The sequence below is a fragment of the Calidifontibacter indicus genome (assembly GCF_003386865.1).
In the GTDB taxonomy this organism is placed as follows: domain Bacteria; phylum Actinomycetota; class Actinomycetes; order Actinomycetales; family Dermatophilaceae; genus Yimella; species Yimella indica.
This window is the reverse complement of record NZ_QTUA01000001.1, coordinates 3297197-3412539: the sequence shown is the minus strand read 5'-3', so window position 1 is coordinate 3412539 and position 115343 is coordinate 3297197. Positions and strand designations below refer to the sequence as shown.

The following is a 115343-nucleotide window of genomic DNA, read 5'->3' as shown; positions in this document are numbered from 1 at the left end:
TCGGCACCGGGCTGTTCCTGGCGTCCGGCGGCACGATCTCGCAGGCGGGCCCGGGCGGTGCGCTGCTGGCGTACAGCCTCATCGGGTTGATGGTCTTCATGCTCATGCAGAGCCTCGGTGAGATGTCGACCTATCTGCCGCTGGCCGACTCCTTCCAGGCCTACGGCACCCGGTTCGTGTCGCCGTCCTTCGGCTTCGCCCAGGGGTGGAACTACTGGTTCAACTGGGCGATCACCGTCGCCGCCGAACTCGTCGCCGCGGCACTGGTCATGAAGTATTGGTTCCCCGACACACCGTCGTGGATCTGGTCGGCGCTGTTCTTGGCGATCCTCTTCGCGCTCAACGCTTTCCACGTGAAGGCGTTCGGTGAGAGCGAGTTCATCTTCGCCGCGGTGAAGGTCATCGCCGTGATCGTGTTCCTGGTCGTCGGTGTGCTGATGATCTTCGGGGTGATGGGCGACGGCGGGTCGCCCGGCTTCAGCAACTGGACGGTGGGTGAAGCCCCCTTCGTCGGCGGCATCGGGGGAGTGCTCGCGATCTTCATGATCGCCGGGTTCTCCTTCCAAGGCACTGAGATGGTCGCGGTCGCCTCCGGTGAGGCCGAGAACCCCGAGAAGACGATCCCGAAGGCGATCCGCGCGGTGTTCTGGCGCATCCTGCTCTTCTACATCGGCGCGATCGCGGTGATCGGCTTCCTGCTGCCCTACACCGACAAGCGCCTGCTGTCGGCGTCCGAGAGCGAGGACATCACGATCGCTCCGTTCACCCTGGTCTTCGACCGCGCCGGCATCGCGTTCGCCGCGGCGGTGATGAACGCGGTCATCCTCACCGCGATCCTGTCGGCGGGTAACTCGGGCCTCTACGTGTCGAGCCGGATGCTGCACAGCCTCGCCCGCGACGGCAAGGCCCCGGCGTTCTTCGCCAAACTCACCCGCCGCGGCATCCCGATGCCTGCGCTGTTGGCCACGACCGTGCTTGGCGCGCTCTGCTTCATCACCAGTCGGTTCGGCGACGGCACCGCGTACACCTGGCTGGTGAACGCGTCCGGCCTGGCCGGTTTCATCACCTGGTGCGGCATCGCGTGGAGCCACTACAAGTTCCGCCGGGCGTACGTGGCCCAGGGCAACGACGTCGCCGACCTGCCGTTCAAGGCGCTGTGGTTCCCGCTCGGCCCGATCGTGGCGCTCGCGATGTGCATGGTGGTGATCGTCGGCCAGAACTACGAGGCATGGCTGACCTCCACTCCGGACATCAAGGGCCTGCTCACCGCTTACATCGGCCTGCCGGTGTTCCTCGCGCTCTGGTGGGGGCACAAGCTGATCACGAAGGCGCCGAAGGTCGACCCGATGGAGGCCGATCTGCGGCGGCACTGAGCGCGGCGCCCCGCCGATTGGCCCCGATCCGCACTCGTTGTTATCCTTGCGGACGCACCACGCCAGGTTGCCCGAGCGGCCAATGGGAGCGGACTGTAAATCCGTCGCGAAAGCTACGAAGGTTCGAATCCTTCACCTGGCACCAGGTCGCAGGACCAGTGCACCGAACGCCCCGGCAGTCGCCGGGGCGTTCGTCGTCGGTGGGCCCGGATACGGTGGCTGCGGGGTGCATCGCGGTCCGATGAAAACTCCGAGCTGAGAACTTCCAGACGAGCACACCCAGACGAGAACTTCCGAACAGAACGAGGTCGACAGGTGGACGAGGTGGACGCGTCCGGGAAGCGGCCGTTGTGGGTGCTGCTGGTGACCCTCGCCTCGCTCACCATGCTCGGGCCGTTCACCATCGACACCGCGTTCCCGGCGTTCGGGCGGATGGGCACCGAGTTCCACGCCGACACCGCCGAGATGCAACTCGTGGTGACGGCCTACATGCTCGCGTTCGCGGCGATGAGCCCGTTCCACGGCCCGATCTCGGACGCCGTCGGACGCCGTCCGGTGATGATCGCCGGGTTGTCGGTCTACCTGCTCGCGTCGATCGGGTGCGCGCTCGCGCCCAACCTGACGGTGTTGCTCGCGTTCCGGGTGTTGCAGGGGTTGTCGGCCGGCGGTGGTGTGATCGTGTCGCGGGCGGTGGTGCGGGACATGTTCGAAGGGCCGCAGGCTCAGAAGCTGATGAGCCGGGTCACGATGATCTTCGGCATCGCGCCGGCGGTCGCCCCGATCATCGGTGGCCTGCTGCTGCGCACCGGCTCGTGGCGGTCGATCTTCTGGTTCCTCGTCGTGGTCGCCGCGCTGATGATCGCGCTCGTGGTGTTCGTGCTGCCCGAGTCGCACCCGACGCACCGGCGCACCGCGTTCGTGCCGAAGGTGCTGGTGGCCGGGCTCGTGCGTGCCGGTCGTTCGGCCGCCTTCCACCGACTGTCGTGGGCGGCGTCGCTGTCGTTCGCGGGCTACTTCGTCTACGTCGGCGCCGCGCCGATCTTCGTCGTCGACCTCATGCACAAGGGCGAGGACGACTTCTGGATGCTCTTCGTGCCGTTGATCGGCGGCATGATCATCGGCTCGGCGATCTGCTCCTGGAGCAGCGGCCGCATGTCGGCCAACCGGCTCGTTACCGGCGGGATGCTGTTCGGACTATTCGGCGCACTCGTCAACGTCGTGCTCGCGGCTGTGACCGCGACCCAGGACCTGCCGTGGGCGGTGGTCGGTCCGGCGCTGCTCGGTGTGGGCAGCGGCGTCTGTTATCCGGCGCTGCAGTTGATGCTGCTCGACATGTTCCCCGCCTCGCGCGGCGCCACCGTGTCGCTGTTCACCTTCTTCACGCTCGTGCTCAACGGGCTCACGGCCGGGTTCGTCACGCCGCACACCTCGGGCAGCACCCTCGCGCTCGCGCTGACCTCGCTCACCGGCCTCGTGCTCGGCTTCGTCTTCTGGACCTTCCACCTGCGCCACCGTCCGGGAGCCGGCGGACGGCTGCGCGCAGCGGCCGTGCCCGCCGCCGACCCAACGTGAGCAGCTATCTCACCCTCGCCTCCCGCCACGACCTCACTGCCGAGATCGAGGTGAAACGGTCACGCTTCCTCGCGGTGGTGCGCCGGGTCGACGACGAAGACGCCGCCCGCGCGCTCGTCGCCGAACTACGCAAGCAGCACCACGACGCCCGCCACCACTGCAGCTCGCGCACCGTCGCCCCCGGCGTGGTCTCGTACAAGTCGACGGCCTGACGACGGACGCGTTCGTGCTCGGGCCCTCCCCGTCGATCGAACGCTCGAACGACGACGGCGAGCCCGCCGGCACGGCCGGTTCGCCGATGCTCGACGTGCTGCGCGGCCGCGAACTCAGTGATGTCGTCGCGGTCGTGGTGCGCTGGTTCGGCGGCACCCTGCTCGGGGCCGGTGGCCTGGTGCGGGCGTACGGCGACGCGGTGGCGGCCGCGGTCGACGGTGCCCGGTTGGTGCGTCGCACCGAGTTGTCGCTGTTCGATCTCGCGGTGTCGCACGCCGACGCGGGCCGGGTCAAGGCCGGCCTGCGCGCCCACGGGGTGTCCGTGCGCGGCGTCGACTACCTCGACCGCGCGGTGATCCACCTCGCCGGCTCGCTCGCCGACCTCGACCCGCAGGTCGCCGAAATCACCTCTGGCGCAGGCCGACTCGTGCCGGCCGGCACCACCTGGGTCGATCTCGCCGCGTCCGCCGGCTGAAGGGCGCGGGATCAGCCCGCGTCGGTGGTGCCCTCGTAGAGGCCGACCACGTTGCCGTCCGGGTCGCGGAAGGTCGCCCACCAACTCGTCTCGGAGATCGGCGACTTCTCCATGACGGTCTCGCCGCCCGACGCGTTCACCTTCGCGAGGGTGTCGTCGATCGAGTCGACCTCGACGTACGAGCGCGGCTGGGTGAACTCGCCGTCGCGCGGTGCGAGTCCGCCGCCGCTGATCTTGTTGGGGGCCTGCCACATCGGGTAGCCCTCGTAGCCGGGGATCTCCGCGATCTGCCAGCCGAACAGGTTGCCGTAGAACTCCGCGCCCTTGGTGAGGTCGGAGACCGGGATGTCGATGTGCGTGATGTCGCCGTGTGCCATGTCCTCGCACCTTCGTCGCTTTCGGCGTCGGCGGTTCCGGCGCCGTCTTCCCAGCCTTGCGGTTTGCCGGCCGACGCACAAGGAAGCGGCCCGCCCGATCGTCGGGACTACCGTTCACCCGTGGAGCCACAACTGCTTCGGCTGTCCGACCCCGCCGGACGGCGCCTGCTCGCGACCGCGGCCACCGGCTCCGGCCTGGTGTTCCTCGACGGCACCGTCGCCAATGTGGCCCTGCCCCGCATCGGCCGCGAACTACGGGCCGACGTCGCGGGCCTGCAATGGGTGGTCAACGGCTACACGCTCGCGCTCGCTGCGCTCATCCTCGTCGGCGGATCGCTCGGCGACCGGCTCGGGCGTAAACGCATGTTCGCCTGGGGCACAGCAGGATTCGCCGCCGCATCGGTGCTCGTCGCGTTGGCTCCGTCGATCGAACTGCTGGTCGCCGCGCGCATCCTGCAGGGTGTGGCCGCCGCGCTGCTCACCCCGGGCAGCCTCGCGCTGCTGCAAGCTAGTTTCCACCCCGACGACCGGATGAAGGCGATCGGTGCGTGGACCGGCATGCTCGGCATCGCCACCGCGAGCGGCCCGGTGCTCGGCGGCTGGCTGGTGGGCATCGACTGGCGCATCGCGTTCTGGATCAACGTGCCGGTGGCGGCGATCGTGTTGTGGCTGGCGCGCACCGCGCCGGAGTCACGCGACGCCGAGGCCGGCGGACGCATCGACCTCGCGGGGGCGATCGTCGCGCCGATCGCGCTGGGCGGCATCACCTTGGCGCTCACCGACTGGCCGAGCCGCACCGCCACGGCGGCAGCGGTCGTCGGCATGGTTGCCGCCGGCGCGTTCGTGATGGTGGAGCGGCGGGTCGAGCATCCGATGACACCGCCGACGCTGTTCACCAACCGGGAGTTCACGGTGATCAACCTCGTCACCCTGTTCGTCTACGCCGCGCTCGCCGGCAGCATGTTCTTCCTCGCGGTGTTCCTGCAGATCTCGGCGGGCTGGAGTCCGCTGGAGGCCGGGGCGGCGACCGTGCCGGTGTCGGTGCTGATGCTGTTCCTGGCGTCGTGGTTCGGCGGCTACGCCACCCGCAACGGCGCACGCCCGCCGATGGTCGCCGGCTGCCTGGTGCTCGCCGCCGGACTGGTGCTCCTCGCGCTGGCTCCCGATCGTCCGAACTACCTGCTGCACATCCTGCCGGGGGTGTTGCTGCAGGGTCTTGGCCTCTCGATGCTGGTCGCCCCGCTCACCGGCACGGTGCTGGCAGCCGCGCCGGCGAGCCGGTCGGGGGTGGCGTCGGGCATCAACAACGCCGTCTCGCGCACCGCGGGTCTGCTCGCGATCGCGGCGCTGCCGCTGATGGTCGGCCTCACCGGCGAGCAGTACCGCGTGCCCCACCTCGTGGCGGACGCCTACCGCGCGGCCACCTGGTGGTGTGCCGGATGGGTGCTGGTCGGCGCCGTGCTCACCGTCGTCGGCCTGCGCCGTCCGCGTCCGCGCCGTTAAGCAAGCCAACTCGCGGCTGCCGACACCAAGTCGCGTCAGACGCGACTTACTCGCCGGTTCGAGCGAATACGGCTGAGTAAGTCGCGTCTGACGCGAGTTGAGGTTCGGGCCCGCTCCCGGCGAGACCCGAGGCTCAGGCGAAGGTGGTGCTCGGCGTGCCGGTGGCGATCGGCGCGGTGATCAGCGACTCGGGGATGCCGAGGCCGTCGACCAGCGAGTGCACATACGGACGCAGTTCCTGGCACAACTGGTTGACGGTGGCCGTCACCTGACGCGAGCGGCTGGTGTTGAGCCGTCCGTGTTCGAGGAACCACGCCTTGTCCTGCTCGATCGACGACAGCGCGTAGAGCGACAGCACCTTGCCCATGAGCGTCTTGGCGTCGCCGTCGGGCATCTGCTCCAGCGCCTCGAGCGAGTCCTCGAGCACGCAGCGGTCGACGTGGGTGCGCGCCGCGAAGAGCACGTGGTCCTGAGCGTCGTTGAACAGCTCGAACCCGTTGTCCTTGGTGGCCTTGCGCAGCCGCTTGCCGACGGTCTCCAGTGCGTGGTCGGCGCGCTGCTCGAACATCGACAGCTGCCAGCCGTGGTCGTCCATCGCCGACTCGTGGTCGCGGCCGCGGGCGATGTCGCGCAGACGCTGCAGCCCGGCACGGCCGGCGGTGCGCTCGACCAGACCCTCGGCGACCTGCTTGGTGACGAGTCCGGCGAGGTCGGCCATCGCGAGGTCGCCGAACATCTCCTTGTACTCGGTGAGCAGACCCTTGGCGACCAGCTGCAGCAGCACCGTGTTGTCGCCCTCGAAGGTGGCGAACACATCGACGTCGGCACGGGCCTGGGTGAGCTGATTCTCGGCGATGAAGCCGGCGCCGCCGCAGGCCTCGCGCGCGGTCTGCAGTGCCTCGATGGCGTGCCAGGTGCTGACCGCCTTGAGCCCGGCCACCCGGGTCTCGAGCTCGCGGATCGCTTCCTTCGGGTGCTCCTGACCGTCGGGCAGCGGGGTGCCGTGGAGCTCCTGCAGCGTCTCGGTGACGGAGTTCTGGGCGAAGGTCAGCGCGTACGACTTCGCCAGCAGCGGGAACAGCTTGCGCTGGTGGGCCAGGTAGTCGAGCACGACGATCTCCTGCTCGGCGCCGGGCGCCTCGAACTGCCGGCGCCGCGCCCCGTAGCGCAGCGCGATGGCCAGCCCCTTCTTGCCGGCGCTCGCCGCGCCGCCGCCCACACACACACGTCCGCGGACGAGGGTGCCGAGCATGGTGAAGAAGCGTGCGTTCTCGTTGGCGATGTCGGAGTGGTAGGTGCCGTCGGAGTCGAGGTCGGCGAACTTGTTGAGCAGCGCCTCGCGCGGGATGCGCACCTGATCGAAGCTGAAGGTGCCGTTGTCGACGCCGGGCAGGCCGCCCTTGACGCCGTTGTCGCCGATGGTGACGCCCTTGATCGGGTTGCCCTCGCCGTCGCGCACATCCATCAGGACGGCGTGCACGCCGTACTCGGCGAACGAGTCGCCGGCCGGGGTGCGCAGTTGACCGAAGACGACGGCCATCCGCGCGTCCTTGGCGGCGTTGCCGATGTAGGTCTTCGCGGCGCTCGGGGTGGGGGAGTCGACGACGAGTTCGTCGGTGGCCGGGTCGAAGGTGATCGTGGTCTCCAGGCGCTGCACGTTGGAGCCGTGGCCGATCTCGGTCATCGCGAACGACCCGAGGATCTCGGCGTTCATGATGCCGCTGAGCACCTTGTCGTGGTGGCGGGCCGAGCCGAGCCGGGCCACGGCGCCGCCGAAGAGCCCGAACTGCACGCCGCCCTTGACCAGCAGCGACAGGTCGCCGTAGCCCTGCATCTCGAACAGTGCGCACGACGCGCCGTAGTCGTGGGTGCCGCCGTAGGCCGCCGGGAAGCCGACGCGTCCGTGGCCGAGCGCCGCGATCTTGCCGAGTTGGTCGGTGACGCGCTCGCGCTGCTCCTGGGTGGAGGCGCCCGGGTCGCCCAGCAGCAGGGCCGGGTCGGCCTGGCCGCGGAACTCCTCGCGGATCTCGCGGTAGTGGCCGTCAAGGGCGTCGCGCAGGCCGGTGGCGATGGGGTCATTCATCGGTGGGACTCCGTTCGTCGAGTGACTCGAGGTCATCGGTTTCGAGGGGAGAGGTCGGAAGTAGTGGCGGCTTCGGCTCCGTCGACCGGACGCAGCACGCCGGTGAGCCCGACGGACGCGAACTCGGCGAGGTGTTGCACGACCTGCGCACGGGGCGGACGGTCGGGGTCGGCGAGCCAGCGGTCGGCGGCCTCGCGCACGTATCCGACGAGCGCGTGCCCCCACGTGCGTGCGGGGGAGGTGTCGCGGCCGGCCGCCGTGAGCGCCGCGGTGAACAGTTCGGACAGCCGTCCGGCGATCGCGTCGGTCAGCCCGGCGACCGGGTCGGCCTCGGCGGGCAGGTCGACCAGCGGACGGCGGACGACGAACCGGTAGACCTCGGGGTCGTTCTCGACCAGTCGCAGGTAGCTGTCGATCACCGCGACCAGCACCGCGTGCGGGTCGGCGTCACGCAGCGAGGCGGGGTCGTCGGGGTCGATGCCGGAGGAGATCGCCTTGTCGAAGTCGCTGAGGATCAGTGAGTCGACCGCCTCGACGACCGCGAGATAGAGCCCGAGCCGGTCGCCGAGGTGGCGGTAGATCACGGTCTTGGAGGTGCCCGCGGTGGCCGCGATGTCGTCCATGCCGACGGTCGCGCCGTGTTTGCGGATGGCCTTGATCGCGGCTTCGACGAGTTGTCGGCGCCGCTGCACCCGGTGGGTCGTCCAACGGGTGTCGCGGCCGTCGAGGCGGTTGGTCTCCGAAGTCATGATCTGCCAAGAGTATCTGAAACTCTGCGTACCTGCTACTCTGGGTATCGGTAAATTTCGACGGCGCAGACGCCGTCCGATCATCGAACCACGGGAGTGACCCACATGAGTTCCAGCGCGCGTGACGTCTACGTCATCGGCGGAAACCGCATTCCGTTCGCCCGCTCGGGCGGCAAGTACCTGAAGGCGTCCAACCAGGACATGCTCACCGCCGTGATCGACGGTCTGGTGGCCCGCTTCAGCCTCAATGGCGAGCGACTCGGCGAGGTCGCCGCGGGTGCCGTCATCAAGCACGCCCGCGACTTCAACCTGACTCGCGAGTGCGTGCTCGGCTCGCACCTCGACCCGACCACCCCCGCGTACGACGTGCAGCAGGCGTGCGGCACCGGCCTGCAGGCCGTGGTGCAGGTGGCCAACAAGATCGCGCTCGGTCAGATCGACTCCGGCATCGCCGGTGGCACCGACACGACGTCCGACGCCCCGCTGGCCGTCAACGACGACCTGCGCAAGACGCTGCTCAAGGCCAACTACGCCAAGAGCCCCGCGCAGCGCGTGCAGGCCCTGCTGAAGGTGCGCCCCAACCAGCTCGCGCCCGAGCAGCCCAAGAACTCCGAGCCGCGCACCGGCCTGTCGATGGGCGAGCACATGGCGATCACCGCCAAGGAGTGGGGCATCACCCGCGAGGCTCAGGACGAGCTCGCGGTCGCCTCGCACCACAACCTCGCCGCCGCCTACGACCGCGGCTTCTTCGACGACCTCGTCACCCCCTATCTCGGTCTCACCAAGGACCAGAACCTGCGCCCCGACTCCTCGGTCGAGAAGCTCGCCACCCTCAAGCCGGTCTTCGGCAAGGGCGAGGGAGCCACGATGACGGCGGGCAACTCGACCCCGCTCACCGACGGCGCCTCCGCGGTGCTGCTCGGCTCGCAGGAGTGGGCGCACGACCACGGTCTCGCACCGCTGGCCCGTTTCGTCGACGCCGAGACCGCGGCTGTGGACTACGTGCACGGCAACGAGGGGCTGTTGATGGCCCCGCCGTACGCCATCGCCCGACTGCTCGAGCGCAACAACCTCACGCTGCAGGACTTCGACTACTACGAGATCCACGAGGCGTTCGCGTCGACCGTGCTGTGCCACCTGGCCGCGATGGAAGACGCGGAGTTCTGCAAGACCAAGCTCGGCCTCGACACCCCGCTCGGGTCGATCGACCGCGCCAAGCTCAACGTCAACGGCTCCTCGCTGGCCGCCGGACACCCGTTCGCGGCCACCGGCGGCCGCATCGTCGCCTTGCTGGCGAAGATGCTCCACGAAAAGGGCGAAGGCAGCCGCGGCCTCATCTCTATCTGTGCAGCCGGCGGCCAGGGCGTCGTCGCAATTCTGGAGGGATCCAAGTGACTGACGGATACACCAAGTTCGTGAACGGCGGCTTCGGCAAGAAGATCGCCGGCACCGTCGGCCTGCCGCAGCCGACGGTCCTGCGCCGCTACAAGGTCGGCCAAGACCTCCTCGAAGGTCCGGCCGCCATCGCCGGCGTCGGCGAGGCCCCGGCGCTCGAGGTCGTGCGCAAGGTGCTCGCCGACTCGGGTGTGAGCGTCGTTGAGGCACAGGCCGATTCGACCTACGACAGCAAGCTGTCGGCGATCGTCTTCGACGCCACCGCGGCTCGCACCATCGACGAACTGCAGCAGCTGCGCGCCACCGTCGGCCCCGCGATGAAGTCGCTCGGCAAGAACGGCCGCATCATCGTGCTCAGCGCCGTGCCGGCCCAGGAGACCGACGTCGAGGCCGCCGCCACCCAGCAGGCGCTCGAGGGCATCACCCGCAGCCTCGGCAAGGAGATGCGCGCCGGTGGCACCGCCAACCTGCTGCGCATCGGTGAGCAGGCATCGGACGACGCGCTCGCCGGCCCGCTGCGCTTCTTCCTGTCGGCGCGCTCGGCCTACGTGTCGGGTCAGCCGGTGACGATCGACGCCGGCGACGTGCCGACCGTCGAGGACGTGCACGTGCCGCTCGCCGGCGAGGTCGCCGTCATCACCGGCGCCGCCCGCGGCATCGGTGCCGAGATCGCGAAGGTCTTCGCCCGCGCCGGCGCGAAGGTCATCGCCGTCGACATCCCGGCCGCCGGCGATTCCCTCGCCAAGGTCGCCAACTCCATCGGCGCGACCGCCCTGCAGCTCGACATCACCTCGCCCGACGCGGGCGAACGCATCGCCAAGGCCGTCGCCCAGCACGCCGACAAGCTCGACATCATCGTGCACAACGCCGGCATCACCCGCGACAAGCTGTTCGTCAACACCGACGAGGCCCGCTGGGGTTCGGTGCTCGACGTCAACCTGCAGTCGCAGTTCCGGATGAACAAGGTGCTGCTCGACCCGTCCGTCAAGGGTGGCCTGAAGGACGGCGGCCGGATCGTGTCCGTCGCCTCCATCAGCGGCATCGGTGGCAACCGCGGCCAGTCCAACTACGCCGCGTCCAAGGCCGGCGTCATCGGCATGGTGCGCCAGCTGTCGCAGGAGCTCGCCGACCGCAAGATCACCGTCAACGCCGTCGCGCCGGGCTTCATCGAGACCGAGATGACCGCGAAGATCCCGATGGGCACCCGCGAGGTCGGACGGCGCCTCAACTCGCTGCTGCAGGGCGGCCAGCCGGTCGACGTGGGCGAGGCCATCGCCTTCTTCGCCGAGCCGAGCTCGGCCGCGGTCACCGGCCAGGTGCTGCGCGTCTGCGGCCAGTCGCAGCTCGGCGCCTGAGCGACCCGTCCGAACAGATCGGTCTCACAGATACCGTCACTCCTGACCGTCCCGTCGCCGGCCCACCGCCGGCGACGGGACGCACGGGCAAGACGCAGGAACAGGAAGCAACGATGACCAGAACCATCGAACTGAAGGCGACGCCCACGCTGGGTCCGATCCTGGCCAAGGCCGCCGCCACCGGCTTCGTCCGCAAAGGCCGCACGCTGCCCGACGTCCGCGTCGTCCAGCACGGCGTACGCATCGACCAGGGCGCGCTCGCCGCCTACGACCAGGTGTGCGGGTTCCCGGTGACCCACCTCGTGCCGTCCACCTACCTGCACGTGCTGGTGTTCCCGCTCCAGGTCAGCCTGATGGCCGACAAGGAGTTCCCGTACCCGCTGATGGGCAGCGTGCACCTGTCCAACACGATCACCCAGCACCGCCGCGTCGACGCCCTCGAGGTGCTCGACATCGAGGTGCGGGTCGACAACCTGCGCCCGCACTTCCGCGGCGCGCAGGCCGACTTCATCGCCACCGTCAAGGTCGGTGACGAGGTCGTCATGGACGAGGTGTCCACCTACCTGTTCCGCGGCCAGAAAGTGCCCGGCGAGGTGCCGCTCAAGGCCGACGAACCCGAGCCGGCCGACGGCCCCGGCGTCACCTGGGCGCTCACCGCCGACCTCGGACGCCGGTACGCTGCCGTCTCCGGCGACGTCAACCCGATCCACATGCACCCGCTCACCGCGAAGGCGCTCGGCTTCCCGACCACCATCGTCCACGGCATGTGGAGCAAGTCGAAGATGCTCGCCGCCGTCGAGAACCGCCTGCCCGAGCGCTACACCCTCTCCGTCGAGTTCAAGAAGCCGGTGCTCATCCCGGGCAAGGTCAAGTTCGTCGCCGGAGAGACCGCCACCGGCTGGAACCTCGTGCTCCGGTCGGCCCGCGAGGGCACCGTCCACGCCGTCGGAACCGTCGTCAGCGCGGGCGCCGACGGCTCGATTTCGTGAATCGAGCAGACGTCCGGTAATCTCTTCGCTGCGCTACCGAGCGGTTCGGGAACACCCCGGACGTCGGTGGAGGCAGGCCCCTATAGCTCAGTCGGCAGAGCGTCTCCATGGTAAGGAGAAGGTCAACGGTTCGATTCCGTTTGGGGGCTCTGGTCCACGTCAGGGCCTTGGAATGAACTCCGAGGCAGATGTGTTCCCCCTGGCGGGGTAGCTCAGCTGGTTAGAGCGCACGACTCATAATCGTGAGGTCGCGGGATCGAGCCCCGCTCCCGCTACCAAATCCCAAGCAGTACCCATATTCATTCGTTTTCGAGAGCAGGTTGCCCCGTGGCTAGCAAGAGCGCAGACATCCGTCCCAAGATCACCTTGGCGTGCGTGGACTGCAAGGAGCGCAACTACATCACCAAGAAGAACCGCCGCAACAACCCCGACCGGTTGGAGATGGCCAAGTTCTGCCCGCGTTGCGGCAAGCACACCGCGCACCGCGAGACCCGATAAGTCTCTTCGCGGCTCCTTCGCAGTCGAAACCCCCGGCGCTCGCGCCGGGGGTTTCGTGCGTCCCGCCGCGGTGAGCCTGGCGCTGTGGTCTGGTGGGTGCCACCTCCGGCAGTGCGGGTGCTCGACCTGCTTCGTGCCGGTGGGGAGTGAGCGCCGGGGGTTTCGTGCGTCCCGCCGCGGTGAGCCTGGCGCTGTGGTCCGGTGGGTGCCACTCCGGCAGTGCGGGTGCTCGACCTGCTTCGTTTCGACGGGTGCATCAACAACCCGCTGGTCGAGTAGGTGCGAGCCCGCTAGGGCGAGCGCCGCGATCGAGACCTCCCAGGGTGTTCGAGGCCGCTGGCGGGAGACCACACGGGGGTAGCGGGACCTCATTTGGATACCTGTAGTATCGGCGCGGGGATGTGACTTTGTGCAAACCCTTGTGCTAGAGGGCCCACTCGGGGCTACGCTGGCACTGCTCGGCGATGGTGACCCTCGGCTTCGGCCGGTGAACCTGACCCACAGCGCGGACACTTCGGGAAATTTTCAGGGGATAACAACATGGCTGACACTCGTACACCGGATCGCTCGATCTCACGACGCACGCTCGCCAAGGGCGCCGCGTGGAGCGTCCCGACCGTTGCCCTCGCGTCCGCTGCGCCGGCGCTGGCCAGCTCGATCCAGGTACCTCCGACGTTCACCTACAAGAGCGCGAACAAGATCCCGGGCAACAGCTGCAAGCCCGTCTGGTTCAAGGGTTACGTCTTCAACTTCACGGTGTGCAACCCGTCGCCGGTCGACATCTGGATCCACACCGTTTCCTACGTGCTATCGGGCACCAACGTTGCATACGCCCCGAACCCAAACCAGTTCCCGATGCTCATCCCGGCGAACCAATGCCGCGACGTGGGCTTCAACGCCACGAACAACGGCAACAGTGCCAACGACGTGTTCACGGCAACGCTCACCGTGGTCTGGGACCACACGCAGGACGGCAGCGACAGCACCGATCACAACCCTGTGGTTGTGCCCATCAGTGTGACTTCGACGCCGCCGATTCCCGAATGCGAAGACGCGAAGAAGACGGCTGCTGCGGCGTCCGAAGGCACGTCTTCCACGAGCTCGTCTGCCGCGAAGTCGTCGGCTCCGGCCTCGTCCAGCTCGGCTCCGGCGTCCTCGTCCGCACCGGCCTCCACGAGCGCACCTGCATCGACGAGCGCTCCGGCAGCCCCGGCCTCGCAGGCACCGACGAGCACCGCCGCGCCGTCCGGCTCCTGATCAGCTCCGCACGCGAAGGGCACCGGCCACGGCCGGTGCCCTTCGGCGTCCCCGGGCATTCACGGCGATTGTCGTGACCGGGGGATAGGGTCGGCTCCATGCCGGTCAACCCCGAAGTCGAAGGCCGCACCTACCCGGCCATCCCGACCTATTCCGTGTCCCGCACGAAGATCGCCGAGTTCGCCGCAGCCGTCGGCGCGAATGATCCCGTGCACACCGACGTCGACCACGCGCGGTCGCTCGGTTACGCCGACGTCGTGGCGCCGCCAACCTTCGCCGTGATCATCGCCCAGCAGGCCGAAGGCGCCGCGATCATCGACCCCGAGGCCGGCATCGACTTCAGCCGGTTGGTGCACGGCGAGGAGAGCTTCACCCACCACCGTCCGCTGGTCGCGGGCGACGAGGTCAACGCGGCCACGACCGTCGACCGGGTGCGATCGGCCGGCGGCCACTCGATGGTCACCCTGAAGACCGCCATCACCACCGTCGACGGTGCGGCCGTGTGCGACGTCAACTGTGTCGTGGTCATTCGAGGAGGAGACGACGCATGAGCCCCAAGGCTTCCGAACTCGAGGTCGGTCAGGAGATCGGCCGCACCCAGATCAAGGTCGACCGCGCCACCTTCGTGCGCTACGCCGGTGCCTCCGGCGACTTCAACCCGATCCACTGGGACGAGAGGTTCGCGACGTCCGTCGGCCTGCCGAGCGTGATCGGCCACGGCATGTGGACGATGGGCGCCGCGGTCTCACTGGTGTCCGAATGGGCCGGTGACGCCGGCCGGGTCGCCGAGTACGGCGTGCGCTTCAGCGCCCCGGTCGTGGTGGAGTACGAGGGCGCCACCCCGCTCGACGTCACCGGCGTCATCAAGAAGATCGACGGCGACCGCGTCACCGTCGAACTCGCCGCCACCCAGGGCGAGTCGAAGGTGCTCAGCCGCGCGCTGGCCGTCGTCGACCTCGGCGAGCGAGCAGGCACGAACTGATGCAGGAAGCCCACGACGTCGCGCTCGCGACGATCACCACCATGCACGTCGGCGGTCCGGCCCGCCGGTTGGTCACCGCCGAATCGACCGACGACATCGTCGACGCCGTGCGCGAAGTAGACGACGCCGACGAACCGCTGCTGGTCGTCTCCGGCGGCTCCAACCTGGTGATCAGCGACGCCGGGTTCGCCGGCACGGTCGTCCGCATCGCCAGCCAGGGCATCACGCTGGAGTCGGGCGACAACTGCGGCGGCGCAATGGTGCGCGTCGCCGCAGGCGAGAACTGGGACGACTTCGTCGCGCGCGCGTGCAGCGAAGGATGGTCGGGCATCGAGGCGCTGTCGGGCATCCCGGGCCTCGCCGGCGCGACGCCGGTGCAGAACGTCGGCGCCTACGGGCAGGAGGTCGCCCAGACCATCGCCGAGGTGCGCACCTACGACCGGCACACCCAGCAGATCCGCACCTTCGCCAACGCCGCCTGCAACTTCACCTACCGGCACTCGGTGTTCAAGGCGACCGACCGGTTCGTGGTGCTCGACGTGCTGTTCCAGCTCAAGATCGCCGACCTGTCCGCGCCGGTCGCCTACGCCGACCTCGCCACCGGGCTCGGCGTCGAGCAGGGGCAGCGGGTGCCGCTCGGCGACGCGCGCGAGGCGGTGCTCGCCCAGCGCCGCAAGCGCGGCATGGTGCTCGACCCGGCCGACCACGACACCTGGTCGTGCGGGTCGTTCTTCACCAACCCGATCCTCACCGCGGCCCGCTTCGCCGAGCTCGAGAAGCGCGCTGCCGAGCGCCTCGGTCCCGACGGGCCGACGCCGCCGCGCTTCGACGCCGCCGACGGCATGGTCAAGACCAGTGCCGCGTGGCTCATCGACAAGGGCGGCTTCGGCAAGGGTTACGGCATGCCGGGCCCGGCAGCCCTGTCGACCAAGCACACGCTCGCGGTCACCAACCGGGGCGACGCGACGGCGTCCGACATCGCTGACCTGGCGCGCACCGTCCGCGACGGCGTGCGCGACGCGTTCGGGGTGGAACTGGTCAACGAGCCGGTGTTCGTCGGCCACGAACTCTGACGGCCGGCGTCAGCCGGCGGAGCGGACGGGGGTGTCGAGCCAGGCGTCGATGTCGGCGAACAGACCCCGCTTCACGTCGTCCGGAGCCAGGGACGCCCGCACCGACCGGCGCGCGAGTTCGGCGAGCTCGACGTCGGTGAAACCGTGCGCCGTGCGCGCGGTGTCGTACTGCGCCGCGAGCCGACTGTCGAACAGCAACGGGTCGTCGGCGCCGAGCGCGATCGTCGCGCCCGCCTCGAACAACTGCCGCAACGGCACGTCCTCCGCGCGCGGGTAGACCCCGAGCGCGACGTTCGAACCGGGGCAGATCTCCAACGCGATGTCGTTCTCGATCACCCGCTCCAACACCGGCACCGACTCCGCCGACCGCACGCCGTGCCCGAGGCGCTGCGGGCCGAGTGCGTCGATCGTCTCGCTGACCGCCTGCGCGCCGAGCAGCTCGCCCGCGTGCGGCACCGACGCAAGACCGCCGGCGTGCGCGATGCGGAAGGCCGGCGCGAAGTCGGCGGTGAGTCCGCGGCGCTCGTCGTTGGAGAGACCGAACGCGAGCACGTCGCCGGTGTGCTTCACCGCGAGGCGGGCCAGGGTGCGGGCGTCGTACGGGTGCTTGATCCGCGACGCGGCGACGAGCACACCCACGCCGATGCCGAGGTCGCGGCCGGCCGACTTCGCCTCGTCGATCACGATCTCCAACATCGGGGTGATGCCGCCCACGAACCCGGCGTACGACGTCGGGTCGACCTGGATCTCCAACCAGCGCGAGCCCTCGGCGGCGTCGTCCTCGGCGGCCTCGCGCACCACCCGGCGCATGTCCTGCTCGTCGCGCACGCAGGCGCGGGCCGCGTCGTACAGCCGCTGGAACCGGAACCAGCCGCGCTCGTCGACACCCGACAGTTGCGGCGGATAATCGTGGGTCAGGGCGTTCGGCAGGCGCATCCCGTGCTTGTCGGCGAGGTCGCGCACGGTGTCGATGCGCATCGAGCCGGTGAAGTGCAGGTGCAGGTGCGCCTTCGGCAGGGCCTGGATGTCGCGCCGACCTGCGGTGTCTGTCATGGCCGAACGCTAGTGGCCGGGGCGAGTTGGCTTCGTCGGCGGGGTCTGTCGTAGACTCGTCCTTCGGTTGGCTGTCAGCCACGCTCCGGCGTGTCCGCGGTCAGTCACCCGGTCGGGGAAATCCAACACCCCCGACCACAGGGCACTAGCTCAATTGGTAGAGCACCGGTCTCCAAAACCGGGGGTTGGGGGTTCGAGTCCCTCGTGCCCTGCGCATACGTGATCGATCTTCAGAGAGGCAACACCGTGGCCGACACGAGCACCGCGAGCGCTCGCGACACGGAGCAGTCCTCGAAGGGTTTCTTCGGGCGGATCCTGCTGTTCTTCAAGCAGGTCATCTCCGAGATCCGCAAGGTCGTCCGCCCCACCCGTGACGAACTCACCCAGTACACCGCTGTGGTGCTGATCTTCATCGTGTTCATCATGTTGTTCGTCGTCGGTTTGGACTGGGTGTTCAACCACGTGATCAACTTCGTCTTCGGCACCAACTGAGCTCGCGCGAGCTAGCCGACGACAGCCGACGACAGCAACGAATCCAAGGAAGCAGGTCCATGACTGAGCAGCACAGCACCGACTTCGACGCCCAGGCGGACGAGTCCGCCCTGCCGTCCGAGGCTGCCCAGGACGTGGCCGAAGCGACCGAGGTGCCGGGTGCCGCCGCCGACGACCAGACGCGTGTCGCCGACGCGGAGGAGGAGGGCATGCCCGCCTTCGCCGACGACGTCGACGGCGAGGGTCGCGACAAGGAGTCGGCCGACGCTTCCGAGGCGCCGGACGAGGTTGCCGGCGACTCCGCTGACGCCGCCGACGCTGGCTCCGATGAGGCGGACGCCGACGCCGCGGGCGACGCTCCCGCCGCACCTGCCGCCGACCCGCGCGAGGAGTTCATGCGCGAGCTGCGCTCGCAGTTCGGTGACTGGTACGTCATCCACTCGTACGCCGGGTATGAGAAGAAGGTCAAGGCCAACCTGGAGAACCGCATCCAGAACCTCTCGATGGAAGACTTCATCTTCCAGATCGAGGTTCCGATGGAGGACTTCACCGAGATCAAGAACGGCCAGAAGAAGGTCGGCACCCGCGTTCGGATGCCCGGATACGTGCTGGTGCGCATGGACCTCACCGACGAGAGCTGGGGCGCCGTCCGGCACACCCCGGGTGTCACCGGCTTCGTCGGCAACGCCCACTCGCCGTCGCCGCTGACGATCGACGAGGTCGTCACCATGCTCAACCCGGTCTTCGACGAGCCGGAGGCTGCCACCGAGCCGGGCCAGAAGGCCACCGGCGGCGCCACCAAGAAGGCCGCCCCCGCAGACGTCGACTTCACCGTCGGAGAGTCGGTCACCGTCATGGAGGGTCCGTTCGAGACGCTCCCGGCGACCATCTCCGAAATCAACACCGACACCCAGAAGCTCAAGGTGTTGGTCTCCATCTTCGGCCGCGAAACGCCGGTCGAGCTGGGCTTCAACCAGGTCGCCAAGATCTGATTGCGGTCCGTCTCCTCACCCGGTCCCGGGTGAGGACTGCAACCGGGTCATCGCCCACGGCGTAGGCCCATCACCACAGAAAGAGGAAGCACTATGCCTCCCAAGAAGAAGGTCTCCGGCTTCATCAAGCTGCAGATCCAGGCCGGCGCCGCGACTCCGGCTCCGCCCGTCGGTCCGGCCCTGGGTCAGCACGGCGTCAACATCATGGAGTTCGTCAAGGCGTACAACGCCGCGACGGAGAACCAGCGTGGCAACGTCATCCCGGTCGAGATCACGGTCTACGAAGACCGCTCGTTCACCTTCATCACCAAGACCCCGCCGGCCGCCGAGCTGATCAAGAAGGCCGCCGGTGTCGCCAAGGGTTCGGGTGAGCCGCACAAGACCAAGGTCGCCAAGCTGACCAAGGACCAGGTGCGCGCCATCGCCGAGCAGAAGATGCCCGACCTGAACGCGACCGACATCGACATGGCGTCGCGCATCATCGCCGGCACCGCCCGCTCGATGGGCATCGACGTCGAGAACTGACGGCTTCGCCGTTCGGGGGTCGTCACCCATGTGACACCACCGGCAGAAGCGTTGTAGGTCAGCGGGGTTCGGGCGATTCGCCTGAACCCCGCTGATTTGCGATAATGGACAGGTTGCCTCGACGGCAACACGTGGATGGGGCAGCGCTGCCCCGCACAACCACAACTCCCACTCACAACCTGAGGAGCACGCAATGGCGCGCAGCAAGAACTACCGCAAGGCCGCCGAGAAGATCGGCGAGGGCAAGGTCTACGCCCCGATCCAGGCCGTCCGCCTGGCGAAAGACTCGGCGACCACCAAGTACGACTCGACCGTCGAGGTCGCGTTCCGTCTCGGTGTCGACCCGCGCAAGGCCGACCAGATGGTGCGTGGCACCGTCAACCTGCCGCACGGCACCGGTAAGACCGCCCGTGTGCTCGTCTTCGCCAACGGCGACAAGGCCGCCGCGGCCGAGGCTGCCGGCGCCGACTTCGTCGGTTCCGACGACCTGATCGAGAAGGTCGCCGGCGGTTGGACCGACTTCGACGCCGTGGTCGCCACCCCCGACCTCATGGGCAAGGTCGGTCGCCTCGGTAAGGTGCTCGGCCCGCGTGGTCTGATGCCGAACCCGAAGACCGGCACCGTCACCATGGACACCGCGAAGGCCGTCAGCGACATCAAGGGCGGAAAGATCGAGTTCCGCGTCGACAAGCACAGCAACCTTCACTTCATCATCGGCAAGGCGTCCTTCGACGAGAAGGCTCTCGTCGAGAACTACGCCGCTGCGCTCGAGGAGATCCTGCGTCTGAAGCCGGCGTCGTCGAAGGGCCGCTACATCACCAAGGCGACCATGTCGACCACGATGGGCCCGGGCATCCCGCTCGACTCCACCGTGACCCGCAACCTCACCTCCGAGGACGCGGTTTCCGAAGAGGCCTGAGCCGAAACGCTCTCACCGAAGGGCCGTCACTGCTTCGCGCAGTGACGGCCCTTCGCCATGTCAGGGGCGGCCGATCACTGTTGGATCACGGCTTCGGGCCAATGCGCGGACGGCGGTCAAAGCCGAGAAGACGTACACGATGACAATGGTCGGCCGGCCGGGGTGATGTTGGATTCGGAAGGTCCGACGGCCACGCCCGGCGCGACGGAGACCATGACCGCGAAGGTCGATCAGTCGTCCGGCCTCAAGATGCAGATGTCCATCGGCGACGACCAGATCGTGCTCATCGACGGTTCGATGTACCTCAAAGCGAACCCGATTCCGTGCTCACCGGCATGGTCGCGACCCTCGCGCCGACGATCCGCTACTCCGCCTGGGGTGCGCGGTTCACGGTCACCAAGCCGCCGGCCGCCGACGTCATGTCGTTCGACGAGGCGATGAAGTCGATGACGTCCGATATGCCGACCGATGGGCCATCCGCCACGACGACGTACGGCTCGCTCGCGCCCACGCAGTAGCCGGGCGGCACGCGCTCGCGTCAAGACCGCGTCAAGACCCGTCAAGGCGGCCGGAAGCACCCCGGCCCGAGCGCCCGTCGGGCCTTGACTGGCAGGTATGGAAAATCTCGTCGCGGGCGTCATCGCGCTCGCCCTGATCGGCTACCTGCTGTACGCGCTGATCCACCCGGATCGGTTCTGAGCGATGAACGTGGGCTTGCAGACCGCGCTTTATCTGGCGACGGTGGCAGCGATCCTCGCGGTCGTGCACGTGCCGCTCGGCAACTGGATCCATCGGGCGCTCACCGACCCCCGGGACTGGCGCGGCGAACGGTGGATCTACCGGCTGGTGGGGGTCGACCCGCGCGTCGAACAGAGCTGGCGCTCCTACGCCGTAGCGGTCGTGGCGTTCGCAGCTGCTTCGATCGGGCTGCTGTTCGCGCTGATCATGGCGCAGGAGCTGCTGCCGGCGTCGTTCGGTCGCAGCCAGCACTGGCACACCGCCCTCAACACCGCGGTCTCCTTCACCACCAACACCAACTGGCAGTCGTACGCCGGTGAGCTGGGGGCCGGCTATCCGGTCGCCATGGCAGGCCTCACCGTGCAGAACTTCGTTTCCGCCGCCACCGGCCTTGCAGTGGCCGCCGCGCTGTGCCGCGGCATCGCCCGCAGTCGCGGCGCGACTATCGGCAACTTCTGGGTCGACCTCGTCCGCGGGTCGGTGCGGGTGCTGCTGCCGCTGGCCGCAGTGGCCGCGCTGGTGCTCGTGGCGGGCGGCGTGATCCAGAACCTCGCCGGCCCGCACACCATCGGCACGCTCGCGGGCGGCCACCAGGTGATCCAGGGCGGGCCGGTGGCCTCGCAGGAGGCGATCAAGGAGCTCGGCACCAACGGCGGCGGCATCTTCAACGCCAACTCGGCGCACCCGTTCGAGAACCCGAACCCGTTCACCAACCTGTTCGAGATCGTGCTCATGCTCGCGATCCCGTTCTCGATGCCGCGGGTCTACGGCCTGATGGTCGGCGACCGGCGGCAGGGCGCCGTACTGGTGTCGGTCATGGGCGTGCTGCTCGCCATCAGCGCTGCGCTCGGCACCTGGGCGGAGCACGCGACGTCGCTCACCGGAGCCGGCGCGATGGAGGGCAAGGAGCAGCGCTTCGGGCTCGTCGCCTCGATGATCTTCGGGGCGTCGACCACCGGCACGTCGACCGGGGCGGTCAACTCGATGCACGACTCGATGAGTCCGCTCGGCGGTGGCGTGCTGATGGTCAACATGATGCTCGGCGAGGTGTCGCCGGGCGGAGTCGGCACCGGCCTCTACGGCCTGCTGGTCTTCGTGTTGCTCACCGTCTTCATCGCGGGCTTGATGGTCGGCCGCACCCCCGAACTGCTCGGCAAGTCGATCGGTCGCCGCGAGATCACGTACGCCGCATTGGCCACCATCACGACGCCGATGCTGGTGCTGCTGGCCACCGGCTCCGCGGTGGTGACACCGACCGCCGTGTCGGCGCTCACCAACTCCGGCCCGCACGGCCTGTCGGAACTGCTGTACGCCTACACGTCCGCGTCGAACAACAACGGCTCGGCGTTCGCCGGCCTCAGCAGCGACCAGCCCTTCCTCAACCTCACCCTCGCGGTCAGCATGCTGCTCGGACGGTTCGTGCCGATCGTGCTCGTGCTGGCGCTCGCCGGGGCGTTGGTGCGTCAGCCGCGCCGCGCCGCCACCGCCGGCACCATGCCCACGCACGGCGGCGTGTTCGCCGCGCTGCTGGTCGGCATCGTGCTCGTCGTCGCCGGCCTCACCTTCCTGCCCGCTCTTTCGCTCGGCCCGATCGCGGAGGCCCTCTCATGAACGCCGATCCCCGACTCCTGCACACCGCCCACGAGGCGCTGCCGCAGGCATTGTCCAAACTCGACCCGCGTCACCTCGTGCGCACCCCGGTGATCTTCGTGGTGTGGATCGGATCGGTGCTCACCACCGTCCTGTCGGTGCTGCACCCGTCCGTCTTCTCGATCGCGGTGGCCGCCTGGCTGTGGCTCACGATCGTGTTCGCCAACCTGGCCGAGGCGGTGGCCGAGGGCCGCGGCAAGGCGCAGGCCGAGAGCCTGCGCCGCACCCGCACCGAGTCGGTGGCCCACCGGCTCGTCTCCGGCTCGGCCGACGGCGCGATCGAACAGGTGCCCGGCACCACCCTGCGGGTCGGCGACCGGGTCGTGGTCGAGGCCGGTCAGGTGATCCCGGGCGACGGCGACGTCGTCGAGGGCGTCGCCAGCGTCGACGAATCGGCGATCACCGGCGAATCTGCGCCGGTCATCAGGGAATCCGGCGGCGACCGATGCGCCGTCACCGGCGGCACGACCGTGCTGTCCGACCGCATCGTCGTGCAGATCACCAGCAAGCCGGGGGAGACCTTCGTCGACCGGATGATCGCGTTGGTCGAGGGCGCGCAGCGGCAGAAGACCCCGAACGAGATCGCCCTCGGCATCCTGCTGACCGCGCTCACGCTCATCTTCGTGCTGGCGGTGTCGATGATCCAGCCCATGGCCTCCTACTCCGGCCACGACGTGTCGGTGGTCGTGCTGGTGGCCCTCTTGGTCTGCCTCATCCCCACCACGATCGGAGCGCTGCTGTCGGCGATCGGCATCGCCGGCATGGACCGCCTCGTGCAGCACAACGTGCTCGCGATGTCGGGCCGCGCGGTAGAGGCCGCCGGCGACGTGTCGACGCTGCTGCTCGACAAGACGGGCACGATCACCTACGGCAACCGGCGGGCCTGCGAGTTCGTGCCGGTGACCGGTGCCGAGCAGGCCGAGCTGGTGCAGGCCGCCTACCTGTCGTCGCTGGCCGACGAGACACCCGAGGGCCGCTCGATCGTCGAGTTGGCGCTCGCGCAGGGCGCCTCGGCGCAGACCGTCGAGCGCGGGATCACGGTGCCGTTCACCGCGCAGACCCGGATGTCGGGTGTCGACCTGCCGGACGGCGCCGCCGTGCGCAAGGGTGCGGGCACGGCCGTCGGTGGCTGGCTGGCCGAGCACGGAGCACGGCTCGACGATGACACGCAGGCCACGATCGACCGCATTGCCGGCGACGGCGGCACCCCGCTGGTGGTCGGCTGCAGCGGCGCCCACGGCGCAGCCCGCGCCCTCGGCGTGGTGCACCTGAAGGACGTCGTGAAGCCGGGCATGCGTGAGCGGTTCGACGAGCTGCGCCACATGGGCATCCGCACTGTCATGATCACCGGCGACAACCCGCTCACCGCGGCCTCGATCGCTGCCGAGGCGGGGGTTGACGACTTCCTCGCCGAGGCCACTCCCGAAGACAAGATGCGGTTGATCAAGGCCGAGCAGGAGGGCGGACGGCTGGTGGCGATGACCGGCGACGGCACCAACGACGCACCGGCCCTCGCGCAGGCCGACGTGGGCGTCGCGATGAACACCGGCACCTCCGCCGCGAAGGAGGCCGGCAACATGGTCGACCTCGACTCCGACCCCACCAAGCTCATCGACATCGTCGGCATCGGCAAACAACTGCTGATCACCCGCGGCGCGTTGACCACCTTCTCGATCGCGAACGACATCGCGAAGTACTTCGCGATCATCCCGGCGATGTTCGTGCCGATCTTCCCCGGGCTGGCCCGGCTCGACGTGATGCGGTTGCACAGCCCCGAGTCGGCGATGCTGTCGGCCGTCATCTTCAATGCACTCATCATCGTGGCGTTGATTCCGTTGTCGCTCAGGGGAGTTCGCTACAGGGCGCTCAACGCGACCGCACTGTTGCGGCGCAACCTGCTGATCTACGGACTCGGCGGCGTCGTCGCGCCGTTCGTCGGTATCAAACTCATCGACCTGCTCGTGGGGCTGCTGCCCGGATTGAAGTGATCACCATGACCGTCACCCGCCAGGCGCTCGCCGCCGTCCGCGCCCTGTTGGTGCTCACGCTGCTGCTCGGCCTCGCCTACCCGCTCGCCGTCACCGCCGCCGCACGGGCGCTGCCGGGGCGCGCCGACGGCTCGCTCGTCACCTCCCAGGGGCGGGTGGTCGGGTCGAGCCTGATCGGCCAGCAGTTCACCGGGGCGCAGTGGTTCCAGCCGCGTCCGTCGGCGTTCGACTACGCCGGCGGCACCAGCGGCGGCACCAACTACGCCCAGGCGAATCCCGACCAGCGGGCGCTGGTGGCCAAGCGGGCCGCCACCCTGCGCGCACAGAACCCGGACGCGAAGGGGCCGGTGCCCGCCGACGCACTCACCGCGTCGGCCAGCGGACTCGACCCTGACATCTCGCCGTCGTACGCGTCGTGGCAGGTGCCGCGGGTGGCCGCCGCCCGGGCCTTGCCGCGCGCCACCGTCGAGGCACTGGTGCGGGCGAATACCAGCTCAGCCGGCTATCTCGGACAGCCGAGGGTGAACGTGCTCGAACTCAACCTCGCCCTGCAGCGCGCCGTCGCACAGCGATGAGCCGCACGAGCCGGAGGCAGGAGACAATGTGACGGTGACACGGGGCGTTCTGCGGATCTACCTGGGTGCCGCCCCGGGCGTCGGCAAGACGGTCGCGATGCTCGGCGAAGGCCGCCGGCGGCTCGACCGCGGCACCGACGTCGTCGTCGGCTACGTCGACACCCACGGCCGTCCGCACACCGCCGCCGCCCTCGACGGGTTGGAGGTGGTGCCGTGTCGCAGCATCGAACACCGGGGCACCGCCTTCGAGGAGATGGACACGGCGGCGATCATCGCCCGGCGTCCGCAGGTGGCGCTGGTCGACGAACTCGCGCACACGAACGTGCCCGGCAGCACCCACGACAAACGCTGGCAGGACGTGCACGACCTGCTCGCTGCCGGCATCGACGTGATCTCGACGGTGAACATCCAGCACCTCGAGTCGCTCAACGACGCCACCTTGAGCATCACCGGCGTGGTGCAACGCGAGACGGTGCCCGACGCAGTGGTGCGCGCCGCCGACCAGATCGAACTGGTCGACATGTCGCCGGAGGCGCTGCGCCGGCGGATGGCGCACGGCAACGTCTACGCGGCGCAGAAGGTCGACGCGGCGTTGGCCAACTACTTCCGGCTGGGCAACCTCAGCGCGCTGCGCGAACTGGCGCTGCTGTGGCTGGCCGACCGGGTGGAGGAGAACCTCGACCGCTACCGCAGCGACCACTCGATCACCGGCACCTGGCCCACACGCACCCGCGTGGTCGTGGCGTTGTCGGGCGGCCCGGAAGGGGCGACGCTGCTGCGCCGGGCGGCGCGGTTGGCGCTCGCGGGCAACGCCGGCGAGTTGCACGCGGTCTACGTCGCGCGGGCCGACGGCCTCACCGACTCCTCCGGTGCCCAGATCGACCGGTTGCGTCGCCTCACCGCAGACCTCGGCGGCACCTTCCACACCGTCGGCGGTAACGACGCCGCGGCCGCCGTGCTCGACTACGCCCGCGCCGTCAATGCCCAGCACGTCATCATCGGCCTCGGCCGCTCGCCGCGCTGGCGCAGCATGCTGCGACCGAGCACCGGCGAGCGGATCATCGCGGGCTCGGGCGAGGACATCGACGTGCACGTCGTCACCCACGAGCTGGCCCGCAGCACGCCACCGCCGCGGCCGGGGGCGGCACTGCCCGGACGCCGGGTGGCCCAGGGCGCGGTGCTGGCGGTCGTCATGCCCTGCCTGCTCACCCTCGGGTTGCAGCAGCTGGGTCGGCCGAGCCTGCCGGTGATCGTGCAGCTCTACCTGCTGGTGACGGTGCTCATCGCGCTGGTCGGTGGCCTCTGGCCGGCCATCGCGGCGGGGGTGATCTCGTCGCTGCTGATCAACTGGTACTTCACGTCGCCACTCGGCACGCTGACCATCGCCGACGGCGAGAACGCGTTCGCTCTGCTGTTGTTCGTGGCGGTCGGCGCGGTGGTGTCCGCGGTGGTGCACCGCAGCGCCCGGCGCGCCGCAGCTGTCACCGCGTCGGCGCACGAGGTGCGCGCTCTGGCCGAGCTCAGCCACAGCATGTTGAGCTCGACCGACCAGCTCGCGCTGCTGGTCGACCGGGCCGCGGAGATGTTCGGTCAGACCTCGGTCGCGGTCGTGTGCCGTGTCGGCGACGAGCACGAATTAGTCGCTGCGACAGGAGAATTCCCGGCCGACCCGGTCGCCGGCGCATCCCGCACGATCGAGCGGGTCGACGACGACCACCACCTGGTGCTGGTCGGCCCACCGGTGCCGGCCGACCGGCAACGGCTGCTCAGTGCCTACGCCGCACATGCCGCGGCCGTGCTCAATCGGCGCCGGCTGCAGCGCCTTGCGGAGTCGGCCGAGGGACTCGAACGCGACAATCGGGCCCGCACCGCCTTGTTGTCGGCGGTGTCGCACGACCTGCGCACCCCGCTGGCCGGTATCAAGGCCGCCGTCGGCAGTCTGCGCAGCACCGAGGTGACCTTCGACCCGTCCGACGAAGCCGAGCTGCTCGAAGCCATCGAGCAGTCGGCTGACCGGCTCGACGCACTCATCGACAATCTGCTCGCGATGTCGCGGCTGCAGGTCGGCGGGCTGGTCGCCGACCCGCGTCCGGTCGACCTCGCCGAGGTGATCGAATCGGAAGTGCGCGCCCTGCCCGAACCCTCGCGCGTCGAGTGGACGCTCGGACCCGACGCCCGTCGGGTCGTGGCCGACCCGGGGCTGCTCGACCGGGTGCTGGGCAATGTGCTGGAGAACGCCCTGCGTTTCCAGCCGGCAGCAGGACCGGTGCGCGTGTCTACAGGACGCATCGGCGATCGGGTGCTGCTGCGCGTCGTCGACCAGGGGCCAGGTGTGCCGGCTGCCGCGATGGAGACGATCTTCCGGCCGTTTCAGCGCTACGGCGATACGCCGTCCGGCGACGGGGTGGGGCTCGGGCTGGCGGTCGCCCGCGGCTTCGCCGAGGCGATGGGCGCCACCCTGGCGGCCGAGGACACTCCGGGCGGCGGCGTCACCATGGTGGTGAGCCTGCAGGCCCACGACGGAAGGCCCACCTATGAATGACCGGCTGCTGGTCGTCGACGACGACCCCACGATCCTGCGCACCCTGCGAATCAACCTCAAGGCGCGCGGCATGGACGTCGAGACGGTCACCAACGGGGCCGACGCGTTGTCCGCGATCGACGAGCAGCCGCCCGACCTCGTCGTGCTCGACCTCGGCCTGCCCGACCTCGACGGGGTGGAGGTGCTGCGCCGCATCCGCCGCGTCTCGGTCGTGCCGGTGGTGGTGCTGTCGGCCCGGCACGAGTCGGACGACAAGGTGGAGGCCCTCGACGAGGGTGCCGACGACTACGTCACCAAACCGTTCGGCATCGACGAGCTGATGGCGCGCATCCGGGCGGCGCTGCGCCGGGTGGGCACCGCCCTCGACAACGCGCCGGACGTCGTGACCGACGACTTCCGACTCGACTTCGCCACCTGCACCGCCAGCACCGACGGTGGGCCGGTGCACCTCACCCCGACCGAGTGGCGACTGCTCGCGACGCTGGCCCGGCACCGCGGCCAGGTGGTGCCCCACGAGATGCTGCTGCGATCGGTGTGGGGCCCGCAGTACGGGCGGGAGTCGAACTACCTGCGGGTCTACATGGGGCAGCTGCGGCGCAAGCTCGAGCGGGAGCCGGCCGCCCCGCGCTGGCTGATCACCACCCCCGGCATCGGCTACCAGTTGCGCGCCCACTGAGCGTCTGCGCAATCCCGAGGGAACCGCAGCGCACTCGCCCACGTCGCAGCACCGGCGCAGCCGGCCCCTCTGGCCGGCTCGCCTCGATCGTCTGCTGATTCCGGGAGGGACTCATGAAGATCCTGCTGCGCACCACCGTCACGTTCGCGGCGGTGGGCCTGTTAGCCGCCTGTAACAACACGACGGTCACGCAGAACACCTCGACCGCGACCAGCAGTTCGTCGTCGTCCAGCGCTTCGTCGGGCTCGTCCTCGTCCGGTGGTTCGACGTCGTCGAGCACGTCGAGCGCCCCGAGTTCGACGAGCACTTCGGCGCCGTCCGCCGGCTCGAAGGTGTCGGGCGACACGATCGCCGGGCAGATCCGCACCGGCATCCAAGGGCAGGCCGGCGTGAAGTTCAAGGAAGGCCGCCGCGACGCGAGCGGCAACCTGCGCACCTCGACCACCGGCACCGCCAACGGCGAGTTCGCGATCAAGGACCCGCTGACCGGCAAGTACAACGACACGTCCTCGCGGATGGAGAACACCGTCGTGATCGACGGCGTCGCGTACGGCTACTACCGCAACGCCAAGATGTGGGTGAAGGCCGGCGACAACCCGTCAGCGCTCGAACTCAGCTTCAAAACGGCCTACACCGCGCAGCTGTGCAAGCTCGACCCGCGAGTCGTCGCCGAGATGGTCGCCGGCGGCCAGGGCGAGTCGAAGGGCGAGGCCGACGTCGACGGGGTGAAGGCCACGCATTACGCCGTGACCAACACCGTCGCGCAGCTGATGCAGAAGCAGGTCAACGGCATGAAGCAGCACGGCTGCGACGTGCTCGCCGTGCCGTCGAACCAGACCAGCTACGACTCGACGATCAAGCGCGACGGCACGAAGAGCTACACGCTCGACGTCTACCTCGACCCGCACGGCAAGCTGGTGCGCTACGACGAACCCACCGGCGGCACCAGCACCAGCCGCACCTCGATCACCTACACCGACTGGGGCGCCACCGTGAACCCGACCGCGCCGGCCGACGCGAAGACCTTCGACGAAGCGCGCAGCAAGGCGACGGGCTCGGGTTCGGCGTCACCGACGTCCGGCTCCTCGGCCGCCTGATTCCTTCCCGACACCCTGTGGCCGGCCCACCCCCTGACAGCCCGCTCACAGGGTGTCGGTGCGTGTGGCTACGATTGCGCGATCGGTCGACGGTGTGTGCGACCACAGGGATACAGGGGAAACAGATGGTGCAACTCGTCAGGCCGTTGCTTGCCGGCTCACTCGTGCTCGCGCTCGCGGGCTGCGGCGGGGGAGCGACCACGTCGGCCGGCTCCACCTCGACCACCACCTCGACCCCCGCATCTGCCGGTGGTTCGACGACCAGCTCAGCCCCATCGACCACCACCTCGACGAGCTCCACCACGTCGAGCACCTCCACCGCACCGGCGCCCACCGCGGGTCAGCAGATCACCGGCACCGACTTCGCGGCACCGATCCGCACCGCCGTCAACGCGGTGAAGTCCTACTCGATCGAGGAACGTCGCTCGACTGACCCCGCACCCAGCACCGGCAGCGTCTCAGCCTTCGGCACCGACGCGATGGTGTTCCAGATGGAGATGCCCGGCGTCATGTCGATGCGCTACCTCGACGGCAACGCCTACATGCGGTCGCCCGACCTCGGCCCCAAGTGGGTGAAGTTCCGCAAGGACAGCACTCAGCCCGAGGTGCAGCAGATGCTCGCCTCGGTGACCAGTGACATCGGCGAGAACCGCGACCTCGAGGTCTGGGAGAACAGCAAGGTCACCTTCGTCGGCGCCGAGCCCGTGGGCGCCCACTACAAGGTGGTCGCGCCGGCCGACCGGTTCTACGACTCGGTGGTCGACGAGGAGTCGACAACCGAGAACGGCGAGGAGGTCAACACCTCGGCCGACAAGGCCAAACTCACCGGCAAGACGGTCACCTACGACGTGTGGCTCGACGGGCAGCAGCGTCCGGCCCGTATCAAGCTCGACTCCACCAGCCTGTCCGGGCTGAAGTTCTCCGCCATGACCGAAGACGTCGTGTTCCGCTCGACGACGACGTTCAGCAAGTGGGGTGAGCCGGTCACCGTGCAGGCGCCGCCGGCCGCCCAGACGACGGACGCCGACGAGCTGGCTGCCGACGGGGCGTTCGGTTCCGCTCCGGGAGCGACCAGCGCGGCCTGATCGGCCGGCGCTGCGGGTGGGGTTGCGCTGTGGGTCGACGGGCCGGCCGATTTGGTCGGAACCGCCGTCCGCCCGTAGCATGGTCACACCAATGACCGCCGGTCGGTGCTTGCTCGCAAGAGTAGCGTCCGAAGGTCCCGCCGAGACGGGCGACCAGCGCAGGTGAGCTTCAAGGAACAACAGATCGTCCGGCGCGTCCGCGCGCCGTCCGAGTTTGTGAGCCCCGAGCGCATCTGCGCCGGGGCTTTTTTCGTCGGGGCGACCGGCAACCACGATCGAAGGAGGTCCGCATGGCGAAGTCCGACAAGAACGCCGCCATTGCCGAGCTCACGGGCAAGTTCCGTGAGTCGGGTGCGGCCGTGCTGACGGAGTACCGCGGTTTGACCGTGGCGCAGCTGACCCAGCTGCGTAATGACCTCCGCGAGCACGCGACCTACGCCGTGGTGAAGAACACGCTCACCGAGCGCGCTGCTGCCGAAGCCGGAGTCACGGCTTTCGACGGTCAGCTCGTCGGCCCCTCCGCGATCGCCTTCGTCACCGGTGACCCGGTCGAGGCGGCCAAGAAGCTGCGTGACTTCGCCAAGGCCAACCCGCTCCTCGTGATCAAGGGCGGCGTGCTTGACGGCAAGCCGCTCTCGGCCGAGGAGATCACCAAGCTCGCGAGCTTGGAGTCCCGCGAGGTGCTGCTCGCCAAGCTGGCCGGCGCGATGAACGCGTCGCTCAGCCAGGCTGTGTACCTCTTTGCTGCCCCGCTGTCGCAGACCGCTCGCGTGGTCGACGCGCTGCGCGCCAAGGTCGAGACCGAGGGCCCCGCGGCTCCGGCCGACGAGGCGCCGGCCGCTGCTGCGGACGAGGCCAGCACCACCGACGTCGCCGAGGGTGGCGACGAGAACTGAGCATCCCGCTCGGTTCAACTTCACAAAACAGCCACTCACGGCACTAACGAAAGGAAGCCATCATGGCGAAGCTCAGCACTGACGAGCTCCTTGAGGCCTTCAAGGAAATGACCCTCATCGAGCTCTCGGAGTTCGTGAAGCAGTTCGAGGACACCTTCAACGTCACCGCTGCGGCCCCGGTCGCGGTTGCTGGCGCCGCCCCGGCAGCAGGCGGCGGCGACGCCGGCGCTGCTGAGGAGCAGTCGGAGTTCGACGTCGTCCTGGTCTCGGCCGGTGACAAGAAGATCGGCGTCATCAAGGAGGTGCGCGCCCTCACCTCCCTCGGCCTGAAGGAGGCCAAGGACCTGGTCGACGGTGCGCCGAAGCCGGTTCTGGAGAAGGTCGACAAGGCTGCGGCCGAGAAGGCCAAGGAGCAGCTCGAGGGCGCCGGCGCGACCGTCGAGCTCAAGTGAGCCTCGCTGCGTAAGCAGCAACTCCTTAGAGCGGGTCGGATCCGAAAGGGTCCGGCCCGCCTTGTTGTGCGCAATCCCCTCGGGGGAGCCTCCGTCGGGGCGTCGCCGGCGGCCGGGGTTGGTTGTGATCGGGGTAGTTGGTGGCGAATCGTGGAGCTCTACCTCCACAAGTCGCATCCAACGACGCGACTCGGATCCAACTCGCCCCGCGCCGTCCACACAGTTCGCCCGCCATACGCCGTCCGCACACCCCCGGACGGCGTCCGCCCGCCTCACCCGCCCGGACGGCGCCCGCCGGGCGGTAATTCGTTCGCGGGCTGTCGATGCCCGGGCCTATTCTGAAATACGCCATGACCACCACCTTGACGCCGACCGCCACCCCTGAGTCGGCCAGCCCCGTCCCGCCTGATTCGCCTGAACGACGGGTCGATTGGCGTCGTGTTCGCCACCCCGTCGCGCTCGTGGCGCTCATCGCGCTCGCCTGCGCCGCGCTCGGCCAGACCTTCGGCACCGTCGTCGCCGGACGGCTCGCCGAGCACGCCACGGTCAATCTCGTCTGGTTGCTCTTCGGCTGCGTCGTCGGCGGCGCCGTGCTCGACTCCGCCGGACGCTTCCTCTGGTCGGGTGTCATCGACCGCGCCGAGGGCACACTGCGCGGAGACCTGCTCGACGCGGCGTTGCACCAGCCGCTGCACGCCCTCACCGAGCAGGCCGTCGGCGAGGTGCTCGACCGCGTCGACGACGACACCCACGAGGTGGGCACCCTCGTGCGCACCCAACTGTGGGGTGTCATGCGCGCGCTGCTCGGCATCGTGCCGATGTGGATCGTGGCCGCGATCACCTGGTGGCCGGCCTGGATCCTCTTCCCGATCGCGTCGGCCGCGACCATGTGGGTGATGCGGCCGTTCATGAAGACGATCGCCGAGCGCAAGGTCATCGAGGAGATGGCCTGGACCGACCACGCCGCCGCCCTTGAGGAGGGCGTCGCCGGTCGTGACGACCTGCGCACCAGCCTCGGCCAGGCTTTCGCGATCCGCCGCCTCGCGGCGCTGTCGGCGAGGGTGCACGACTTGTTCAACCAGGTGCTGCAGCTCGAGCGCAAGATGACCATGCGGGCGGGCCTCATGCTGCACGCGCTGCTGGCCGCCGTGGCGGTCGCGGGGGTGGCGCTGGCGACGTCCGACAAGTTGTCGGTGGCCCAGTTGGTCACGTTGTTCCTGGTCACGAGCGTTTTCGTCGGTCGCATCTACGACGTCGCCCACCAGCTTCCCGAACTGCAGGCCGGGCTCGGCGCCGTCATCCGCCTGCGCCAGATGCTCGCGCTCGCACCCGAGCCGGTCGGTGGCGACGAGTTGCCCGCAGGCGGCCTCGATCTGCGCTTCGACGACCTGAGCTTCTCCTACGAGGAGGGTTCGTTCGCACTGCAGGGCATCGACCTACACGTGCCGGCCGGTCAGACGATCGCGCTGGTCGGACGCACCGGATCGGGCAAGTCGACCCTCGCGTCGCTGGTGTCGCGCGCCGTCGAACCCGAGCGCGGTTCGGTGCTGCTCGGCGGGGCCGACGTGCTGGACCTCGACCTGCACGCGCTGCGCCAGGCCGTCGGCGTGGTCACTCAGCGCACCGAGATCGTTGCCGGCACGCTCGCCGAAAACATCACCCTCTTCGCCGACCAGCCGCGCGACAAGGTGCAGGCCGCCGTCACCGAGCTCGGCCTCGACGACTGGGTGGCCGGTCTGCCCGAGGGACTCGACACCGTGCTCGGCCCCGGCGGCACCATGCTGTCGGCGGGGGAGGAGCAGTTGCTCGCGTTCGCCCGGCTGCTGGTGCGCGACGTCCGGGTGGTGGTGCTCGACGAGGCCACCGCCCGCATGGACCCGCTCACCGAGGCGCGCGTCGTCGCCGCGGCCGAGCGACTGCTGCGCGGGCGCACCGGCATCCTGGTCGCCCACCGGCTCACCACGACCGCGCGGGCCGACCTGGTCGCGGTGCTCGACCACGGACGCGTCGTGCAGTCGGGCAGCCGCGCCCGCCTGGCCGTCGAGCCCGGACCGTTCCGCGACCTGCTGGCCGCCGCGAGCACCGTCACCGACGAGCCCGAGCCCGAGGTCGTCGCCGGAGCCGTCGGTGCGGCCCGCCGCAAGGGCACCCCGCCCGAGCGCCCGCAGGTCGACGACGGTCCGTCGCTGGCGCGCGGCATCTGGCACGTGCTGATGGTGCGGCCGCGATGGGGCCTCACCGCGATCGTGCTCTTCCTCGCCTCGGCGGTGCTCGGCTCGGTGGGTTCGCTCACCGGGTACGTCTGGGGTTCGACCGTCGAGAACCTGCGCGACGGATCCCTCAACAACTGGTGGATGGTCGCGCTCGTCGCGTGCATCCTCGCCGGGCCGATGCTGTTGGCGATCGCGATCGCGCTCTATCCGCGCTGGTGGGTCGAGGTGCTGCTGCGGGTGCGCATGTCGGTGCTGGTCGGTCAGACCGCCCAGCGCCGGCTCGACCCGACACCGCCCGGCGAGGTCGTCGCCCGCGCGATGGACTCCGACCGCTACGCCCGCTACGCCGACCGCTGGGTCGACTTCGTCAACGGGCTCGCGATCGCCGTCATCACCGCGATCGTGGCCGGCACCCCGCTGGCCGGTCTGGTGCTCGGCGTCGTCATGCTCGCCTCGGCGCTCGCATCGGCGATCGGTCGCCCGATCGCCGGTCGTTCGGCCACCAAGGCGTCGGCGCAGCGTGCCCGCTTCGGTCGGGCGCTGGTCTCCAGCCTCGACTCCGCCCGCACGATCAAGCTGGCCGGTCGCACCCCCGAGGTGCACCGCCACCTGCGTGAGGTCGACTCCGGACGCGTCGACGCCGCCGTCCGCGAACACCGGGTGCAGGCCGTGCTCGACGGCGTGCCGACCGTGATGGTGCAGGTCGGCGCGGTCGCCGCCTGGGCCGCACTGCTCTGGGACGTCTGGGGTCTGGCCACGGCGCTGCTGGTGGTCAACGCCGTCAACGGGTTCGACTGGTTCGGGCGCGTCGCAGGCGCGGTCGTCACCGAGGCCCCGGGCACCCGCTCCTGGCAGAAGGCCACGAGCCGCCTCGCCGGGGGAGTCGACCTGATGGACCTCCCCGAGGGTGTCGACCTGCTCACCGGCAAGGCGCCGGCGGTCGAAGAACCGGAGCGAACTGCGTTGCGGTCGTTGGAACTTCGTCACCTGAGCGCGGTGCACGACGACGGCACGGTGGGTGTCGAGGACGTCGACCTGACCGTGCAGCGCGGCGAGCTGGTGCTGCTGCTGGGCCAGGTGGGTTCGGGCAAGTCGAGCCTGCTGCGCTCGCTGGCCGGGCTGCTCGACCACGACGGTTCGGTGCGCTGGAACGGCGAGGAGATCGACGACGCCGAGTTGTTCATGCGGCCCGGTCAGGTCGCGTACGTCGGCCAGGTGCCGCGCGTGCTGTCGGGCACCTTCTCCGACAACGTGCAGCTCGGGTTCGACCGTGACTTCGAGCGCCCCGTGGCCGACGCCCGGCTCACCCCCGACGTCGCATCCGCCGGTGGCGCGCAGGCGCTCGTGGGGCACCGCGGCGTTCGGCTGTCGGGTGGCCAGGTGCAGCGGCTCGCGCTGGCCCGTGCGCTCGCCGCGGACGCCGAACTGCTGCTGGCCGACGACGTGTCGAGCGCGCTCGACGCCACCACCGAGATCGAGCTGTGGCAGGCGCTGCGGGCCCGCTCGGCCACGGTGATCGGCGCCACCTCGAAGCGAGCCGCGCTGGCGCAGGCCGACAACGTGGTGGTGCTGGTCGAGGGACGCGTCGCGGCGACCGGTCCGTGGTCGCAGCTGTCGGCCGACTGGGGCCACCTCGCCGGCTGACCACAACTGGCGATCCAGCTCGCTTCTTGACCTCCAGATCGCAGCTGGTGCCGCCGGCGCTACCAGTTGCGGTCCGGATGGCCAGTCGTCGTCCGGACGCTAGCGCGAACCGACGTACCTCCACGCACGCTTCGCCATGGCGGCACCCGCAGCGGGGGAGGCCTCGAAGCGGCCGGAGATGTCGAACAGCACATGGGCCGCGGCGCCCGACCCGTTGTGGACACCCAGCAGCTTGTTCTGCGCGGTCGTCGGGTCGTACCCGAGGACGACGGCAGCACCGGAGGCACGGTTCTGCCCGGCCATGGTGTTGGTGGTCGAGGCGATCGGCCGTGGAAGCCCCCCGCTCCAGAACAACGAGTACCCCGAGGACGATCCGGCGATCATCGTCGCGTTGCCGACCATCGTCCAGGTGTTCGCGGTGCGCGCGTTCGCCGCTGCCGGCACGGCGATCGAAAGCGTCGACCGTGCCTTCAACGCGCTGGTTCTGCGGGTGTCGAGGAATCGCCACGGCGTGATCGGACGGTAGGTGGCGGCGGTGAATCGTCCCGCGTCCCCGACCGAATCGATGACGATGTGGGTCGGGCCACCGGTGGCACGGACGGTGAACTCGAAGACGCCGGCCGCGACCTTGCGTACCGGCACGGCGACGAACGAGGCGATGTTCTCGCCGCGACGGAAGTTCAGCACGGATGTGGGCGGCGGCGTGGTCGTCCGGCCGTCCCAGGCCTGCAGGTAGCCGTTGCCGGTGGGCGAGGCTGCGGTCATCTGCACGAGGGCGGTGTTGATGTCGGCATCCGAGAACGGCGTCTCGAAGCGAATCGTTCGTGTCCTGTCGCCGCCGAGCGGCCCGTCACCGTTGAAACGGGAGTCGTAGAACCGCGCCGGGTCGGTGATGTCGACCTGGGAGGCGACCACATCGGCCGGCAACGTGGCGCCGCTGGTGAACCAGCCGATGACGTCCAGGATCACGTTGCTCGACCCGGCACCCTCGGTGACGTCGAGCGTTCCGTCGGCTGCAACGGGCACGATCGTCGTGTTCGCCAGTTGGTGGTTGCCGGCGGGGAAGTTCACCGTCGACACGGCAGGAGACCGACCGGTGTTCTTCTGCTGCGTCGTGACGTAACCGGCAGCCGAGGTGTTGGCGACGGTCGTCGTGACCATCACGGCCGACACCTGGTCGGGCGCCACGGTGGCGCCGGACGCGGTTCGAAGGCGGGAGACGACGTCGACGATGCGCGATTCGTCGGGCCGCATCGGTCGCGCCTCACCGGCCGCCAACGACGGGAAACGGGTGTCGAACACACGGGTCGGGGAGGGCAGAGGGACGTACTCACCCGGCGTGGCCGCGGCCCGAGCGGCAGGGGCGGCAACGCCACCCGACAGGGCGAGGGCAGCGGTGCAGGCGACGGCGGAGCAGAACCGAACGGGGCTGAGCTTCATGGCAATCCTGACGTGGTGTCGATCAGTTGATGACGACGCTGTTGCGGTTCGGCGGCTGCAGACGGGGGTGCCCGACCCGGTATCCGGGGTTCGTGGATGCGTACAGCCGAAGACCGGCCTCGGTGATGCGTCGCGCGTAGGCGTTGCTGCCGGACAGGTAGGGGTCGATGACGACGAACTCGCCGTTCGATGCGGTGCCGAGCACAGCGATCCAGTGCGATGCGTCGCCGGAGAAGGTCGTTCTCCACCATGGCAGCTGCCTGATGTTCCCGCCGCATATCGTCGCGCGTCCGGCTCGGCCGAGGGAGATGGTGTCGGCGATCCCGCCTTGGCGCCCGGTGAGGCCGTAGGTGGCGAAGCCTCTGAGCAGTTCCCAGTATTCGGTGCCGATCTTGTTCCGGTCGGTGACCCCGGCCACGGCGTCCAGAGCGCAGGAGCGCCGGAAATCATCGATCGCCGCGCCGGCACCGGCAGTCGTGTAAGCCCACTTGCGCGGAAGTTTCCCACGGGACGCCAGAATCGCGACCGCGCTCGCGGGCCCGCAGTTGGTGCCTTTCACCGACGAGGAAAGTTGACTCACCGGGTAGAGCCCCCCGATTCCCGGGGCGCCGAAGAGTCTGGTCCAGATGACGGCATCAGGGTTGGACTGTGTGTGGCCGTAACCGGCCGAGACGCGGAAGTTGCCGAGATCGAGCATCGTCTGCGCGAACGCGAGCGACGATCCGGTCAGGTAGGGCGTCGCGTCCGCGCCGGTGGAGAAGACGTACCCGTGCTTGTGCAACAGCACCTTGAGGGCGCCGGCGTGCCACGAGGTGGTGTCGGCCGCGACCGAGCGTCGCGATGCGAGGAAACGGATGGTTGCTTCGTCGCCGAGGCCGGTGACAGGCAAGCCGTTTCGCCGCTGGAACGTGCGGACGAAGTCATAGAAGGTGCGTGTGTACGTGGTGTCCACCGCAGTGCGCCAACCCAGCCCGTTCAGCAGCAACTTGAACGCGCGGATGTTCCTGGGATCAGACGTGGATGTGACAGCGGCGAACGTGGCGGCGGACGCAGCCTGCACCGAGGTGCCGAACAGAATGCCGGCGACGGCGGAACCGAGTACGAAGCGACGAGAAACGGTCATGACGATTCCTTGGACGTGACGACCCCTTGGACGTGACGACGCACCTACCGCCTGCGCGGGCCCCGCGGTGCTCCGGCCGACGCCAACGGTAGTCCAAAAGGGTCGATGGTCGAGCCCGTTTCTGACATCGGGATCGGAACTGGTGCCGCCGGCGCTGCCAGTTGCGATCTCGAAGGCAGCCGCGGTCCGCGCACCGCCAGAAGCGACCACCTGCGACACGCGCATCGAAGGCTCTTGACCCCGGCACCCACCCCGGTGCACCCTTTTGACAGTTGATGTCGCCCGGGGTGGGGGGTCTTGTGCCCGCGGCTGGACATTTCCGCATCGCGTGTCTATAGTTGACGTTTGCGCTGCCCTCTTCAGCAACCCATTTTCGATCCGGCGACAACATTCGGCCGATCTCCGCTCCACGGCGGGACGATCTCCGATTTGCGAAGCCGCGGTTGTCCTGCCTCCGGGTGGGTGGGGACGCCGGAGCTGGTGTAGCCGACCAACCGCCCGTACCGGCCTGTGGAAGGACCCTCCTTGGCTGCCTCGCGTACTGCGACCCAATCACTGTCCTCGGCGAAGACGGCTTCGGGCCGTCTTTCTTTCGCGAAGATTCGCGAACCCCTGGAAATGCCCGATCTGCTTGCTCCGCAGACGGAGAGCTTCGACTGGCTGCTCGGCAACGAGCGCTGGCAGGAGCGCGTCGCGGAGGCCAAGGCCGCCGGACGCGACGACCTCAACGAGCGTTCCGGTCTGGAGGAGATCTTCGAGGAGATCTCCCCGATCGAGGACTTCGCCGAGACGATGAGCCTCTCGTTCCGTGACCACCGCTTCGAGGAGGTCAAGTACTCCATCGAGGAGTGCAAGGAGCGGGACATGACCTACTCGGCGCCGCTATTCGTCACGGCCGAGTTCATGAACCACAACACCGGCGAGATCAAGAGCCAGACGGTCTTCATGGGCGACTTCCCGCTCATGACCGACCGCGGCACCTTCATCATCAACGGCACCGAGCGTGTCGTCGTGTCGCAGCTGGTGCGTTCGCCGGGCGTCTACTTCGAGCGCTCGATCGACAAGACGTCCGACAAGGACATCTACACCGCCAAGATCATCCCGAGCCGCGGTGCGTGGCTCGAGTTCGAGATCGACAAGCGCGACATGGTCGGCGTCCGCGTCGACCGCAAGCGCAAGCAGTCGGTGACGGTGCTGCTGAAGGCCCTCGGTCTGTCCGAGGCCGCCATCCTGGAGCAGTTCGGCGAGTACGACTCGATCCGCCAGACCCTGGAGAAGGACAACACCACCACCCAGGACGAAGCGCTGATCGACATCTACCGCAAGCTGCGTCCGGGCGAGCCGCCGACCAAGGAGGCCGCACAGAACCTCCTGAACGGTCTGTACTTCAACGGCAAGCGCTACGACATGGCGAAGGTCGGTCGTTACAAGGTCAACAAGAAGCTGGGCCTCGAGGCTTCGCTGAGCGAGTCGACCCTGTCGGTCGACGACATCGTTGCCACGATCAAGTACATCGTCGCGCTGCACGCCGGTGAGACCACCCTGCCGGGCCGTCGCGACGGCAACGACGTCGACATCCGTGTCGAGGTCGACGACATCGACCACTTCGGCAACCGTCGCCTGCGCAACGTCGGCGAGTTGATCCAGAACCAGGTGCGTACGGGTCTGTCGCGCATGGAGCGTGTCGTGCGTGAGCGCATGACCACGCAGGACGTCGAGGCGATCACGCCGCAGACGCTGATCAACATCCGGCCGGTCGTCGCCTCCATCAAGGAGTTCTTCGGCACCAGCCAGCTGTCGCAGTTCATGGACCAGAACAACCCGCTCGCCGGTCTGACGCACAAGCGTCGTCTGTCGGCGCTCGGCCCGGGTGGTCTGTCCCGTGACCGCGCCGGCATGGAGGTCCGCGACGTCCACCCGAGCCACTACGGCCGTATGTGCCCGATCGAGACGCCGGAAGGCCCGAACATCGGTCTGATCGGTTCGCTCGCGAGCTTCGGTCGCATCAACCCGTTCGGTTTCGTCGAGACCCCGTACCGCAAGGTCGAGAACGGTGTCGTCACCGATGACGTGCACTACCTGTCCGCCGACGAGGAGGACGAGTTCGTTATCGCGCAGGCCAACGCGCCGCTGACGGCCGACAACCACTTCGCCGAAGACCGCGTGCTGGTGCGTGCGAAGGGTGGCGAGGCGACCGACGTCCCGCACGACGAGGTCGACTACATGGACGTCTCGCCGCGCCAGATGGTGTCGGCGTCCACCGCGCTGATCCCGTTCCTTGAGCACGACGACGCGTCCCGCGCCCTCATGGGTGCCGCGATGCAGCGTCAGGCGGTGCCGCTGGTCAAGGCCGAGGCGCCGTTGGTCGGCACCGGCATGGAGTACCGCGCCGCGCTCGACTCCGGTGACGTCGTCCGCGCCGAGAAGGCCGGTGTGATCCAGGAGGTCTCGGCCGACCTGGTGACCGTCGCCAACGACGACGCGACCTACACCACCTACCGCATCGCCAAGTTCGACCGCTCGAACGCCGGCACCTGCTACAACCAGCGGGTCGTCGTCACCGAGGGCGACCGGGTCGAGGTCGGCGGCGTCATCGCCGACGGTCCGTCGACCGACGGCGGTGAGATGGCGCTGGGTAAGAACCTGCTCGTGGCGTTCATGCCCTGGGAGGGTTACAACTTCGAGGACGCCATCATCCTCAGCCAGCGTCTGGTGCAGGACGACGTTCTCTCCTCGATCCACATCGAGGAGCACGAGATCGACGCCCGCGACACCAAGCTGGGTCCGGAGGAGATCACCCGGGACATCCCGAACGTCTCCGAGGAGGTGCTGGCCGACCTCGACGAGCGCGGAATCATCCGCATCGGCGCCGAGGTTCGCGACGGCGACCTGCTCGTCGGCAAGGTGACCCCGAAGGGTGAGACCGAGCTGACCCCGGAGGAGCGCCTGCTGCGCGCCATCTTCGGTGAGAAGGCCCGTGAGGTCCGCGACACCTCGATGAAGGTGCCGCACGGCGAGACCGGCACCGTCATCGGCGTCAAGGTCTTCGACCGCGAAGAGGGCGACGAGTTGCCCCCGGGCGTCAACCAGCTGGTGCGCGTCTACGTGGCCAATAAGCGCAAGATCACCGACGGTGACAAGCTCGCCGGCCGCCACGGCAACAAGGGGGTTATTTCCCGCATCCTGCCGGTGGAGGACATGCCGTTCCTGGAGGACGGCACCCCGGTCGACGTCATCCTCAACCCGCACGGTGTGCCGCGTCGTATGAACCTCGGCCAGATCCTCGAGTTGCACCTCGGCTGGGCTGCCAGCCGCGGTTGGAACATCGAGGGCGAGCCGGAGTGGGCCGCGCAGATCCCGAAGGACGCCTACCAGGCGCCCGCCGGCTCGCGCGTTGCCACCCCGGTGTTCGACGGTGCGTCCGAGGGAGCCATCACCGGTCTGCTGGAGTCGACCAACACGGCCCGCGACGGCCAGCGTCTGGTCGAGACCACCGGTAAGGCGCGACTGTTCGACGGTCGTTCCGGTGAGCCCTTCCCGGAGCCGGTCTCGGTCGGCTACATGTACATCCTCAAGCTGCACCACCTGGTCGACGACAAGATCCACGCGCGTTCGACCGGTCCGTACTCTATGATCACCCAGCAGCCGCTCGGTGGTAAGGCGCAGTTCGGTGGTCAGCGCTTCGGTGAGATGGAGGTGTGGGCCCTGGAGGCGTACGGCGCTGCCTACGCGCTGCAGGAGCTGCTCACCATCAAGTCGGACGACGTGACCGGACGCGTGAAGGTGTACGAGGCGATCGTCAAGGGCGAGAACATCCCGGAGCCGGGTATCCCGGAGTCCTTCAAGGTGCTCATCAAGGAGATGCAGTCGCTCTGCCTGAACGTCGAGGTGCTGTCCAGCGACGGCCAGACCATCGACCTTCGCGACTCCGACCAGGAGGTCTTCCGGGCCGCCGAGGAGTTGGGCATCGACCTGTCCCGTCGCGAGCCGAGCTCGGTCGACGAAGTCTGATCGTGAAGCGGCGTGGGGTGCTGCCACCCGCAGCGCCCCCGCCCTCCCGATCAACCAGAACTTTCTCCCAAGAGACAGAACGAAAGAAGGAAGCACCAAGTGCTTGACGTCAACTTCTTCGACGAGCTTCGCATCGGCCAGGCCACGGCCGAAGACATCCGCCAGTGGAGCCACGGCGAGGTCAAGAAGCCGGAGACCATCAACTACCGCACCCTCAAGCCGGAGAAGGACGGACTCTTCTGCGAGAAGATCTTCGGTCCGACCCGCGACTGGGAGTGCTACTGCGGCAAGTACAAGCGAGTCCGCTTCAAGGGCATCATCTGTGAGCGCTGCGGCGTCGAGGTGACCCGTTCGGCCGTGCGTCGTGAGCGCATGGGCCACATCGAGCTGGCCGCGCCGGTCACCCACATCTGGTACTTCAAGGGTGTTCCGTCGCGTCTGGGCTACCTGCTCGACCTCGCCCCGAAGGACCTCGAGAAGGTCATCTACTTCGCGGCCTACATGATCACCTCCGTCGACACCGACCAGCGCCACAAGGACCTCCCGTCCCTCGAAGCGCAGATCGAGGTCGAGAAGAAGGAGATCGAGAACCGTCGCGACGGCGACATCAACGTGCGCGCCACCAAGCTCGAGGGCGACCTCGCCGAGCTGGAGAAGGAAGGCGCCAAGGCCGACGTGCGTCGCAAGACCCGCGAGTCGGCCGAGCGCGAGATGACGCAGATCCGCAAGCGCGCCGACCAGCAGATCGAGCGCCTCGAGCAGGTCTGGGACCGCTTCAAGAACCTCAAGGTCCAGGACCTCGAGGGCGACGAGGTGCTCTACCGCGAGATGCGTGACCGTTTCGGTCTGTACTTCGAGGGTGGCATGGGCGCGGCTGCGCTGCAGAAGCGCTTGGAGTCGTTCGACCTCGAGGCCGAGGCCGAGTCGCTGCGCGAGACCATCGCCACCGGCAAGGGTCAGCGCAAGACCCGTGCGCTGAAGCGCCTGCGCGTCGTCACCGCCTTCCAGCAGACGACGAACAGCCCGGCCAGCATGGTGCTCGACGCGGTCCCGGTCATCCCGCCGGACCTGCGTCCGATGGTGCAGTTGGACGGTGGCCGTTTCGCGACGTCCGACCTCAACGACCTGTACCGCCGCGTGATCAACCGCAACAACCGACTCAAGCGTCTGCTCGACCTCGGTGCGCCGGAGATCATCGTCAACAACGAGAAGCGCATGCTTCAGGAGGCTGTCGACAGCCTCTTCGACAACGGACGTCGTGGTCGCCCGGTCACCGGGCCGGGCAACCGTCCGCTGAAGTCGCTGTCCGACATGCTCAAGGGCAAGCAGGGTCGCTTCCGTCAGAACCTGCTCGGTAAGCGCGTCGACTACTCCGGCCGTTCGGTCATCGTCGTCGGCCCGCAGCTGAAGCTGCACCAGTGCGGTCTGCCCAAGCAGATGGCTCTGGAGCTGTTCAAGCCGTTCGTGATGAAGCGTCTGGTCGACCTCGACCACGCGCAGAACATCAAGTCGGCCAAGCGCATGGTCGAGCGTCAGCGTCCGCAGGTGTGGGACGTCCTCGAGGAGGTCATCACCGAGCACCCGGTGCTGCTGAACCGTGCACCCACGCTGCACCGTCTGGGCATCCAGGCCTTCGAGCCGCAGCTGGTCGAGGGCAAGGCTGTTCAGATCCACCCGCTGGTCTGCACCGCGTTCAACGCTGACTTCGACGGTGACCAGATGGCCGTTCACGTGCCGCTGTCCGCCGAGGCCCAGGCTGAGGCACGCATCCTGATGCTGTCGAGCAACAACGTCCTGAAGCCGGCCGACGGCCGCCCGGTCACCATGCCGAGCCAGGACATGATCACCGGCATCTACTTCCTCACCTCCCAGGACGGTGAGGTGGCTGCCGACGGCGCGACCAACGGTGAACTGCGCACCTTCGCCACCCCGGCCGAGGCCCGCATGGCCTTCGACCGCGGCGAGATCAAGCTGGGTTCGCTGGTCAGCATCCGTCTCACCGAGCAGGTGCCGCCGGAGGGCTTCGACCTGCCCGAGGGCACCGAGGTCGACGAGCTCGGGCGCGCGTCGTTCCGTCTGGCGACCACGCTCGGTCGGGTGCGGTTCAACGAGACGCTTCCGGAGGACTACCCCTTCCTGAACCGTGCGATCGACAAGAAGGGTCTCGCGGCCGTGGTCAACGACCTCGCCGAGCGTTACCCGAAGGTGCAGGTCGCCGCGTCGCTCGACGCGCTCAAGGAGGCCGGCTTCTACTTCGCCACGCGTTCGGGTTGCACCGTGGCCATCGGCGACGTGCAGACCCCGAGCAACAAGCAGGAGATCCTTGCCGGGTACGAGGTGCGCGCCGCGAAGATCCAGACCCAGTACGACCGTGGTCTGATCACCGACCAGGAGCGTCGCGACGAGCTGACCGACATCTGGCGTCAGGGTGCGGACGAGGTTGCTGCAGAGATGCAGAAGAACTTCGACCCGAAGAACCCGATCTTCCGCATGGTGTCCTCGGGCGCCGGTGGTAACTGGTTCCAGATCCGTCAGATCGCCGGTTCGCGTGGTCTGATGGTGAGCCCGCGTGGTGACATCATCCCGCGTCCGATCAAGTCCAACTTCCGTGAGGGCTTGTCGGTGCTGGAGTTCTTCATCTCCACGCACGGCACGCGTAAGGGTCTTGCCGACACCGCGCTGCGTACGGCCGACTCGGGTTACCTGACCCGTCGTCTGGTCGACGTGTCGCAGGACGTCATCATCCGCGAGTCCGACTGTGGCACCGACCGTGGTCTGGTGCTGCCGGTTGCGCAGCGCAACGCCGACGGGGAGCTCGTCGAGCACGAGAACGTCGAGTCGTCGGTCTACGCCCGCACCCTCGCGGTCGACGTCGAGTCGAACGGTGAGGTGCTCGCTGCCGCCGGCTCCGACCTGGGCGACGTCAACCTCGACAAGCTGCTCGCAGCCGGCGTCGAGGAGGTCAAGGTCCGCTCGGTGCTCACCTGTGAGTCCCGCGTCGGCACCTGCGCGATGTGCTACGGCCGCTCGCTGGCCACCGGCAAGCTGGTCGACATCGGTGAGGCCGTCGGCATCATCGCGGCCCAGTCGATCGGTGAGCCCGGCACGCAGCTGACGATGCGTACCTTCCACACCGGTGGTGCGGCTGCGGCCGACGACATCACCCAGGGTCTGCCCCGTGTGGTCGAGCTGTTCGAGGCACGCACCCCCAAGGGTGTCGCCCCGATCGCCGAGGCCAGCGGACGCGTCCAGGTGAAGGACGACGACAAGTCGCGCACGATCGTGCTCGTTCCGGACGACGGTGGCGAGGAGCAGACCTACCCGGTCAGCAAGCGCGCCCAGTTGCTCGTCGAGGACGGCCAGCACGTCGAGGTCGGTGCGCTGCTCGTCAAGGGTGCGATCGACCCCAAGCAGGTGCTGCGCATCCAGGGCGCTCGTGAGGTGCAGAAGCACCTCGTCGACGAGGTGCAGGGTGTGTACCGCCAGCAGGGTGTGTCGATCCACGACAAGCACATCGAGGTCATCGTGCGCCAGATGCTGCGTCGCGTGACGATCATCGAAGCCGGTGACACCGACCTGCTCCCGGGTGAGCTGGCCGAGCGTGGCCGCTTCGAGGACGCCTCGCGCAAGGCGGTCGCCGAAGGCGGACGTCCGGCGTCCGGTCGCCCCGAGCTGATGGGTATCACGAAGGCGTCGCTCGCGACCGACTCGTGGCTGTCGGCGGCCTCCTTCCAGGAGACCACCCGCGTGCTCACCGAGGCTGCGATGCACGGTCGTAGCGACCCGCTGCTCGGCCTCAAGGAGAACGTCATCCTCGGTAAGCTCATCCCGGCCGGAACGGGTCTGCCCCGTTACCGCAACCTGTCGGTCGAGCCCACCGAAGAGGCAAAGCAGGCGCTCTACGCGCTGCCCGACTACCAGCCCTACGACTACCCGGTCTTCGGCCCGGGCAGTGGCGAGGCGATCCGCCTCGACGACGAGGCGTTGGGCTTCTCGGACAGCTGAGTTCTGCGAGTTGGCCCCGGTTCCCTTGGTGGAGCCGGGGCCTTCGCGTTCCCTCTGTCGGGTCGGACGGTGCGGGTCGGATGGTGCGGGTCGGATGGTGCGGGGCAGGCGCGGCCGGGGCGGGCGGCTCCAGTGAAAGATTGCTGCTGCTATGACAGCAGCGATCTTTCACTGGAGAGCTCACGCGCTCAGCCGGACGGCGCACTCGGCCCGCCGACAGGCGCGCACGCGTCCGCCCCAACCTCGGACGGCGAGCATCGCGCCGATCTCGGCGGCCGTGGCACAGGTGCTGATCGCGACATCGGGCCAGAAGACGCGGGTTGTCGTGCCGGTGCCGAGGGCTGCTTGGCGGTCGCGACGTCCGTCGGCCACTCGGTCGACCCATTGCTCGTGGCCGAGGCGTCCGTCGACCTCGACGATCAGACCGAACGCGTCGTAGAGGTTGTCGTGGCGTCCGGCGATCTCCCGCGCCTGCCGCCTCGCCACCGGCAGCCCATGGGCGCGCTCGACATCGCGGATGTAGCGAACCTCCGCCGGGCTCTCGGCGCCGGCCTCGATGTCGGCCAGGCAATCTCGCAGCAGCACGCCGTGCGGGTGGCGTCCGAGCTGGCGAAGTTCGTCGGCGATCAGCGCGGTCGTGGTGCGCTTCTGCTGGATCGCGCGGGCCACCCAGTGGAGCGCTTCGTCGGCCGATCCGGTTGCGGCGCAGTCGAGCACGGTCGTGACCAGCTTGGTGCGGGGCGGGGTGAGGGTCGGCACGATGCGGCGCTCGAAGTCGCCCACACGCCGAGGGGCCGGTGTTGCCGCGGCGATGATCCGTCCACTGGGAATGACGAGTTCGACCGTCTTCGGCGGCTCGGGAGACAGCCGCCAGAGGTAGGCGGCCGCCTTGCCGGCGACCGCAGCGCGCACATCGTGCGGGTCGACGCGGGGATCGGCCGCGAGCACCGCCGCCCAGATCGCGACCGCCGTGTCGCGTCGTCCGGGTTTGGTCAGGTAGACGCCCGGCCGCACCGCCGTCCACCGGGCGGAGTCGAGGCGCCACCGGATCGTCGCCGGCGACATGCCAGCAGCCAGGCATTGGGCGCGGCTGAGCAGATCGGCCTGCTCAGCCGCCCACATGCCCAGCTGCCTGGTGGCCCTGGTGGCGGTCATCGGCACAGGGTGGCCCATCGCCGCGGATCGCGTTCGAGTTCTCCACAGGCCCGGTAGCCGGGCGGCTCCAGTGAAAGATTGCTGCTGCCCTGACAGCAGCAATCTTTCACTGGAGAGCCGGAAGCCCTCGGGCAACTCCGCTCCTGGGAGCTGCCCGAGGGCTTCGCCGGTCGCCTCGCTCAGCGCGTGATGTACGCCGAGACGTCGACGATGATCTGGGTGCGCGCGCTGGTGTAGATGCGCACGTACCCGTCGGTGCCGACCTTCGCGACGATGCTGTTCGCGATCGTGCGGCCGGCGGTGTAGTTGACTGTCGACGCGGTCGGGCGGGTGCCCTGCGGCCAGACCGTCACGAAGCCGTTCGCAGCGGGTGCGACGGCGGTGATGTTGAGCGACACCGCCTTCACGTTGGTCGCCGGCACCCCGCCGACCCCCACCACGCGGACGGCGATGGTCTGGCCGCCGCCGACCGAGCCGGTGCCCGTTCGGGTGTCGAGCAACCTCGACGGCGTGATGCCGGTGAGGTCGGAGGTGCTCGGGAAGTAGCCCGCGACGTCGACGGCGACGTTCGCACCGGCGGACGGGGAGAAGTTGACGTAACCGTCGGCCCCGATCTTCACGACGACGAACCCGGCGATGTTCTGGCCGCGTTCGAAGTTGACGTTCGACGCGTTCGGCTTCGAGACTCCGGACGGCCAGACGGTGGCGTACCCGGCGGCCGCGGGGCCGATGGTGGTGACGTTGAGCGCGACGGCCTTGGCGGTCGAGGGAACCCCGGCCATGCCGGCCACCTTGAACCGCAAGGTCGCTCCGCCGGCGACCGTCGCTTTGGCGGCGCCTGTTCCGGTGCGGGTGTCGACGATGCGGGTCGGGCTTGCCGGCACGTACTTGCCGCCGGCCGTCGGGTAGTAGCCGAGCACGTCGACCAGGAGGTGGGTCGTGGCGCTCGTGTAGAGCGTCACCTTGCCGTCGCTGCCGGGCCGGACGATCGCCTGGTTGGCGATCACGCGTCCGGCGAGGTAGTTGAGGTTGGACGCCGTCGGGCGAGACCTGCCCGAGGGCCATGCGGTGACGAACCCGCTCGAGCTCGGGCCGACGGCGGTCACGTTGAGCACGACCGCCGCGACTCCGCTCGACGGCACGCCGCCTCGTCCGGCGACCTGAACCGACACCGAACTCGCCCCGTACACAGGCGCTTTCGCCGCCCCGAGGCCCGAGCGGGTATCGAGCAGCCGCACCGGGTCGAGCGGGTTGTAGCCGCTGACGGTGGCCGGTGGCGGGTTCGAGCACGTCTGGCCGGTGACGCGGGCGCAGAGCTTGTAGGTGCCGGACTGATCGGAATAGTTCGGGCGGAACTGAATGAAGTACGTGCCGCCGAGCGAACTGGTAAAGGTGATGGTGTTGCATGTTCCGCTGGTGAAGGCACAGGAGCCGGACGTGGAGATATTGGTGTGCGCCGAGTCGAAGACACGCATGACGCCGCTGCCAACCAGCGTTCCAGCGAGGTCTGACGATGTGATGGTGTACGACCGTCCTGCGATCGTGCTGATCGAGTAGTAGTCGATGTCGGCGTCACGGGTGTTGTACGCCGGGTCGCGCGGTGCGATAGACGCAGTCCGCACCTGACCGAGGATTTGAGGTTGTGCCAGGTACATCGTGTCGTTCGGTTCGCCGTTTGCGTCCTGTACAAGTCCGAGGCCCGACTGTGGGAGGACGCGCACCCGGTAGGCACCGCTGAGGTTCGAGTAGTTCGGGAGCACCTTGACGAAGTATGTGCCGCTGAGGCTTCTGCGAACGCTGCGCGCGCCGACACATTTCCGCTGCCGTTGAAACACGCGTTCGCCACCTCGGACGACGAACTGTTGTACACGCGGATGCACAGATCGCCCAGGCTGCGTGCGACGTCGAGCACTTCGGCGGTATATGTCTGCCCAGCCACTGCCGAGAAGTAGAACCAGTCGACATCCGACCCGTTGGTGTTGAATGCAGGGTTGCGCGGTTCGATGGCGCGGGACAGTCCTGCGATACCTGGAGTGATTGGTGCGGCAGTGGCAAGGGTGTTGTTCGGCTCCCCGCTCGCGTCGCGAGTGAGACCGCTGTCGAACTGGGGGAGTACGCGTACCCGGTACGTTCCGGTCATGTTCGAGTAGTTGGGCAGCAACTCGATGTAGTAGCGCTGCCCTGCGACGGCGTTGATTCCGATGGTGGCGGAGCTGGGTGAGGACCCGGTGAAGCACTGTGTGCCAATGCGTGTTCGTGCAACATCGTAGATACGGATGCAGAGGTCACCCAACGAGGCCGACACGTTGTAGGCGTCTACCGTGTAGACGCTCGCGGACGTGGCGACGAAGGTGTAGTAGTCCTTCTGCCCGCCGGCGGTGATTGCTCCGGCGACGCCGGTCGAGTTGACGGCGATGGGAGTGGCGGTGTCGAACGAAGAACCCGCGGCTTGCGCGGGAGCGGTGACGCCGGCGAAGGCGAGGACGAAGGCAACGAACAGCGTCCAGGCGGTGTGGGCCCGACGCTTCCTGGTGGCAGGAGGCTTCATGGTCGGAACGTATTGGTCCAGGGACGAGCCGGCCCACTTATTGCGCGAACTCGTCAGATCCGCAAGAAACCGCCCGTTCGTCGAGTCCAGTGAAAGATTGCTGCTGTCATAGCAGCAGTGATTCTTCACTGAAGCGCTCAGGCGCAAGCGGGACGACCGGGGACGTGGTGGGGGAACGCGTCCCCGGTCGGAGCGTCGCTCAAGGAGGGGGGTTCGGCGTCCCGATCCGCGGACCCCGACCCTGCTCGATCGGGCGTCGACGAGGTCGCCGGATAGGCTTACGGCTGTGAGCGATGCACGGATTTTGGTGGTCTGCACGGGCAACATCTGCCGGTCCCCGTACATCGAGCGGGTGCTTGCAACGCAACTCGCCGGACGCGGGTACACGGTCGAGAGCGCGGGCACGCGGGCCCTCGTCGACTACCCGATGGAGCCGCAGGCCTGGCCCAGTTGGAGCGGCTCGGCATCGACGACGGCGGCTTCCGTGCACGGCAGTTGACCCCCGAGATCGCGGCCGAGGCCGACCTGGTGCTGACCGCGACCCGCGCCCACCGTGCAGATGTCGTGAGCCTGCAGCCCAAGGCCCTCAAGTACACGTTCGCGCTCGCCGACTTCGCTCACCTGGTCGACGGCATCGACGAGGTGCCGCCGGCGCAGACCGGCTTCTTCGGGCCGGCCGACGACTCCTTCATCGGGCGGCTGGTCGATCACATCGGTAAGCGCCGCACCGCGATTCACCCGATCGCGGAGGACGACGCCGACATCGTCGACCCCTACCGGCGCCCGCCGGAGGTATTCGCCCAGATGGCCGTCCACATCGACGCGGTCACCCCGCCGGTGGTGCGGGCCCTCACCCTCGAGTGACTCAGCCTCGAGTGACCGAGCGCGCCTCGGCCCGAGTGCGACGCACCGCCCAGTAGCCACACGCCGTCCAGATCACCAGCACGCCACCGAGGTTGAGCGCGGTCATCTTCGCCATCGACGCCCCGGTGTACGCGGGCATGTCGGCCGGCACCACCACGGAGCGGGCTCCGAACGCGGAGACGACGTTGGGGCTACGGCGGGTGCGCACCTTGTTGCGTGCGACGACCTCGGTCGTGCCGCTGAGTCGGCGCGGGCTGAGCACCGACAGTTCGGTGGGGGTCGCGCCCTGCCAGGAGATCGTGGCCGAGCACTTCCACATGCGCGGCAGTGTGCCATGGCAGTGTCACGATGCTGCGCTCGCCACGGTGGACGGCGAGCGTCGGCGTGATCCGATGGCGAGGATAAGCGCCCGAGCAACGCGCTCAGATCGTGTAGCTCTCCTCGGTCTCGATGCTCGCCCGCATCTGCCGCTCCAACCGCTGCCGCACCAGCGCCCACACCACCGGGCACAGCAGCACGGCGGCGCAGCCGATGATGCCGACGACGGTCGGCGGCACCTTGAGCATGGTGAGTCCGGTGAGCGTCAGCACGATCACGATGCCGCCGCGCACGACGGACGGCGCGACACGCTTGGACAGCCGGGCGCCGAGGTAGGTGCCGGGGGTGCCGCCGAGCACGAGCGGGATGAGCACAGACCACGTAACACCCTGAGTCACAACGTGACTGAGCGCCGCCGCTATGACGAGCGGCACGGCCTGCACCAGGTCGGTGCCGACGAGTTTGCGAGCCGACAGCATCGGGTAGAGCAGCACCAGCGCCACCATGATGAGCGACCCGCTGCCGACGCTGGTGATGCCGACGAGCAGCCCACCGAGGGCACCGATCGCGATGGTCGGCACGGGCCTGATCACGGTCTCCATGCCTTGCCGACGTCCGACCCCGCCCGACGCGTCGAGGTAGAGGCGCACCGCGTAACTCACCGCAGCGATGAGCAGCGTGGCGCCGATGATCAGCTTGAGGGTGTCCTGCTGCGCGCCGTCGTCGCCGAGCAGCGACACGATCCAGCCGCCCATCAGCGCCGTCGGCACCGACCCGATCACGAGGTACTTCACCAACCGCAGATCGGGCGACCCGGTGCGCCAGTGCACGGCCGCGCCGACACTCTTGTTGGCGGCCGCGGCCACGAGGTCGTTGGCGACGGCGGTGGTGGGCGGCACGCCGAGGAAGATCAGCGCCGGCGTCATCAGGGCGCCGCCGCCCATGCCGGTGAGCCCGACCACGATGCCGACCAGGAACGACACCGTCAGCAGCGACGGGAACTGCCCGCCGATGAGGTCGGCGATCACCGCGCCGGCTCGGTTTCGGAGTCGACTTCGAGCGAGGCGCCGGACGTCGCGAGCGTCGCACCGGCCGACAACCCCGTCCAAGCCGTCGACTGCGGGCCGGACGGCTGGATGAGCGCCACGATCTGCGCGACGGCGTCCGCGACCGGCACCTGCGCGGTGTCGATGACGAGTTCGGCGTCGGCGGGTGTTTCGTACGGGGCGCTGATGCCGGTGAAGTCGGGGATCTCGCCGGCCCGCGCCTTGGCGTACAACCCCTTGCGGTCACGGCGCTCGCACTCCTCCAGGGAAGTGGCGACGTGCACCAGCACCATGCGTCCGCCGGCGGAGGTGACCATCTCGCGCACGGCCCGCCGGGTGGCGTCGTACGGCGCGATCGGGCAGGCGACCACGACGCCGCCGTGGGCGACGATCTCGGCGCCGACCCACCCGATGCGGCGGATGTTGGTGTCACGGTCGGCGGGGGAGAAGCCGAGACCGGCGGACAGTTCGCGGCGCACCTGGTCGCCGTCCAGCAGGGTGACGGTGGAACCCGTGCGCACGAGTTCTTCGCGCAGTGCGCGGGCGATGGTCGACTTGCCCGAGCCGGACAGGCCGCTCAGCAGAACAAAAACGCCTGTGGGGGCGTGGGATTCGTGTTCGCTGATCGAGGTCGACGAGGTGATGCCGAGCTGCTGCTCGACCAGGGCGCGGTGGGGCGAGTCGGCGGTGACCGGCACGGCGACGACGCTCAGATCGGGCCGCACCTCGGCCGCCGAGAGCGCCGACCGCAGGCAGCCGGCGGCACGGTGGCCGAGCTGGTGGCTCGGTGTCGTGGGCACGAGGAGCACGGCGTCCTGGGGCGCGAAAGACGCGGCGGACGAGGGCTGGTCGACCCACACGGCGACCTTCCGGCCGGCTGGTCGCGGGGCGCTGTAGAGCCCCGCGAACGGACGCGAATCCTCTGTCTCCCAGTCGAACTCACCACCGGCGAACCGTCCGACAACCGCACCTTCGAGATCGACCACCTCGTCACCGTCCGCAAACGGCGGCAGGTCGACCTGGGCGAGCGAGGCGAACCCGTCGCGCACGAGCATCAGCTCGTCGAGCGCGGCGGCGTCGAGGCGGATCTGTTGCGGCACGAAGGGGTCCTTCCCGGGCGATGGTCTGCGATGCGGACACCCGAGGCATCCATCTGCGTTACCGATAACATAACGAGAAGTTTTGGAATTGCCCGACCGCACCGAGGAGTGAGACGTGAGCGTCGATGCCGAGGCACCACAGGCGTCCGCAGCAGTCGCCGACCGACTGAGCGAACTGGACCTGCTCGAAGCCGAGTCGATCCACATCATCCGCGAGGTGGCCGCCGAGTTCGAGAAGCCGGTGCTGCTGTTCTCCGGTGGCAAGGATTCGATCGTCATGCTGCGGCTGGCGCAGAAGGCCTTCCACCCCGCGAAGATCCCGTTCCCGGTGATGCAGATCGACACCGGCTACGACTTCCCGGAGGTGCTGGCCACCCGCGACAACTGGGTGAACGACCTCGGGGTCAACCTGATCGTCGCCTCCGTCGAGCAGGCCATCGCCGACGGCGTGGTGGTCGACGACGGCAAGACCAGCCGCAACCGCCTGCAGATCGGCACGCTGCTCAACGCCATCGAGGAGAACGGCTTCACCGCCGCGTTCGGTGGCGGACGGCGGGACGAGGAGAAGGCGCGCGCCAAGGAGCGCATCTACTCCCACCGCGACGACTTCGGTCAGTGGGACCCCAAGAACCAGCGTCCGGAGTTGTGGTCGCTCTACAACGGGCGCATCCACGCCGGCGAGCACATGCGCATCTTCCCGCTGTCGAACTGGACCGAACTCGACATCTGGCACTACATCGCCCGCGAGCAGATCGAGATTCCGTCGATCTACTTCAGCCACCAGCGGCGGGTGTTCGAGCGCGACGGCATGCTGCTGAGCGAGTCGGAGTTCAACCCGCTGCGCGAGGGCGAGACCGTCAGCGAGCGCACGGTGCGCTTCCGCACGGTCGGCGACCTCACCCTGACCGGCTGCGTCGAGAGTGACGCCGCCACCTACGAGCAGATCGTCGACGAGGTCGCGGTGGCTCGAGTGACCGAGCGCGGCGCGACCCGCGGCGACGACCGGTTCTCCGAGGCTGCCATGGAAGACCGCAAGAAAGAGGGCTACTTCTGATGGATCTGCTGCGTTTCGCCACCGCCGGCTCGGTGGACGACGGCAAGTCGACGCTCATCGGGCGGCTGCTGCTCGACTCGAAGGCGATCTTCGAAGACCAGCTCGAGGCGGTCGAACACACCTCTCGCACAAAGGGTTACGACTACACCGACCTGGCGCTGCTCACCGACGGACTGCGGTCTGAGCGCGAGCAGGGCATCACGATCGACGTGGCCTACCGCTACTTCGCGACGCCCAAGCGCAAGTTCATCATCGCCGACACCCCGGGGCACGTGGAGTACACCCGCAACATGGTGACCGGTGCCTCGACGGCCGACCTCGGCCTCGTGCTGGTCGACGCGCGGCAGGGGCTCACCGAGCAGTCGCGCCGCCACGCGGTGTTGCTGTCGCTGCTGCGGGTGCCCCACATCGTGCTGGCCGTCAACAAGATGGACCTCGTCGACTTCGACCAGGCCCGCTTCGACCAGATCGACGAGGAGTTCACCGCGTTCGCCGCCAAGCTCAACGTGCCGGGCATCCGGGTGATCCCGGTGTCGGCGCTGCAGGGCGACAATGTCGTCGAGCACTCGGCGAACATGCCGTGGTACGAGGGTCCGGCGCTGCTGCAGCACCTCGAGACCGTCCAGGTGCACCACGAATCCCGCGACGCCGCAAGGCTTCCCGTGCAGTACGTGATTCGCCCGAAGTCGGACGACCACCACGACTACCGCGGCTATGCCGGACGCGTCACCGGTGGCACCTTCCACGTCGGCGACGAGGTGGTGGTGCTGCCGAGCGGGCAGCGTTCGACCATCGAGGCGATCGATCTCTTCGACAAGTCGCTCACCGAGGCGCCCGACCGGCTGTCGGTGACGCTGCGTCTGACCGACGACATCGACGTCTCCCGCGGCGACGTGATCGCGCTCGTCGACGAGGCGCCGCAGGTGGCCAAGGACGTCAGCGCCACCGTCTGCTGGATGACCCAGCAGCCGCTGCGAGTCGGTCAGAAGCTCGCCTTCAAGCACACGACCCGGACGGGGCGGGCGATCGTGCGCGGTCTGACCCACCAGCTCGACGTCAACACTCTCGAGCCGGTGGGCTCGCCGGAGTCGTTGCAGCTCAACGAGATTGGTGAGGTTTCATTGCGCCTGTCGCAGCAGCTGGTGACCGATGCCTATGCGGAGAACCGCACCACGGGGTCGTTCATTCTCATCGACGAAGCCAGCGGTGTGACGGTGGGGGCGGGCCTCATCGGCTGAGCGCTCGCTCGAGGCAATCCGTTGGCCCCGAGGTGACTCCGTCTGCGGAGTTGCCTCGGGGCTTTCGGATTATCTGGGCGCGCGATGAGGCACGATCGAAGAGTCAGCGTGCGAAGCCAACTCTCCGGGGGAGATTTCCGATGCAGCAGCGCTACCTGAATATCGCGTGGGTGCTCACGGCCATCGTGGCCATCTGGGCGATCATCGCGGGCAACGTCGACAGCATCCCGTATTGGACGATCGCCATCCCGGCGGTGCTGGCCGGCTTCTGGTGGGCCTTCGGACGCGGGTTTCTCGGGAGCGAGCGCGACGACGCCAAGAAGTGACGGGTCGGCGTCATCGGCTGAGCGCTCGCTCGAGGTAATCCGTTGACGCCGAGGTGACTCCGTCTGCGGAGTTGCCTCGGGGCTTTCGGATTATCTCGGGGCTATGGGGCGCGACGTGACCCGCGCCGGGGCAAGGCTCGGACGGCGGTCCCGGACGGCGGGCTCGGGCCACGTGGCATCTTTCACTGGGGGAGCCCGCGTGCGTGCCCGGCCGATCCAGCGCCGATTTGTTGCGTGATTGCGGCCACAGCGCAACAAACTTCCGATCTTCGGGTACCAGGACTATCTTCCGCGAATGGATCTGCCTGTCGCGAGTGATCGCTCGCTGGGGCCTCGGGTGTTGCGGACAGCCCGGGAAGGTTGCACGGGCTCGCCCGTGTGTCAGCCCCATCGCGGTCGCTCGGGGGAGCGACAGGCAGCCTGCCGTCCACCGGGCACAGCTTGATAGGTGGGAGTCGGGCTCGATGCCGGTGCATCGGAGGTTGTGCACCGGTACGAGTCTGCACTCGACGTACTACGTGACCGCAGTTCCACCGCGACGTGGTGCTGGGGATTGTGGTGAGTGTGCCGCCGGTGTCGGGGGCCGCCGCGGGTTAGCGTGGTCGCGACACGGAGGAAACCGACGCGGCCTTGGGCTTCGTCACCACGAGAGGGCGCCCCATGGCGATCGACTTCACACGACCCCAGCCGTCAGCGAACGGCCCGTCTGCACAGAACGGCCCGACCGGTGGCGGGGTGAACCTGAGCAAAGTCACCTTGTCGAAGAGCGCACCGACGGTGAACCTCGCCAAGCGCGGCGAGAGCCAGGGCGCGATGCGGGTGAACCTGAACTGGTCGCAGGGTGCAGCGGCACCGGCCAAGAAGGGACTCTTCAGCAAGTTGGCCGCCGCGGCGCAGGCGAGCAGCGCGGTCGACCTCGATCTCGGCTGCCTGTATGAGTTGTCGAATGGGCAGAAGGGCGTGATTCAGGCGCTCGGCAACAGCTTCGGTGCGCTGCAGGCCCCGCCGTTCATCCAACTGGACGGTGACGACCGCTCCGGTGCCGTCGCCGGCGGCGAGAACATGCACATCAACCTGGCGCAGCCCGACGTGTTTCGGCGCATCCTCATCTTCGCGATGATCTACGAAGGCGCCCCCAACTGGGCCGCCGTCGACGGAGTGGTCACGCTCTTCCCGACGTCGGGCCCGCAGGTCGAGGTGAAGCTCGACTCGCCCAACAACTCGGCGCGCATCTGCTCGATCGCGCTGATCCAGAACACGCCGCAGGGCGTCACGGTGACCCGTCAGGTCGAGTACGTGCAGGGCAGCCAGCGCGACCTGGACCTCAAGTACGGCTGGGGTCTGCAGTGGCAGGCCGGGCGTAAGTAGGCGCTGTCACGTAGACGCTCGGTTTCGACTCGGCTCGACCGCCGCTGGTTGAGCCGTCCGGAGCGTTAGCGGAGACGAGTCGAAATCGGTTGTGGTTCAACGGGATCGCGGCTGGCGAGCGGCGTCAGGCCGCAGACGCGGTCTTGGCGTAGTGCCAGGTGACGCCGGTGTCGGTGGCGGTGAGGTTGTCGCGGTGGACGATGCGGTCTGCGCCTACTTCGGCGGGTTCAGCTTCCAGGCCGAGGCGTCCTTGGTGCGCAACCCGAGCGTGGCGTACGGCGCCAGGTCTTTCGCGTGCGGGCGGGTGTTCTCGACGTAGACCCACCGCACCCCGAGGTCCCACAACTTCTTCTGCGCGTCGGCCGTCGGAGCCGCGATGAAGTTGTCGTTGAGTTCGAGGATCTGCGGCTTCCAGTAGTTGACGAAGACCGAGTCGCGGCCGTTCGGGGCGATCTCCGTGGCCTTCGGGGTGGCGGTCCAGCCCTCGACGAGCGACTGCCGCTCGGTGAACGCCGTCACCAACCAGCGGCGGCTGTCGCACCCGTTGCGCGGCTCGCGCGGCGCGGTGCAGTGCCGGTTCGTCATCACCAGGTCTTCGACGTTCGAGTGGTCACGGATGTAACGGGCGGCGCGCAGCTCGGCGCTGGTCACCGCACCGAGGGTGCGCACATTGGTCAGCGCATACTCCGTCGGGTGCTCGATCGTCTTGCGCAGCGCGTCGGCCACGTTGAACACGCCGGCCAGCAGGCCGGTGAGCGCGACCGCAGTGAGCGCCGTCTGGGCCCACTTGTGCCCGCCGACGAAGGCGCCGACGACACCGGCCACCACCAGCACCACCGCGGCGATGACGGCCAGCTTCCAGAAGTGGTCGTAGTCACGGCTCGACAGGCGTCCGGTGAACACCAGCACGCCCTTGACGAACACCAGCCCGGCCACCGCGCCGACCGCGGCCACCAGCAGCGAGCGGCGGGCACCGAACGCGCGCCACAACTGCTGCGCACCGAGCGCCGAACCGACCGCGGCCAGCGGAATCGCCGTCGCGGTGAAGTAGCCCTGGCTCTTGCCCGGGTGGGCGAAGATGCCCACCGCGAACGCGCCGGCGATGGTGGCACCGATGAGCAGCCACGACACCGGGTCGACCCGGGTGGCGCGGCTGAACGGCAACGCGAAGGCGAGCGCGCCACGGGTGAGCGCGGCGAGAATCACGGCCGCCGACACCGAATAGACCATCGTGTCGGAGGTGAGCCCGCCGAGCAGCGCGGCCAACCCGGTCTGGTCGGCCGACGCGTGGATGTCGAGTTTCAAACCGGCCACCGACCCGTGGAAGACGATCGCCATCGTCGCCACCAGCGCCACACCCATCACGGCCGCGTCGATCACGATCGGCAGCACCATCTTGCGGTTCCACAGCAGCATCGCCAGCACCGCCAGGCCGAGGCCGGCGATCACGATCGGCGAGGTCGAACCCTTCGTGCCGGTGGCGATGATCGTCAACACCGGGATCAACCAGAACGCGCCGCGCTGCGCCGTGCCGCGCCAGCGGGTGGCGAGCACCAGCACCAGCGCCACGAGCGTCGGGATGCCCAGGCCGAGCGTCGGGGAGAGCGGGGTGATCGGCAGCGCGCCACCCACCAGGCCCCATGGCTGGCCCTGACCGCCGGCCATCGACAGCACCGCGGTGATCGCCGCGACCTTCGGGCCGCCCAGGCGCAGACCCAGCACCACGAAGCAACCGACGGCGAGCAAGGGCATGATCGCCGGCAACACCCGCGTCAGCACGTGGTCGAGGCCGACCCCGGAGGTGGCGGTGACGTGGGCGATCCAGGCGTGCGCGAACCACTGGTAGCCGAGGTCTTCGCCGTCGACCGTCGGCCAACCGACCGGGCCGCGGGTGAGGATCTCCGAGGCGAGCGCCTGGTGCAGGTAGGCGTCGACGTGCGGACGCCACGCCTGGTCAGACCACAGGAGGTTCTGGTTGAAGTAGTCGCGCGTCTGCGGGTAGGCCACCAGCGACAGCAGCGCGATCAGCGGACCCATCCACCACGACAGCGGCGTCCAGCGTGCTTCCAGCACCCGGCGACGCAGCACCGGCACCCCCAGGAACACCGCAATCACCAACAGCGGCACCACGATTGCCGGGATGCGCGAGTGCATCAGACCGGCGATGGTCTGGGCCGGCACCGCGACGGTGAACCCCATCGCGAAGCCCATCATGAGGTCTTCGAGCAGCCAGCCGTCGCGCGGACGCACGGTGCGCCAGATGAGCGCACCTGGCAGCACCTGCAGCACCGCGATCGCGGCGCCGGCCTTCACCAGGCTGCCGATCGGCAGCTGGTTGATCAGCGCGTAGGTGCACCAGAACAGCAGGGCCACCACGAGCGCGGCGTAGGTGACGAGCGAGGGAACACGGGAGGAGACACGACTCGGCGCGTGCGTCTGGACGGTCACGGTGCTGCTTTCGGGCAGAGGAACGGGGTGCGGAAGCGTCGCCATCGTAGGCGCCGCCTGTCGTGGCGCGCTTTTACGACGCACCCTTGTTACGCTCGCTCCTGCTCAGCCCCGTCGTTCGACAAGGACTCCACGTGTTCAACGGTCAGACCCTCGCTGTCGTGCTGCCCACCTACAACGAGAAGGACAGCATCGCCGAGTGCATCCGTGGCTTCGAGGCGATCCCCGAGGTCGACGAGATCATCGTCGTCAACAACAACGCCGCCGAGGGCACCTCCGAGGAGGTCGCGAAGACCGGTGCACGCGAGGTGATCGAGACCACCCAGGGTTACGGCGCGGCGATCAAGCGGGGCCTGCGTGAGGCCGACACCGACCTCGTCGCGGTCTGCGAGCCCGACGGCACCTTCGACCCGGCCGACCTGCGCAAGCTGCTGGCGTTCCTGCCCGAGTGCGACCTGGTGGTCGGCTCGCGCACCGTGCAGAGCTTCATCTGGGACGGCTCGAACATGGGCTGGTTCCTGCGCTGGGGCAACTGGGCCGTCGCCAAGGGCATCGAGGTCAGCTACAACTCCGCCTACCTGTCCGACGTGGGCTGCACCTTCCGGGTGATGACCCGCCGGCACAAGGACTACGTGCTCGAGCGCGCCACCCTCGACGGCTCGGCCTTCGGTCTGGAAATGCTGCTCATCGGTGTGATGAGCGGCCAGAAGTACGTGCAGGTGCCGGTCAACTACCTGCCCCGCGTGGGCGTCTCGTCGGTCACCGGCGACTTCAAGAAGACCCTCGACCTCGGCTTCGAGATGATGGGCCTCGCCGCGAAGATGCGGGTCAACCGCAACAAGATCCGCGCCGGCCGCGTCGATCGCTGAACGGTTGGAAGGCAACCGATGACCGACTCGCAGGGTTCGCCGACGTCCGAGGACGGCGTCTACGCCAAGGGTTACTTCGAGACCCGACTCGCCCCCGACGCCAACCGCGAGAAGGTCTGGGTGCACCTCGCCAAGCACTTCGAGCGGTGGGTGCAACCCGACGCCGACGTGCTCGAACTCGGGGCCGGCTGGTGCGACTTCTCCAACAAGATCAAGGCCCGCCGGGTCGTCGCGATGGACATCGACGCCGTCGTCGAGCGCGCCGTCGCCCCGCACGTGCAGGCCGAGGTGGGTGACTGCACCGACCTCACCCGCTTCGCCGACAACAGCTTCGACGTGGTCTTCGCCTCCAACCTGGTCGAACACCTGGAGCGCGAACAGGCCAACCGCCTGCTCGACGAAGCCCGCCGGGTGCTGCGCCCGGGCGGCCGGCTGATGCTCATGCAGCCCAACTTCCGCCTCAACCCGGGGCGTTACTTCGACGACTTCACCCACGTCGCGATCTTCACCGACCAGTCGCTGAGCGACTACCTCGTCTCCCGCGGCTACGAGGTCGAGGAGATGCACGCGCGGTTCATGCCGCTGACGATGAAGTCGTCGGGCTCCAACCTGAGCTTCCTGGTGCCGTGGTACCTGCGCTCGCCGATCAAGCCGCTGGCCGGTCAGATGCTCGTGGTGGCCAACCCGGCCTAGCCGCCGAACACCCGGTCGAGGGTGGGTATGCGCGCCCGGTGGCCGGCGAGGCATTGACTCGTCGCTTGCAGCGTATTTACAATCGCTATACACAAAGGGGTAGCGATGAGCGCAACAGCCAAGCGGCAGTCAAAGAGTCAACAGATCAACTTTCGGGTCACCGAGCGACAGGTCGACGTGCTGCGGCGCGCCGCCGGCGCGACCGACTCGACCCTGACCGACTTCGTGCTGAACAGCGCCGTTGATCAAGCGGAGAAGGTGCTCGCCGATCGCCGCTGGTTCACGGTGACCCAGATGCAGTGGGACGACTTCGTTGCGCTGCTCGATGCAGACCTGCCGTCGGCGACGAAGTTCAAGGTGCTCCGCGGCCGCGCCGACGTGTTCTCCGACGACGAATGACCGGTCGGCCGACCAGGCCACGCAAGCTCGCTCGTGCCGACGACGTCAGTGCCTTTGACAGCGGTGCGCCCGAGCTCGACCGGTGGCTCCACCGCTACGCGTGGGAAAACCTGCGGGCGAACAACGCGATCACCTACGTCACCACGCTGGACGAGCGTGTCGTCGGCTACTACGCAATTGCGGCGGGAGGTATCGAGCGAGAAGCGGTTCCGTCAGTCCTGCAAAGGGGCGCGCGGCCCAATCCACTCCCAGTCATCGTGCTGGCGAGACTGGCCGTCGACAGTTCGGTTGCCGGAGCGGGCGTCGGAGCTGGGCTGCTGCGCGACGCCCTCGAACGCTCGGCGCTGCTCAGCGAAGCGCTCGGTGCAGCCGCACTGCTCATCCACGCACGCGACGAAGTCGCTCGCGATTTCTACCTGCACAACGGTGACTTCGTTGCTTCGCCCGTCGATGAGCTCCAGTTGCTCGTTCCGATGAAGGTGCTCAGAGCGACGTTCCTCGCCTGACGGCGCTCAGCCACCAGGTCGGAACACCCGGTCGAGCGTGGGGATGCGCGCCCGGTAGCCGGTGAGCAGCGTCTTCGCCGTCGTCACCGAGTCGACCAGCGGGTGCAGCGAAAACGCCTGCATTCCGCCGTCGGCGGTGCGTCGGGCGGCCGCGACCATCGCGCAGCGCTCGGACGTCTGAGCGGGCGTCAGCCTCGATTGTTGAAGACGTGCTGGCGGTAGGCGTAGAACCGGAACATCGTGGCCAGCACGAGACCCACGCCGTTGGCGGAGATGTTGTCGGCCAGCGGCGTCTTGAACCCGAGCAGGTAGTGCGAGATCCACAGGCAGCCGAGCGAGATGCCCATGCCGACGACCGCCACGATCACGAACCACGCGAACTCGTGGTGCTTCTCCTCGCGGCGGGTGGTGCGGAAGGTCCAGTAACGGTTGCCGACCCAGGCCACCACGGTCGCGGCGAACGACGAGATCACTTTCGCCAACAACACGTATTCGTGCAGCAGGCCTTCGCCGCCCGAACCGCCGAAGCGCAGCAGGTTGAAGCCGCCGACATCGACCACGAGACCGACGAGACCGATCACCCCGAACCGCATCAACTGCGGCACGAGGCCACGCAGCCGTTCACCGAACGTGCGGGTGGGTGCGGTCGTCACGAAGGTCCTTCGATGTGGGTCGGGGCGCGGCAACTCTAGCAACGCAAACCGGGTGTGAGCCGGTGATCGGGTGGGAGCGTCGGGGGAATCCTCGGGCGGTTCGTCGGGCGGTTCGTCGGACACGCAAGCGCCTCGATCCGCGCGAACCACCGGCGAATCGTCGACCAGCTCTTGACCACCGGCGTGGCGGCCCTATGCTCTCCCGAAGTGCGACCCACGTCACGATCCGGATGACGGCGGCGCCTTCTCGAGGGGAACACCACATCCAATGCGTGTGAAGAAGCTCAGTGCTGCCGTCGTGGCGGCTCTCGTCACCGCCGGCATCGGCGCCGCAGCACCGTCGGCATCGGCCGCCGCCACCGACCCGACCGGCCGCTACCAGGTCGTCACGCCGTCGCGCATCGTCGACACCCGCACCGGCCTCGGGCTGCCCGCCGGCCCGGTGCGCGCCAACACCACCGCGGCCTTCCAGGTGACCGGACGCGGTGGCGTGCCGGCCACCGGCGTGCAGTCGGTCGTCGTCAACATCACCGTCGTCAACCCGGCCGCCACCGGCTGGCTGGTGGCCTACGCGTCCGACAGCCCGCAGCCGCGCACCTCCACCGTCAACTACCCCGGCGGCTGGACCGGCGCGACCAGCGCCACCGTGCCCGTCGGCGCCGACGGCAAGATCAAGGTGAGCGTCGGCGGCAGCGGCGTGCAGGTCGCGGTCGACGTCATGGGTTGGTACGCCTCGTTGACCTCCACCGTGGCGCCCGGCTCGCTCTACCAGGCGGCCGTGCCGGAGCGCTGGTTCGACAGCCGCACCGACGGCGGCGGCAAGTTCGTGCCCGGCGACTACCTCGACATCCCGATCGAGTTCGACGAGACCGGGGGAGCGCGCCTCACCGCGATGCAGTTCAACCTCACCGCCACCGGCGGCACCGGACGCGGCTGGTTCACCGCGTGGAACGGCACCAACAACCCGCCGTCGACCTCCGCGCTCAACTTCTCCGTCGGCGAGACCTCGCCCAACCTAGTCACCGTGCCGGTGCGCCGGGTCGGCAGCTCGACCTCGCAGCCCGGCTGGGGCGAGTACTACGCGACCGTCGAGAACACCTCGAACGCCTCGGCCCACCTCATCGTCGACGGCGTCGCAAGCTTCTACACCGACTCGAGCAACAAGGGCGCGACCCACGTGGTCGTGCCGCCGGTGCGCGTCGGTGACTCGCGCAGCGGGGTCGGCATGCCGAAGGGCAAGCTCGGCGCCGGCCGCACCGTCAACGTGGCGTTGCCGGGCTCGCTCCTGACCCCGCGCACCGACTCGTTCGAGGGCACGATCACGATGGCCAACCCGTCGACCAACTCGTTCCTGTCGCTGTTCGCCGTCGGCGAACCGCGACCGGTGGCCAGCGCGGTCAACGCCCAGACCGGCCGCAACCGCTCGAACGGCTTCGCCACCTACCCCGGCTGCGTCGACACCGCCTGCACCACCGCCGGCTACTCGATCTACAACTCGACCGGCACCGTCGACGCGATCCTCGACGTCACCGGACGCTTCGACCTCACCGCCGAGGCGATCGCCGCGCAGGGTGCGCCGGCGGCGAAGGCGACGCAGAAGTCGGGCCAGCGTGCGCAGGTGCGTCGTGCGCAGTTGGCCGGGGCACCCACCCGCGGCTGATCGCGCCAGTCAGCCTGCTCCAGTGAAGGATTGCTGTTGTCATAGCAGCAGTGATCCTTCACTGGAGCTTTCTGGTTTAGTTCAGCAATGACGATCGACGCCTCGGCCGAGCAACTGCTCGAGGGTTTGCCCGCCCACCGTCGCGAACTGTTCGAGGCCCGGCGCAGACGCTGGCTGCCCGATCTGCGCGAGGCGCTGGCCGGGCTCTACGCCGAACCCGATGCGGTCGCCGAGCGGCTGGTAGCGCTCGCCGCCCGCGCGTTCGCCGAGCGTCCCGACGCCCTGCACTCCCACGACCTCGAGCGCACCCTCGCGCCCGACTGGTTCCAGCGTCCGGACGCGTTGGGTTACGCGGCGTACGCCGACCGGTTCGGCGGCACGCTCGCCGGTGTGGGGGAGCACGTCGCCTACCTGCGCGACCTCGGCGTCACCTACCTGCACCTGATGCCGTTGCTCACCCCGCGGCCCGGCGCCAACGACGGCGGCTACGCGGTGATGGACTACCGCACCATCCGCCCCGACCTCGGCGACCTGGACGACCTGCGCACCCTCACCGCGACGCTGCGCCGCGAGGGCATCAGCCTGTGCCTCGACCTGGTGCTCAACCACGTTGCCGCCGAGCACGATTGGGCTCAGCGTGCGAAGGCCGGCGAACAGCGCTACCTCGACTACTTCCACACCTTCGTCGACCGCGACGTGCCCGATCAGTACGAAGCGACCCTGCCCGAGGTGTTTCCCGACTTCGCCCCCGGCAACTTCACCTTCGACGACGCCCTGGGCCGCTGGGTGTGGACGACCTTCAACGACTACCAGTGGGACCTCGACTGGTCGAACCCCGACGTGCTCGCCGAGTTCGCCGACATCATCCTGTTTCTCGCCAACGCCGGGGTCGAGGTGTTTCGGCTCGACGCGATCGCCTTCACCTGGAAGCGGATGGGCACCAACTGCCAGAACCAACCCGAGGTGCACCTCATCGTGCAGGCCCTGCGGACGGTGGCCCGGATGGCTTGCCCCGCAACGATCTTCAAGGCCGAGGCGATCGTCGGACCGAAAGACCTGGTGGCCTACCTCGGCACCGGCCGACAGCACGGCAAGGTGAGCGACCTCGCCTATCACAACGGGCTCATGGTGCAGATCTGGTCGGCGCTGGCCACCGGCGACGCCCGCCTCACCGCCCACGCGCTGGCCCAACTGCCGCCGGTGCCCTCCACCACCGCGTGGATCGCCTACGCCCGCTGCCACGACGACATCGGCTGGGCGATCGACGACGGCGACGCGGCCGCGTTGGGGCTGAACGGTTTCGAGCACCGGCGGTTCCTGTCGCAGTGGTATGCCGGCGACTTTCCGGGGTCGTGGGCGCGCGGCGTCGTGTTCCAGGCCAACGAGCGCACCGGCGACGCCCGCATCTCCGGCTCGCTCGCCTCCCTCGCCGGGCTCGAGGCCGGCGACCCCTTCGCGCTCGACCGGATCCTGTTGGCGCACAGCGTGATCCTCGCCTTCGGCGGCATGCCGGTGATCTGGATGGGCGACGAGGTCGGGCTGCTCAACGACCACTCGTACGAGTCCGACCCGGCGCTCGCCGACGACAACCGGTGGGTACACCGTCCGCCGATGCGGTGGCCGCCCGAGACCACTCACCCGGTCTACGTCGGCCTGCAACACCTCGTCCGCAGTCGGCGGACGCTGCCCCAACTGCACGCGTCGACCCCGGCGGTGCCGGCGATGACCCACGACCCGGGCGTGCTGCTGCTGCGCCGCGAGCACCCGTACGGCACCGTGTTGTTGGCCTTCAACGTCACCGCGGAGCACCGCGTGGTGCCGCAGGCGGCGTTGTGGGAGAACGGTCTCGACCCCGTCCGGGTCGTCGATCACCTCACCGGTCTCGGCACCGGCGGCGACGTGTGGCTGCCGCCCTACGGGAGCGCCTGGTTGCACCAGGCAAACGCGCTCCAGTGAAGGATTGCTGTTGCTGTAACAGCAGCGATCTACCACTGGAGCTTTCTGATTTGGTCGCGCCACGCGGGCCCGGTAGTCTTGACGTCCGTGCGTGGGCTCTGCCCTGCCTCGGATCGGCCGCTACGGCCGGCACGGTTTCATCAGGCCCACCACACGCTCTCGCCGGGCAGTCACCAGATCACCACGCATCTCGCGGGGCGGTCGGGGGAAAGTGCGGGGGAGGGCACCGGTCCGACACTCCCGAGTGCGGGGGCCGGAGCGGTAATCCAAGGAGCGCGACACGTCGCGCTGACAAGACTACGAATCAGTACGGAGAACAGGTTGCCTACTATCAACCAGCTCGTCCGTAAGGGTCGGCAGGACAAGACCTCCAAGGTCACCACGCCGGCACTTAAGGGCAGCCCCCAGCGGCGCGGTGTTTGCACCCGCGTCTACACCACCACCCCGAAGAAGCCGAACTCGGCGCTGCGCAAGGTCGCTCGTGTGAAGCTGACCTCCGGCATCGAGGTCACCGCGTACATCCCGGGTGTGGGCCACAACCTGCAGGAGCACTCGATCGTGCTCGTGCGTGGCGGTCGTGTGAAGGACCTCCCGGGTGTCCGCTACAAGATCATCCGCGGCGCGCTCGACACCCAGGGTGTCAAGGGCCGCAACCAGGCTCGTTCCCGTTACGGCGCGAAGAAGGAGAAGAAGTAATGCCTCGTAAGGGCCCTGCTCCCAAGCGCGCTCTCGTCGTCGACCCGGTCTACGGATCGCCGGTCGTCACCCAGCTCGTCAACAAGATCCTGCTCGACGGCAAGAAGTCGATCGCCGAGCGCATCGTCTACGGCGCCCTCGAGGGCTGCCGCGAGAAGACCGGCACCGACCCGGTCGTCACGCTGAAGCGTGCGCTCGACAACATCAAGCCGAGCCTCGAGGTGAAGTCCCGCCGCGTCGGTGGTGCCACCTACCAGGTTCCGGTCGAGGTGAAGCCGGGTCGCGCCACCACCTTGTCGATGCGTTGGCTCGTCGGCTACAGCCGTCAGCGTCGCGAGAAGACGATGACCGAGCGCCTCATGAACGAGATCCTGGACGCGTCCAACGGTCTCGGCGCCGCCGTCAAGCGTCGCGAAGACACGCACAAGATGGCCGAGTCGAACCGCGCGTTCGCCCACTACCGCTGGTGATCCGGACGGTGCGCGGCGCAGCTATCCGCGTCGCGCACCGTACGGCTCCGGCCCGCCGGCCCTGCCGGCACCCCGAACTCCACTCCTAGAACTCAGTCCCGAGAGAACGAGGCAGACACCGTGGCACAGGACGTGCTGACCGACCTGAAGAAGGTCCGCAACATCGGCATCATGGCGCACATCGACGCCGGTAAGACCACGACGACCGAGCGGATCCTGTTCTACACCGGCGTCAACCACAAGATCGGCGAGACGCACGACGGTGCGTCGACCACCGACTGGATGGAGCAGGAGAAGGAGCGGGGAATCACCATCACCTCTGCTGCCGTCACCTCCTTCTGGGACGGTACCCAGATCAACATCATCGACACCCCGGGTCACGTCGACTTCACCGTCGAGGTGGAGCGTTCGCTGCGCGTCCTCGACGGCGCCGTTGCCGTGTTCGACGGCAAGGAAGGCGTCGAGCCGCAGTCGGAGACCGTGTGGCGTCAGGCCGACAAGTACGACGTCCCCCGCATCGCGTTCGTCAACAAGATGGACAAGATGGGTGCCGACTTCTACTTCACCGTGCAGACCGTGAAGGACCGCCTCGGCGCCGAGCCGCTGGTGCTCCAGCTGCCGATCGGTGCGGAGAACGACTTCATCGGCGTCGTCGACCTGGTCGAGATGCGTGCGCTGGTGTGGCCGGGCGACGCCAAGGGTGACGTCACCATGGGCGCGAAGTACGAGATCCAGGAGATCCCGGCCGACCTCCAGGCCAAGGCCGACGAGTACCGCCAGGCGCTCGTAGAGCGCGTCGCCGAAGCCGACGACGCCCTCATGGAGAAGTACCTCGAGGGCGGCGAGCTCACCACCGACGAGATCAAGGCTGCGATCCGCAAGCTGACCGTCACCTCGGAGCTCTACCCGATCCTGTGTGGTTCGGCGTTCAAGAACCGCGGTGTGCAGCCGATGCTCGACGCTGTCGTCGACTACCTGCCCAGCCCGCTCGACGTTCCCCCGATGATCGGCCACAAGCCGGGCGACGAGGACACCGAGATCACCCGCGCGCCGAGCAAGGACGAGCCGTTCTCGGCACTGGCCTTCAAGGTCGCCGCTCACCCCTTCTTCGGCACGCTGACCTTCATCCGCGTGTACTCCGGTCGCATCGCCGCCGGTAGCCCGGTCGTCAACTCGACCAAGGGCAAGAAGGAGCGCGTCGGCAAGCTCTTCCAGATGCACGCCAACAAGGAGAACCCGGTCGACGAGGCTGTCGCCGGTCACATCTACGCGGCGATCGGTCTGAAGGACACCACCACCGGTGACACGCTGTGCGACCCGAACGAGCAGATCGTTCTGGAGTCGATGACGTTCCCGGAGCCGGTGATCCACGTCGCCATCGAGCCGAAGACGAAGAGCGACCAGGAGAAGCTGGGCACCGCGATCCAGAAGCTGGCGCAGGAAGACCCGACCTTCTCCGTCCACCTCGACGAGGAGACCGGCCAGACCGTCATCGGCGGTATGGGTGAGCTCCACCTCGACATCCTGGTCGACCGCATGAAGCGCGAGTTCAAGGTCGAGGCCAACGTGGGTGCGCCGCAGGTCGCCTACCGCGAGACCATCCGTCGCGCCGTCGAGAAGTTCGACTACACGCACAAGAAGCAGACCGGTGGTTCGGGTCAGTTCGCGAAGGTGCAGATCTCGCTGGCTCCGCTCGACACCGCCGAGGGCGAGCTGTACGAGTTCGAGAACGCCGTGACCGGTGGTCGCGTGCCGCGCGAGTACATCCCGTCGGTCGACCACGGCATCCAGGAGGCCATGCAGCTCGGCATCCTCGCCGGCTACCCGGTCGTGGGTGTCAAGGCCGCTCTGCTCGACGGTGCCTACCACGACGTCGACTCCTCGGAGATGGCGTTCAAGATCGCCGGCTCGATGGCGTTCAAGGAGGCCGCTCGCAAGGCGGACCCCTGCCTGCTCGAGCCGATGATGGCCGTCGAGGTGCGTACGCCCGAGGACTACATGGGCGACGTCATCGGCGACCTCAACAGCCGCCGTGGCCAGATCCAGGCCATGGAAGACGTCAGCGGTGCGAAGATCGTTCGCGCAGTCGTTCCGCTGTCGGAGATGTTCGGGTACGTGGGTGACCTGCGGTCGAAGACCCAGGGTCGCGCCAACTACACGATGCAGTTCGACTCCTACGCCGAGGTTCCCCGGAACGTCGCGGAGGAGATCATCAAGAAGGTCCGGGGCGAGTGATTCAGGGATTTGTTCCCTGATCGGTTGACCCGCTAGTTTCCACGAAATAAGAAATCACCGACGCCGCCCCGGCGTCAGCAACCAAGTCCTTAGGAGGACCCGCAGTGGCTAAGGCCAAGTTCGAGCGGACCAAGCCGCACGTCAACATCGGCACCATCGGTCACATCGACCACGGCAAGACGACGCTGACGGCTGCTATCTCGAAGGTTCTGCACGACAAGTACCCGGACGTGAACCCGGCGTTCGCGTTCGACGAGATCGACAAGGCGCCCGAGGAGAAGCAGCGCGGTATCACCATCTCCATCGCGCACATCGAGTACCAGACCGAGAAGCGTCACTACGCGCACGTCGACTGCCCGGGTCACGCCGACTACGTCAAGAACATGATCACCGGTGCGGCGCAGATGGACGGCGCCATCCTGGTGGTTGCCGCCACCGACGGCCCGATGCCGCAGACCAAGGAGCACGTGCTCCTGGCCCGCCAGGTCGGCGTTCCCTACATCGTTGTCGCCCTGAACAAGGCCGACATGGTCGACGACGAGGAAATCCTCGAGCTCGTCGAGATGGAGGTCCGCGAACTGCTGTCCTCCTACGAGTTCCCGGGCGACGACGTCCCGGTCGTCAAGGTCTCGGCGCTCAAGGCGCTCGAGGGTGACGCCGAGTGGGGCAACACCGTTCTCGAGCTCATGGACGCGGTCGACGAGGCCATCCCGGAGCCGGAGCGTGACACCGACAAGCCGTTCCTGATGCCCGTCGAGGACGTCTTCACGATCACCGGTCGTGGAACCGTCGTCACCGGTCGTATCGAGCGCGGTGTGCTGAACGTCAACGAAGAGGTCGAGATCGTCGGTCTGCGCGAGGGCGCTGCCGTCAAGACCACCGTCACCTCGATCGAGATGTTCAACAAGATGCTCGACAGCGGCCAGGCCGGCGACAACGCCGCCCTCCTGCTGCGCGGCATCAAGCGTGAGGACGTCGAGCGCGGCCAGGTCATCGCCAAGCCGGGCACGACTACCCCGCACACCAACTTCGAGGCCTCGGTCTACATCCTGTCCAAGGACGAGGGTGGCCGCCACACGCCGTTCTACGACAACTACCGTCCGCAGTTCTACTTCCGTACGACTGACGTGACCGGTGTCGTGAAGCTGCCGGAAGGCACCGAGATGGTCATGCCGGGCGACAACACCGAGATGTCGGTGGAGCTCATCGCCCCGATCGCCATGGACGAGGGTCTGCGCTTCGCGATCCGCGAGGGTGGCCGCACCGTTGGTGCTGGTCGCGTCACCTCCATCACGAAGTGATCCTCGCCCGCTAGGGCACGGTCAGAAAGAAACCCCCAACCGCGCAGGCGGTTGGGGGTTTCTTTCACCTGTGCTGTTACTCTGCGTCTCCGTGAGCAAAATTCAAGGGGGCCCGTTCGCCGGGTTGGAGGTCGCGGCGATCGTGCCGTGTTACAACGAAGAAGTCGCCGTCGGGGAAGTGATCGAGGGGCTGAAGGCGGCGGTCGACGGCATCACCGTCTACGTCTACGACAACAACTCCACCGACCGCACCGCCGAGGTGGCCGCCCAGGCGGGTGCCATCGTCCGCACCGAACCGCGCAAGGGCAAGGGCAACGTGGTGCGGCGCGCATTCGGTGACATCGACGCCGATGTCTATCTGATGATCGACGGCGACGCCACCTACGAGGCCGCGGCCGCCGGCCTGATGATCGAGACCTTGCTGTCCGGGCCGTACGACCACGTGCTCGGCGTGCGCACCGACGACCCGGAGGCATCCGCCTACCGGGCCGGGCACGCCCTCGGCAACCGGATGTTCAACAAGCTCATCGGACGCCTCTTCGGCGAGCCCGTGACCGACATGTTGTCCGGATACCGTGTGTTCTCACGGCGATTCGTGAAGTCCTTCCCGGCGCTGTCGCGGGAGTTCGAGATCGAGACCGAGCTCACCGTGCACGCGGTCAACCTGCGCATCCCGCAGGTCGAAGTGCCGGTCGGCTTCAAGGACCGCCCGGCCGGCTCGGAGTCGAAACTGCGCACCTACCACGACGGTTTCCGCATCCTGCGGTTGATCACCAGCCTGCTGCAGTACGAACGTCCGTTGGCGTTCTTCTCGGCGGTCGGCGCGTTCTTCGCGGCCGTCTCGGTGGCGCTCGGCATTCCGTTGCTCGTCACCTACCTGCACACCAACGAGGTGCCGCGGCTGCCCACGGCGGTGCTGGCGACCGGCCTGGCGCTCATCGCGATCCTGTCGCTCGTGGTCGGGCTGATACTCAACGGAGTGTTGCGCCAACGCCAGGAGGCCGCCCGATTGGCCTACCTGACCTATCCACCGGTGTTGCCGCCGGCGCAGACTGCGCTGGAGTTGGCCGCGCTCGACCGCGTGCAGCGATGAGGTCGGCCTGGCTGCGACGTCCGGCGCTGCTCGCCTCGCTCACCATCATCGCGGTGGTGCTCGTCGCGAACGCGATCTTCATCTTCGGGTTCGCAAGCGCCGACCCGATGCTGTATTTCTCCGGACTCGGCCGCCCCACCCAGGGCGTCATCGACGGCTCGTGGACCATCGATCCCAACGTCGGCTGGACGGTGCAGGCGCTCGGCCAGCGCTCGGTCGACTCGTGGCTGAACGGCAACGTGCCGCTCTGGAACAACTACGAAGGACTCGGCCAACCGCTCGCCGGTGAGATGCAGTCGGCGGCGTTCTTCCTGCCGTTCGTGCTGCTGCAGGCACTGCCCGGCGGTGTGCTGCTGATGCACATCGTGCTGGAGTTGGTGGCGGGGTTCGGCACACTGTTGTTCCTGCGGAGCCTGCGGCTGGGGTGGATCGCCGCCACCGTCGGCGCGTGCCTGTTCGCGGTCAACGGTGCGTTCGCGTTGATGCTCAATGCTCCCTTCAACCCGATCGCGTTTCTGCCGTGGGCGCTGTGGGGTGTGGAGTTGGTGGCGGCGGCGGTGCGTGGGGGTGGCACTGGGTCTGCTCAGCCTGCTGGGTCTGCTCAGCCTGTTGGGTCCGGCCCGGCGTCCGGGCTTGGCACAGCGGCTGCGGTTGGTCCGGCGTCCGGGTCTGGTCGGTCTGCTCGCTGGGGCGCCTGGGTCATCGCGTTCTCGATCGGCTTCATGCTGCTGTCGGGCTTCCCCGAGACGGCGCTGCTGGAGGGACTCTTCGTGGCGGTCTGGGGCGTCGCTAGGGTGCTGACGCTCCAACGGTCCCGGGTGCGCTTCCTGCTGTGGCTGGTCGCCGGCGCCGCCGGGTCTCTGGTGATCGCCGCACCGGCACTGGTCGCCTTCGTGCACTTCCTCGACTTCGGCTACACCGCCTACCACGGGGCGGGCACCGGACCGACGTCCTACGGGCAACGGCAGCTGAGTTCGCTGGCCCTGCCGTTCGCCGTCGGCCCGGTCAGCCACAACCCGATCTCGGGCGGTCAGGCCGGGTTCCTCACCCTGCCCGCCGTGCTCGTCGGAATCATCGGTTTCCTCGGCCGACGCGAGCGGCCGATGCGCTGGCTGTTGAGCATCACGTTGGTGCTGTTGCTGCTCAACATGTACAACTTCCCGCCGGTCAACAAGGCGGTGCAGCACGTCCCCGGACTCCAGCAGATCCTCGTCTACAAGTACGGCTTCGTGCTGGTGGAGTTCATCGTGATCCTGTGGGCCGCGTACGGCGTCGACGACCTGCGCCGCAGGGTGGTGCGGCGGCCGGTGTGGATCGCGGCGGTGGTGGCGACGTTCGCCTACCTCGTCGCGTCCGTGATCTATGCGCTGGCGTTGTTCGATGTCACCGCGGTGCGCTGGACGGTGCTCTCGGTCACCTGGACCACCCTCGTCTGCCTCGCCGTCGCCGTCCTCGCCTACACCCGCACGTCCGCCCCTGCGGGCCCGCACAACCCGCAAACGCTGCAGCTGCCGGCAGACGGTGCTGTTGCAACAGCAGCGTCTGCGGGGAAGCGCAGCGTTTGGGGTGGCTGGGGTCGCGGTCGGGGGCCCGGTCGCGGTGGTTGGCGTCGGACGGGGCGGGCTGGGATCGGCGTGGCCGTTGCGCTGGCCGCGTTGGTCGTGGTCGATGCGACGGGGCAGTTCATGGTGCCGCAGTTGGGCGCCAGCCCGACCCACGACGTCGACCTCGCGCCGGTGCGCTACCTGCAGCAACACCAGGGCACTGCGCGGTTCTTCTCCCTCGGACCGATCCAGCCGAACTACGGGTCGGCCTTCCAACTGCAGCAGTTGAACGTCAACGACCTGCCCGTGCCGCAGAAGATGGCAGACCTGGTGAAGGACAACCTGCACGCCACCTGGCGCACGCCGTTGGCGCGGGGCACCAGCGACGTGTGGGGGCCGTACCTGCTGGCCACCCGCAACTACCCGCCGGCGAAGCAGCGACTGATTCTGCAGGTCTACGGCCAGCGGCAGAGCGTCTACCGCAGTGTCGGGGTGGCCTACCTGGTGATGGCGCCGGGCGTCGGCGACGGCCTCGCCGACCGGTACGGGTTGACGCGGGTCTTCAAGAACCGCACCGCCGAGATCTGGCACGACCCGTCCGCGGAGCCGTTCTTCTCGACGGCCCCGGGCAGCGGGTGCCGGGTCGAGGGGGAGGGCCTCGACGAGGTCACGGTGACGTGCCCGCGTCCGACCGAACTCACTCGGCGCCAGCTCTCCTCACCCGGCTGGACCGCGACCATCAACGGGGTGTCGTCGCCGATCGCCGACTTCGACACCCAGCGCTTCCAGCAGGTGCAGTTGCCCGCCGGCACCTCCACCGTGACCTTCTCCTACCTGCCCCGTGGGTTCGTCGCGGCGAGCGTGGCCTCGTTGCTGCTGGTCGGGCTGTTCGTGGTCGACGCGTTGGCAGCCGGGGTGGCCTTCGTCCGCCGGCGGCGCCACCAGCGTCCGCACGAAGTCGCGTCAGGCGCGAGTTTCTCAGGCGTATCGGGCGAAACCCGCGAGTAAGTCGCGTCTGACGCGAGTTGGTGCGCAGAGTGCGGTGCGGTGCGGTGTGGTCAGGGTGCGAAGTGGCGCCGCCAGCCGAGCGGGTCGAAGGGTCCTTTGTAGCCGCGCGCACGCAGCGCCTTGTGGACGCGTTCGGCGGTCTGGGCCTGCTTGCGATGGATGTCGCGGCTGGTCAGCACGATGAACTTCCAGTCGTCGTCGAGTTCCTCGCGGCGCGCAATATCGCTGTGCCACTGCTCTTCTCGGCGGATGTGATCACGGCCGTCGTACTCGACTGCGATGCCGTAGTGCTCGTAGCCGAGGTCGATGCGCCGGACGATGCGACCGGTGGCATCCCGCAACGGATGGTTCGGCTCCGGCTCGGGCAGCCCGCAGCTGATGATGAGCAGGCGGGCCCGGGTTTCGTACGGCGACTCCACGCCCTTGCGCACGAGCGCGGCGACCTCGCGGGCGCGCGCCGCACCCGGACGGCGTCCCGGGTCGAGCCCGGTGAACATGTCGACGGTGCACGCCTCGGCGTGGACGAGCGAGTCGCCGAGCACGAGCAGGTCGACGAAGGGGAGCGTCGCGGCCAGGTCGAGGAAGGTCTGCCGCGGGCTCGTGACGGTGAGGCCGCGCACACGGGTGAGTTCGGGAGGCGAGCGGTACCAGTGCAGGGCGACGTCGGGTCGCGTCGACGTGCGGCGCTGCGCCGTGCCGAGATGCACCTCGCTGCTGTGCGGCACGACCGCGCCGTGCCGACCCGCCGCCGTCTCGCGACACGCGAACTGCGCCACCGGGAGCTTGCGCATCAGCGCGGCGACGACCTCGGCTTGGCTCGGCAGCACCGACGTCGGGCAGTAGAGTCCGCGGCTGATGCTGCGGTAGCGGGGGCTGCGCAGCTGGGCGGGGGAGATGCCGGCGGCCATCGCCTCGTCCCTGGTGAACACTCGGTACATGGCGGCCGATCGTGCCACCTCGCGCCGCCCCGTCCGCCGAGTTGTCCACAGGCGCCCCGGCGCGCACGCGTCACCGGGCCGGACGCCGTCGGCACGCCGTCCGAACACGAAGTCGCGCCAGGCGCGACTTGCTCGGGCGTATCGAGCCGAACCGGTGAGTAAGTCGCGCCTGACGCGAGTTGGTGCGAGAGAGGTCAGCTACCGACGTAGCACTTGGTGGGCTGGTAGTTCAGCGGCGCCGAGAGGAACTTCACCTCGTACGGCGTCCAGGTGGCCGCGCGCAGCTGTTTCATCGGCGAATTCGCTGCCTGCACAACGCCGTTCGCGTCGGAGCAGACCGCGTTCATCGAGATGACGGAGCCCTTGCCGTCGGTCTTGTACCTGCCGCTGACGACCGCGCTCTTGGTGGTCGGGTCCATGCGGATGTTGATGTTGGGGTCGATCTCGGTGACGGACGCGTAGGAGTTGGGGCTGTTCTTGGTGACCTGCAGTCGCACCTTCTTGGTGCCCTCGGGCACCTTGCCGAGACCGCGCGTGACCTTGATGACGTTCTGGCCCGGGGCCACCTCGAAGTTGTCCTTGATCGCGCCGACCTGCTTGCCCGAGGCATCGAGCAGCACGTACTCCATCGCGACGAGGCCGCGGCCCGAGGCGTTGATCGACAGCACCGAGTAGAAGGTGCCGAAGGTCTTGTCGTACTGGTTGGCGTAGCCGCCCAGTTTGATGATCTTGGCGCTGATGAGCGGGCCGGTCGGAATCTTGGAGGTCTCGGCGTCGAGGGCCGACTTGTCGTTCTTGTCGTCGCGCTGGTCGGCGGGCTGCTCGGTGGTGTCGGCGGCGTTGGACGACGAGGACGAGCCGTCCGAGGTCTGCGAGGAGTCGGACGAGGAGTTGCTCGACGACTGGGAGTCGGAGGAGTTGTTCGCGGAGCCGTTCGAGGACTCCGACGGCGCCGACGAGTCCGTCGACGACGCGGCGGACGAGGACGTCGAGTCGGCCGGCGGGGCGTCGCTGCTGTTGCACGCGGTGAGGCCGATCGTGGTGGTCAGTGCGAGTGCTGCGAACGCGGCGCGCTTCGAAGTGCGCATGGTGAATCCCCTTAGGTTTGCTTCGGATTGGTGAACCGGGAGTGCGACGGGCCACCCCGCCGATTCGGTTCCGAACCGACTGTCAGGACTTCTGAACACGCCGGATCCGGCCTCACCGGGGCCCCACCGGGCCACCCCGTCCGCACCAAGTCGCGTCAGGCGCCAGTTACTCGGGCGTATCGCGCTGAACTGGGGAGTAAGTCGCGTCCGACGCGACTTCGTGCGATCGCCCCCGCCACTCACCCCACACCGACACCGCCGTCTCCCTGGTCGGTCCGCCCGCGGACAGGAACGCGAAGACTGGAAGAATGACCCGCGAAACCGGTCAACCACGATTACGGGAGCTGCTGTGGCCCTTGCCGACCTGTCCGCCGAAGAACTCGCCGCCTTCATGACGGCGCAGAAATCCGCCTACAACGACCTCAAGGCGCGCGGACTGAAGCTCGACCTCACCCGTGGCAAGCCGTCGGCGCAGCAGCTCGACCTCAGCAATGACCTGCTCAAGCTGCCTACCACCCACATCGCGGCCGATGGCACCGACACCCGCAACTACGGAGGGCTGCACGGCCTCACCGAGATTCGCGAGATCTTCGCCGAGCTGCTCGGTGTCAACGTCGATCAGATTGTCGCACAAGGAAATTCGAGCCTCACCTTGATGCAGCAGGTGCTCGTCGACTGCCTGCTGCACGGCGCCGTCGACAGCGAGCGTCCGTGGGTGGCCGAGGAGAAGATCAAGTTCATCTGCCCGGTGCCCGGTTACGACCGCCACTTCTCGCTGCTCAACTCCTTCGGCATCGAGATGATCACCGTGCCGATGCACGCCGACGGCCCCGACGCCGACAAGATCGCCGAGCTGGTCAAGGACGACGCGTCGATCAAGGGCATGTGGGTCGTGCCGACCTACGCCAACCCGACCGGTGACACCGTCAGCCAGGAGGTCGCCGCCAAGCTCGTCGCGATGCCGACCGCCGCCCCCGACTTCAAGATCTTCTGGGACAACGCCTACGCGCTGCACCACCTCACCGACGTCGAGACCAAGTCGGTCGACGTCATCTCGCTGGCGGCCTCGTCGGGCAACCCGCACCGTCCGATCCTGTTCGCCTCCACCTCGAAGGTCACCTTCGCGGGGGCCGGCGTCGCGTTCCTCGCAGCGTCGACCGAGAACATCGGGTGGTACCTGGGGCACCTCGGCATGAGCTCGATCGGCCCCGACAAGGTCAACCACCTGCGTCACGCGCAGTTCTTCAAGGACGCCGACGGGGTGCGCGCCCACATGCGCAAGCACGCCGAGATCATCGCGCCGAAGTTCGCCGCGGTCGAGCGCATCCTCACCGAGCGCCTGGCCGAGCACGACATCGCGCAGTGGACCAAGCCGCTGGGTGGCTACTTCGTCAACCTCGACGTGCTGCCCGGCACCGCCACCCGGGTGGTCGAGTTGGCCAAGGAGGCCGGCATCGCGCTGACCCCGGCCGGCGCGAGCTTCCCGCTAGGCCAAGACCCGCACGACGAGAACATCCGCCTCGCCCCGACCATGCCTCCGCTGGAGGAGGTCGAGGTCGCGATGGACGGCGTCGCCACCTGTGCGTTGCTGGCTGCGGGCGAGTACCTCGCCAAGAGCTGAGTTGAAACACGTGCACCCCGCCCGCGTCCCGCAGTATCAGGGACCGAGGTGGGGTGCCCTGTCTCACAACTTGTGTGGGAAGGTTCTCCCATGAGTGCCCAGGATCACGCTGCGCCGACGCCTGCGTTCTTCCTGGCCGGGGGCACCGGCATCTCCGCCGAGACCCTCGGCAACATGATCCTGCAGCAGTTTCCCGGTGTGCGGTTCGTGCGGCAGAAGATCCCGTTCATCACCTCCGTCGACTCCGCCCGCGAGGCCGTCGCGATGGTCGATGCGACCAAGACCGACGAGATCACGCCGCTGGTCTTCTCGACGGTCGCCGACGAGGAGATCCGCGCCGAGTTGATGCAGACGAAGTGCGCGTTCATCGACCTGTTCGGCTCCCAACTCGACGAGGTCGAGCGGGTGTTGCACCGGGAGGCCGCGCACAAGGGTGGGTCGGCGCACGCCGTCCGCAACCAGACCGAGTACGACTCGCGGATGAAGGCCGTCGAATACGCCATCGAGCACGACGACGGCGCCAGCCTGCGGGCGATCGACAAGGCCGAGGTGATCCTGCTCGCGCCGTCGCGCTGCGGCAAGACGCCCACCACCATGTATCTCGCGCTCCAGCACAGCATCTTCGTGGCCAACTACCCGCTGGTCGACGAGGACTTCGAGAGCGCACGCCTGCCGCGTCCGATCGCGCCGTACGCCGACAAGTGCTTCGGCATCGTGTCGACGGCGGCGCGCCTGTCGCAGGTGCGGGGTGAGCGCCGTCCGGGCAGCAAGTACGCCTCCCAGGCCCAGTGCCTCTACGAACTGCGTCGTGCGGAGTCGATGTTCCGCACGCACAAGATCCCGTTCATCAACTCCTCGGCGATGTCGATCGAGGAAATGGCGGCCGTGATCATGCAGACCCGCAAATTGAACCGAGTTCACTGAATCACCGCGAACACACGCACCGCGGCCCTTCCGGAAGGACCTTTGCATGAGCAGCAACATCGAGTGGTACGAGAACCTCGGCATCAACGATGTCGAAACGGTCGGCGGCAAGAACGCCTCGCTCGGTGAGATGGTGCAGCACCTGACCAAGTCGGGTGTGCGGGTGCCGGGCGGGTTCGCCACCACCGCCGAAGCCTACCGCCGGTTCCTCATCGAGTCGGGGCTGGCCGAGCGCATCGACGGCATGTTGAAGACGCTCGACGTCGACGACGTGCGTGAACTCGCGAAGGTCGGCGCCGAGATCCGCCAGGCCGTCGAGGACCAGCCCTTCCCGGCCGACCTCGAGCAGGAGATCCGCGACGCCTACGCCAAGCTCGCCGGCGACCACGGCGAGGAGGTCAGCTGGGCGGTGCGTTCGAGCGCGACCGCCGAAGACCTCCCGGACGCCTCCTTCGCCGGTCAGCAGGAGACCTTCCTCAACATCCACGGCATCGACAACATCCTGCACGCGATCAAGCTGGTCTTCGCCTCGCTCTACAACGACCGCGCGATCGCCTACCGCGTGCACAACAACTTCGACCACTCGGTCGTCGCGCTGTCGGCCGGCATCCAGAAGATGGTGCGGTCCGACATCGGCGCGTCCGGCGTGATGTTCACGATCGACACCGAGTCGGGCTTCAAGGACACCGTGTTCGTCACCGCGTCGTACGGCCTGGGTGAAGCGGTCGTGCAGGGCGCCGTCAACCCCGACGAGTTCTACGTCTACAAGCCGGCGCTCGCCGCGGGCAAGCCGGCGATCCTCAAGCGCGGCGTCGGTGGCAAGGCCATCAAGATGGTCTACACCGAGGACAAGTCGGTGGGCCGCACCATCGAGACCGTCGACGTCGACCCGGCCGACCAGGCCCGCTTCTCCATCACCGACGCGGACGTCGAGGAACTTGCCCGCCACGCGGTCAAGATCGAGGAGCACTACGGGCGTCCGATGGACATCGAGTGGGTCAAGGACGGCTCGGACGGCTTGATCTACGTCGTGCAGGCGCGCCCGGAGACCGTGAAGTCGCGTGAGTCGGGTTCGGTGCTGGAGCGCTTCCGGATGAAGGACCACGGCAAGGCCCTCATCGAGGGCCGCGCGATCGGTCAGAAGATCGGTGCGGGCGCCGTCCGGTCGCTGAAGTCGATCGACGACATGGCGCAGTTCCAGGCCGGCGAGGTGCTCGTCGCCGACATGACCGACCCCGACTGGGAGCCGATCATGAAGAAGGCCAGCGCGATCGTCACCAACCGCGGCGGCCGCACCTGCCACGCGGCGATCATCGCCCGCGAGCTCGGCATCCCCGCCGTCGTCGGCACCGGCTCGGCCACCTCCTCGCTGCAGGACGGCGCCGAGGTGACCGTCAGCTGCGCCGAGGGCGACACCGGTTTCATCTACGAAGGCATCGCGGAGTTCGAGAAGACCTCGACCTCGCTGGACGAGATGCCGGAGCTTCCGGTCAAGGTGATGATGAACGTCGGCACCCCCGACCAGGCGTTCGAGTTCTCCCGCCTGCCCAACAAGGGCATCGGCCTGGCTCGCCTGGAGTTCATCATCAACCGCCAGATCGGCATCCACCCCAAGGCGCTGCTCGAACTCGACCAGCAGGAGCCCGAGATCAAGGCCGCGATCCAGGAGCAGATCGCCGCCTACGACAGCCCGCGCGACTTCTTCGTCAAGCGCGTCGCCGAGGGTGTCTCGATGCTGGCCGCGGCGTTCGCGCCCGAGCCGGTGATCGTGCGCATGTCCGACTTCAAGTCGAACGAGTACGCCAACCTGCTCGGCGGTGAGCGTTACGAGCCGCACGAGGAGAACCCGATGATCGGTTACCGCGGCGCGTCGCGGTACCTCTCGGAGGACTTCGCCGACTGCTTCGCGATGGAGTGCGAGGCGATGCGGTTCGTGCGCGAGGAGATGGGCCTCACCAACCTCAAGATCATGATCCCGTTCGTGCGGACGGTGGACGAGGCCAAGGGGGTCATCGACCTGCTCGCCTCGCACGGTCTCAAGCGTGGCGAGAACGGTCTGCAGGTCGTGATGATGTGCGAGCTGCCCTCGAACGCCGTCATCGCCGACCAGTTCCTGGAGCACTTCGACGGCTTCTCGATCGGCTCGAACGACATGACCCAGCTGACCCTCGGTCTCGACCGCGACTCCTCGCTGGTGGCGGGTGCGTTCGACGAGCGCAACGACGCGGTCAAGGCGATGCTGTCGATGGCGATCAAGGCGTGCAAGGAGCAGGGCAAGTACGTCGGCATCTGCGGTCAGGGACCGTCCGACCACCCCGACCTCGCCGAGTGGCTGCTCGACCAGGGCATCGAGTCGATGTCGCTGAACCCCGACACCGTGGTCGAGACCTGGCTGCGTCTCGCGGAGCACGCGAAATCTTAGACAGGTTCCTTCGGCGTTCAGCCGGGCAGCTCCTTCGTCGCTGCCCGGCTGAGCCGTCCCGCTGCGTGAGCCTCGCGCTGTGGTCAGGTAGGTGCCACCACTGGCATTGACGAGCCGGCCTCCGAGACACCCGGACGGCTCCACCCACCCGCGAAAGTTTGCACGGCGCGCACCGAAAGGTGCGCGCCGTGCGAACTTTCGCGGGTCTCGGGCCGCTTGGTTTACACGTCCGAGATGGTGGTGTGCGAGAGCTTGCGGCCGGCCACGACCACACCGCCGACCAGGCAGAGGGCCGCCGCGACGAGCCCGAACCACACCGGCGGGTGGGCCTTCTGGCCGACGTCGGCCACGGCGTGCAGCACGCTGCTGCCCCAGGCGCGGGCCGACAGCCAGGCGGCGGGGGAGATGAACGAGGTGAGGGTCGACTCCCACACCAGCCAGTAGATGAGGCACCCGACCAGGCTGCGGTTGAGCAGGGTGGCCAGCGTGGTGAAGATGCCCGCGTAGGCGACGGACGACACGATGCCGCCGAGCAGCGCACCCAACCAGAGGTCGGCGTCGGTGCCGATCATCAGCAGCGCCGCGAGGGTCATCGGCAGCGCCGCGAAGACGAGCGTGCAGACCAGCACCACGAGCGCCTTCGACGCCACGATCGACAACCGCGACACCGGTTTGGTGAGCAGGTAGATGATCGACCCGTCGTCGAACTCGGAGTTGATCAGCGTCGTGGTGGCGATGAGCGCGACGACCGGCACCACGATGCCGATGCCGAAGGTGCGCACCAAGACCAGCGGCGCGTCCTCGGGGTTGGTGCCGGCATCGCCGGCGGTGGCGCGCAGCAGCACCGCGAGCGCGACCAGCAGCAACGGGATGGCGAACAGCAGGATCGCCCGGGCGCGGCCGAACAGCGATCGGATCGCGAGGCGCAGGATCGGAATGTTCATCGGCCCACCAGGTAGCTGAAGACGCTTTCGAGGGATTCGTCGGTCGGGATGAGTTCGAGGATGCGGATGTTCGCGCTGCGCGCGGCCCGCGCGACGACGTTGGCGAACGCGCCGAAGTCGTCGGCCTCGACCTCGAGGAACTTGTCGTTGATCCGCACGCCCCGCACCGTCGGCTCGCGCAGCAGCAAGGTGGCGAGGGCCCGGTTGTCGCTGGAGCGGATGCGGTACTGGTTGGGGCGGTCGGTCATCAGCCGGCGGATCGCGGCGAAGTCGCCCGATGCGGCGTGCCGCCCCGACACCACCACCTCCACCTGACGGGCCAACTGCTCGACCTCCTCCAGGATGTGACTGGAGAAGACGATCGTGCGCCCTTGTGCCGCATACGAATTGAGCAGCCCCATCATCGAGCGGCGCTGGATCGGGTCCATGCCGTTGAAGGGTTCGTCGAGCAGCAGCACGGCCGGGTCGTGCACCAGCGCGGCGGCCACCTTGATGCGCTGCCGCATGCCCTTGCTGTACGTCGAGATCTTGCGGCTCGCGGCGTCGGCGAGGTCGACGAGCCCGATCGCGTGCGCGGTCGCGGCCTTGGCCTGCGGCAGTTTGTGCAGGTCGGCGTTGAGCCGCACGAACTGCTCACCGGTGAGGAAGTCGTACAGCGACTCCTGCACCGGCACCAACCCGATGTGTCGATACATGCCGACGTCGCCGCGTACGGGTCGTCCGTCGAGGCTCACCGATCCGGCGGACGGCGCGAGCAGGCCGGCCATCATCGACAACAGGGTCGACTTGCCGGCGCCGTTCGGGCCCAGCAGACCGGTGATGCCCGGCCTGATCTGCATCGAGACGTCGTTGACGGCAACGACATTGCCGTACCACCGCGACACCTGCTCCAACACGAGGTCGCTCACAGCGAGGCCGCCTTCCGCACCCGGGCCACCAACAGCAGCGTCGGCACGACCACCCACGCCGCGCAGACGAGCACCGCGGCCGCCACCGGGCCCGCGCCGTCCGGGCGGGGGAGGGTCTCGATCGGCAGCGGCTGGTTGAACAGTCCGGCGATGAGTTCGGCCACGGCGGTAAACGGGTTGAGGGACGCGGCCACCTGCCCCCAGCCGGCGCTGCCCTGGTCGTAGGCGATGCCGAGCGCGGTCGTGACGATGCCCGAGGAGAGCATCAGCACGATGATCACCGCGGCCACCGCGAGGCCCGACCGAGTGGTGAGCGTGCACACCATGCCGGCGATGGCCGCCAGCACCAGCGCGAGCACGAGCACTCCGAGCAGGGCCGCGAAGTAGTGGCGGGTGTGCTCGGCGCGGTCCATCTTCGAACTCAGCGCCACGCCGTACCACGCCGTCATCGGGGCCGCGACGACCAGGAAGATCGCGGTGGCGAGCGCCGCGAGCCGGGTCAGCACGAACAAGGTGCGCGACAGCGGACGCGCGAAGTACAGCACGATCGTGCGGTAACGCAGGTCGCGGGCGAACAGCACCGGCGCCTGGGCCGCGACGAACACCGTCAGCAGCAACTGCGTCCAGTAGGGCAGTCCGAAGTAGTTCGACAGCGGCCCGAACAGTTCGGCCTGATCGGTCAGCGACATCCGGTCGAGTTGGATGATGAGGCCGGCGAGCACGATCGCGGGAATCCACATCAGCACCGCGATCAGCCAGGGCATCACCTTCGACTTGCCGGCGCGGCCGATGCCGAACGCGTGCGCCAGCGAACTCGTGTAGAGCTCGCGCAGAATCGAACCGGTGCCGAGGCGTTGCCCCTGGAACCCGCGGTAGCCGAGGTCGTGGATGACCCCGCGTCCGGGCCCTGCGTTCGCGCTCATCGCGCCGCTCCTTCGCGGTGGAAGACCTCTTCGAGGGTGTGGTGGATCTCCTGCACCCGCACCAACCCGAGGCCGAGGTCGACGGCCACGTCGCGCACGACGTCCAGGGCCTCCGGACGGTCGATGCGCACCTGGATCTTGTCGCCGGACGGCCATGCCTGCAGCCCGCGCTCGATGAGCGCCTGGCCGTAGCGGCGGTCACTGCCGGACGGGCCGAGCACCTCCACGAGCACCGTGCCGGTGGTGTGGGTGAGTTCGGCGGTCGAGGACGAGCGCAGCAGGCGTCCGCCGTCGATGACGACGATGTGGTCGGCGGTGCGTTCGAGTTCGCCGAGCAGGTGGCTGGTGACGGCCACCGAGATGCCGAAGTCGCTGCCGACCCGGGAAATGAGGTCGAGCATGTCGTCGCGGGCGCGCGGGTCGAGGCCGTTGGTGGGCTCGTCGAGGAAGACGAGGCTGGGGTCGTGCACGATCGCCTGCGCGAGTTTGGCGCGTTGTTTCATGCCGGTGGAGTAGCCGCCCATCGCGCGGTGGCGCTCCTCGTCGAGGCCGACATGGCGCAGCACCTCGGAGGTGCGTTCGCGGGCGGCGGTGCGCGGCAGCCCCGACATCATCGCCATGTGCATCACGAAGTCGGCCGCGCTGACATCGCCTGGCAGACAGTCGTGTTCGGGCATGTAACCGACGACCGCACGAATCTGCGCTCCGTGGGTGGCGGGGTCGAGCCCGAGCACCCGCGCCGAACCCGAGGTCGACGGCAGCAGCCCCAGCAGCACCTTGATCAGGGTCGACTTGCCGGCGCCGTTGACGCCGACGATGCCGGTGACCCCGCCCGGGATGCGCAGGCTGAGTTCGTCGAGCGCGCGCACGCTCGGGTACTGCTTGGTCAACCGGTCCGTCTCGACGACGAACCCTTGGTCAGGTCGCACGGTTCGACCACCCCCTCCGCGTAGCAGCCTAGGTCAGCGGTCGGCCGTCCGATCGCAGACGCGCGGGCGCTCAGCCCCAGGTGTCCTCGAGCATGTCCGGACGGCTGACCCGCAGGCCGGCGACGAGGATCACCCCGACGGTCACGGCGAGGAACGCGAACGGCACGCCCCAGCCGCCGGTGGCGTCGTGCAACAGTCCGAACAGCAGCGGTCCGGCGCAGGCGATGAGGTAGCCGACGCCCTGGGAGAAGCCGGACAGCGCGGAGGAGCCGGCGGCGGTGCGGGTGCGCAGGTTGATGAGGGTGAGCGCGAGGGGGAAGGTCGTCGGGCCGAGTCCGGCGGCGATGACCCAGAGCACGGTCGCGGTGTCGGGCGCCCAGAGCAGGCCGGCGAACCCGATGGCAAAAGCGACGACCGAACCGACGACGATCGGGGCAGGGTTCGACAGGCGCGCGGCGAGCTGTGGGGCGAACAGCGCCGACAGCAGGCCCACCGCGGCGAACAGCGACACCATCGTGCCGCCGAACGCGGCGTCGTGGCCGGCGCCGGTGAGGATCTTCGGCAGCCACGTGAACATCGCGTAGGTGTTGAGCGAGGTGCACCCGAACATCAGGGCCAGCGACCACGCCACGGGCGAGCGCCAGACCCGGCCGGTGGTGTGGGCGGGGGCGACCGCGTGGGGGTCGCTGCCGGGACGCCGCAGGATGGCGACCAGCCACGGCACGATCGCGGCGATCGCGGCAATTGCCCAGACCCCCAACGAGATTCGCCAGCCGTGTGCCTGCGACAGCGGGACGGCGACCAGCGGCGGCACGAGGGTGCCCACCTGCAGGACGGTGATGTAGGCGGTGCTCAGCACGGCGACCCGCTCGGGGAAGAAGCGCTGGATCACCGGCGGGATGACCACGTTGCCGATGCCCATGCCGGCCAGTGCGCACGCCGACGTCAGCAACAGCGCCGGCACGTTGGTGGAGAAGCTGCGGGTGAGCAGGCCGAGCGCGGCGAGCACCATCGCCGTGAGCGCGACGTGTTCGAGGCCGAACCGGCGGACCAGCCGGGGCGTGACGATGCCGGCGAGGCTGAACATCAAGGTCGGCACCATCCCGAGCACGCTCGCGCCGCCGGTGCCGAAGCGGATGTCGTCCGACACGCGGTCGAGCAATGGCGTGATCGAGGTGACGGCCGTTCGCAGCGAGAAGGCCGAGAGCACGACGGCGACCAGCAACACCAGGAGGGTGGAGTCGGGCGTGCGTCGCTGCGCGGTCATCGGAGCCTCGGTCATCGTTGCCATTCGCAAATCATAGGATGATTGGATGAATTCGGACAGCACCCTAGGCTGGTGAGATGACCCACGTCCGCCGCACCGGCCTCGTCGACCAGATGATCGCCGTCCTGCGCGCCAACATCGCCGACGGCACCTGGCCGGTCGGCTCGCGCATCCCGACCGAACCGCAGCTGGTCGACGAACTCGGCGCGTCCCGCAACACCATCCGCGAGGCGGTCGGCGCGCTGGTGCAGGTGGGGATGTTGGAGCGGCGCCAGGGGAGTGGCACCTACGTCGTGTCCGACAGTGAGGTAGGCGAGGCGATCGGCGCCCGACTCACCCAGGCGGAGCATCGCCATAGCCTCGAGCTGCGGCTCGCGATCGACGTGATGGCGGCCGAACTCGCCGCCCGCCGCCGTACGGACGATGCCGCCGCCGAACTGTTGGCCGTCGCCGAGCGGCGCAAGGCCGCGCTCGGTGACCCGGTGGCGCTCGCCGCGGCCGACCTCGAACTGCACCGCGCCGTCGTCCGAGCCAGCGACAACCCGCTGCTCGTCTCGGTCTATGACTCGCTCGCCGGCGTGCTCGAGTCGGCGATCACCGAGAACGTCGCCGACTTGCCGGGCACCTACGACGATCAGCACGAGGCACTCGTCGCCGCGATCGTCGCCCGAGACCCCGAGGCCGCGGCCAACGCGGCCCGCTCGTTCCTGCACGCGATTCAGGAAGAACGCAGCTAGCCCGCACTGTCCCAGGTTGTCTGCAGCGACCCAGGTAATAACGTAGGACGCTGCCGACAACGTGGGACGGTGGCGCCCCCGAGAGCCGTTGTCCACAGCGCCCGGAGCGGGATCGCGCGATATCGCCCACCATGGCGCGATGGACGTCATCTCCTGGGAACTCGTGCAACGTCGCGGCCTGAACGAGCGGGAGGTGCGGCGGCTCGTCGGCTCGGGCGAGTGGCTGCACCTGTCGCGCGGTTGGTATGCGACGCGGCCCGCGCGCGACGCGCACGACTTCCACCGGTTGCGGCTCGAAGCGCTCCTCGCCGATTACTCCGGTCGGGCGGTCGCCAGCCACACCTCGGCCGCGTTGCGGCTCGACCTGCCGGTGCACCGGCTCGACCTGACCCGCGTCCACCTCGCACGCCTCGGGCCGGGCAAGCCACGGCGGACGGCGAACCTCCAGTTGCACCGTGATCACGACCGGGCGTTCGCGCCCCGCGGCGATACCGAGCACCCCGCGACCGTGGCGATCCAACTGGCGCGACTCGACCTGCTCGCCGGGCTGGCCGCGGCCGATCACGTGCTGCGTTGCCGCCTCGCCGATCAGGATGCGCTGTCGGCGGCGGCGACCAGGTGTGTGGGCCTCGACGGCGCGGCCGCCGCGCGGCAGGTCGCCAGCCGCGCCGACGCCCGGCACGAGTCGGTGGGCGAAACCCTGCTGGCACACCAGCTGTGGCAGGCAGGCATCGCCTTCACGCCGCAGTTCGCCGTGCCCGGCACGCAGCGGTGGACGCCGTCCGGTCAGGGATATCGAGCCGACTTCGTCGTCGACCGCGAACGCGTACTGATCGAGTTCGACGGCAAGGTGAAGTACTCCGACCCTGACGCCCTGTTCAAGGAGAAGCGGCGCGAGGACAACCTGCGCTCGCTCGGCTGGACCGTCGTCCGCATCGTCTGGGCCGACCTGCAGGTGGAGGGGCGGGCGGCCGAACTCGTGCGAGCCGCCGTTCGACGGACTCGCGCCGCCTGAGTCGGCCGTCCCAGGTTGTCTGCAGCGACCCAGGTAATGACGTAGGACGCTGCAGACAACGTGGGACGCCGGCGCCCCGGCCCCGTGGTTGAGGTCACGGGCCGCTCGATTTGGACGAGTTGGGGCGCCTCTGGCACTATGGACAAGTTGCTTGCTGCGCGATGCCGCATCCGTTCGACCGGTCAGCCGATCGAAGTGTGGGATCACGTTGGCGCCGAGGCTTTTCCGCCCGGTGACAGCCGCACAAGCCCCGGCCCGTACGGACCGGCCCACCCCGCCACCGGTGAAAAGTGAGCGCTGTGCTGCGAAGCAGGTGCGACACACCCGACCGCGGGGGTCGGGGTCGGAGCCCGAAAAGGCCGGCCATTGACAGAAGTAATAGAAGTACGGCGAGAGAGAGACGCGACAAGATGGCGGGACAGAAGATCCGCATCCGGCTGAAGTCGTATGACCACGAAGTCATCGACAGCTCGGCGCGCAAGATTGTTGACACGGTGACCCGTGCCGGCGCAACGGTGGTGGGCCCGGTGCCGCTGCCGACGGAGAAGAACGTCTTCTGCGTCATCCGTTCGCCGCACAAGTACAAGGACAGCCGCGAGCACTTCGAGATGCGTACGCACAAGCGGCTCATCGACATCGTTGACCCGACGCCGAAGGCGGTCGACTCGCTCATGCGTCTCGACCTCCCGGCCGACGTCAACATCGAGATCAAGCTCTGAAAGGGGGAGTGACTCATGACTCACACCACTGAGCGCTCCGTCAAGGGCGTTCTCGGCGAGAAGCTCGGCATGACCCAGGTGTGGGACGAGGACAACCGTCTCGTCCCGGTGACCGTCATCCAGGCCGGCCCGTGCGTTGTCACGCAGGTGCGCGGCGAGGAAGCCGACGGCTACCACGCGGTGCAGATCGCCTTCGGTGCGATCGACCCGCGCAAGGTCAACAAGCCGATGACCGGACACTTCGAGAAGGCCGGCGTCACGCCGCGTCGTCACCTCGTCGAGCTCCGCACCGCCGACGCCGCTTCGTACGAACTCGGCCAGGAGATCACGGTCGACGCCTTCGAGACCGGCCAGGAGATCGACGTCGTCGGTCGCACCAAGGGCAAGGGTTTCGCCGGTGTCATGAAGCGTCACGGCTTCAAGGGTGTCTCGGCCAGCCACGGTGCGCACCGTAACCACCGCAAGCCGGGTTCGATCGGTGGCTGCGCCACGCCGGGTCGTGTCTTCAAGGGCATGCGCATGGCCGGCCGCATGGGTGGCGTTCGCCAGACCACCCAGAACCTCACGATCCACGCCGTGGACGCCGACAAGGGTCTGCTGCTCGTCAAGGGTGCCGTTCCCGGCCCCCGTGGCGGCGTCGTCCTCGTCCGCACGGCTGCCAAGTCGATTCAGAAGGACGCCTGAAGCCGATGACTTCCGTTGACATCCTGAACCCGTCGGGTTTGAAGTCGGGCTCGATCGAGCTGCCGGCCGAGATCTTCGACGTGACCACGAACGTGCCGCTGATCCACCAGGTTGTGGTGGCTCAGTTGGCCGCTGCCCGACAGGGCACGCACGCCACCAAGACCCGCGGCGAGGTCCGCGGCGGTGGCCGCAAGCCGTACCGCCAGAAGGGCACCGGCCGCGCCCGCCAGGGTTCGACCCGTGCGCCGCAGTTCGCCGGCGGTGGCACCGTCCACGGCCCGCAGCCGCGTGACTACAGCCAGCGCACCCCGAAGAAGATGAAGGCTGCCGCCCTGCGCGGTGCCCTGTCCGACCGGGCGCGTTACGGCCGCATCCACGTGCTGTCCGCGATCGTCGAGGGCGACAAGCCGTCGACCAAGTCGGCCGCGAACCTGCTGAACCTCCTGTCGGACCGCAAGAACCTGCTGGTCGTGCTCGACCGCGCCGAGGAGATCTCGACGTTGTCGGTGCGCAACCTGGCCGACGTCCACGTGCTGTGGGCCGACCAGCTGAACACGTACGACGTGCTCTGCGCCGACGACATCGTGTTCACCCAGGCCGCCCTCGAGGCGTTCCTGGCCGGCCCCAACCAGGCCGCGAAGCTGGACAAGGCTGCGGCCGCTCCGGCCGCGCTGGTCGACACCGCCGCCGCTGAGGCGACCACCACCGAGGCTTCGGCCGAGGCCGGTGGCGAGGTGACCGAGGGTGGCTTCGGTGCCGACTCGGCCGCTCCGCTCGACGGTGGCGCATCGCCCGACCCGGTGAAGTTCACCGTCAAGGGCAACAAGGACTCGATGAAGTACCACGTCGCCGGTTCGCGTTGGTATGACGCGACCGTCGCCGAGGTCTGGTTCACGACCGCCGAGGCTGCGGCCGCCGCCGGCTTCGAGCCGGCCGGTGGAGCCAAGGCTCAGCAGGTCAAGGAGGACGACAAGTGAGCACGCAGTTCAACGTCGGTAAGGACCCGCGCGACATCCTGATCGCGCCGGTGCTGACCGAGAAGTCGTACAGCCTGCTGGACGAGGGTAAGTACACGTTCGTCGTGGACCCCCGTGCCAACAAGACCGAGATCAAGATCGCCGTTGAGCAGATCTTCGACGTCAAGGTCGACTCGGTGCACACGCTGAACCGCCAGGGCAAGACGCGCCGTACCCGTTTCGGTACCGGCAAGCGCAAGGACACCAAGCGCGCGATCGTCTCCCTGAAGGAAGGCTCCATCGACATCTTCGGCTCGGCGAGCTGAACGACGGCGAGGACAAGGACAGACAATGGGTATCCGTAAGTACAAGCCGACTACGCCGGGACGGCGTGGCTCGAGCGTCGCTGACTTCGTTGAGGTCACGCGTTCGACGCCGGAGAAGTCCCTGGTGCGTCCGCTGCCGAAGACCGGTGGCCGTAACGCGTCGGGCCGCATCACCACCCGCCACATCGGCGGTGGCCACAAGCGCGCCTACCGTGTGATCGACTTCCGCCGCACCGACAAGGACGGCATTCCGGCGAAGGTCGCTCACATCGAGTACGACCCGAACCGCACCGCTCGTATTGCTCTCCTGCGCTACGCGGACGGCGAGAAGCGCTACATCATCGCGCCGAACAAGCTGAGCCAGGGCGACACGATCGAGAACGGTCCGACCGCCGACATCAAGCCCGGCAACAACCTGCCGCTGCGCAACATCCCGACCGGTACGGTCATCCACTGCATCGAGCTGCGGCCCGGTGGCGGTGCGAAGATCGCCCGCTCGGCCGGTTCGCGTGTGCAGCTCGTCGCCAAGGACGGCCCGTACGCCCAGCTGCGTATGCCGTCCGGTGAGATCCGCAACGTCGACGTGCGCTGCCGCGCCACCGTCGGCGAGGTGGGCAACGCCGAGCAGAGCAACATCAACTGGGGTAAGGCCGGCCGTATGCGCTGGAAGGGCAAGCGCCCGACCGTCCGCGGTGTCGCCATGAACCCGGTTGACCACCCGCACGGTGGTGGTGAGGGCAAGACCTCCGGTGGTCGTAACCCTGTGTCGCCGTGGGGTCAGAAGGAAGGCCGCACCCGTCGGCCCAACAAGAGCAGCGACAAGATGATCGTCCGCCGCCGTCGTACTGGAAAGAAGCGCTAAGAGATGCCTCGTAGCCTGAAGAAGGGTCCCTTCGTCGACGACCACCTCGCCAAGAAGGTCGAGGCCCAGAACGAAGCCGGCACCAAGAACGTCATCAAGACCTGGTCGCGTCGCTCGATGATCACCCCGGACATGCTCGGCCACACGCTGGCCGTGCACGACGGCCGCAAGCACGTCCCGGTCTTCGTGACCGAGTCGATGGTCGGCCACAAGCTGGGCGAGTTCGCCCCGACTCGGACCTTCAAGGGTCACGAGAAGGACGACAAGAAGGGCCGCCGCCGCTGACGCGGGGGCGAGACCTGGTGACTACCAGCATGACTGCAACTACCGAAAGCAAAGGACAGGCGATGGAAGCCAAGGCGCAGGCGCGGTTCGTCCGTGTGACGCCGATGAAGGCCCGCCGCGTCGTGGACCTCATCCGGGGCAAGAACGCCCAGGAGGCGATCTCCGTGCTCACCTTCGCGCCGCAGAGCGCGAGCGAGCCGGTGCTCAAGGTGCTCAACAGCGCCATCGCCAACGCCCGCGTGCAGGCCGACAAGCACTCGGTCGCGTTCGACGAGCGCACCCTCGTGGTGTCTGCCGCGTACGTGGACGAGGGCCCGACCATGAAGCGGTTCCGTCCGCGTGCCCAGGGCCGCGCGAGCCGTATCAACAAGCGTACGAGCCACATCACCGTGTTCGTCGCCCAGCCGGAGAAGAAGGACGGAGGCCGCTGAGACATGGGTCAGAAAATCCACCCGAACGGTTTCCGCCTCGGAATCACCACCGAGCACAACAGCCGTTGGTTCGCCGACAGCACCAAGCAGGGTCAGCGGTACAGCGACTACGTCAAGGAAGACGTCGCGATCCGCAAGCTCATGTCCACGGGCATGGACCGCGCCGGCATCTCCCACGTGGAGATCGAGCGCACCCGTGACCGCGTGCGTGTCGACATCCACACCGCCCGCCCGGGCATCGTCATCGGTCGCCGCGGCGCCGAGGCCGACCGCCTGCGCACGGCGCTGGAGAAGCTCACGGGCAAGCAGGTGCAGCTGAACATCCTCGAGGTCAAGAACCCCGAGGGCAACGCTCAGCTCGTCGCCCAGGGTGTTGCCGAGCAGCTCGCTGCTCGGGTCAACTTCCGTCGCGCCACCCGCAAGAGCATCCAGTCCGCTCAGCGCGCCGGCGTCAAGGGCATCAAGGTGATGGTTTCCGGTCGTCTCAACGGCGCCGAGATGAGCCGCACCGAGTTCTACCGTGAGGGCCGTGTTCCGCTGCACACCCTGCGCGCCAACATCGACTACGGCTTCTACGAGGCCAAGACGACGTTCGGTCGCATCGGCGTGAAGGTCTGGATCTACAACGGCGACCTCACCGCCAAGGAGCTTGCTCGCGAGCAGGCCGCCGCTCCGTCCCGCCCGCAGCGTCGTCGTGACGACCGCCCGCGCGGCGAGCGTGGTGGCCGTGGCCGTCGCGACCAGGCTCAGGTGGAGTCCACCGAGGCCCCCGCCACCGAGCAGCCCACCGAGGCTGCCGCGGCGCCGGCCCCGAGCACTGAGGGAGGCGACGCCTGATGTTGATTCCGCGTCGTGTGAAGCACCGTAAGCAGCACCACCCGAAGCGTTCGGGCATGGCCAAGGGCGGCACCCAGGTGTCGTTCGGTGACTACGGCATCCAGGCTCTCGAGCCGGCCTACGTCACCAACCGTCAGATCGAGTCCGCTCGTATCGCGATGACCCGCTACATCAAGCGTGGCGGAAAGGTGTGGATCAACATCTACCCCGACCGTCCGCTGACCAAGAAGCCGGCCGAAACCCGCATGGGTTCCGGTAAGGGTTCGCCGGAGTGGTGGGTTGCCAACGTCAAGCCGGGCCGCGTCATGTTCGAGCTGTCCGGTGTGTCCGAAGAGGTTGCTCGCGAGGCCCTGCGCCTGGCGATGCACAAGCTGCCGATGAAGTGCCGCTTCGTCGCACGTGAAGGTGGTGACTTCTGATGGCTCTGGGTTCCAAGGACCTCGCGCCGGCGAAGCTGCGCGAGCTCGGTGACACCGAGCTCGTCGACCAGCTCAAGCAGGCCAAGCAGGAGCTTTTCAACCTGCGTTTCCAGTCGGCCACCGGCCAGCTGGAGAACAACTCGCGGCTGCGCGCCGTCCGCAAGGACATTGCGCGTATCTACACCGAGATGCGTGAGCGCGAGCTCGGCATCGGCCGCTCCGACAACGAGTCCGCTTCCGACGAGAAGGTGAGCTGAACATGGCTGACAAGACCGCGGAGCAGACCGTGGCCGAGGCGCGCAACGACCGCAAGACCCGCCAGGGTTACGTGGTCAGCGACAAGATGGACAAGACCGTGGTGGTCGAGGTCGAGGACCGCGTCAAGCACGCCCTCTACGGCAAGGTCATGCGTAAGACCAGCCGCGTGAAGGCGCACGACGAGGAGAACTCGTGTGGCGTCGGCGACCGCGTCCTGATCATGGAGACCCGTCCGCTGTCGGCGCAGAAGCGCTGGCGTGTGGTCGAGATCCTCGAGCGCGCCAAGTAAATGCTCAGCGTCGTCGCCTTCACCGCGGGTGCTGCCCGCGGTGAAGGGGACGGCGTGATTTGGAGCCTTGCGACGTCCGACCGTAGACTGGACTGTCGCCGCAGGGCGCCCAACCCTCAGTGTCCTTCCCGTTCAGCTCCGTGTTGAGCACGTGTTGACCACGCGTTTGACCACGGAGCTTCGGCATGACCAGCCATGTTCAGTGGCCGGCCAGGCCTGGAGTGGACCTGAGATGTACATGTATCCGTTCCGCAAGGCTCGGCCCCCACGCGGGAATCCGAGAACCAGTGAGACGACAGGAGAAGAACTGTGATCCAGCAGGAGTCGCGACTGAAGGTCGCCGACAATACCGGTGCGAAGGAAATCCTCTGCATCCGTGTGCTCGGTGGCTCGGGTCGTCGCTACGCCGGCATCGGTGACACCATCGTGGCCACCGTCAAGGACGCCATTCCGGGTGGCAACGTCAAGAAGGGCGATGTGGTCAAGGCCGTCATCGTCCGCACCGTCAAGGAGCGCCGCCGTCCGGACGGCAGCTACATCCGCTTCGACGAGAACGCAGCAGTGATCCTCAAGAACGACGGTGACCCGCGCGGCACCCGCATCTTCGGCCCGGTGGGCCGCGAGCTGCGCGACAAGAAGTTCATGAAGATCATCTCGCTGGCACCGGAGGTGCTCTGACTCATGGCGAAGATGAAGATCAAGAAGAACGACCTGGTGCAGGTCATCAGCGGGCCCGACAAGGGCAAGCAGGGCAAGGTCATCTCGGTCAACACCGAGACCCAGCGCGTGCTCGTCGAGGGCGTCAACCGCGTCACCAAGCACCTGCGCGCCGGCCAGCCCGGCCAGGCCAGCGGTGGCATCCAGGTCGTCGAGGCGCCGATCCACGTGTCCAACGTGATGATCGTCGACCCGGAGACCGGCAAGCCGACGCGCGTCAAGACCCGCGTCGAGACCGTTGAGCGGGACGGCCGCACCAAGACCGTCCGGACCCGCGTGTCCGTTCGCTCGGGTAAGGACCTGTGATGACTGAGACCACCACCAACACGGCGCCGCGCCTCAAGCAGCGCTACAACGACGAGATCAAGTCGGCCCTGCAGGCGGAGTTCAACTTCGCGAACGTCATGCAGGTGCCGGGCGTGGTCAAGGTTGTCGTGAACATGGGTGTCGGCGACGCCGCCCGTGACAGCAAGCTGATCGAGGGCGCCATCAAGGACCTGTCCGCGATCACCGGCCAGAAGCCGACCGTCACCAAGGCTCGCAAGTCGATCGCGCAGTTCAAGCTGCGTGAGGGCATGCCGATCGGTGCGCACACCACGCTGCGCGGCGACCGCATGTGGGAGTTCCTCGACCGCCTCATCTCGGTCGCTCTCCCGCGTATCCGCGACTTCCGTGGCCTGTCGCCGAAGCAGTTCGACGGCAACGGCAACTACACCTTCGGTCTGAACGAGCAGTCGATGTTCCACGAGATCGACCAGGACAAGATCGACCGCGTGCGTGGCATGGACATCACTGTCGTGACCACGGCCGCCAACGACGACGAGGGTCGCGCGCTGCTGCGTCAGCTCGGCTTCCCGTTCAAGGAGAAGTGACATGGCGAAGAAGGCCCTGATCAACAAGGCGAACGCCAAGCCGAAGTTCGCGGTCCGCGCGTACACGCGCTGCAACCGTTGCGGTCGTCCGCACTCGGTGTACCGCAAGTTCGGCCTGTGCCGTATCTGCCTGCGCGAGATGGCTCACCGCGGCGAACTGCCCGGCGTCACCAAGTCGAGCTGGTGACCACTCCACGAAGTTCTCCGCTCGTTCCTCGCTCCGATACTTCTCGGGGACGCCGGAAAACCTCGTGGTGACAGTCAGCCAACCAGCTACCACATCATCAGTTCAGAACATCTACACCGAAGGTCGGCCACGGAATCCCGTGACTGAAACCGCGGTGAGGGAGGGCGGGACAGCCCAATGACCATGACCGACCCGATTGCGGACATGCTGACCCGAGTCCGGAACGCCAACTCGGCGCACCACGACTCGACGTCGATGCCGTTTTCGAAGCTCAAGTCTCACATCGCTGAGATCCTGAAGTCCGAGGGATTCATCCAGGACTTCCGGGTCGAGGACGCGACCGTGGGCAAGACCCTGATCATCGACCTGAAGTACGGCCCCAACCGGGAGCGTTCCATCGCCGGCGTCCGCCGCGTTAGTAAGCCCGGTCTGCGCGTGTACGCCAAGTCCACCAACCTGCCGCGTGTGCTGGGTGGACTCGGGGTCGCGATCCTTTCCACGTCGTCCGGTCTGCTGACTGACAAGCAGGCCGCGTCCAAGGGTGTAGGCGGGGAAGTCCTCGCTTACGTCTGGTAATCCGGGAACGAAGGAGGAAACAAGACATGTCTCGTATTGGACGTCTTCCGGTTCCCGTGCCGAGTGGTGTCGACGTGACCATCGATGGTCAGGACGTCGCGGTGAAGGGCCCCAAGGGCACGCTCGCCCTGACGGTCCCGTCGCCGATCTCGGTCGCGAAGACCGACGAGGGCACCGTTGAGGTGACCCGTCCGAACGACGAGCGCGAATCGCGTTCGCGTCACGGTCTGACCCGCAGCCTGATCAACAACATGGTCATCGGCGTCACCGAGGGTTACACCAAGAAGCTCGAGATCCACGGCACCGGTTACCGCGTGACCGCGAAGGGCTCCGACCTGGAGTTCGCTCTCGGCTACAGCCACCCGATCCTGGTCAAGGCTCCCGAGGGCATCACGTTTGCCGTCGAGAACCCCACCCGTTTCTCGGTCACTGGCATCGACAAGCAGCTGGTCGGCGAGGTTGCGGCGAACATCCGCAAGCTGCGCAAGCCCGACCCGTACAAGGCCAAGGGCGTGCGCTACGAGGGTGAGCACATCCGCCGCAAGGTCGGAAAGGCCGGTAAGTAAGCCATGGCAAACGCACGTATCGTCAAGCGCTCGAACAGCAAGGCTGCGGCTCGCAACCGTCGCCACTTCCGTCTGCGCAAGCGCGTTTCGGGCACCACTGCTCGTCCGCGCATGGTCGTGAACCGCAGCTCGCGTCACGTCTTCGTGCAGATCGTCGACGACACCCAGAGCAAGACCCTGGTGTCGGCGTCGACCATGGAGGCCGACCTGCGCTCGTTCGACGGGGACAAGACCGCCAAGGCGAAGAAGGTCGGCGAACTGCTGGCCGCTCGCGCCAAGGACGCCGGCATCGACGCGGTCGTTTTCGACCGTGGCGGTAACCGGTACGCAGGTCGTGTCGCCGCCATCGCCGACGGCGCCCGTGAGGGTGGACTGACGCTGTGATGACCAACACTGCTGAGAAGAGGAACCACTGATGGCTGGACCCCAGCGTCGAGGTGCCGCTGGCTCCGCCCAGGGCGCCGAGAACAGCGACAACAACAACAACAACGGCCGTAACAACGACCGCCGCGGTGGCCGCGGTGGACGTGACGACCGTCGTAACAACAACGATGAGCGCAACCAGTACCTGGAGCGCGTCGTCACCATCAACCGCGTTTCGAAGGTTGTGAAGGGTGGTCGTCGCTTCAGCTTCACCGCTCTCGTCGTGGTGGGCGACGGCCAGGGCACCGTCGGTGTCGGCTACGGCAAGGCGAAGGAAGTTCCCCTCGCCATCGCCAAGGCTGTCGAGGAGGCGAAGAAGAACTTCTTCCGCGTCCCGATGATCGGCGGCACCGTGCCCCACCCGGTTCAGGGTGAGGCCGCTGCAGGCGTCGTCCTGCTGCGTCCGGCCGCTGCCGGTACCGGTGTCATCGCCGGCGGCCCGGTGCGCGCCGTGCTGGAGTGCGCCGGTGTTCACGACGTGCTGTCCAAGTCGCTCGGCTCGGACAACGCGATCAACATCGTGCACGCCACCGTCGCGGCCCTCAAGGGTCTCGAGCGTCCCGAGGCTGTCGCGGCTCGCCGTGGTCTGCCGCTGGACGCCGTCGCCCCGGTTGCGATGCAGCGCGCTCTGGCCGCTGACGCCGCCGAGAAGAAGACCGTGAAGGCAGGTGCCTGATGGCAACGCTGAAGGTGACCCAGATCCGTTCGGAGATCGGTAACAAGCCGAAGGCTCGCGAGACCCTGCGTTCGCTCGGTCTCAAGCGCATCGGCCACACCGTCGAGCAGGAGGACCGCCCGGAGATCCGCGGCATGGTCCGCGCGGTGCGCCACCTGGTGACCGTGGAGGAGATTGACTGATGGCTGAAGAGAAGACGCACGCACTGAAGGTGCACCACCTGCGTCCTGCCCCCGGCGCCAAGACCGCCAAGACCCGTGTCGGTCGTGGTGAGGGCTCCAAGGGTAAGACCGCTGGTCGCGGTACCAAGGGAACCGGCGCCCGGTACCAGGTGCCGGAGCGTTTCGAGGGTGGTCAGACGCCGCTGCACATGCGTCTGCCGAAGATGCGCGGGTTCAAGAACCCGTTCAAGGTGACCTACCAGGTCGTCAACCTCGACAAGATCTCGGCGCTGTTCCCCGAGGGTGGCACCGTCACCGTCGAGGACCTCGTCGCGAAGGGTGCGGTCCGCAAGGGCCAGCCCGTCAAGGTGCTCGGCACCGGTGAGATCACCGTCAAGGTCGACCTCACCGTGCAGAAGTTCTCGGCTTCGGCCAAGGACAAGATCGAGGCCGCGGGCGGTTCGATCACCGCAGCGTGATCAACCCCTGCGAACTCGCATGACTGTCGCCCCGGGCGACGGGCCAACGGCCCGCCGTCCCGGGGCACAGTCTTTGGCGGACCTTCGTTACAGGTAGAGTTCCGCTGGTTCTACCGCCCGTGCCACTGCACGGCTCATCGACTCCCTCGACCGTGATCCGGTCGAACGCCGTCCTCGGACGGTGCACCTCAGGAGGATCCTTTGCTTTCTGCCTTCGGACGGGCGTTCACCACGCCCGACCTACGCAAGAAGATCCTGTTCACGCTGGCGATCATGGCGCTGTTCCGGTTGGGCTCGCACGTGCCGACGCCCGGCATCTCCTACGCCGCCATCGAGGCCTGCCAGCGCGCGGCGAGCGGCCAGCAGAGCCTGCTCGGCCTGGCGAACCTGTTCTCCGGTGGTGCGCTGCTGCAGTTCTCGGTGTTCGCGCTCGGGATCATGCCGTACATCACCGCGAGCATCATCGTGCAGCTGCTCACCGTGGTCATCCCGCGGTTCGAGGAGTTGAAGAAGGAAGGCCAGTCGGGCCAGACCAAGATGACGCAGTACACGCGCTACCTGACCATCGGTCTGGCGCTGCTGCAGTCGTCGACGCTGGTGGCCGGTGCGGTCAACGCGCCGTACCGCCTCATCGGTGGCACCGAGCTGACCTGCCCGACGATCACCACCGACTCCAACGTCCCCACCATGATCATCATGGTGCTCGTGCTCACCGCCGGCACCGGTCTGATCATGTGGCTGGGTGAGCAGGTCACCGAGCGCGGCGTCGGCAACGGCATGTCGCTGCTGATCCTCACCGCCATCGCCGCGTCCGTCCCGGCGTCCGTCTGGGCGCTGAAGGACCAAGGCTGGGGCAAGTTCGTGATGGTCTGCATCATGGGCATCGCGATCACGATCGTCGTCGTCTTCGTCGAGAACTGCATCCGGCGCATCCCGGTGCAGTACGCCAAGCGGATGATCGGACGCCGCTCCTACGGTGGCACCTCCACCTACATCCCGCTCAAGGTCAACATGGCCAACGTGATCCCGATCATCTTCGCCAGCTCGCTGCTGTCGCTGCCGGTCATGCTCGCCGCGTTCGCCGACCAGACCAAGGGTTGGGGCCTGTGGGTCAACCAGCACCTCGCCCGCGGCGACCACCCGCTCTACATGGCGGTCTACACCGTGCTGATCCTGTTCTTCACGTTCTTCTACGTGTCGATCACCTATCAGCCCAAGGAAGTCGCCGACAACCTCAAGCAGAGCGGTTCGTTCATCCCCGGCGTGCGCGCCGGCGACGCCACCGCGAAGTACATCGGCTACGTCCTCAACCGCATCACGGTCGTCGGTGCCGTCTACCTGGCGATCCTCGCGCTGATCCCGCTCATCGCGCTGGCGCTGGTGCAGGCCAACCAGAACTTCCCGTTCGGTGGTGCCTCGATCCTGATCCTCGTCGGTGTGGGTCTGGAGACCGTCAAGCAGATCGACTCCAAGGTGCAGCAGCACCACTACGAAGGTTTCCTTCGTTAATTGCAGGCTCCTTCGGCGTCGAGCCCCGCAGCAGTTACTCCATTCCTGCTGCGGGGCTCGGCCGTCCCGCCTGCGTGAGCCGTGCGCTGTGGTCCGGCCAGCGCCACCGCTGGCATTGACAAACCTCGAGATCCGCCTTGTGCTGCTGGGTAGCGCAGCGTTTCGAACGTCACACGCTCAGCGGACCGGCGGCTGTGTGGGAGCCAATATCATGGAGTCATGGGTGAAAACACGGGCCGTAGGCAGCATGTCGTCGTGATCGGTGGCGGATTCGGTGGGCTCTCCGCCGTCCGCACTCTGCGGAAGGCCGACGTCGACGTGACGTTGATCGACCGGCACACCTACAACACCTTCCAGCCGCTGCTGTACCAGGTGGCCACCGCGACGCTGAACCCCGGCGACGTCACGTGGTTCCTGCGCGCGGTGCGCGAGCACAACCCGCGGGTGCGGTTCATCAACGGTGAGGTCACCACGATCGACCACGACGCCCGACAGGTGCTGCTCGAGGGCGACCGCTCGGTCAGCTACGACAAGTTGATCATCGCCACCGGCGTCACCGCCAACTTCTTCGGCATCCCCGGCGCCGAGCAGCACGCGCTCCCGCTGTACACCCGCGCCCAGGCACTCGCCGTCCGCGACCGCATCTTCACCGGCCTGGAGTACGCCGCCGCCCACCGCCAGGGCGAAGACGTGCGCATCGTGGTCGTCGGCGGTGGCCCCACCGGTCTGGAGACCGCGGGCGCGCTGGCCGAACTGCGCAACAACGACATGCCGATCACCTACCCCGAGCTCGACCGGTCGCGCACGCACGTGACGCTCATCGAGATGGCGCCGAACCTCCTCGGCCCGTTCTCCAAGAAGAGCCAGGAGTACGCGAGGAAGTCGCTGGAGAAGCGCGACGTCGACCTGCGCCTCAACACCACGGTGAAGCAGGTGCGCCCCGACGGTGTTGTCGTGGGCGACGGCGAGTTCATCCCGGCCGGCGTCACCATCTGGGCCAGCGGCATCAAGGCACCCGACGCGGTCAAGAACTGGGGCATGCCCCAAGGCCGCGGCGGCCGCATCGAGATCGACCACCACCTGCGGGTCAAGGGCATGAAGGATGTCTTCGCGATCGGCGATATCGCCGTCGAGGACGGCGACCGCGCGCTCCCGCAGCTCGCGCAGCCGGCGCTGCAGGGCGGCGCCTACGTGGCGAAGCTCATCCGCGCCGAGCTCAAGGGCGAGACCGTCGGCCCGTTCGAGTACAAGGACAAGGGCATCCTGGCGACCATCGGCCGCAACTCCGCCGTCGCCGAGGCCACCCACCTGCCGAAGCTGACCGGTTTCCCGGCCTGGGCGATCTGGACCGGCGTGCACGTGTTCACTTTGCTCGGTGTGCGCAACCGCGCCGCCGCCATGGTCAACCTCGGCAGCCGCTACCTGTTCTGGCACCGCGGTCACAACGCGATCGTCGGCGACACCCCGCCGGCGCAGGGCATGACCCCGGACGACCTGCCGAGCCGCCTGCTGTCCGACGGTTCGACCGACGTCATCGCGGAGCCGACGCACCGTCCGTGATCCTTGGCGCACCGTCCGTCGACATCGGCTGACGGTGCGTGTGCTGAGACCGGTCACCATCCGGCCCGGCCCGCTCGGTAAAGTGCCGAGAGATGATTCCCACGGTCGAGGCCGCCTCGACCCGAATTTCGGAGGTTCGCAGGTGCGACTGATCATTCTCGGCCCGCCCGGCGCAGGTAAAGGCACGCAGGCGGAGCGCATCACCGCTGCCCACGAGATCCCGCACATCTCCACCGGCGACATCTTCCGCGCCAACATCAAGAACGAGACCGAGCTCGGCAAGCAGGTGAAGTCGATCCTGGACGCCGGTGGTTACGTGTCGGACGACCTCACGAACGCGATCGTCGCCGATCGTCTCGCGCAGGACGACGCCAAGGACGGCTTTCTGCTCGACGGCTACCCGCGCACGCTGGCCCAGGTCGAGGCGCTCGACGCGCTGCTGTCCGACAACGACCAGTCGCTCGACGCGGTGCTCGAGCTGGTCGTCGACGACGAGGAGCTCATCAAGCGTCTGCTGAAGCGCGCCGAGACCTCCGGTCGCACCGACGACACCGAGGAAGTCATCCGCGAACGCCAGGCGATCTACGTGCGCGAGACCGCGCCGCTGGCCGAGAACTACCGCGAGCGTGGCCTGCTGGTCGGCGTCGACGGTGAGGGCGACATGGACGAGGTGACCGAGCGCATCGAGCAGGCGCTGGCGAAGGCCGCCGCGAACTGACGTGATCCGGCGCTGACGTGATCCTCGGTCTCGGCAAGGAGAAGTTGCCGGTCAAGACGTCCGAGCAGTTGCTGCTGATGCGCGCTGCCGGGCTCGTCGTCGGACGCTGCCTGGAGCGGGTGCGCGACGCGGCGGTCGACGGGGTCACCACCGGTGAACTCGACGCTGTCGCAGAGCAGTTCATCCGCGGCGAGGGCGCCGTGCCGTCGTTCTACGGCTACCAGGGCTTCCCGGCCACGCTGTGCATCTCGGTCAACGACGAGGTGGTGCACGGCATCCCGGGGGAGCGGGTCATCCGCGACGGCGACCTGGTCTCGATCGACTGCGGCGCGATCGTCGAGGGCTGGCACGGCGACTGCGCGATCAGCCTGATCGTCGGCGGTTCAGGTCACGCGCGCCCCGATGACGTCGCGCTGATCGACGCCACCCGTGACTCCATGTGGGCGGGCATCGGCGGGTTCCGCGCCGGTCGCGGCGTCTACGAACTGGGCGGCGACATCCAGGACTCCATCGAGGCGGCCGGCCGGGCCTACCGGGCCGGTGGCCTCGACGTCGAGTTCGAGATCGTCGACGGCTACACCGGCCACGGCATCGGTCGCGAGATGCACATGGAGCCCACCGTCTTCAACGAGCGGGTGAAGCCGAAGGGCCCGCAGGTGCGGGTCGGCGCCACCGTCGCGATCGAACCGATGGTCACCCTCGGCACCTACGAGACCCACGAACTCGAGGACGAGTGGACGGTCGTCACCGACGACGGGTCCCGCGCCGCCCACTGGGAGCACACGGTCGCGCTCACCGAGCGCGGGCTGTGGGTGCTCACCGCACTGGACGGCGGCAAGGCCGACCTCGAGGCGCGCGGGTTGCCGTTCGGTCCCCTGGCCGACTGACCCTCAGCCGCTTTAGCTCCCTGGGTCAGCAGATTCTGTTGGAGTCTCCTTCCGGAACCGCGAATGCGGATATAGCATCCGCATCATGCCGCGAATCCGGATCCGCGATGCTGCCACCTTCTTGGGTGTCAGCGATGACACCGTCCGTCGGTGGATCGACAACGGCGCCCTGACCGCGCAGACCGACGACGCGGGCCGCAAGGTGATCGACGGCAAGGCGTTGGCGCAGTTCGCCCGCTCGTCGGCGCACTCGATGCCCGACCCGTCGGGTGTGGCCGGCTCGGCCCGCAATCGTTTCGTCGGCATCGTCACCGATGTCGTGATGGACAAGGTGATGGCGCAGGTCGAGCTGCAGTGCGGGCCGTTCCGCGTCGTCTCGCTGATGTCGAGCGAAGCTGCCCGCGAACTCGGCCTCGAGCCCGGTTCGGTGGCCGTCGCGGTGATCAAGTCGACGAATGTCATCGTCGAAACCCCTGGAGGAGAATCGTGAATCGCGTTCTTGCTGTTGCTATTTCGATCGGTGCGTCGACCGGGATGGTGGCGGTGCTCGGTGGCCGCGGGTCGTCGTCCGACGAGGGCGCGTTGAGCACGTCCGGTTCGAACGCGGGGTCCAGCAGCGCCTCCTCGAAGTCGGAGTCGGGCACGCTCACCGTGTTCGCGGCGGCCTCGCTGAAGAAGACCTTCACCGAGCTCGGCAAGCAGTTCGAGACGGCCCACCCTGGGGTCAAGGTGACCTTCAGCTTCGCTGGGTCGTCCGACCTGGTCACCCAGTTGCAGCAGGGCGCCCCGGCCGACATCTTCGCCTCGGCCGACACCAAGAACATGGACAAGGCGACCAACGACAAGCTCGTCGCGGAGGAGCCGACCCTGTTCGCCTCCAACACGCTGCAGATCGCGGTGCCGCCGAAGAACCCCAAGGGCATCAACTCGCTCACCGACCTCACCAAGCCCGGTCTGAAGGTCGTCATCTGCGCGCCGCAGGTGCCCTGCGGGTCGGCCACCAAGACGGTCGAGAAGGCCGCCAATGTGACGCTGAAGCCGGCCAGCGAGGAGTCGTCGGTGACCGACGTGCTCAACAAGGTGACCGCGGGGGAGGCGGACGCCGGCCTGATCTACCGCACCGACGTCGCCGGCGCCGACGGCAAGGTCGAGGGCATCGACTTCGCGCAGTCGTCCGAGGCGGTCAACAAGTATCCGATCGCCGCCTTGAGCTCAAGCAAGCAGGCCGACCTGGCCAAGCAGTTCATCGCCCTGGTCACCGGCACCGCGGGGCAGAAGGTGCTCGCCGACGCCGGGTTCGCCAAGCCGTGACTTGGTGAGCGACGGGCGCCCCGGAGCGCGGACGCGGGGGCGGGGGTACGCGGGCCTGCCGCGGTGGGTCTTCGTGCCCGCCGCGGCCGGCGCCGTCTTCGTGCTGCTGCCGCTCGCGGCGATGCTGCTGAAGGTCGACTGGGCCAACTTCCCGAGCCTGGTCACCTCCGAATCCTCCAGAGCCGCACTGGTTCTCAGCCTGAAGACCTCCGTGGCGTCGACGCTGCTGTGCGTGCTGCTCGGGGTGCCGATGGCGATGGTGCTGGCGCGCACCCGATTTCGCGGTCAGCGCATCGTGCGCTCGCTGGTGCTGCTGCCGTTGGTGCTGCCGCCGGTGGTCGGCGGTATCGCGCTGCTCTACACCTTCGGCCGGCGCGGGCTGCTCGGTCACACCCTGGAGGTGCTCGGCATCCAGATCGCGTTCTCGACCATCGCGGTGGTGATCGCGCAGGCGTTCGTCGCGCTGCCGTTCCTGGTGCTGAGCCTCGAGGGCACCCTGCGCAGCGTCGGTCAGCGTTACGAGGAGGTGGCCGCGACGCTCGGTGGCAAGCCGACGTTCGTGCTCACCCGGGTGACCTTCCCGTTGGTGCTGCCCGGTCTCGCGTCGGGTGCGGTGCTCGCCTTCGCGCGCTCGCTGGGGGAGTTCGGCGCGACCCTCACCTTCGCCGGCAGCCTGCAGGGCGTCACCCGCACGCTGCCGCTGGAGATCTACCTGCAGCGTGAGACGGACGCCGACGCCGCGGTCGCGCTGTCGTTGGTGCTGGTCGTGGTGGCGGTGTTGGTGGTCTCGCTGGCGCAGGGACGAGGCAAGCGGTGACCGGTGCGCTGTCGATGCGGGCGACGCTCACCGCCCGTGGGCTCGATGTCGAAATCGGTTTGGCCCCAGGCGAACACGTCGCGGTGCTCGGTCCGAACGGTGCGGGCAAGTCGACCGTGCTCGGCCTGGTCTCCGGGCTGCTGCGCCCCGACTCCGGGCGCGCCGAACTCGACGGACGGGTGCTGTTCGACGAACGCCACTGGGTGCCCCCGCACGCCCGCGGCGTCACCCTGCTGGCCCAAGACCCGCTGCTGTTCCCGCACCTCAGCGTGCGCGACAACGTGGCGTTCGGTCCACGTGCGTCGGGCCTCGGGGCGCGTGCCGCACGGGACATCGCGCAGGAGTTCCTGACCGAGGTCGACGCTGCGGAGTTCGCCGATCGGAAGCCGGCTCAACTGTCCGGCGGTCAGGCGCAACGGGTGGCGATCGCGCGGGCGCTCGCGGCGCGTCCGGCCCTGATGCTGCTCGACGAACCGATGGCGGCGCTCGACGTCGCCGCCGCCCCCATGTTGCGGCGGGTGTTGCGGCGGGTGCTCGAGGGGCGCTCGGCGTTGATCGTGACCCACGACGTGCTCGATGCGGTGCTGCTCGCCGATCGGGTGGTCGTCGTCGAAGGAGGCCGGATCGTCGAGGAGGGCCCGACCGCCGAGGTGGTCGCCCGCCCGCGCACCCCGTTCACCGCGGGTCTCGCCGGCCTCAACCTGATCCGCGGACGGGTCACGACGGAGTCGGTGCTGGAGGACGACCACGGGGTCGAGGTGACCGGCACCCCGACCGAACCGTTGACCTCCGGTGAGCGGGGGCTTGCGGTGTTCAGCCCGAACTCCGTTGCGGTGCACGACGATCGGCCCCACGGCAGCCCGCGCAACACTTTCCCGGTGACGATCACCGAGCTCGAACCGCGCGAGTCGCTGGTCCGCGTCCGCGCCGTCGACCGGTCGGGCGACACGCTGCTCGCCGACGTGACGGCGTCGTCGGTGGGGGAGCTGGATCTCTACCCGGGCAAGCAGGTGTTCTTCGCGGTCAAGGCGACGGCGGTGACCGTCTACCCGTCGTGAGCACGCCCCGGCGCGTACCGCCGAGGGGACGCTCGGTCACCGACGGAACGCCGAACGCGGCGTTCCGTCGGTGAGCAGGCTTTCCGTCCGCGAGGGAACGCCGGTGTGAGACTGACCGACATGTCCGGTCCGCGCTTGACCGTCGATTCCGCCGGCGAGCTCTTCGAAGTGTCGCCGGAAGCGAGATCAAGCCGGAACCACGCGCAATTATCGGCGCGTAGGATGCGGGGACTTCAAAGGCGTCAACTATTGGGTTTATTGGCACGCGCGACGGCCAACAAGGTCGTTCGTATGTCGAACCCATGTCATCGGTGCCAATGCGCTTGTTTCGGGGCAAGGTCTTATTCCATCTTTCCCGCGACGAAGAAGAGCGCGCCTGCTATTGCCAGCATGGGCAGCATCCAAACCACCTCCGATTGGTAATAGCCGGTGACGGCTCGAATCACCGGGACTGCTGCGACGATGGCGGCGGCCACCTTGAGGTACAGGGCGATCTTGGCGCGGTCGGCGTTTGAGTTCATCGGGATCTCCTGTTTCATTCTTCGGTTCTTCGGTGCAGGACAAGGTCGGGTGACCGCGCGAAGCGGCAACGATCCGGTCAGGGGGTCCAGTAGGCGGAGGTGTCGACCGTGACCGGGGTTGCCCCCGAGGCGAACACGGTGATCGTGCCGCCGGTGCCGACCTTCACGATCGCACTGTTCGAGATCGACCCACCGGTGGTGTAGTTCAGATTCGACACCACCGGCCGGGCACCGCCCGTCGGATAGACCGTCAGGTACCCCGCCGTCGACGGGTTCGCCGCGGTCACCGTCACCTGCACCGCCTTCGCGTTCGCCGGCACCCCGGCAACACCGGCCACCTGAACGGTGAACGACCCACCCGAGGCCACCGCACGGTTGGTCACCAACCGCGTCGGTGTGAACGCCACCGTGTCACCGACGGCCGGCACCCAGCCGTCCAGATCGACGATCAACTCCGTCGACGCCGTCGACCGCAACGTGATCTTGCCGCCCGTGCCGAGCTTGACCACACCCATCCCCGCGATCGTCTGATTCGACCGGTACGACACCGACAACGCCGACGGCACCGCCACCCCCGCCGGATACGCCGTCACCGACCCTGCACCCGCCGGCCCGACCGTCGTGATGTTCACGACCGCCGCCGACGCGTTCGCCGGCACCCCGTTCGCACCACCGATCGTCACCGTCACCGTGCCACCCGCCGGGATCCGCACCTTCGGTGCACCGATCCCGTACCGCGTATCCAACACCCGCACCGGGGTCACCCCGGTGTACGCCGCACCCGCCGGGTAATACCCCGCGACATCCGCAATCAACTGTGTCCGCGCCGCGGTGTACAACGACACCTTGCCGCCCGTACCGACCTTCGTCACGACCAGGTTCGGAACCGTCTGTCCGGGAACGAAATTCAGGTTCGACGCCGTCGGCCGCACCGCGCCCGTCGGCCACACCGTCACATACCCCGACCCCGGACCCGTCGGCGAGACCGCCGTCACGTTCAACACCACAGCCGACGCACCGGCCGGCACACCACCCACGCCCGTGACCTGCAGATCCACCCGACCACCAGCCGGCACCACCGCCTTCGGCGCACCAATCCCATACCGCGTATCCAAAACCCGCGACGGAGCCAACGACACATACTTCGGCGCAGCGACGGTTGCCGTTCCGGAGCCGATTGCCTGGTTGTCTCCAGGCCCGGTGTTCAACGCGTACCCGTACACGGGAACCGCGCCGCGACGGCCGGTGTAGAACGTGAGGTCGAAGCCGTGCTTGTCCCCGTACTCGGGGTAGGTCGCTGCGATGTCCGAGCGGCTGAGGTTGGCGGTGACCGCTTTGACGTCTGCACCCGCGGTGCCGGCCGGGGCGCCGACGTAGAGATGGACACCGATAGATGCGGTGGTTGAATTCGGATCGGCAGCCCATCCGCGGACTCGCAGATACCCCGGTGAAGGCGAGGTGGCGGAATCGACGCGACCGAACGGGTTCGGGTCGCTGACAGTGACCGTCCGTTGGCCGATGAGCGGATTGTCGCCTTGAGGCACATTGATCGCATAGACGTAGACCGCGAAAGTTCCACGCATGTTGGTGGAGATCCAGGAGTCGAAGCCGTGGTACTGGCCCACCGGGCCGAAGACATTCTCGACATCCGGGCGCGAGGTGTTCGCAGCGATGGCGTAACCGGGGGCTCCAGATCCAGCCGGGCCGCCCATATAGACGTGAACGCCGAGTTGCGCCGCCAAGTTGTCTCGGTCGAACGCCCAGCCGCGCACACGGATCTGCCCAGGTCCACCGTTCACGTCGTCGAGAGAGGCTTGCGGAAGCTGATTGCTGATGGGCGGTGTTTTCCGCCAGTGACCCAGGTACCCATAGCCGAAGAAGGCGTGGGAACCGCCGGTCCGACGGCCGTTGAAGTTCTGGTCGTAGATCTGCCCGTGGTACCAGACGGCAATGTGCCCGTATGACGTCGTCCATGCGCCCGAGCCCCAGACGACAATGTCGCCATCTCGGAAGTTGGTGTCCGTCGACCAGGTGAAGCCGCGCGCGGCGAGTTGGTTGCCGCCGGTGCCACCGGCGCGATAGTCGACGGCGTTGCCCCAGTGGTCGACAGTGATCCCATGGACCTGACCGAGGTATTGAGCAACAAGGCTCACGCACTCACCGCGATACTCGCCCTGTGCGTTGGCCAACGACTGCCCGGTGGTCGAGCTGACGAACTGGTCAAGAGTGATGAGCGCTCTGGCCTCGGGCGCTCTCACACCGGCGCTCACCAAGAAGAGAAGCATCGCGACGAACACCGTGGCTAACCGGTGGACCGGAACGGACTGACGAGTGGTTCGCATCACGCTGCCCTTCGGAACGATGGATCCTGTTGAACAGCAACGTAGGTATCGCCGCGCCAGCCCGCACGTCCTGCATTGGCGGGACAGGCGGCAGCCTTCGTTTCCATGGGTATGTGTCCCCATACGTCAAACCGGCCGAGGGCACTGGGCCGTGCCAGACTGGCCAACATGCAAGGGGCCCGACTGACCATCGACTTCGCCGGCGAAATCTTCGAGGTGTCCGCCGAGGCGAACTTCACCGTCGGCCGCACCGGCGACCTCGCCCTAGACGACAACGACTACCTGCACCGCAACTTCCTGGAGTTCGCGCACCGCGACGGTCTCTGGTGGATGCACAACGTCGGCTCCCGGCTGCCCGCCACGCTCACCGGCGGCTCCGGTCTGATGCGCTCGACCGTGGCGCCCGGCGCCGGCGTGCCGATCGTGTTCTCGCCGTCCGTCGTCACCTTCTCGGCCGGCGCGACCACCTACGAGCTCGAACTCACCACCGACACCGACATCTTCGAGTCGACCCCGCACGTGGTCGACCCGGCTCGGGGCAAGACGACGATCGCGCCGACCACCTTCACGCTGTCGCAACTGCAGGCGATCCTGGCGCTCGCCGAGCCGATGCTGAAGCACACCGGGTCGGGCGCCTGGGAGATTCCCACCTCGGCCGACGCGGCACGCCGCCTCGGCTGGACGCAGACGAAGTTCAACCGCAAGCTCGACAACGTCTGCGACAAACTCACCCGGGCCGGCGTCCGCGGGCTGCGCGGCTCCGAGCGCGACCTGGCAGTCAACCGGCGCATGGTGCTGGTGGAATACGCCGTCTCCACCCTGCTGATCACCCCGGACGATCTGCCGATGCTCGCCGTCGGGGAGGGGCAGGGGGAGGACCGGATCGTGCGCTGACTTCTTGCGCAGATTCTGTACTTACGCAAAATATGCTCCAGATCACCACCGTCGTGCCAAGCTCCGAGCATGGCAAGGGGATCTCGGCCGCCGGACCTGTCAGTCCGTGCATTCGATCAAGTAACGCGGTGGTTGTACGGTGCCGGCCTTGTGCTCGCCCTGATGATTGCGTGGACGACAATCGATCGGTCGGGTAGCCAGTACACGACGCTCTTTTCAGTCGCCATGGTGGGCGTTGGCTCCGTTGGTTACTGCATGGTTCGCGGTTTCACCCCGTACGGTGCGTGTGTCGTTTCCGTCGCCGTGCTGATCATCCACATCGCGGCCCCACCCGGCGATCAGGTCGTGCCGATCACGGTCGCCCTCTTCAGCAGCTACATCGCGTTGTCCGGGGAAGCGCTGTGGAGCGCCGCTGCGGTACTCGTCTTCAATCTCGTTGTCGTCGCCGTGCCCTACCTCAAGGGTGACGAACGCGACATCGCGATCGTGCTGGTCGATTCGCTGGCACGGCTCGCAACGGTGCTCGCGGTGGTGATCTGCGTGCGGGGCGGGCGCAGAGCGGCCCTCGAACTCGACCGCCAGGCGGTGCGATCGGCCGCGCAGCGGCGACTTGAATCCCACGCCCTGGCGCAGGAGGCGCAGACCCGATGGGTGAACCACTTTCTGCACGACGGCGTGGTGCACGCCCTCCGAGCCGTCACGTTGGGGCAGCGACTCAGTCGGCGCGAGGTTCAATCGTCGGCAGCCCTTGTTGTTGCCGATCTTGCCAGGCTGGGCGGTCCCAATGCGCTGGCGGTGAACCTACGCGCCGAGCTCGCGCGAGCCGCGCGCGACATCGAACTCGAGGTTCGCTGGAATGTCGAGGAGATCTCCGCCCCGGTGGCGGTCCGCGAGGCGCTGTGCCAAGCCATCCGTGAGGCGTTGCGCAATGTGCGTCTGCACAGCGGTTGCGGCAGTGCCGAGGTCACCGTTCGCCGGGTCGGCCGTGGACTGCGTGCCAGTGTCCGCGACGGTGGCGTCGGCTTCGATGCCACGAGGTTGCCGGAGGACCACTTCGGGGTACGCAACGGAATCGTCGGCAGATTCAATGACGTCGGAGGCACCGCACGAGTGAGGTCGGGTGCTCGTGGGACGACGGTGTCCTTCGAGTGGTCACCGGCACGATCGTTGGGCGACTGGCGCGGTGCGTTCGAGGTCCGATCGTTGGCCGGAGATGTTGGCATCCCATACGTCCTGCTGAATGTTGTTCAGATGGCGCTGATCGCTCACACGCTCGCCGCCCCGGCATTCGCCGTGCTGGCAACCGTGCTGACCTCGCTCGTGTGGTTCCGGGCATGGCGCACCCTGCGTAAGCGCGATGCCACCGGACCGGAAGCGGCCGCGTTGATGGCAATCGGTCTGAGCGCATCACTCGCCGGTGGTCTGTCGGTGCCAGGCACTTTCGAGCCGACGACCTATTGGTTGGCCGGTGGCACCCTCGTGCTGTTCATCTTTGCGATCGTGGCACGTCCGGTGGTCGAGACGATCCCGTGGGTATTCCTGCTGCTCGTCGGCCCCACCACGCTCCTGGCTTGGCGCGGGGCCGATCTCGCGCAGTTGCGCCAGATGGCGCCGGCCCTCGGCATGCCAGCGACGGGTGTTGCCATGGGTTACCTTGTCCGGTTCCTCCTCGACCGGCTCGGAACGCACACAGAGGAGCGGATGCAGGCCGAGCGAGAAAGCTACGAGCGCGTTGCGGCATCCGCGGCGAGGGAGCAGCTTCTGGCCGAGCGCGTCACCGATCTCAACGAACGGATCGCTCCTTTCCTTGCGGAGATCGCGCTCGGCCGGCTCGACTGTCGCGATCCGGAGGTGCAGCGGGTCGCCGGGGTCTACGAGGCGCGGGTGCGGGACGTGCTCGGCGGTCGCATCACGACCTGGCCGGTCGAGCTCGTCGGGATCGTCGACGACCTCCGCGTGCGTGGCGCGAATCTGTCGTTGGCGCGCCACGCCGACGGGGTTGAGTGCCAAGCCGTTCTTGTCCGGTCGGTGCTCTCGAGCCTGGAGCCGATGGATGTGAGCGAGGTACAGGTGAGGGTCAGTTGGACTCCCCGCCCGAGCGGCAGCCTGGTCGCGGTCAATGTCACCCCGTATGTGGCGCGGGTCGAGCGGCGACTGATCGGACGGTTGCCGGCAGGCAGCAAGATCCAGACCGATCGCCACTCCTATCTACGATTCAGTCACGAAGGATGTGTCCCAGCCATCGAGCACGGTCCCGGAAAATCGGGACATGCGTCGCGACGTGAAATCGAGACGATTGAGCGGTGACCCCAGCTGGAGCCTCGCCCGAGAACCGGCCGCCCATCCGTCTCGGCGCGATCGACGACCATCCGATCGTTCTTCGAGGGCTGATGGCGACGATCGCCGCCGACCCGACGCAGTTCTCGCTCGACTTCCTCGTGTGCAGCATCCGCGACCTCGACTGGTCACGCACCTGCCAACCGGACGTCTTGCTGCTGGACATCGACCTGAACGACGGGAGTGAACCGGACGAGAACGTGTCGACCCTGGTCGGCATGGGCCTGAAGGTCTTGCTCTTCACCTCTGAGCGGCGCCCGGCTCAACTGCGCAAACTGGTCGGTCTGGGGGCCGCGGGCTTGGCGTTGAAGTCGGACTCAGAGGAGCAGATCGTCGAGGCCATCCGCCAGGTAGCGGTCGGCGAGTTCACGACATCCAGCCATTTGGCCGAAGCCCTGCTGACCGATCCCGGACTCATGGCCAGTCTGTCGCCCCGTGAACTCGAAGTGCTCGAGCAATTGGCATCGGGCGTGCCGAAGAAGGCGATCGGAAACGCGCTCGATGTCCCGGTTTCCGCGAACACTGTCGAGACGTACTTTCAGCGGATCGCTGCTCGGTATGCCGCATTGGGACGACCGGTGGCGAACATCTACGGCTCGCTGCGGGAAGCGACCCGGGACGGGCATCTCGATCTGTGATGGCACGTGTCCTGAGTTCTCCGGACACGACATCAGCCGATTGTTTCAACAGGCTGGACCCCGGTCGCATCCGTGCGGTCGAGGCAGAGATGGGGATGGTTGTGAGAAGGATGCGGCGTGAGCAACCCTGACGACGAATGGGCAGCTGCGGAGGCAGAGGCGGCCCGCAGGACCGGAAACGGGTACCAATCGGCCCTTCCACCGACGTGGCCTGCTCCGTCGACGCCGTCCGCACCCATCGGTGGCGGGATGCCGGCGTCGTCGATCGCCGCGCCGATCAGCGGGCCGGCCCCGGCGGACGAGCCGCCGCCGGCGCCGTCGCCGCACAGGGTTGAATCATCGCCGCTCGGGCTCCTCGCCGCTGCTCTCTGCGCGGTCGTCGTGGCGGCAGGTGTTGCCTTCATGCTCGGTGGGGGCACTGGTGGGGTGATTGCGTGGGTGCTCGCCGGCCCGATTGCAGTTCTGTTGGTCGGCGCATTTCTGGTGAGCGACGGACGGCGACGCGGCACCGGTTGGTATCGCCCGCAGGAGATCGCAGTCTGGTTGCTCCGAGGCACGATTGTGGCGTCGGTTCTGGTCGTCGCTTTCAGCTCGTTCCTGATCGCGAACGAGATTGCCCGGGGGCGGTGGACATGAAGCGCTTTGCCGCGGCGTTGGCCGTCGCCGGCCTGATCGGGCTCAGCACTACGACAAGCTCCTTCGCTGCTCCTGACCCGAGCAACAACAACGAAGCACTGCAACGCGTCGGGGCTTGCATCGCCGGCGGCGGCGAAGGCGACATCCTGCTGCTGGTTGACACCTCGGGCTCGCTCAAGCAGAGCGACCCGACGAACGCCCGTGTGTCAGCCGCCAAGTACCTCGTGTCGCAGCTGAACGACTTCAGCGCGACGAACAAGACGCCCATCAACGTGTCGATCGCCGGCTTCTCGGGGACGTACGCGACGAAACTCGACTGGACCAAGCTCGGCAGCGGCACGAACACCGTCGACGCGGTGCTCGACTCTTTCGCTGCCCAGAACACCGGAGCGGACACCGACTATTGGACGGCGCTGACCGGCGCTCGCAAGGAACTCGCGAAGCGTTCGAACAGTGCCGGTACCCACTGTCCAATGCTCGTCGTCTTCACCGATGGTGAGAATTCAATCGAGCCTCGTGGCCAGGTCGGCAAGGTCGATGGTGATCCGAAGCCGTACGCACCGGGGAACCCGTTGAAGTCAGCCAGCGATGTGGCAGCAGCCATGAAGGCGGCCGAGGGCGATCTGTGCCGCCCCACGGGCCTTGCCGACCAGTTGCGAAGCGACGGAATCACAACGGTCGCCGTTGGATTGTCCGGGAAGACGAAACCAGACTTCGCCCTGTTGCGCGGTCTGTCGGTCGGCACCGGGGGAACCACCTGCGGAGCGTTGACGCAGCCGAGTCCTGGTGCGTTCTTCGAGGCGTCCAACATCGACGAACTCTTCTTTGCTTTCGACCAGTTCGCCACTCCCGGGCAGAGGCCCATCACCCAGGATGCCGGTCTCTGCGCGGGTGCGCCGTGCCCGGGTGGAACCCATTCGTTCGTGGTCGACACGTCCATCGGACGGGTGCACGGCCTCGCAACGAGCACGGTCGCCGCCGCCTCGGTGATCCTGCGTTCGCCGTCGGGCAAACTGCTGACGTTGGGGTCGGGCGACGGAGCGAAGACGGGTGCGCTGCCCGGTGCGACCGTCAGCTGGTCTTGGGTGTCGCCGCAGACCCTGTCGTTCGACCTCAAG

The 115343-nt window shown here is 68.0% G+C and carries 111 protein-coding genes and 4 tRNA genes (2 of these 115 running past the window's edge); 92 read left to right on the top strand and 23 right to left on the bottom strand.

What is annotated here, in order from left to right:
• From DFJ65_RS16195 to DFJ65_RS16180, 5 genes are all read left to right on the top strand, one after another.
• Positions 1-1373 carry the 3' portion of an amino acid permease gene (locus DFJ65_RS16195; protein WP_425453005.1) on the top strand. Its footprint begins 112 nt before the window's first position, so 1373 of the gene's 1485 nt are visible here — the last part of the coding sequence; its start codon lies beyond the left edge, outside the window; its stop codon occupies positions 1371-1373.
• Positions 1374-1434: 61 nt separating this feature from the next.
• Positions 1435-1518, top strand: a tRNA-Tyr gene (locus DFJ65_RS16190).
• On the top strand, positions 1473-2945 hold the full coding sequence (locus DFJ65_RS16185; RefSeq protein ID WP_342767540.1) for a multidrug effflux MFS transporter: 1473 nt from the start codon (positions 1473-1475) through the stop codon (positions 2943-2945). The genes DFJ65_RS16190 and DFJ65_RS16185 overlap by 46 nt, the downstream gene beginning before the upstream one ends.
• On the top strand, positions 2942-3157 hold the full coding sequence (locus DFJ65_RS18370; protein WP_342767528.1) for a YigZ family protein: 216 nt from the start codon (positions 2942-2944) through the stop codon (positions 3155-3157). The genes DFJ65_RS16185 and DFJ65_RS18370 overlap by 4 nt, the downstream gene beginning before the upstream one ends.
• A gap of 14 nt (positions 3158-3171) precedes the next feature.
• Positions 3172-3633, top strand: coding sequence for a YigZ family protein (locus DFJ65_RS16180; protein ID WP_342767527.1), 462 nt, complete (start codon positions 3172-3174; stop codon positions 3631-3633).
• Positions 3634-3644: 11 nt separating this feature from the next.
• On the opposite strand, the gene DFJ65_RS16175 is transcribed toward DFJ65_RS16180, so the two are convergent.
• The gene (locus tag DFJ65_RS16175) at positions 3645-4010 is read right to left on the bottom strand and encodes a VOC family protein (protein ID WP_115924412.1); all 366 of its coding nucleotides are present in this window, start codon (positions 4008-4010) and stop codon (positions 3645-3647) included.
• 120 nt (positions 4011-4130) lie between these two features.
• On the opposite strand from DFJ65_RS16175, the gene DFJ65_RS16170 reads away from it, so the two are divergent.
• Positions 4131-5513 carry an MFS transporter gene (locus DFJ65_RS16170; RefSeq protein WP_170144130.1) on the top strand — a complete coding sequence of 461 codons (1383 nt, stop codon included), beginning with the start codon at positions 4131-4133 and terminating at the stop codon, positions 5511-5513.
• A gap of 133 nt (positions 5514-5646) precedes the next feature.
• Here DFJ65_RS16170 and DFJ65_RS16165 read toward each other — a convergent pair whose 3' ends face one another.
• The gene (locus tag DFJ65_RS16165; RefSeq protein WP_115923914.1) at positions 5647-7596 is read right to left on the bottom strand and encodes an acyl-CoA dehydrogenase family protein; all 1950 of its coding nucleotides are present in this window, start codon (positions 7594-7596) and stop codon (positions 5647-5649) included.
• Positions 7597-7628: 32 nt separating this feature from the next.
• Positions 7629-8345 carry a TetR/AcrR family transcriptional regulator gene (locus DFJ65_RS16160; RefSeq protein ID WP_115923913.1) on the bottom strand — a complete coding sequence of 239 codons (717 nt, stop codon included), beginning with the start codon at positions 8343-8345 and terminating at the stop codon, positions 7629-7631.
• Positions 8346-8450: 105 nt separating this feature from the next.
• Between DFJ65_RS16160 and DFJ65_RS16155 the strand changes: the two genes are divergently transcribed.
• From DFJ65_RS16155 to DFJ65_RS16110, 10 genes are all read left to right on the top strand, one after another.
• Positions 8451-9740, top strand: coding sequence for an acetyl-CoA C-acetyltransferase (locus DFJ65_RS16155; protein ID WP_115923912.1), 1290 nt, complete (start codon positions 8451-8453; stop codon positions 9738-9740).
• Positions 9737-11095 (top strand): 3-oxoacyl-ACP reductase, encoded by a 1359-nt coding sequence (locus DFJ65_RS16150; RefSeq protein ID WP_115923911.1) that lies wholly within the window; start codon positions 9737-9739, stop codon positions 11093-11095. The genes DFJ65_RS16155 and DFJ65_RS16150 overlap by 4 nt, the downstream gene beginning before the upstream one ends.
• Positions 11096-11208: 113 nt before the next feature.
• Positions 11209-12084, top strand: a complete 876-nt coding sequence (locus DFJ65_RS16145) for a MaoC/PaaZ C-terminal domain-containing protein (RefSeq protein WP_115923910.1) — start codon at positions 11209-11211, stop codon at positions 12082-12084.
• A 76-nt stretch (positions 12085-12160) separates the two neighbouring features.
• Positions 12161-12233, top strand: a tRNA-Thr gene (locus DFJ65_RS16140).
• A 52-nt stretch (positions 12234-12285) separates the two neighbouring features.
• Positions 12286-12362 (top strand) — tRNA-Met (locus DFJ65_RS16135).
• Between the two features lie 49 nt (positions 12363-12411).
• Complete coding sequence (rpmG, locus tag DFJ65_RS16130) at positions 12412-12582, top strand: 50S ribosomal protein L33 (RefSeq protein WP_115923909.1); 171 nt, start codon at positions 12412-12414, stop codon at positions 12580-12582.
• A gap of 540 nt (positions 12583-13122) precedes the next feature.
• A complete protein-coding gene (locus DFJ65_RS16125) occupies positions 13123-13839 on the top strand; it encodes a hypothetical protein (protein ID WP_115923908.1) in 717 nt (238 codons plus the stop codon).
• 98 nt (positions 13840-13937) lie between these two features.
• A complete protein-coding gene (locus tag DFJ65_RS16120) occupies positions 13938-14390 on the top strand; it encodes an FAS1-like dehydratase domain-containing protein (RefSeq protein ID WP_115923907.1) in 453 nt (150 codons plus the stop codon).
• Entirely contained in the window at positions 14387-14821 is a 435-nt protein-coding gene (locus tag DFJ65_RS16115) for a MaoC/PaaZ C-terminal domain-containing protein (protein ID WP_115923906.1), read from the top strand. Before DFJ65_RS16120 ends, DFJ65_RS16115 begins: the two co-directional genes overlap by 4 nt.
• On the top strand, positions 14821-15894 hold the full coding sequence (locus DFJ65_RS16110) for a UDP-N-acetylmuramate dehydrogenase (protein ID WP_115923905.1): 1074 nt from the start codon (positions 14821-14823) through the stop codon (positions 15892-15894). Before DFJ65_RS16115 ends, DFJ65_RS16110 begins: the two co-directional genes overlap by 1 nt.
• A gap of 9 nt (positions 15895-15903) precedes the next feature.
• Here the strand turns inward: DFJ65_RS16110 and DFJ65_RS16105 are convergent, their stop codons facing one another.
• Positions 15904-16947, bottom strand: coding sequence for an adenosine deaminase (locus DFJ65_RS16105; protein WP_115923904.1), 1044 nt, complete (start codon positions 16945-16947; stop codon positions 15904-15906).
• A gap of 139 nt (positions 16948-17086) precedes the next feature.
• On the opposite strand from DFJ65_RS16105, the gene DFJ65_RS16100 reads away from it, so the two are divergent.
• The 17 genes from DFJ65_RS16100 (at position 17087) to DFJ65_RS16020 (ending at position 35431) form a co-directional block, all read left to right on the top strand.
• Positions 17087-17159: transfer RNA gene (locus tag DFJ65_RS16100), tRNA-Trp, on the top strand.
• Positions 17160-17193: 34 nt separating this feature from the next.
• Entirely contained in the window at positions 17194-17439 is a 246-nt protein-coding gene (gene secE / locus DFJ65_RS16095) for a preprotein translocase subunit SecE (protein WP_170144129.1), read from the top strand.
• 59 nt (positions 17440-17498) lie between these two features.
• Complete coding sequence (nusG, locus tag DFJ65_RS16090; RefSeq protein ID WP_115923902.1) at positions 17499-18431, top strand: transcription termination/antitermination protein NusG; 933 nt, start codon at positions 17499-17501, stop codon at positions 18429-18431.
• A 93-nt stretch (positions 18432-18524) separates the two neighbouring features.
• Entirely contained in the window at positions 18525-18956 is a 432-nt protein-coding gene (gene rplK, locus DFJ65_RS16085; RefSeq protein ID WP_115923901.1) for a 50S ribosomal protein L11, read from the top strand.
• 193 nt (positions 18957-19149) lie between these two features.
• Entirely contained in the window at positions 19150-19875 is a 726-nt protein-coding gene (gene rplA / locus DFJ65_RS16080) for a 50S ribosomal protein L1 (RefSeq protein ID WP_115923900.1), read from the top strand.
• 323 nt (positions 19876-20198) lie between these two features.
• Positions 20199-20393 carry a hypothetical protein gene (locus DFJ65_RS16075; protein ID WP_115923899.1) on the top strand — a complete coding sequence of 65 codons (195 nt, stop codon included), beginning with the start codon at positions 20199-20201 and terminating at the stop codon, positions 20391-20393.
• Positions 20394-20490: 97 nt separating this feature from the next.
• Complete coding sequence (gene kdpF, locus DFJ65_RS18520) at positions 20491-20574, top strand: K(+)-transporting ATPase subunit F (protein WP_115923898.1); 84 nt, start codon at positions 20491-20493, stop codon at positions 20572-20574.
• 3 nt (positions 20575-20577) lie between these two features.
• Entirely contained in the window at positions 20578-22224 is a 1647-nt protein-coding gene (gene kdpA, locus DFJ65_RS16065) for a potassium-transporting ATPase subunit KdpA (RefSeq protein ID WP_115923897.1), read from the top strand.
• Entirely contained in the window at positions 22221-24251 is a 2031-nt protein-coding gene (kdpB, locus tag DFJ65_RS16060; protein WP_115923896.1) for a potassium-transporting ATPase subunit KdpB, read from the top strand. Before kdpA ends, kdpB begins: the two co-directional genes overlap by 4 nt.
• A gap of 5 nt (positions 24252-24256) precedes the next feature.
• Positions 24257-24826 (top strand): potassium-transporting ATPase subunit KdpC, encoded by a 570-nt coding sequence (gene kdpC / locus DFJ65_RS16055; RefSeq protein WP_115924410.1) that lies wholly within the window; start codon positions 24257-24259, stop codon positions 24824-24826.
• Positions 24827-24860: 34 nt separating this feature from the next.
• Positions 24861-27368: a DUF4118 domain-containing protein gene (locus DFJ65_RS16050; protein WP_115924408.1), complete on the top strand. Its 2508-nt coding sequence runs from the start codon at positions 24861-24863 to the stop codon at positions 27366-27368.
• Complete coding sequence (locus DFJ65_RS16045; RefSeq protein WP_115923895.1) at positions 27361-28044, top strand: response regulator transcription factor; 684 nt, start codon at positions 27361-27363, stop codon at positions 28042-28044. The genes DFJ65_RS16050 and DFJ65_RS16045 overlap by 8 nt, the downstream gene beginning before the upstream one ends.
• A gap of 113 nt (positions 28045-28157) precedes the next feature.
• A complete protein-coding gene (locus DFJ65_RS16040; protein ID WP_115923894.1) occupies positions 28158-29141 on the top strand; it encodes a hypothetical protein in 984 nt (327 codons plus the stop codon).
• Positions 29142-29266: 125 nt separating this feature from the next.
• Positions 29267-30226: a hypothetical protein gene (locus DFJ65_RS16035; RefSeq protein WP_115923893.1), complete on the top strand. Its 960-nt coding sequence runs from the start codon at positions 29267-29269 to the stop codon at positions 30224-30226.
• Positions 30227-30516: 290 nt separating this feature from the next.
• Positions 30517-31122 (top strand): 50S ribosomal protein L10, encoded by a 606-nt coding sequence (gene rplJ, locus DFJ65_RS16030; RefSeq protein WP_115923892.1) that lies wholly within the window; start codon positions 30517-30519, stop codon positions 31120-31122.
• Positions 31123-31184: 62 nt separating this feature from the next.
• Positions 31185-31574 (top strand): 50S ribosomal protein L7/L12, encoded by a 390-nt coding sequence (gene rplL, locus DFJ65_RS16025; RefSeq protein WP_115923891.1) that lies wholly within the window; start codon positions 31185-31187, stop codon positions 31572-31574.
• A 350-nt stretch (positions 31575-31924) separates the two neighbouring features.
• The gene (locus DFJ65_RS16020; RefSeq protein WP_115923890.1) at positions 31925-35431 is read left to right on the top strand and encodes an ATP-binding cassette domain-containing protein; all 3507 of its coding nucleotides are present in this window, start codon (positions 31925-31927) and stop codon (positions 35429-35431) included.
• A gap of 99 nt (positions 35432-35530) precedes the next feature.
• On the opposite strand, the gene DFJ65_RS16015 is transcribed toward DFJ65_RS16020, so the two are convergent.
• Together DFJ65_RS16015 and DFJ65_RS16010 are read right to left on the bottom strand one after the other, a co-directional pair.
• Positions 35531-36871, bottom strand: a complete 1341-nt coding sequence (locus tag DFJ65_RS16015; RefSeq protein ID WP_115923889.1) for a hypothetical protein — start codon at positions 36869-36871, stop codon at positions 35531-35533.
• A 22-nt stretch (positions 36872-36893) separates the two neighbouring features.
• Positions 36894-38219, bottom strand: a complete 1326-nt coding sequence (locus DFJ65_RS16010; RefSeq protein WP_115923888.1) for a peptidoglycan-binding domain-containing protein — start codon at positions 38217-38219, stop codon at positions 36894-36896.
• Between the two features lie 300 nt (positions 38220-38519).
• On the opposite strand from DFJ65_RS16010, the gene rpoB reads away from it, so the two are divergent.
• On the top strand, positions 38520-42005 hold the full coding sequence (gene rpoB, locus DFJ65_RS16005) for a DNA-directed RNA polymerase subunit beta (protein ID WP_115923887.1): 3486 nt from the start codon (positions 38520-38522) through the stop codon (positions 42003-42005).
• Between the two features lie 99 nt (positions 42006-42104).
• Entirely contained in the window at positions 42105-46010 is a 3906-nt protein-coding gene (locus DFJ65_RS16000; RefSeq protein ID WP_115923886.1) for a DNA-directed RNA polymerase subunit beta', read from the top strand.
• Positions 46011-46190: 180 nt separating this feature from the next.
• On the opposite strand, the gene DFJ65_RS15995 is transcribed toward DFJ65_RS16000, so the two are convergent.
• Together DFJ65_RS15995 and DFJ65_RS15990 are read right to left on the bottom strand one after the other, a co-directional pair.
• Positions 46191-47165 carry a type IV toxin-antitoxin system AbiEi family antitoxin domain-containing protein gene (locus tag DFJ65_RS15995; protein WP_115923885.1) on the bottom strand — a complete coding sequence of 325 codons (975 nt, stop codon included), beginning with the start codon at positions 47163-47165 and terminating at the stop codon, positions 46191-46193.
• 179 nt (positions 47166-47344) lie between these two features.
• Complete coding sequence (locus DFJ65_RS15990) at positions 47345-48787, bottom strand: hypothetical protein (protein WP_147301434.1); 1443 nt, start codon at positions 48785-48787, stop codon at positions 47345-47347.
• Positions 48788-49999: 1212 nt separating this feature from the next.
• Between DFJ65_RS15990 and DFJ65_RS15985 the strand changes: the two genes are divergently transcribed.
• Positions 50000-50212 carry an arsenate reductase/protein-tyrosine-phosphatase family protein gene (locus DFJ65_RS15985; RefSeq protein ID WP_170144128.1) on the top strand — a complete coding sequence of 71 codons (213 nt, stop codon included), beginning with the start codon at positions 50000-50002 and terminating at the stop codon, positions 50210-50212.
• Positions 50209-50577, top strand: a complete 369-nt coding sequence (locus tag DFJ65_RS15980; RefSeq protein WP_147301433.1) for a low molecular weight phosphatase family protein — start codon at positions 50209-50211, stop codon at positions 50575-50577. The genes DFJ65_RS15985 and DFJ65_RS15980 overlap by 4 nt, the downstream gene beginning before the upstream one ends.
• 1 nt (position 50578) lies before the next feature.
• Here DFJ65_RS15980 and DFJ65_RS15975 read toward each other — a convergent pair whose 3' ends face one another.
• The 3 genes from DFJ65_RS15975 to cysC form a co-directional block, all read right to left on the bottom strand.
• Positions 50579-50896 (bottom strand): hypothetical protein, encoded by a 318-nt coding sequence (locus DFJ65_RS15975; protein WP_115923881.1) that lies wholly within the window; start codon positions 50894-50896, stop codon positions 50579-50581.
• A gap of 103 nt (positions 50897-50999) precedes the next feature.
• Positions 51000-51923, bottom strand: a complete 924-nt coding sequence (locus DFJ65_RS15970; RefSeq protein ID WP_245950333.1) for a sulfite exporter TauE/SafE family protein — start codon at positions 51921-51923, stop codon at positions 51000-51002.
• Positions 51920-53041 (bottom strand): adenylyl-sulfate kinase, encoded by a 1122-nt coding sequence (gene cysC / locus DFJ65_RS15965; protein ID WP_245950331.1) that lies wholly within the window; start codon positions 53039-53041, stop codon positions 51920-51922. The genes DFJ65_RS15970 and cysC overlap by 4 nt, the downstream gene beginning before the upstream one ends.
• Before the next feature lie 115 nt (positions 53042-53156).
• On the opposite strand from cysC, the gene cysD reads away from it, so the two are divergent.
• The 4 genes from cysD to DFJ65_RS15945 all read left to right on the top strand — a co-directional run bounded on the left by cysD (position 53157) and on the right by DFJ65_RS15945 (position 57027).
• On the top strand, positions 53157-54095 hold the full coding sequence (gene cysD / locus DFJ65_RS15960) for a sulfate adenylyltransferase subunit CysD (protein WP_115923879.1): 939 nt from the start codon (positions 53157-53159) through the stop codon (positions 54093-54095).
• Positions 54095-55333, top strand: coding sequence for a sulfate adenylyltransferase subunit 1 (locus DFJ65_RS15955; protein WP_115923878.1), 1239 nt, complete (start codon positions 54095-54097; stop codon positions 55331-55333). Before cysD ends, DFJ65_RS15955 begins: the two co-directional genes overlap by 1 nt.
• A gap of 140 nt (positions 55334-55473) precedes the next feature.
• Entirely contained in the window at positions 55474-55659 is a 186-nt protein-coding gene (locus DFJ65_RS15950) for a hypothetical protein (protein WP_115923877.1), read from the top strand.
• Positions 55660-56394: 735 nt separating this feature from the next.
• Positions 56395-57027: a TerD family protein gene (locus DFJ65_RS15945; RefSeq protein WP_211308467.1), complete on the top strand. Its 633-nt coding sequence runs from the start codon at positions 56395-56397 to the stop codon at positions 57025-57027.
• A gap of 213 nt (positions 57028-57240) precedes the next feature.
• Here the strand turns inward: DFJ65_RS15945 and DFJ65_RS15940 are convergent, their stop codons facing one another.
• Positions 57241-59475, bottom strand: a complete 2235-nt coding sequence (locus tag DFJ65_RS15940) for a hypothetical protein (protein WP_147301432.1) — start codon at positions 59473-59475, stop codon at positions 57241-57243.
• A gap of 134 nt (positions 59476-59609) precedes the next feature.
• On the opposite strand from DFJ65_RS15940, the gene DFJ65_RS15935 reads away from it, so the two are divergent.
• The 4 genes from DFJ65_RS15935 (at position 59610) to DFJ65_RS15920 (ending at position 61942) form a co-directional block, all read left to right on the top strand.
• A complete protein-coding gene (locus DFJ65_RS15935) occupies positions 59610-60344 on the top strand; it encodes a glycosyltransferase family 2 protein (RefSeq protein WP_115923874.1) in 735 nt (244 codons plus the stop codon).
• An 18-nt stretch (positions 60345-60362) separates the two neighbouring features.
• Positions 60363-61037: a class I SAM-dependent methyltransferase gene (locus DFJ65_RS15930; RefSeq protein ID WP_115923873.1), complete on the top strand. Its 675-nt coding sequence runs from the start codon at positions 60363-60365 to the stop codon at positions 61035-61037.
• Positions 61038-61142: 105 nt separating this feature from the next.
• On the top strand, positions 61143-61436 hold the full coding sequence (locus tag DFJ65_RS15925; RefSeq protein WP_115923872.1) for a type II toxin-antitoxin system TacA family antitoxin: 294 nt from the start codon (positions 61143-61145) through the stop codon (positions 61434-61436).
• Positions 61433-61942, top strand: coding sequence for a GNAT family N-acetyltransferase (locus DFJ65_RS15920; RefSeq protein ID WP_115923871.1), 510 nt, complete (start codon positions 61433-61435; stop codon positions 61940-61942). The genes DFJ65_RS15925 and DFJ65_RS15920 overlap by 4 nt, the downstream gene beginning before the upstream one ends.
• Before the next feature lie 6 nt (positions 61943-61948).
• Here DFJ65_RS15920 and DFJ65_RS17595 read toward each other — a convergent pair whose 3' ends face one another.
• Together DFJ65_RS17595 and DFJ65_RS15915 are read right to left on the bottom strand one after the other, a co-directional pair.
• Positions 61949-62101: a hypothetical protein gene (locus tag DFJ65_RS17595; RefSeq protein WP_170143937.1), complete on the bottom strand. Its 153-nt coding sequence runs from the start codon at positions 62099-62101 to the stop codon at positions 61949-61951.
• Positions 62102-62130: 29 nt separating this feature from the next.
• Complete coding sequence (locus DFJ65_RS15915) at positions 62131-62595, bottom strand: GtrA family protein (RefSeq protein ID WP_245950329.1); 465 nt, start codon at positions 62593-62595, stop codon at positions 62131-62133.
• A 274-nt stretch (positions 62596-62869) separates the two neighbouring features.
• Between DFJ65_RS15915 and DFJ65_RS15910 the strand changes: the two genes are divergently transcribed.
• The 8 genes from DFJ65_RS15910 to DFJ65_RS15875 all read left to right on the top strand — a co-directional run bounded on the left by DFJ65_RS15910 (position 62870) and on the right by DFJ65_RS15875 (position 74558).
• Positions 62870-64255: a hypothetical protein gene (locus tag DFJ65_RS15910; RefSeq protein WP_147301431.1), complete on the top strand. Its 1386-nt coding sequence runs from the start codon at positions 62870-62872 to the stop codon at positions 64253-64255.
• Between the two features lie 87 nt (positions 64256-64342).
• On the top strand, positions 64343-66211 hold the full coding sequence (locus tag DFJ65_RS15905) for an alpha-amylase family protein (RefSeq protein ID WP_115923869.1): 1869 nt from the start codon (positions 64343-64345) through the stop codon (positions 66209-66211).
• Between the two features lie 321 nt (positions 66212-66532).
• The gene (gene rpsL, locus DFJ65_RS15900; protein ID WP_115923868.1) at positions 66533-66907 is read left to right on the top strand and encodes a 30S ribosomal protein S12; all 375 of its coding nucleotides are present in this window, start codon (positions 66533-66535) and stop codon (positions 66905-66907) included.
• Positions 66907-67377, top strand: a complete 471-nt coding sequence (gene rpsG, locus DFJ65_RS15895; RefSeq protein WP_115923867.1) for a 30S ribosomal protein S7 — start codon at positions 66907-66909, stop codon at positions 67375-67377. The genes rpsL and rpsG overlap by 1 nt, the downstream gene beginning before the upstream one ends.
• Before the next feature lie 120 nt (positions 67378-67497).
• Positions 67498-69612 (top strand): elongation factor G, encoded by a 2115-nt coding sequence (fusA, locus tag DFJ65_RS15890; protein WP_115923866.1) that lies wholly within the window; start codon positions 67498-67500, stop codon positions 69610-69612.
• 104 nt (positions 69613-69716) lie between these two features.
• Complete coding sequence (gene tuf / locus DFJ65_RS15885; protein ID WP_115923865.1) at positions 69717-70913, top strand: elongation factor Tu; 1197 nt, start codon at positions 69717-69719, stop codon at positions 70911-70913.
• A gap of 91 nt (positions 70914-71004) precedes the next feature.
• On the top strand, positions 71005-72006 hold the full coding sequence (locus DFJ65_RS15880) for a glycosyltransferase (RefSeq protein WP_245950326.1): 1002 nt from the start codon (positions 71005-71007) through the stop codon (positions 72004-72006).
• The gene (locus tag DFJ65_RS15875; RefSeq protein WP_115923864.1) at positions 72003-74558 is read left to right on the top strand and encodes a glycosyltransferase family protein; all 2556 of its coding nucleotides are present in this window, start codon (positions 72003-72005) and stop codon (positions 74556-74558) included. Before DFJ65_RS15880 ends, DFJ65_RS15875 begins: the two co-directional genes overlap by 4 nt.
• A 50-nt stretch (positions 74559-74608) precedes the next feature.
• On the opposite strand, the gene DFJ65_RS15870 is transcribed toward DFJ65_RS15875, so the two are convergent.
• Positions 74609-75496: a hypothetical protein gene (locus DFJ65_RS15870; RefSeq protein WP_115923863.1), complete on the bottom strand. Its 888-nt coding sequence runs from the start codon at positions 75494-75496 to the stop codon at positions 74609-74611.
• 194 nt (positions 75497-75690) lie between these two features.
• Complete coding sequence (locus DFJ65_RS15865) at positions 75691-76584, bottom strand: hypothetical protein (RefSeq protein WP_115923862.1); 894 nt, start codon at positions 76582-76584, stop codon at positions 75691-75693.
• 349 nt (positions 76585-76933) lie between these two features.
• On the opposite strand from DFJ65_RS15865, the gene DFJ65_RS15860 reads away from it, so the two are divergent.
• From DFJ65_RS15860 to ppsA, 3 genes are all read left to right on the top strand, one after another.
• Entirely contained in the window at positions 76934-78205 is a 1272-nt protein-coding gene (locus DFJ65_RS15860; protein ID WP_115923861.1) for an aspartate aminotransferase type Ic, read from the top strand.
• Positions 78206-78295: 90 nt separating this feature from the next.
• Complete coding sequence (locus DFJ65_RS15855) at positions 78296-79129, top strand: pyruvate, water dikinase regulatory protein (protein WP_115923860.1); 834 nt, start codon at positions 78296-78298, stop codon at positions 79127-79129.
• Positions 79130-79175: 46 nt separating this feature from the next.
• The gene (gene ppsA / locus DFJ65_RS15850; protein ID WP_115923859.1) at positions 79176-81551 is read left to right on the top strand and encodes a phosphoenolpyruvate synthase; all 2376 of its coding nucleotides are present in this window, start codon (positions 79176-79178) and stop codon (positions 81549-81551) included.
• Between the two features lie 221 nt (positions 81552-81772).
• On the opposite strand, the gene DFJ65_RS15845 is transcribed toward ppsA, so the two are convergent.
• From DFJ65_RS15845 to DFJ65_RS15825, 5 genes are all read right to left on the bottom strand, one after another.
• A complete protein-coding gene (locus tag DFJ65_RS15845; protein ID WP_115923858.1) occupies positions 81773-82495 on the bottom strand; it encodes an ABC transporter permease in 723 nt (240 codons plus the stop codon).
• Positions 82492-83403, bottom strand: a complete 912-nt coding sequence (locus tag DFJ65_RS15840; protein ID WP_115923857.1) for an ABC transporter ATP-binding protein — start codon at positions 83401-83403, stop codon at positions 82492-82494. The genes DFJ65_RS15845 and DFJ65_RS15840 overlap by 4 nt, the downstream gene beginning before the upstream one ends.
• Positions 83400-84326 carry an ABC transporter permease gene (locus DFJ65_RS15835; protein WP_115923856.1) on the bottom strand — a complete coding sequence of 309 codons (927 nt, stop codon included), beginning with the start codon at positions 84324-84326 and terminating at the stop codon, positions 83400-83402. Before DFJ65_RS15835 ends, DFJ65_RS15840 begins: the two co-directional genes overlap by 4 nt.
• Positions 84323-85255: an ABC transporter ATP-binding protein gene (locus DFJ65_RS15830; protein ID WP_115923855.1), complete on the bottom strand. Its 933-nt coding sequence runs from the start codon at positions 85253-85255 to the stop codon at positions 84323-84325. The genes DFJ65_RS15835 and DFJ65_RS15830 overlap by 4 nt, the downstream gene beginning before the upstream one ends.
• A gap of 70 nt (positions 85256-85325) precedes the next feature.
• On the bottom strand, positions 85326-86546 hold the full coding sequence (locus DFJ65_RS15825) for a CynX/NimT family MFS transporter (protein ID WP_211308466.1): 1221 nt from the start codon (positions 86544-86546) through the stop codon (positions 85326-85328).
• Positions 86547-86599: 53 nt separating this feature from the next.
• On the opposite strand from DFJ65_RS15825, the gene DFJ65_RS15820 reads away from it, so the two are divergent.
• The 31 genes from DFJ65_RS15820 (at position 86600) to DFJ65_RS15670 (ending at position 106857) form a co-directional block, all read left to right on the top strand.
• Complete coding sequence (locus DFJ65_RS15820; RefSeq protein ID WP_115923854.1) at positions 86600-87259, top strand: FadR/GntR family transcriptional regulator; 660 nt, start codon at positions 86600-86602, stop codon at positions 87257-87259.
• A gap of 139 nt (positions 87260-87398) precedes the next feature.
• A complete protein-coding gene (locus DFJ65_RS15815) occupies positions 87399-88274 on the top strand; it encodes a DUF559 domain-containing protein (protein ID WP_115923853.1) in 876 nt (291 codons plus the stop codon).
• A 410-nt stretch (positions 88275-88684) separates the two neighbouring features.
• Complete coding sequence (gene rpsJ, locus DFJ65_RS15810) at positions 88685-88993, top strand: 30S ribosomal protein S10 (protein ID WP_006946210.1); 309 nt, start codon at positions 88685-88687, stop codon at positions 88991-88993.
• A 15-nt stretch (positions 88994-89008) separates the two neighbouring features.
• Entirely contained in the window at positions 89009-89677 is a 669-nt protein-coding gene (gene rplC / locus DFJ65_RS15805) for a 50S ribosomal protein L3 (protein WP_115923852.1), read from the top strand.
• Positions 89678-89682: 5 nt separating this feature from the next.
• Positions 89683-90654, top strand: coding sequence for a 50S ribosomal protein L4, sunset domain variant (gene rplD / locus DFJ65_RS15800; protein ID WP_115923851.1), 972 nt, complete (start codon positions 89683-89685; stop codon positions 90652-90654).
• Positions 90651-90959, top strand: coding sequence for a 50S ribosomal protein L23 (gene rplW, locus DFJ65_RS15795; protein WP_115923850.1), 309 nt, complete (start codon positions 90651-90653; stop codon positions 90957-90959). Before rplD ends, rplW begins: the two co-directional genes overlap by 4 nt.
• 25 nt (positions 90960-90984) lie before the next feature.
• Complete coding sequence (gene rplB, locus DFJ65_RS15790; protein WP_115923849.1) at positions 90985-91821, top strand: 50S ribosomal protein L2; 837 nt, start codon at positions 90985-90987, stop codon at positions 91819-91821.
• A 3-nt stretch (positions 91822-91824) separates the two neighbouring features.
• On the top strand, positions 91825-92106 hold the full coding sequence (gene rpsS / locus DFJ65_RS15785; protein ID WP_115923848.1) for a 30S ribosomal protein S19: 282 nt from the start codon (positions 91825-91827) through the stop codon (positions 92104-92106).
• Between the two features lie 62 nt (positions 92107-92168).
• Complete coding sequence (rplV, locus tag DFJ65_RS15780; protein WP_115923847.1) at positions 92169-92537, top strand: 50S ribosomal protein L22; 369 nt, start codon at positions 92169-92171, stop codon at positions 92535-92537.
• A gap of 3 nt (positions 92538-92540) precedes the next feature.
• Complete coding sequence (gene rpsC / locus DFJ65_RS15775) at positions 92541-93374, top strand: 30S ribosomal protein S3 (protein ID WP_115923846.1); 834 nt, start codon at positions 92541-92543, stop codon at positions 93372-93374.
• Positions 93374-93793: a 50S ribosomal protein L16 gene (rplP, locus tag DFJ65_RS15770; RefSeq protein ID WP_115923845.1), complete on the top strand. Its 420-nt coding sequence runs from the start codon at positions 93374-93376 to the stop codon at positions 93791-93793. Before rpsC ends, rplP begins: the two co-directional genes overlap by 1 nt.
• Complete coding sequence (rpmC, locus tag DFJ65_RS15765) at positions 93793-94050, top strand: 50S ribosomal protein L29 (RefSeq protein ID WP_115923844.1); 258 nt, start codon at positions 93793-93795, stop codon at positions 94048-94050. The genes rplP and rpmC overlap by 1 nt, the downstream gene beginning before the upstream one ends.
• A 2-nt stretch (positions 94051-94052) precedes the next feature.
• On the top strand, positions 94053-94340 hold the full coding sequence (gene rpsQ, locus DFJ65_RS15760; protein ID WP_115923843.1) for a 30S ribosomal protein S17: 288 nt from the start codon (positions 94053-94055) through the stop codon (positions 94338-94340).
• 309 nt (positions 94341-94649) lie between these two features.
• Positions 94650-95018, top strand: coding sequence for a 50S ribosomal protein L14 (rplN, locus tag DFJ65_RS15755; RefSeq protein WP_115923842.1), 369 nt, complete (start codon positions 94650-94652; stop codon positions 95016-95018).
• Between the two features lie 3 nt (positions 95019-95021).
• Positions 95022-95363, top strand: coding sequence for a 50S ribosomal protein L24 (gene rplX, locus DFJ65_RS15750; RefSeq protein ID WP_115923841.1), 342 nt, complete (start codon positions 95022-95024; stop codon positions 95361-95363).
• Positions 95363-95929: a 50S ribosomal protein L5 gene (rplE, locus tag DFJ65_RS15745; protein WP_115923840.1), complete on the top strand. Its 567-nt coding sequence runs from the start codon at positions 95363-95365 to the stop codon at positions 95927-95929. Before rplX ends, rplE begins: the two co-directional genes overlap by 1 nt.
• Position 95930: 1 nt before the next feature.
• Positions 95931-96116, top strand: coding sequence for a type Z 30S ribosomal protein S14 (locus DFJ65_RS15740; protein WP_115923839.1), 186 nt, complete (start codon positions 95931-95933; stop codon positions 96114-96116).
• Between the two features lie 177 nt (positions 96117-96293).
• On the top strand, positions 96294-96692 hold the full coding sequence (rpsH, locus tag DFJ65_RS15735; RefSeq protein WP_115923838.1) for a 30S ribosomal protein S8: 399 nt from the start codon (positions 96294-96296) through the stop codon (positions 96690-96692).
• Positions 96693-96718: 26 nt separating this feature from the next.
• Positions 96719-97258, top strand: coding sequence for a 50S ribosomal protein L6 (gene rplF / locus DFJ65_RS15730; protein WP_115923837.1), 540 nt, complete (start codon positions 96719-96721; stop codon positions 97256-97258).
• 3 nt (positions 97259-97261) lie between these two features.
• Entirely contained in the window at positions 97262-97642 is a 381-nt protein-coding gene (gene rplR, locus DFJ65_RS15725) for a 50S ribosomal protein L18 (RefSeq protein ID WP_115923836.1), read from the top strand.
• A gap of 31 nt (positions 97643-97673) precedes the next feature.
• A complete protein-coding gene (gene rpsE / locus DFJ65_RS15720; protein ID WP_115923835.1) occupies positions 97674-98357 on the top strand; it encodes a 30S ribosomal protein S5 in 684 nt (227 codons plus the stop codon).
• The gene (rpmD, locus tag DFJ65_RS15715; RefSeq protein WP_115923834.1) at positions 98357-98539 is read left to right on the top strand and encodes a 50S ribosomal protein L30; all 183 of its coding nucleotides are present in this window, start codon (positions 98357-98359) and stop codon (positions 98537-98539) included. The genes rpsE and rpmD overlap by 1 nt, the downstream gene beginning before the upstream one ends.
• Positions 98539-98997: a 50S ribosomal protein L15 gene (rplO, locus tag DFJ65_RS15710; RefSeq protein WP_115923833.1), complete on the top strand. Its 459-nt coding sequence runs from the start codon at positions 98539-98541 to the stop codon at positions 98995-98997. The genes rpmD and rplO overlap by 1 nt, the downstream gene beginning before the upstream one ends.
• A 201-nt stretch (positions 98998-99198) precedes the next feature.
• Positions 99199-100506: a preprotein translocase subunit SecY gene (gene secY, locus DFJ65_RS15705; RefSeq protein ID WP_115923832.1), complete on the top strand. Its 1308-nt coding sequence runs from the start codon at positions 99199-99201 to the stop codon at positions 100504-100506.
• 219 nt (positions 100507-100725) lie between these two features.
• Complete coding sequence (locus DFJ65_RS15700) at positions 100726-102066, top strand: NAD(P)/FAD-dependent oxidoreductase (protein ID WP_115923831.1); 1341 nt, start codon at positions 100726-100728, stop codon at positions 102064-102066.
• Positions 102067-102208: 142 nt separating this feature from the next.
• Complete coding sequence (locus DFJ65_RS15695; RefSeq protein ID WP_211308465.1) at positions 102209-102784, top strand: adenylate kinase; 576 nt, start codon at positions 102209-102211, stop codon at positions 102782-102784.
• 17 nt (positions 102785-102801) lie between these two features.
• Positions 102802-103671 carry a type I methionyl aminopeptidase gene (gene map, locus DFJ65_RS15690; RefSeq protein WP_342767526.1) on the top strand — a complete coding sequence of 290 codons (870 nt, stop codon included), beginning with the start codon at positions 102802-102804 and terminating at the stop codon, positions 103669-103671.
• A gap of 85 nt (positions 103672-103756) precedes the next feature.
• Positions 103757-104161, top strand: a complete 405-nt coding sequence (locus tag DFJ65_RS15685; protein ID WP_115923830.1) for a TOBE domain-containing protein — start codon at positions 103757-103759, stop codon at positions 104159-104161.
• A gap of 44 nt (positions 104162-104205) precedes the next feature.
• Positions 104206-104982 (top strand): molybdate ABC transporter substrate-binding protein, encoded by a 777-nt coding sequence (gene modA, locus DFJ65_RS15680; RefSeq protein ID WP_115923829.1) that lies wholly within the window; start codon positions 104206-104208, stop codon positions 104980-104982.
• A 73-nt stretch (positions 104983-105055) separates the two neighbouring features.
• A complete protein-coding gene (locus DFJ65_RS15675; RefSeq protein WP_425453004.1) occupies positions 105056-105799 on the top strand; it encodes an ABC transporter permease in 744 nt (247 codons plus the stop codon).
• A 14-nt stretch (positions 105800-105813) separates the two neighbouring features.
• Positions 105814-106857 (top strand): sulfate/molybdate ABC transporter ATP-binding protein, encoded by a 1044-nt coding sequence (locus DFJ65_RS15670; RefSeq protein WP_115924393.1) that lies wholly within the window; start codon positions 105814-105816, stop codon positions 106855-106857.
• A gap of 341 nt (positions 106858-107198) precedes the next feature.
• Here the strand turns inward: DFJ65_RS15670 and DFJ65_RS15665 are convergent, their stop codons facing one another.
• Entirely contained in the window at positions 107199-107396 is a 198-nt protein-coding gene (locus DFJ65_RS15665) for a hypothetical protein (protein ID WP_115923828.1), read from the bottom strand.
• 59 nt (positions 107397-107455) lie between these two features.
• The gene (locus DFJ65_RS15660; RefSeq protein ID WP_147301430.1) at positions 107456-109663 is read right to left on the bottom strand and encodes a CHAP domain-containing protein; all 2208 of its coding nucleotides are present in this window, start codon (positions 109661-109663) and stop codon (positions 107456-107458) included.
• 225 nt (positions 109664-109888) lie between these two features.
• Here DFJ65_RS15660 and DFJ65_RS15655 point away from each other — a divergent pair, with 225 nt between their 5' ends.
• The 5 genes from DFJ65_RS15655 to DFJ65_RS15635 form a co-directional block, all read left to right on the top strand.
• Positions 109889-110614, top strand: coding sequence for a hypothetical protein (locus DFJ65_RS15655; protein WP_115923826.1), 726 nt, complete (start codon positions 109889-109891; stop codon positions 110612-110614).
• Positions 110615-110764: 150 nt separating this feature from the next.
• Complete coding sequence (locus DFJ65_RS15650) at positions 110765-112921, top strand: sensor histidine kinase (protein WP_147301429.1); 2157 nt, start codon at positions 110765-110767, stop codon at positions 112919-112921.
• Between the two features lie 83 nt (positions 112922-113004).
• Positions 113005-113589: a LuxR C-terminal-related transcriptional regulator gene (locus DFJ65_RS15645; RefSeq protein WP_115923824.1), complete on the top strand. Its 585-nt coding sequence runs from the start codon at positions 113005-113007 to the stop codon at positions 113587-113589.
• 249 nt (positions 113590-113838) lie between these two features.
• Complete coding sequence (locus DFJ65_RS15640) at positions 113839-114225, top strand: hypothetical protein (protein WP_115923823.1); 387 nt, start codon at positions 113839-113841, stop codon at positions 114223-114225.
• Positions 114222-115343: the 5' portion of a VWA domain-containing protein gene (locus tag DFJ65_RS15635; RefSeq protein ID WP_245950459.1), read on the top strand. The gene runs 1548 nt beyond the window's last position; only the first 1122 of its 2670 coding nucleotides appear in the window; it begins with the start codon at positions 114222-114224; its stop codon lies off the right edge, out of view. Before DFJ65_RS15640 ends, DFJ65_RS15635 begins: the two co-directional genes overlap by 4 nt.

Excerpts from the sequence above, each read along its gene's own strand:
- DFJ65_RS15815 (WP_115923853.1), top strand. The coding sequence starts at position 87,399 with ATGGACGTCATCTCCTGGGAACTCGTGCAACGTCGCGGCCTGAACGAG.
- rplF (WP_115923837.1), top strand. The coding sequence starts at position 96,719 with ATGTCTCGTATTGGACGTCTTCCGGTTCCCGTGCCGAGTGGTGTCGAC.
- rplO (WP_115923833.1), top strand. The coding sequence starts at position 98,539 with ATGGCTGAAGAGAAGACGCACGCACTGAAGGTGCACCACCTGCGTCCT.
- rplE (WP_115923840.1), top strand. The coding sequence starts at position 95,363 with ATGACTGAGACCACCACCAACACGGCGCCGCGCCTCAAGCAGCGCTAC.
- DFJ65_RS15640 (WP_115923823.1), top strand. The coding sequence starts at position 113,839 with ATGCCGGCGTCGTCGATCGCCGCGCCGATCAGCGGGCCGGCCCCGGCG.
- rpsG (WP_115923867.1), top strand. The coding sequence starts at position 66,907 with ATGCCTCGTAAGGGCCCTGCTCCCAAGCGCGCTCTCGTCGTCGACCCG.
- rpmC (WP_115923844.1), top strand. The coding sequence starts at position 93,793 with ATGGCTCTGGGTTCCAAGGACCTCGCGCCGGCGAAGCTGCGCGAGCTC.
- DFJ65_RS15875 (WP_115923864.1), top strand. The coding sequence starts at position 72,003 with ATGAGGTCGGCCTGGCTGCGACGTCCGGCGCTGCTCGCCTCGCTCACC.
- rplL (WP_115923891.1), top strand. The coding sequence starts at position 31,185 with ATGGCGAAGCTCAGCACTGACGAGCTCCTTGAGGCCTTCAAGGAAATG.
- DFJ65_RS15820 (WP_115923854.1), top strand. The coding sequence starts at position 86,600 with ATGACCCACGTCCGCCGCACCGGCCTCGTCGACCAGATGATCGCCGTC.
- DFJ65_RS15825 (WP_211308466.1), bottom strand. The coding sequence starts at position 86,546 with ATGGCAACGATGACCGAGGCTCCGATGACCGCGCAGCGACGCACGCCC.
- rpsH (WP_115923838.1), top strand. The coding sequence starts at position 96,294 with ATGACCATGACCGACCCGATTGCGGACATGCTGACCCGAGTCCGGAAC.
- DFJ65_RS15920 (WP_115923871.1), top strand. The coding sequence starts at position 61,433 with ATGACCGGTCGGCCGACCAGGCCACGCAAGCTCGCTCGTGCCGACGAC.
- kdpF (WP_115923898.1), top strand. The coding sequence starts at position 20,491 with ATGGAAAATCTCGTCGCGGGCGTCATCGCGCTCGCCCTGATCGGCTAC.
- DFJ65_RS16010 (WP_115923888.1), bottom strand. The coding sequence starts at position 38,219 with ATGCGCGTGTCGCAGGTGGTCGCTTCTGGCGGTGCGCGGACCGCGGCT.
- DFJ65_RS15930 (WP_115923873.1), top strand. The coding sequence starts at position 60,363 with ATGACCGACTCGCAGGGTTCGCCGACGTCCGAGGACGGCGTCTACGCC.
- kdpA (WP_115923897.1), top strand. The coding sequence starts at position 20,578 with ATGAACGTGGGCTTGCAGACCGCGCTTTATCTGGCGACGGTGGCAGCG.
- DFJ65_RS16040 (WP_115923894.1), top strand. The coding sequence starts at position 28,158 with ATGAAGATCCTGCTGCGCACCACCGTCACGTTCGCGGCGGTGGGCCTG.
- DFJ65_RS16110 (WP_115923905.1), top strand. The coding sequence starts at position 14,821 with ATGCAGGAAGCCCACGACGTCGCGCTCGCGACGATCACCACCATGCAC.
- rpsS (WP_115923848.1), top strand. The coding sequence starts at position 91,825 with ATGCCTCGTAGCCTGAAGAAGGGTCCCTTCGTCGACGACCACCTCGCC.
- DFJ65_RS15845 (WP_115923858.1), bottom strand. The coding sequence starts at position 82,495 with ATGAACATTCCGATCCTGCGCCTCGCGATCCGATCGCTGTTCGGCCGC.
- DFJ65_RS16035 (WP_115923893.1), top strand. The coding sequence starts at position 29,267 with ATGGTGCAACTCGTCAGGCCGTTGCTTGCCGGCTCACTCGTGCTCGCG.
- DFJ65_RS16175 (WP_115924412.1), bottom strand. The coding sequence starts at position 4,010 with ATGGCACACGGCGACATCACGCACATCGACATCCCGGTCTCCGACCTC.
- modA (WP_115923829.1), top strand. The coding sequence starts at position 104,206 with ATGGTGGCGGTGCTCGGTGGCCGCGGGTCGTCGTCCGACGAGGGCGCG.
- DFJ65_RS16165 (WP_115923914.1), bottom strand. The coding sequence starts at position 7,596 with ATGAATGACCCCATCGCCACCGGCCTGCGCGACGCCCTTGACGGCCAC.
- DFJ65_RS15685 (WP_115923830.1), top strand. The coding sequence starts at position 103,757 with ATGCCGCGAATCCGGATCCGCGATGCTGCCACCTTCTTGGGTGTCAGC.
- ppsA (WP_115923859.1), top strand. The coding sequence starts at position 79,176 with ATGAGCAGCAACATCGAGTGGTACGAGAACCTCGGCATCAACGATGTC.
- DFJ65_RS15835 (WP_115923856.1), bottom strand. The coding sequence starts at position 84,326 with ATGAGCGCGAACGCAGGGCCCGGACGCGGGGTCATCCACGACCTCGGC.
- DFJ65_RS15855 (WP_115923860.1), top strand. The coding sequence starts at position 78,296 with ATGAGTGCCCAGGATCACGCTGCGCCGACGCCTGCGTTCTTCCTGGCC.
- rpsC (WP_115923846.1), top strand. The coding sequence starts at position 92,541 with ATGGGTCAGAAAATCCACCCGAACGGTTTCCGCCTCGGAATCACCACC.
- DFJ65_RS15870 (WP_115923863.1), bottom strand. The coding sequence starts at position 75,496 with ATGTACCGAGTGTTCACCAGGGACGAGGCGATGGCCGCCGGCATCTCC.
- DFJ65_RS16125 (WP_115923908.1), top strand. The coding sequence starts at position 13,123 with ATGGCTGACACTCGTACACCGGATCGCTCGATCTCACGACGCACGCTC.
- rplR (WP_115923836.1), top strand. The coding sequence starts at position 97,262 with ATGGCAAACGCACGTATCGTCAAGCGCTCGAACAGCAAGGCTGCGGCT.
- DFJ65_RS15740 (WP_115923839.1), top strand. The coding sequence starts at position 95,931 with ATGGCGAAGAAGGCCCTGATCAACAAGGCGAACGCCAAGCCGAAGTTC.
- DFJ65_RS16105 (WP_115923904.1), bottom strand. The coding sequence starts at position 16,947 with ATGACAGACACCGCAGGTCGGCGCGACATCCAGGCCCTGCCGAAGGCG.
- DFJ65_RS16160 (WP_115923913.1), bottom strand. The coding sequence starts at position 8,345 with ATGACTTCGGAGACCAACCGCCTCGACGGCCGCGACACCCGTTGGACG.
- rplV (WP_115923847.1), top strand. The coding sequence starts at position 92,169 with ATGGAAGCCAAGGCGCAGGCGCGGTTCGTCCGTGTGACGCCGATGAAG.
- DFJ65_RS15660 (WP_147301430.1), bottom strand. The coding sequence starts at position 109,663 with ATGCTTCTCTTCTTGGTGAGCGCCGGTGTGAGAGCGCCCGAGGCCAGA.
- DFJ65_RS16120 (WP_115923907.1), top strand. The coding sequence starts at position 13,938 with ATGCCGGTCAACCCCGAAGTCGAAGGCCGCACCTACCCGGCCATCCCG.
- nusG (WP_115923902.1), top strand. The coding sequence starts at position 17,499 with ATGACTGAGCAGCACAGCACCGACTTCGACGCCCAGGCGGACGAGTCC.
- rpsQ (WP_115923843.1), top strand. The coding sequence starts at position 94,053 with ATGGCTGACAAGACCGCGGAGCAGACCGTGGCCGAGGCGCGCAACGAC.
- DFJ65_RS16145 (WP_115923910.1), top strand. The coding sequence starts at position 11,209 with ATGACCAGAACCATCGAACTGAAGGCGACGCCCACGCTGGGTCCGATC.
- DFJ65_RS15645 (WP_115923824.1), top strand. The coding sequence starts at position 113,005 with ATGGCGACGATCGCCGCCGACCCGACGCAGTTCTCGCTCGACTTCCTC.
- DFJ65_RS17595 (WP_170143937.1), bottom strand. The coding sequence starts at position 62,101 with ATGGTCGCGGCCGCCCGACGCACCGCCGACGGCGGAATGCAGGCGTTT.
- rplJ (WP_115923892.1), top strand. The coding sequence starts at position 30,517 with ATGGCGAAGTCCGACAAGAACGCCGCCATTGCCGAGCTCACGGGCAAG.
- rplK (WP_115923901.1), top strand. The coding sequence starts at position 18,525 with ATGCCTCCCAAGAAGAAGGTCTCCGGCTTCATCAAGCTGCAGATCCAG.
- DFJ65_RS16155 (WP_115923912.1), top strand. The coding sequence starts at position 8,451 with ATGAGTTCCAGCGCGCGTGACGTCTACGTCATCGGCGGAAACCGCATT.
- DFJ65_RS16015 (WP_115923889.1), bottom strand. The coding sequence starts at position 36,871 with ATGAAGCTCAGCCCCGTTCGGTTCTGCTCCGCCGTCGCCTGCACCGCT.
- rplA (WP_115923900.1), top strand. The coding sequence starts at position 19,150 with ATGGCGCGCAGCAAGAACTACCGCAAGGCCGCCGAGAAGATCGGCGAG.
- rplX (WP_115923841.1), top strand. The coding sequence starts at position 95,022 with ATGGCGAAGATGAAGATCAAGAAGAACGACCTGGTGCAGGTCATCAGC.
- DFJ65_RS16045 (WP_115923895.1), top strand. The coding sequence starts at position 27,361 with ATGAATGACCGGCTGCTGGTCGTCGACGACGACCCCACGATCCTGCGC.
- rpmD (WP_115923834.1), top strand. The coding sequence starts at position 98,357 with ATGGCAACGCTGAAGGTGACCCAGATCCGTTCGGAGATCGGTAACAAG.
- kdpC (WP_115924410.1), top strand. The coding sequence starts at position 24,257 with ATGACCGTCACCCGCCAGGCGCTCGCCGCCGTCCGCGCCCTGTTGGTG.
- DFJ65_RS15700 (WP_115923831.1), top strand. The coding sequence starts at position 100,726 with ATGGGTGAAAACACGGGCCGTAGGCAGCATGTCGTCGTGATCGGTGGC.
- rplD (WP_115923851.1), top strand. The coding sequence starts at position 89,683 with ATGACTTCCGTTGACATCCTGAACCCGTCGGGTTTGAAGTCGGGCTCG.
- DFJ65_RS15955 (WP_115923878.1), top strand. The coding sequence starts at position 54,095 with ATGGATCTGCTGCGTTTCGCCACCGCCGGCTCGGTGGACGACGGCAAG.
- rplP (WP_115923845.1), top strand. The coding sequence starts at position 93,374 with ATGTTGATTCCGCGTCGTGTGAAGCACCGTAAGCAGCACCACCCGAAG.
- DFJ65_RS16115 (WP_115923906.1), top strand. The coding sequence starts at position 14,387 with ATGAGCCCCAAGGCTTCCGAACTCGAGGTCGGTCAGGAGATCGGCCGC.
- DFJ65_RS15975 (WP_115923881.1), bottom strand. The coding sequence starts at position 50,896 with ATGTGGAAGTGCTCGGCCACGATCTCCTGGCAGGGCGCGACCCCCACC.
- rplB (WP_115923849.1), top strand. The coding sequence starts at position 90,985 with ATGGGTATCCGTAAGTACAAGCCGACTACGCCGGGACGGCGTGGCTCG.
- DFJ65_RS15665 (WP_115923828.1), bottom strand. The coding sequence starts at position 107,396 with ATGAAACAGGAGATCCCGATGAACTCAAACGCCGACCGCGCCAAGATC.
- rpsE (WP_115923835.1), top strand. The coding sequence starts at position 97,674 with ATGGCTGGACCCCAGCGTCGAGGTGCCGCTGGCTCCGCCCAGGGCGCC.
- DFJ65_RS15905 (WP_115923869.1), top strand. The coding sequence starts at position 64,343 with ATGACGATCGACGCCTCGGCCGAGCAACTGCTCGAGGGTTTGCCCGCC.
- DFJ65_RS15670 (WP_115924393.1), top strand. The coding sequence starts at position 105,814 with ATGCGGGCGACGCTCACCGCCCGTGGGCTCGATGTCGAAATCGGTTTG.
- DFJ65_RS15950 (WP_115923877.1), top strand. The coding sequence starts at position 55,474 with ATGCAGCAGCGCTACCTGAATATCGCGTGGGTGCTCACGGCCATCGTG.
- DFJ65_RS15925 (WP_115923872.1), top strand. The coding sequence starts at position 61,143 with ATGAGCGCAACAGCCAAGCGGCAGTCAAAGAGTCAACAGATCAACTTT.
- DFJ65_RS15995 (WP_115923885.1), bottom strand. The coding sequence starts at position 47,165 with ATGACCGCCACCAGGGCCACCAGGCAGCTGGGCATGTGGGCGGCTGAG.
- rpsJ (WP_006946210.1), top strand. The coding sequence starts at position 88,685 with ATGGCGGGACAGAAGATCCGCATCCGGCTGAAGTCGTATGACCACGAA.
- kdpB (WP_115923896.1), top strand. The coding sequence starts at position 22,221 with ATGAACGCCGATCCCCGACTCCTGCACACCGCCCACGAGGCGCTGCCG.
- rplC (WP_115923852.1), top strand. The coding sequence starts at position 89,009 with ATGACTCACACCACTGAGCGCTCCGTCAAGGGCGTTCTCGGCGAGAAG.
- DFJ65_RS16020 (WP_115923890.1), top strand. The coding sequence starts at position 31,925 with ATGACCACCACCTTGACGCCGACCGCCACCCCTGAGTCGGCCAGCCCC.
- DFJ65_RS15865 (WP_115923862.1), bottom strand. The coding sequence starts at position 76,584 with ATGCGCACTTCGAAGCGCGCCGCGTTCGCAGCACTCGCACTGACCACC.
- DFJ65_RS15655 (WP_115923826.1), top strand. The coding sequence starts at position 109,889 with ATGCAAGGGGCCCGACTGACCATCGACTTCGCCGGCGAAATCTTCGAG.